The sequence below is a fragment of the Sulfurovum aggregans genome, from assembly GCF_055385215.1.
Genome location: NZ_AP042387.1, coordinates 1,665,722 through 1,781,064 on the forward strand (window position 1 = coordinate 1,665,722; position 115,343 = coordinate 1,781,064).

Sequence of the window (115,343 nt, forward strand, 5' to 3'; positions counted from 1 at the left end):
AAGTCGATTGTGATATGCTAGCTTTATTAAAAATAAATCAGGATTTTAAATGAATTATATGTTTCAGGCAGGTTTTTTAGGAACAAGAGCACCTTTTTTTATGGATTTTGTTACGCTTATCGTTGCAGTTTTGCCTTTGTTGGTCGGGATTGCGATTACCTTTGCCAAAAAGCAAAATTATACTCTGCATGCGTTTATGCAAACCTCGATCTTTATTGTTTCTGTAGTAGTGGTAGGATATTTTGAATATGGTGTACGTTTGGGAGGAGGATACGAAGCATTTGTACAAAATACACATGTTTCCCATTCTTATCTATTTATTGTACTGGTGGTGCATATCATCATCTCGGTACTTACGCTCGGTATATGGACAAGTACGCTGCTCCATGCAAGAAAAGATGCCAAAAGAGGAGGTATTTTGCCCGGTTCTCATGCAATATCACATAAAAAAGCAGGTTTACGTACTTTTACAGGTATTGTACTCACATCACTTACGGGAATATGGGTCTATCTGCTCCTCTTCGTGTTTTAAATGAAAAAGAAAAAAATTGCTATTTCTGCCTGTCTGTTGGGCGAAAAGTGTCGTTATGATGCGACAGACAATAAAAATGTGAAACTTTTAGCAAAGTTGGAAAATTGTGAGCTTGTCCCTTTCTGTCCAGAAGATCATGCCTTTGGTTCTCCCCGTCCTACGATGGATCTGATACAGACGGAAGAGGGACAAAAGGCTATCTCAAATGAAACAGGAGAGGATCTGTCTGAACCGATAAAACAATATGCTTCAGCATTTTTTGACAACCATACGGATATTGATCTGTTTATCGGCAAAGACAGAAGCCCAAGCTGTGGTGTCTGTTCAGCCAGACTTTATGATAAAAAGAAGAATCTTATCAATACCAAAGAAGCAGGGCTCATGGCAAAAGAGGCTGGAATACGGGGTATCAGATCTTTCGATGCAGAAGTATTTGTCTGTCCTGAAACAATGCTTTAAGACTGAAGAGAACTTCAGGGGAAGTTCAAAGTATTGTTTCTGATGTATTAAAATAAAAGGATAACAGTTTATGAAATTATTATTGATGGTATGTTTAAGTACACTTTTTCTGAGTGCAAATATACAGCAGGAAGATCTGACGAAACAAGCTATAGTCAAGATATATACAGTCTCCAAAGTACCGAACTATCAGGAACCGTGGAACAGTTCCATGCGCCGTTCTACAGGTTCGGGTGCCATTATAGAAGGGGATAGGATACTTACCAATGCACATGTAGTAGCCAACCATACTTTTATAGAAGTAGAACGCTACGGACAACGAAAACGCTATATTGCAAAAGTGATCTCTGTTTCCCATCAGGCGGATCTGGCCCTTCTAAAGGTGGAAGATAAGACATTCTTTTCAAATGTAAAGCCTTTGACTTTCGGTTCTCTTCCCAACATAGAGCAAAAGATCGTTGTTTACGGTTATCCGATGGGGGGGAGTACACTTTCTGCAACCATAGGTGTTGTCTCACGCATAGAACACCATCGTTATGCGCACAGTGGAGAAGCATTTTTAGCGATACAGGTCGATGCAGCAGTCAATCCCGGCAACAGTGGAGGGCCGGCACTTTCTGATGGCAAGATAGTAGGTGTAGTGATGCAGGTTATCCAAAAGTCCCAGAACATAGGATATCTGGTACCTGTTTCAATGGTGAGACATTTTCTGGAAGATATGAAAGATGGAAAATATGACGGGTTTGCCGATCTTGGGCTGACTACACAGAATATGGAAAATCCGACATTAAGACACTACTATCATCTTGATGAAAATACGACAGGAAAACTTGTAGACGATATTGTTTATAACTCTTCTCTAAAGGGGGTACTTCAAGAAGGAGATATCCTTATAGCTATAGATGGACATAAAATAGAAAATGACGGTACAGTGGCATTTAGAGACCATGAATATACAGATTTTAACTATTATATAGATAAACATCAGATGCATGAAAGTGTCAAACTGGATATTGTACGAAACAGAAAAAAGATGCAGGTAGATGCAAATTTAACGCATATGGCAGATGATGTATTATTGGTCAAAACAACACAGTATGACAGAATGCCGACCTATTTTATCGAGGGTGGATATGTATTTTCCCCATTGACCAGAAATCTACTTTTGTCAACCAATCGCAATAGACTGACTTTAAGTTATTTTGCATCACAATGGCCAACAGAAAAAAAGAAAGAGGTGGTTGTTCTGCTTAAAGTCCTGGCTTCAGATATGAGTAGAGGGAATAACAGTTTTGCCATGTGGCCTATAGAAAAGATCAACGGGGAGACTTTTGTTGATTTTCAAACTTTTTTTCAAAAAATACAAGATTTTCAGGGGCAATATATTGTTTTGGAAGATCAGGATGGTGTGAAAGTAGTGATCGATAAACAAGAAGCTCGGGAAAAACAGAGAGAAATTCTGAGAAAGTATAATATTGAGTTTGACAAATCGATCGATCTAAGAAAAAATCACGGATTCTGTCAGTGATCCCTTAGAGGTTCTAAATGAAAAAAAATAAGATCGAAAGAGTAAAAACGTCCTTTTCCCCTTATGATTTTCATAGTAAACTAAAGTTAATTGATTTTACAGATCTAGGTGAAGAGGAACGCTTTTATCTTCGAAACTACGGTATTTACAATATCAAACTTCAGCCTGAAAGATTTATGCTCCGTATCCGTATTGCAGGAGGGAGAATAGATACAGAAAAACTTCTCTTTATTGCAGAAATCACCCAAAAATATCATTTGGAACTGCTTCTTACCGCACGTGGCCAGATAGAGTTGCACGCATTGAATGCCAAAAATATTCTGGAAGTGTGGGAGCTTTTACTGGAAGAAGGTATCAGTACACTTCAGACACTGACAGATAATTTTCGTAATATCGTTACCGATCCCTATGATGGCAGGGATGAACACAGTCAAATAGAAGTATATCCGCTTATTGTCCGGATGCAGAATATTTTTCTGGGACAGAAAGAGTGGATGGGGATGCTCCCCAGAAAATTCAATACGGCAATCTGCGGTACCGGGTTGGGTCATGTACACTTTTTCGGAAATGATCTCTTCTTTGGTTTAGCCCGTAAAGAAGATGTATGGGGATTCAATCTCTATCTTGGAGGAAAGAATTCCGAAGTAGCAAAAGATGCAGATATCTTTGTAGCACCTGCTGAAGTACCGGCAATGTTTGAAGCAGTCGGAAGGGCATATATGAAATATGGGCTGAGGGGAAGCAGGTCGAAGACGCGGCTTTTTCATCTTCTAATAGAAATCGGTATGGATGCATTTGTGGGAAAAATAGCCGAATTTTATCCGAAAGAGATTGTAAAAAAGGGTGAGTTTCAGATAAGAAAAGCACCTTTTTCAGATTTTCAGGAACTTAAAAAGCAGATATTCGGTTACTGTTATCAAAGCCGCTTTGGTAAAATAGACGCTGCTTTACTGCTGAAAGTTGTCCACTACGCAAAGGAGCAGAACATTGAGATAAGAGTCGGAATCAACCAAAACCTCTATTTTTTGGGATTTAAGGAGAAGAATAACCCTTTCAAGTGTATCAAAGGTGCTTCACATATCACTGCATGTGCGGGAAGTCACTACTGTGCACTCTCTCTTTGGGATATCAAAGCAGAAACTGCATATCTGCCTTTAGAGAAGATCGAAGCACATCATATACAGGTGGGTTTCAGTGGTTGCCTGAAAGGCTGCGGCAGACATCATCATGTAGATATCGGCCTGGTGGGTCTTCGTACCAATCTTTTCGGAGAGACACAAAAAGCTGCCAGAGTTTTTCTGGGTGGGAAGTACAGTAAAGGTGAATGTGCCGCCAGACTCATCTTTCCTGCTGTACCGCTCGTGCATCTAAAAGGTTTGATCGAAGTGATCATAGAGGAGTTTGAAGTAAGTGGTGAAAGAGATTTCGAATATTTTAGCCAGAACTATTTAAATCCACTCAGCAGTGGTTTTGTGATGTTATGGTTTTTGTCAAAACTTTATCTAAAAGAGAAGATCACTCTTGAAGTATTGTCGGAGGAAGCGCTTTACCAAAAACTTTCACTGCTTCCGGATTTTTCTGCTTTTGAAGAAGATGAGAATTATCTAAAAAGTATTAACGTGATGAAACATGCACTGTGGGATGATAAGTAGATCATTCATACTTCTTGAACTGTTCCAGCCATTTCTTAAGGAAGAAGATAAGAAATTAAAATTAAATTTTACGTAAAGAAAAGTAAACACTCCGGCCTTTCGGCCATATGAGCGTTTTGAAGATTAGAAACGATAGCTCAGACCCACAGTAAGCATGTGAGCGTTGTATTCGATTTTTCCTGTATCAGGGTCATTATCTGGGTCCAACTGCCAAGTGTCATCTCCATAGTCACTATAGCGGTACTGGATGCGGGCATGGAGGTTATCATCGATCTTCTTTTCTACCCCTGCTCCAAGTGTCCAGCCTGTAAGGGTTGCATCATGGTCATCTGTGTAATCCCAACTAGTAAATCCATGTGACTCAACTCTTGCCCATGCGACACCTCCGGTGATGTAAGGCATATAATCCCCCATATCCTTTCCTGCTCTCAGCCTGAGTGAAGCATCCCAATCTTGTTCAACTTTTGCTCCCCATGACTCTCCATCTACACCGCTTGTAATGGTATCATCTGCTGATACATAGTTCCATTCTCCCTCTATACCGAGAATAATATCATTGTTGACCCGCCAGTTATAGCCGGCAAAGATACCGCCTGTGAATCCATCTACATTAAAGCCATTGAGAGAATATGCTTCGCTTCCATCTCTCCAATAAGAACTTACATCTGCATCTCCCCAGATATATCCGGCCTGTAGACCTACATAGGGTCCGGCCCATGCATCTGCCGCCGGAGCAATTACTACTTCAGCCACCGGCTCGGCTACTGGTTCTATATCCCCACCTGCCATTGCGAATGCACTCATTGCCAAAACCGCTGCTACTGAAAGACTAAACTTTTTCATAATTAACTCCTTTTTTACTGTTTAATTACAATATCCATAGTAACATATACAATCTAAATTATTTCTTTTACTATAATTTTTTTATAAAAAAATATTATAATATGCTTTTTCTGCATCAAAAAAGAAGTTAAATACAACATTTTTAAATTACTCTATTTGAGTCTGTGCGGTCAGTATTGGCTATTTGTTCCTTTTGACATCTTATTCATATTTTTTAAACTGTTCCAGCCATTCCTTGTCTTCCTCACTGAGCTTTCCTACTTTTTCAAGCAGTTTTTTCTTTGTAGAGAGGAGGTCATCTATTTCCAAGTATGCCAAAAGGGCAGGATTGATTGTCGGTTCTTCCCTGCCATAAGAGATAAGTTTTTCAATATCTGCAAGTAATTCTTCTTTTGAATGTTCATTTTCTTTATTCATTCTGTTATACTAGCGAAAAAGAAATAAAATCTTCGGAAGTTCCCGATTCCGAATTAAAAAGAAATAATAAAGGATACCCATGCTAGAAGTAGGAGCACAGGCACCGGATTTTTGTCTGCCAAACCAAGATGAAGAAGAGATCTGTCTTAGAGATATAAAAGGACGCTGGATAGTGCTTTATTTTTATCCAAAAGACAATACTCCGGGATGTACGACAGAGGCTTGTGATTTTACAGCAGCACTTCCAAATTTTGAAGATCTGAATGCTATTGTTTTGGGTGTCAGTCCGGACAGCCCTCAAAAACACAGAAATTTCATAGAGAAAAAAGATCTCAGGATCACACTGCTTGCAGATGAAGACAAATCACTGTGTAATGCTTTTGGTGTATGGCAGCTTAAGAAGTTCATGGGCAAAGAGTACATGGGAGTGGTCAGAAGTACTTTTATTATCGATCCGGATGGAAGAATAGCTGCTGTATGGAAAAAAGTGAGAGTAAAAGGTCATGTGGATGAGGTGAGATCTAAACTTGAAATGTTGCGAGGATAAATGAAATACAAATGCTCTTTAAAGATAGAGCATTGATTAATGATCTGAAATAAGAGTATAATTAAAAAAATAATATAAAAAGAGGGAGTAGGTATGGAATATCATAGTAGATTGTCTGACAGAAGAAGAGCTTCAGCAGTAAAACCGTTGATCTATCTGATGATAGAGGCCATTATACTGGGAATGATATGCTGGTTTGTCTCTTTTTCCAATATTCTGATCCTGACCATTCTGGTCTGCCTTGGAGCAATATACTTTTTTTTCATCTCTTCTTTGCCAAGATATAACAAAGTGAAGAAACGTCAAAAATATTTGAAGCATTAATACTTGATAATAGTCCACAATATACCCCCCTTCTCTTTCCTGTAAGAGGAAATCTTTTATCTGTTTTTAAACATCACTTCGATATAATCGCGTTCCTTATTTCTATTTGAAGTTTGGAAATACTCATGTAGTTATTCCTTGACTGGTTGCACATTGTGTGTTGATGACTACAGCGGATGATTCGAATGATTACCGATTCGACTCTTAAACCTAGTGATGAAGCATATGCTTTTAACTGAGCTTTTACCTAAGATACGACTAGTCGTATGAGCCTACTGCTGAAGTAGACTGAATAAAAAAGTTCTATTATGATTATATACCAAGGAGAAACTTATGGTAACAATGAAAGACTTACTCGAATGTGGTGTACACTTCGGACACCAGACAAGAAGATGGAATCCAAAAATGAAAAAATTCATTTTCGGTGCAAGAAAGAACATCTATATCATCGACCTTCAAAAAACACTTAGATACTTTAAATACACTTACAATGTAGTAAGAGATGCAGCAGCTGAAGGACAAACAGTACTGTTTGTAGGTACTAAAAAACAAGCCAGATCAGCAGTGAAAGAGCATGCAGAGAGATGTGGTATGCCTTACGTTGCTACAAGATGGTTAGGTGGTATGTTAACAAACTACCCGACAATGAAAAAATCTATTAGAAAACTTGAGATCATCGAGCAAATGGAAGAGAATGGGCAACTTGATCTTCTGACTAAAAAAGAAGCATTGATGCTTTTAAGAAAAAAAGAGAAATTGAGTTCATACCTTGAAGGTTTCAGACATATGAAAAAACTTCCGGATATGATGTTCGTTGTTGATGCTGTGAAAGAGCATATTGCAGTGAAAGAAGCAAGAAGACTTGGAATGAAAGTCGTTGCACCTCTTGATACAAACTGTGATCCGGATGTTATCGATTATCCGATCCCGGGAAATGATGATGCGATCCGTTCGATCAACCTTTTCTGTAAAGAGATGGCTGAAGCAATCATTGAAGGTAAAGCGGCATATGATGAAGCACAAGGGAAAGAGGGAGAAGAGGTTGTGACAAGCGAGGAAGTGGCAGCAGTTATGGCTGAAGCAGCAACTGAAGAAGAAGTAGCAGCACTTGCAGAGGAAAAAGCAGCTCCTGCTCCTAAAACTGAAGCTAAAAAAGGTGATGATCTTACTAAAATCGCAGGTGTTGGCAAAGTATACCAGGGAAAACTCAACGATGAAGGTTTCTATACTTATGCAGACGTAGCAAACATGACTGAAGCTCAAATTCAAGTGATGGAAGAGAAGTATAGTTTTAAAGGTGACTTTAAAGACGTTGTAGCATCTGCAAAAGAATTGGCGGAGGTGTAATCATGGCAAACTTTGGACCTAAAGACATTAAAAAACTCAGAGAGATGACTGATGCAGGAATGATGGACTGTAAAAAAGCACTTACTGCAGCTGATGGAGATATGGACAAAGCTGTTGAGTGGCTCAGAGACCAAGGTCTTGGAGCAGCTGCCAAAAAAGCCGGTAAAGTAGCAGCGGAAGGTGCTATCGCTGTTAAAGTTGAAGGTCATAAAGCAATGATCGTTGAGATCAATTCACAAACAGACTTCGTTGCACAGAATGACAAATTCAAAGCAGTGATGGATGAAGTTGTAAATCATGCATTTGATAATGAGCTGGCTGATGCAGAAGCAATTAACGCATCAGAGATCAATGGTCAATTATTTGCTGATTATCTCTCTTTGCAGATCGCTACTATCGGTGAGAACCTTGTAGTAAGAAGAGCAGCATTGATCGTAGGTGATGAAACAACAGCGGTAAACGGTTATGTTCACTCTAATGGTCAAAATGGTGTGATCATCGCTGCAAAATGTGATTCTGAAAAAACAGCTGAGGCAATGACACCTGTGCTCAGAGAAGTTGCAATGCATGCAGCAGCAATGGCACCGTCAACTCTTTCTTATAAAGATTTTGATCCTGCTTATGTAGCAGAAGAAACTAAAGGAAGAATCGTTGCTATTGAAAAAGAGAACGAAGAACTTAGCAGACTTGGCAAGACACTTAAAAATATTCCTCAGTACATCTCTATGAGCCAATTGACTGAAGAGGTTATGGCTGAAGCTGAAGCAGCACTCAAAGAAGAGCTTAAAGCTGAAGGTAAGCCAGAGCAGATCTGGGACAGAATTCTTCCTGGTAAGATTGCCAGATTTATTTCTGACAACACAACACTTGATCAAGAGCAGTGTCTTCTTGACCAAAAATTCGTAATGGATGACAGCAAAACAGTTGCTGAATATATCCAGGAGAAAGCTAAAGCAGCTGGTGGATCAGCTGAGATCATCACTTTTGTAAGACTCGAAGTGGGTGAAGGTATCGAAGTTGAAGAAGAAGACTTCGCTGCTGAAGTTGCCAAACAAATGGCATAAACAAGAAGCGTAAAGCAAACAACAACTGCTTGTTGTTTGTAGCTTTGAAACCTAAACAGCCGGAACAAAGTGAAGCTGTGTAGGAAGCTCCTTTGGGAGTTTTTTTGAATTAAAAATCTTTCTTCCCCTTCTCCCTATCTTTTTTTATGTTAAAATATGCAAAATATTTTAAAGGCTCTATATATGTCCCAACCCCTTTTGGTAGCTACAAATCTTTCTCATAGTTTTGATTATCCTCTTTTTACACATATAGATTTTAGTATAAACCCTACCCAGAGCGTAGCCATTGTAGGGCGAAGTGGATCCGGGAAATCAACACTTTTACATATATTTTCTACGTTTATGAAACCTAATGAGGGAGAAGTAACGCTTTTGGGACATGACCTTTATACATTGAGTGATGAGGAGATAGAATCACTTCGCCGTTATGATATAGGGATCATTTTTCAGTTCCATTATCTCTTTAAAGGGATGAGTGCTCTGGAGAACATCAGTGTAGCCACTATGCTTTCGGGTGAAGAGATAGACCATAGTATTCTGAAAAAACTGGAGATAGAACATTTGATGGATCATAAGACATCAGAACTGTCAGGAGGGGAGCAGCAAAGGGTTTCTATCGCCAGAGTGTTAAGTAAGAAACCCAGGATCATCTTTGCAGATGAGCCTACAGGAAATCTTGATAAAGAAACCGCTGAACTGGTGATGGATGTATTGCTGGACTATATCAGAGATAATGCTGCGGCATTAGTGCTTGTAACACATGATGAAAGTATGGCTATACGCTGTGATATGATCTATAAACTGGAAGACAAGAGATTAAAGGAAGAAGTATGAAGATAGATATTATGAATGTACTGTATACTACGTCTATGATCGTACTTGCTTTTGTTACAGCACTTGTTGTAACAAAAACCATCTCTAAATATATTGAAAAGAAGAAAGAATCACACAAAGATGATGAATAACAGTTTTTATGATACTCCCCAAATATATTCCATATAAACCTTTCAACCCCTACCACTAATCAAAATCCTAAAACTTCTTTTTTGTGACATGTTTTTGACACACTAGATAAGTATAATATAAACAAGTCTATTTACAAAAAGGGGAAGAGACATGTTAAGATCAATCATATTATCCGGTTTATTGTTGAGTGGTATCTATGCGGGAGCATTAGAAGAGGGGAATGCAAATGCAATATATAATCTTGGTGTTATGAATGCACAGGGTATTGGTGTTAAAAAAGATCTGAAAAAAGGATTGGATCTTTATACACAGGCTGCCAAAAAAGGAAATGCATATGCGAAATATTATTTGGCTATAATATATTATGATGGCAGAGGGATAAAAAAGACAGAAAAAAAGCAAAAAAATGGATGATGAAATGTGCAGGGAACGGTGATCCTGATGCAAAAAAATTCCTGGCACAAAATAAATTCTAAGGAGGAAAAAATGAGTGTACAGTGGTTTTTGGAATATGATAACGGAGAAAAATACGGTCCTGTCCCAACAGAAGAAGCCAGAGCGTATGTTGCAGAGAATATAGAAGGATATGCATGGAAAGAGGGTTTCAGTGCATGGAAACCTATGGCTGAAATTGCGGAATTGGCCGGGGAAACCACTCTGTTAAGTGCACCTATGGGACCACCGTCAAGAGTAGCATCGGGAAGAACCAATAAAGCCGATGAAATAGACTATACGATCTTTGGAGAAGATATCCAGTATGTGGAGATTGAACTCGATCCGGGTGAGAGTGCCATCTCTGAAGCAGGTGCCATGATGTATAAAAACAGTCATATTGTGATGGATACGGTCTTTGGTGACGGGTCGGGTTCCAAAGATGATTCAGGGGGTTTTTTTGACAAGTTGGTTGGTGCAGGGAAACGTCTGGTAACGGGAGAGAGCCTTTTTACTACAGTATTTACACATACGGGAAGCGGAAAAGCAACTGTTGCATTCGGTGCTCCATATCCGGGGCGTATTATTCCTGTTGATCTGGAAGAGATGGGGGGTAGGCTGATCTGCCAAAAAGACTGTTTTTTGTGTGCGGCAAAAGGCGTATCGATAGGAATTCATTTTCAAAAAAAGATCCTTACCGGGCTTTTTGGAGGTGAAGGTTTCATTATGCAAAAACTTGAGGGTGACGGTATGGCATTCATTCATGCAGGAGGGATGCTTAAAGAGATCGACCTGCAAGAGGGTGAGACACTACATTTGGATACAGGATGTCTGGTAGCCATGCAGCCTCAGGTACATTTTGACATAGAACAGGCAGGTGGTATCAAGACAGGGCTCTTTGGGGGAGAGGGATTCTTCTTTGCCAAGCTTAGAGGTCCGGGTAAGGTTTGGATACAGTCACTGCCATTCTCCAGGCTTGCAGGACGCATGCTTGCAGCTGCACCTCAGGGCGGGGGAAGAGATAAAGGTGAAGGCTCGGCACTTGGTATGCTGGGTGATCTTGCCATGGGTGACAGATTTAACTTTTAACTGGGAGAGAGAAGATGGATAAATTTACAGAGACCACCTATACAAGTTACGGGCAGAATATCGGAAACTCTTTTAAAGGGATTTTTTTCGGTTTTATTTTTATTATAGGAGCTATTGTCCTGTTGTGGTGGAATGAAGGACGCAGTGTCGAGCAGGCAACAGCACTTAAAGAGATGCAGGAGAATATTGTTACTCTTCCGGATACGAACTATAATGCACAGTATGATGGTAAAGCAGTACTGCTTCAGGGTTTGGTAAGACCTCTGCATCAAGTGGTCGACCCTGAATTTGGTGTGAAAACAGATGGTCTTGTACTGCGTAAAAGTGTGCAGATGTACCAGTGGAGAGAGAATACAGAGAGTAAAAGCCAGGATAAACTGGGTGGAGGAACAGAGACAGTCACAACTTATACCTATGTAAAAGAGTGGTCTTCATCCTATAATAATTCTTCTTCATTCAAACATCCTCAAGAGCATCAAAACCCAATGATGACACATAAGGGCGGTACTTACAGTACAGATGCACAGTTGGGTGATTTTCATCTGGATAAAAATATTGTCAGTTATATAGGAACATCTGTACCGTTCCACGGCTTGGTGGATATGCCATATTACATCGGTGATGCCAAAAACTATAAGACTTTTTTATACCTGGGAGTTAATCCGGATACACCGCAGATCGGAGATATTAAGATCACCTATAGTTATGCACCGGCAGGAGAATATACATTTGCAGCACAGCAATCCAATAGATCCTTAACACATTATACGACAGCCAACGGCAAAGATTTTCTCTTTGTAAGAAACGGCCGAGTATCTGCTCAGGCTATTTTTAAAGAGGAACTTGATGCCAATACGGCATTGACATGGATACTCAGAGTAGTTGGACTTTTGGTGATGTTCTTTGGATTTACAATGATCATGGGCCCACTGGCAGCTTTTGCCAAAGTCATACCGATGTTCGGTTCCCTTGTTGGAGGCGTGACAAGTATTGTAGCAGCGGTCTTTACTTTACTGCTAGGTTCAATCGTCATTGCTTTGGCATGGTTCAGTTCGCGTCCAATACTCTCTTTGGGGATCATTGGGATAGGGATCGCAATAGCTGTACTGCTTGCGAAGTTCGGTAAGAAAAAAGTTCCATCAACATCGTCACAGGCTGCAACAGCAACTGCTCCAACACCTCCAGCAAGGCCTGAGAGTACTCCTCCGCCACAAAGAGAAGATACGGTCACAGCTCCCGATAGAGAAGAGGGTAGTGCATCTTCAGAAACTGAAGAGGGTACACCGCCTTCAAGAAAAGCTGTTACACCTCCGCCCAGAGAGTCTTAAGGCGATAGAGTGAAATGTCTTAGCTCCTCTCATGGCATGCGGTGCAAAAGAGTATCGTTGCTCATTTTATGGTCGGGGCAACAGCAGCCATCGTCATGAACTTTCCGGAAATGAAAATGGGTGAAAAAAGCGGATGAGAAGTTCTATTTTTGATCGGAAATGCAGGAGGTAGTAGCTCAATGCTGTGAATAAAAATGCAGAAAGATTAATGGTGGCATTAAAGAAGTTTCCAAGTCCAAGGTCCCTCAGTGTGGCAAGAAAAAAAATAAACAAAAAACTGAAATGAAAACCATACAAGAGGATCTGACGGTGACCCATCTCTTTGTATGGAAAATATTGATACACCCAAACCTCTTGTAATTCTATTTTTTATTTTGCCTGGGTGATAAGTACACCCTCTAAAAGTTTGTCTATATCCCCGTCAAGTATGGCATCTACATTTGTAAAAGCCTGGTTGCTTCTGGTATCTTTGACCTGCTGGTAGGGCTGCATGACATAGGAGCGTATTTGGTGTCCCCAGCCGATGTCTGATTTCTCTACACCGTCTATCTCAGCCTGTTTCTTTGCCATTTCATATTCGTACAGACGTGATTTGAGCATTTTCATGGCAGCGGATTTGTTCTTATGCTGGCTTCGGTCATTCTGGCACTGTACTACTATGCCGGTAGGTTCATGGGTGATACGGATAGCGGATTCTGTTTTGTTGACGTGCTGACCTCCGGCACCGCTGGCACGGTAGGTATCGATACGGATATCCTTGTCTTCGATCTCAATATCAATATCATCATCAATCTCCGGAGAGACCATGACAGAAGTAAAGGAGGTGTGGCGTTTGGCATTGGAATCAAACGGACTGATACGTACAAGTCTGTGGATACCGTTCTCTACTTTAAGGTATCCATAGGCATTCTCACCTTTGATGATGAAGCTTACATCTTTGATCCCTGCCTCTTCTCCTGCCTGATAGTCAAGTACTTCGACTTTAAAGTCATGACGTTCAGCCCAGCGCAGATACATTCGGTAGAGCATACTTGCCCAGTCCTGGGACTCAGTACCTCCGGCACCCGGATGGATGGAAACAATGGCGTTGTTCCCGTCATGTTCTCCGCTGAGCATCATTTGTACTTCAAGAGCATTCGTACTTTCCTGAAGAGAATCCGCATCTTCGTACAGCATCTCCAACGTATCTTCATCTTTTTCAGCTTTAGCCATTTCAAAATATTCTATGGCATCATGTACAGCATCATTGGCACTGTTGTACGTCTCCAATATACGTTCTGTTTTTGTTTTTTCCTGGGATATCTTCCCTGCATTGGCCGCATCATTCCAAAAGTTGGGATCTTGCTGCATCTGTTCTATCTCTTTGAGTCTTTTTTCCAAAAGGTCAGGTTTGACAATATTGGTAATGTTTTCCATCTTGACAGAAAGAGATTTTAAAAGTTCACTGTATTCGTATGCATCCATTCTTTATTCACTACTTTTTTGGTATGATTTTACCAAAATATAGCGAAATATGAGGTTAGGGATGATAATAGCCAGAACAATAGATGAACTTCAGGAGGCAAAGAGAGAATGTAAAGGCAGCATAGGGTTTGTGCCGACCATGGGTGCCCTGCATCAAGGACATCTTTCTCTTATACAGCAAGCCAGAAAAGAAAATGAACATCTTATCGTCTCTATTTTTGTAAATCCTACACAGTTCCTGGAAGGTGAAGATCTGGATTCCTACCCACGTAAAGATGAAGCAGATACCAAGATATGCGAACTTGCAGGGGTAGATATTCTTTTCATGCCGAACATAGATGCTATGTATGAAGCGGATGAACTTTGTATCGGTGCCCCGGCAATTCGTGCTTACATTCTTGAGGGGGAAAAGCGTCCGGGCCATTTTGACGGTATGCTGCAAGTGGTGATGAAACTGCTTAACCTCAGTGGGGCGGACAATGCCTATTTCGGTAAAAAAGATGCCCAGCAGTTAGCCCTTGTTACCCAAATGGTCAGGAACTATTTTATGGATGTCAATATTATACCCTGTGAGATCGTACGTGATGAAAGAGGACTGGCTTTGAGTTCCCGTAATGTGTACATGCAGGGTGATGAAAAAGAGAGAGCTCTTTGTCTGTCACGTTCTTTGAAAAGAGCCACAAAGATGGTCATGGCAGGAGAATTGAACGTGGAAACCATCAAAAGAGAGATGTTCAATGTACTTAAAGATGCTGATGAGGTGGAGTATGTCGCCATTGTCGACAGAGCCTTTAATGCCTTGGAAGAAGTGGAGATAGGCAATACCATTATATTGGTAGCTGCATGGGTAGGAAAGCCCAGACTGATCGATAATATATGGATCTGATCTAAAACAGATCTTCAAAAAGTTCATGGGCCGATTTATCAATAACTGGTTTTGTCTGAGGCTTTGGTTTTGGTTCTGTTTTGATTTTTGGCTTCTTTTTAGTCTTTGGTTTTGTCTCCAGTTTAAAGAGCTCCTTGACTGACTTCTTTTCTTCAGGCTTTTTATTGACTTTTGTTTCTGTGATATCAGGTGGGGTAGGTACAGTTTGCTCTGTGACACTCTCTTCATTTCCATATAGAGGCTCTTCTTTTTGGGCTTCCAATACCTCTTTGGGATCGACTTTCAAATAGCCCTGTTCTACCAGGATCCTCACGATATTTTTAAAGGTAGGTACAGCCGATTGTGAAGCAAAGTATTTTTGATATCCTTTTGCACGGATAACAAGGACACCAATGGTATATTTATGACCCTCTTTATCGTTGGCAAAGCCGTAAAAGCTGCTATGGTATTCCCTGACATAACGACCATGTTTCGCAATGTGGGCAGTTCCGGTTTTCCCGCCTATCTCTAATCCCGGGTACCGGGCTTTTACCCCTGTCCCGCGTTTGACTACTTCCAAAAGGATATCGTGTATCTGCTCGGCAGCTTTTTTACCGACTGCATGCATATCTCCTCCTTTCGGTTCCAGTGTATAGTGGTTTCCTTTTGCATCCTGAAGGTAATCTACGATACGGGGGGTTACTGCTATACCGTTGTTGTTAAAAGCACTGTAGGCTTTAAAGAGCTGTGCAAAGGTGACAAGCATACCATATCCGTATGCACTGTTGGCTCTGTGCATATTGTGGTTAAGCAGGCGGAGAGGCTTGAGTTTGCCAGGCAGATCACGTGACAGGTCAAGGCCTGAAGGTCTTGCTATACCGAATTTGAGCAGTCCTTCCCTGAACTCCTTCCCGGTCAGTTCCCATGAGATCTGGGAGATCCCTACATTGGAGGAATGTACAATGATGTCTGTAGCAGTGAGTGAGTCAAACTTTTCATCATCTGTAATTGTTCTTCTTTTGCCTATTTTCATCCGTCCGTTATAGGTGTTGAATACAGTCATGGGCTGAACGACTTCATGATCCAATGCTATTGCCAAAGTGATAGGTTTAAGTACAGAGCCTGCTTCATAAGGGTATTCAGAGAATTTAGGGTTCAGTGCAGGGATGTCTTTTTGGGTAATGTGTGCAGGATCATAACGTTCTGAGCTTGCCAGGCTAAGCACTTTTCCTGTTTTGCTCTCCATCACACCTACGAGGATCTCATCGGCATCGATACGTCTTTTCATAGCATCAATCATCAGCTCTATCCTGCGTTGAAGGGCCAAGGGGATATTGAGATGCAGATCCATACCGTCCACACGCTGGATCTCTACACTGTTCTTGTCATGTATCACAGCACCTACAACATCTCTTTTCCCTTTGAAATAGCCATTTTTCTTTGAAGTAATATGTTTTTCATACTTTCGTTCAAGTCCTTTTTTTCCTTCAGGTCTAGTATATCGTCCATCGCTTTTCTTCCCCACATATCCGAGGACTGGACTCATGACATCACCTAGCGGAAAGCGTCTGGTTTCACCATTTTCAATAATGTCCAGTCCGTAAAGCACTTCAATACCGTTACGGTTTTTGATGGAACGGAAAACCCCCAGTTTTCTGAGTTTGTAGGCAAGAGATTTGAGCTGCATGGCATGTCTTGAAGTAATACGGTTTGAAAGAACAATATTACCTGTTATCTCTTTCCCTTTACGGTTCTTGAACCGTTTACGTATGTCTGTCTCAGGGATACCGCTGTAAATACTGAAAAGTCTAATAAAGACTTCTTTTTTTTCCGGTACGATACTTGCACCGCGTATGACTGCCTGATAGGTTTTTTGGGAGCTGCTGAGGGTATAGTTGTCTGCAGAGATGATAGACCCGCGGAAAGATCGGTCATGGATAATAGTGTTATGATTGGGGATACGCCGTTCTGAAATAATGGTTTTTAGAATAGAGGATAAAAAGATCCCCATAGCAACTGCTAAAAAGAGGAAAAGAGCTAAAATCTTATATTTTCTTTGGTGAATTGCTTTATTCTGTATTTTTTTATTCATATATCCCTCATCTAATGTAGAATTTTATCAAAGTTATCTGTTAAATCTGATAAAATACTAATTAATATTATTCAAAGAGAATACAAGATGATAGATAAACCCCTTTTAGCTGCAGTAATGATGCTTTTAACACTTTCACTGGTGATGAGTTATTCTCTCTCTGCCTATACAGTACTGCACTTTCATTATACGGGTTTTCATTTTTTTATTAGACAGAGCATGGCGGTTCTTATCGGTTTTGTTACAATGATCATCCTAAGTAAAATGGATCCGGACAGATGGTTCTCTCTGGTTGGATTACTGCTTTTTATTCTCTTTTTTATTCTTATGATCGCCATGCAGTTCCTTCCGTCTTCTCTGGTCAATGCAGTAGGTGGTGCAAAAAGGTGGATCCATCTGGGGCCTATGTCTATTGCTCCCGTAGAGTTTTTTAAAGTAGGATTCATATTCTTTTTAGCATGGAGTTTTTCCCGTAAACTTCTCAATAAAACCAAAATGGGGTTTATGGAAGAGATACGGGTCTTTTCTCCTTATCTTGCAGTATTCTTTTTAGCTGTTGTGATCATTGCTGTGTTTCAAAAAGATTTGGGGCAGGTGGTTGTTCTGGGATTGACCCTTTTGGTACTTTTTTTGTTTATCGGCAGCTCTATAAAATTTTTTATGACACTTATGTCAGGTGCTTTTATCGCTGTCGGGGGACTTATTTTCTTTGCTCCCCACCGTATGGCACGGATCAGGAGCTGGTGGGGAACTGTACAGGAGAGTATACTTTCTCTGCTTCCTTTTGAATCGGTACAGAATCTGCGTATAGAGGTGGGTAAAGAGCCTTATCAGATATCCAATTCACTCAATGCCATCCATAATGGCGGATTCCTGGGTCAGGGGCTGGGGAACGGACAGTTCAAACTCGGGTATCTTTCAGAGGTGCATACAGACTTTATCCTGGCAGGTATCACTGAAGAATTTGGATTCCTGGGGCTGTTCTTAGTGGTAGCAACAATGCTTTTTATTATCTTCCGGATTTTTAAGATCGCTTCCAAAGTGAAAGATCCTATGTATTATCTCTTTAGTATCGGTGTAGGACTGTTGATCGCTTTTTCTTTTATACTCAACTCTTACGGTATTTCCGGTATTACTCCTATTAAAGGGATCGCAGTACCGTTTTTAAGTTACGGAGGATCACATATTCTGGCTTCATGCATTGCTATAGGTATGGTATTGATGATCTCAAAAAAAGTACCGAGAGACAGTCAAGGGAGAATATTATGAGTATTGTTATGACAGGTGGGGGTACAGGTGGACACCTTGCCATTATTAAAGCGGTCAAAGAACATCTCAAAGATGACGAACTTATTTATATCGGTTCAACAAAAGGGCAGGATGAACAGTGGTTTGGCAAAGATGATGATTTTGCATATAAATATTTTTTTGAAACGCGTGGTGTAGTGAACCAGGGAATCTTGGGTAAGATCGGATCACTCTTTATGATGTTTAAAGCAACATTGCAGGCGATCAGACTTTTGAAAAAGCATCAGGCAAAAGTTGTCTTTTCTGTAGGAGGATTTTCTTCCGCAGCAACAGCATTTGCAGCAAAGATCCTACGTATCCCTTTGGTGATACATGAACAAAATGCAGCACTTGGTTCACTCAATAGACTATTGAAGCCTTATGCAACAGCATTCATCTCCTCTTATCTGGAAGAGAGTCCTGTTAAAGCTTATCCTATAAAACAGATCTTCTTTGAGAATGCACGCATTCGTCATGAAGTAAAAACTATTATTTTTCTCGGTGGTTCACAAGGAGCAAAAGCTATCAATACCCTGGCACTTGAAATGGCAGAGGAACTCCGGAAAAGAGACATCAGTATTATCCACCAGGCTGGGGAAAAGAATATAGCTGAAGTAGAGAAGGCTTATGCTGATCTGGGTATAAAAGCTGAAGTTTTCGGCTTTACCACAAAGTTGGCAGAGTATATGAAAGAAGCAGATATTGCTATAGCAAGGGCAGGAGCCTCAACCTTATGGGAACTTTCCGCCACTGCCCTTCCTGCCCTTTTCATTCCCTATCCTTATGCTGCAAGTGACCATCAGTATTACAATGCACAGTTCCTGGTAAACAAAGATCTTGGATGGCTAATGAGAGAAAAAGAGATAGATAAAGAAAAAGTATTAGCACTTCTTGAAGAAAACCTGGAAGAAAAGAGTAAAGGTTTGATAAAGATCGTGGAAAAAGAGGGGAGTGAAAAGATAGCAACACTTTTAAAAGAATTTCAAGATAAATAATAAAATTATTAAATATAATCAAACTTATAAGAAGAATTGATGAATAGGATAATTACGGGTTTATTGAGTTTGGGAGTGTTGACATTGAGCCTACAGGCGTATGAGCAGGCAGAGAGAGTACAGGATATGCAGACAATGGAAGCGTCTATGGCCCAGATACAGAAAGGGATACTCTATAACAATAAAAAAATGGTACTCCAGGGTGTTGAAAATCTGAAGCAGGCATCAAGTAAAGTAGAAGTAACTCCAAAAAACAGGCAAGAAACCCTGTTATGCATCTATAGAGGAACAATATAATATGTAAATAGTGATACATATATACCTTTTATCTCCCAATAACCACAATTTAGCTAAAATATCTCTCAATATAAAACAAGATCTTATTTATAGGATCGATATACAATTTTAGGGACATTTCATGGATATCAGACAATCCTTTTTAGACTATTTTCAAAGTAAAGGACATCAGCTTGTACCAAGTTCTCCGCTTGTACCGGATGATCCGACATTGATGTTTACCAACGCAGGGATGGTACAGTTTAAGAACATCTTTACAGGGGAAGCACCTATCCCAAATCCGCCAAGGGCTACTTCAAGCCAAACTTGCCTAAGAGCGGGTGGAAAACATAACGACCTTGATAATGTTGGTTACACAGCAAGACATCATACTCTTTTTGAAATGCTGGGGAACTTCTCTTTTGCTGATTACTTTAAAGAAGAGGCTATCGCCTATGCATGGGAGTTCATTACGGATGAGAAGTATTTGAACCTTCCTGTAGAAAAACTGTGGGTCACGGTACATGACAGTGATGATGAAGCATATGATATTTGGAAAAAATACGTTGCTGAAGATCGCATTATGCGTTTTGGAGACAAAGACAACTTCTGGCAAATGGGTGATACCGGTCCCTGTGGTCCCTGTTCCGAGATTTTCTATGATCAGGGTGAAGAGAATTTTAATGGTTCTGAAGATGTGATGGGTGGAGAGGGGGATCGCTTCCTTGAAATTTGGAATCTGGTTTTCATGCAGTATGAAAGAGATGAGAACGGTACACTGAACCCACTCCCTAAACCCAGCATTGATACCGGTATGGGACTGGAGCGTGTAGTTGCCATTAAAGAAGGTAAATTAAACAACTACCACTCTTCACTTTTTATGCCATTTTTAGAGAAGATAGGTGAACTTGTAGGTATGCCTTATAATTATGAAGCAGATAACAGTGCCAGTTACCGTGTTATTGCAGACCATTTACGTTCCTGTTCTTTTTTACTTGCCCAAGGTGTAAACTTTGATAAAGAGGGGCGCGGGTATGTACTTCGCCGTATCATGCGCCGTGCCATTCGTCACGGGTATCTGCTTGGACTGCGTGAACCGTTCATGTATAAACTTGTAGATACGCTGGTAGCACTTATGGGGAAACAGTATGACTATCTGAACAGCAAAGCAGAAGCGATCAAAACTTCTATGAAACTTGAAGAAGAGCGTTTCTTTGCTACCATTGAAGCAGGGATCAAGCTCTTTAATGAAGAGCTTAAAAATACTTCTGATGTGTTCAACGGTGAAGTAGCCTTTAAACTTTACGACACTTACGGCTTCCCGCTTGACCTCACTGAGGATATGCTTAGAGAAAAGAACATCAAGCTTGATATTGATGCATTCAATGCAAAAATGGAAGCCCAAAAAGCACAATCCAAAGCAAACTGGAAAGGTACAGGGGATGCTGCAACGACCGGTGATTTTAAAGCACTTAAAGAGATGTTCAGTGTGAATGAGTTCACAGGCTATGAAAGTACTGCAGCTCAAGCCAAAGTACTGGCACTGCTGGATGAGGATTTTAAACAAGTAGACAGTATTGACGGTAAAGGCTGGGTACTGTTGGATAAAACACCGTTCTATGCCGAGTCAGGCGGACAAGTGGGTGATCGTGGGACGATCAAGCTAGCAGGCAGCAGTGAGCAGGTAGCAGTGAAAGATACCAAGAAATTCCTAGATATGAATCTTTCTGAAGTGGAAGGGAAACTAAGCGTGGGTGATGAGGTAGAAGCAGTGGTGGATAACAGCCGTGTTGAGATAGAAAAACATCACTCTGCGACACACTTGCTCCATGCAGCACTCAGAGAGATTCTGGGGGATCATATCTCTCAGGCAGGTTCACTCAATGATGACAAAAGACTTCGTTTTGACTTCTCTCATCCTCAGGCAATGAGTAATGAAGAGCTTCAAAAAGTAGAGGATTGGGTCAATGACAAGATAAGTCGAGCGATACCAAGAGAGACGAAGCTTATGAGTATTGATGAGGCAAAAAACTCCGGTGCAATGGCACTCTTTGGTGAAAAATACGGTGATGAGGTAAGAGTGGTAAGTTTTGGTGATGCTTCAGTGGAACTTTGCGGGGGTACACACGTAAACAATGTCTCTCAAATAGGTCTTTTTATGATCACTAAAGAGAGTGGTGTGAGTGCAGGTGTCCGCCGTATTGAAGCGATCTGCGGCAGAGCAGCCGTAGAGAAGGTAAAAGCACTTAGAGATGAGATCACACAGATCAAAGAAGAAGTAAAGAATCAAAATCCGATAGCCGGTATCTCTAAACTCAAAGAGCAGATCAAAACACTTAAAAGTGAACTTCAAAGTGCACTTAGCAGTACAAAAAAAGAGTTGACTGCATTTGAGGTCAATGGTGTGACGGTCATCGTAGAAGAGGTAGAAGCCGGAGATATCAAAGAGCTTATCGATGAGGCGAAGAATAAGTATGAGAACATTGCCATTATGCTCTTCCAGAAAAAAGGTGACAAAGTCATGCTTGCTGCGGGTGCAAAAGGTACAGCTGTAAAAGCAGGTGACTGGATCAAATCTATCGCACCGATCGTCGGCGGCGGCGGTGGCGGTCGTCCTGACTTTGCACAGGCAGGCGGAAAAGATCCAAGTAAGATCACTACAGCGCTTGAAGAAGCAAAAACCTACCTTGCAGAGGTACTTGAAGGCGGGAACTAACGATGTATAGTCATACGATCATCTTTCTGCATGTACTCTCTGCTTTTGTATGGGTAGGCGGGATGATCGCCATTCGTGTGGCAGTTCATCCGGTACTGCAAAGCATAGAAGAGCCAAAGATCAAGTTAGGCAAGACTTTGGAGATCACGGGAAGACTTTTTCATCTGGTGATCCCTTTTATCGCAACCCTGTTGGCAACAGGGTTGCTGATGGCTATCGCCTCCAAAGGACATCAGGGTGCACTTAAATCACTTTTTCTCTCCAAAGAGATCATCTGGACGCTCATGACGCTTAATTTTATCTATATGTACCTGCAACGCAGAGCGGCATGGAGGCTTTTTGAAGCAGGCAGACTGCCTGAAGCTAAAGAGAAGGTAAAGCTCATTCCAAATGTGTTGCTGCCTGTTAATATCGGTTTGGGTCTGTTGGCACTCTATTTTGGTGTGAGTCTTAGAGGTTTATAGTGATCTGTTTATGTTCATCCTCTGAATCAAGAGCTTTACTTTTAAATAAGTTTGGAGTCGATTTTATTCAAAAGTCTCCTCAATACGATGAAGAACAGATCACAACAACGGTTGCCAAAAATTTTGTCTATACTGCAAGTAAAGGAAAGCTTGAAGCAGCCATTGCCGAATTTGGATTGGAAATACCGCTTCTTTGTGCCGATACGGTCATTGCTGCAGCAGATGGGACTATCTTACGTAAAGCTAAAAATATAGAAGATGCAAGACGCATTTTAAATATCCAAAGCGGTTCTACTATTTCCATCCTCTCTTCACTGCATTTCAGATCAAAAAAACTGCTTTTTACAGATATTTCAGCAACACATTATCATTTTGAAAAGTTCGAAGAAGATGATCTTGAAGCTTATCTGCAAAGTGGACTTTGGCAAGGTAAAGCCGGAGGTTGTATGGTCGAGGGGTTTTGTAAAAAGTATATCAAGTCTGTAGATGGGTATGAGAGTACGGCTATGGGATTGCAGGTTGAAGTACTTTTGCCATGGATAAGATAATCCGTAGGGGTGCCCCTTGTGGGTACTCTTGGAGATTTGAGATAAAGGGCAACCACAAGGGATTGCCCCTGCATAAGAAGGTAACCTATGTATGAAAATGAATTAAAAGCCCTGAAAAAAGCCGGACGCTTTAGAGAGCGTAAGCTTTTTGATGACAGATTGGATGATCTGGCATCCAATGATTATTTGGGATTGTCGCAGAATAAAAAGCAGTTCACCAAAGCAGTAAAGCTTGTAAAAGAGTATCAGACTTTAAGTTCTAAAGCCAGTATGCTGGTCAATGGTTATCATCCAATTCATCGTATCTTTGAAGTGACCATGGCAGAGCAGAACGGTTTTGAAGAGGGGTTGGTGGTAGGAAGCGGATTTCTTGCCAATATGTCACTCATAGAGGCACTGGTGCGAAAAGGTGATAGGTTATACATGGATGAGGAGTATCATGCTTCGGGTGTGATGGCAGCACAGCTTCTGGGTGACAGGGTCGTGACCTTCAAGCATAATGACGTAGCTGATCTAAAGCAGAAATTAGCCCAATATCCGGCAAAAAGACAGATCATTGCTGTAGAAGGTGTTTACTCCATGAGTGGTGATCTCTGCCCAAAAGAGATATTTGATCTGGCAGATGAAGCGGGTGCATTGCTCATTGTTGATGAAGCCCACAGTGCAGGTGTTTTAGGAAAAAAACTTTTGGGTATCTTTGAGTATTACGGTATTACTGTCAATGAACTACATATTAAAATGGGTACATTGGGTAAAGCCTATGGGTCATATGGTGCATATATTCTGGCTTCGTCTGAGATCATAAGTTTTTTAGTCAATAGAGCAAAACCTATTATCTACTCCACGGCACCTTCTGTTTTTGATACAGCATTGGCACTGGTAAATGTAAAGCATATTCGTAAAAATGCAAAAAAATACAGAAAAAAGATCCAGGAGAGGCAAACTGTTGTAAGAAAAATGATGGGTGTTCCTTGTCATAGTTTGATCCTGCCTATTGTTATGCCAAGTAATGAGTATGCTCTGTATATGCAAAAAGGATTGATGTCTCAAGGCTATTTGGTGGGAGCGATACGTCAACCAACCGTAAAAATACCTATACTCAGAGTGATACTCAGCCTGGGTGTATCTAGCAAAAAGCTTCAGCATGTATTAGCACTCATTAGTCATAACACGGTACAATAATAGAATTATTTTAAAATGAAAGGTCTATGTGTTTAATAGTCTAGTTAAAGGTTCCATTATCTTAGCGATGATCTTTGCTGTGGCACTTACTGCAGCATTTATCTATGCCTATGAAGAGATCTCTTTGGATGCTGACAAACTTATCAATTACAAGCCTGAAACCTCTTCTGTCATATTGGATAGAAATGGTGAAAAGCTTGCGTATGTTTTTAAAAAACAACATCGTCTTTATGCCCGTTATGATGAACTCCCGAGCTTCCTGGTTGAAGGACTTATCGCAATGGAAGATACAAAGTTCTTCGAACACAATGGTGTGAATCTCGATGCAATTTTAAGAGCTATAGTAAAAGATATTCAGGCAGGCAAGTTTGTAGAAGGGGGAAGTACTTTAACCCAGCAGCTTATCAAAAATAAAATTCTTTCCAATGAAAAGAAACTGGCACGTAAGATCAAAGAGGCCATACTGGCACTGAAGATAGAGCATGAATTAAGTAAAGAAGATATTATTGAACGCTATCTTAATGAGATCTCCTATGGAAATAATTATTTTGGGGTAAAGACAGCTGCCAATGGGTACTTTCATAAAGAGCTGAATGAGCTGACACTCAAAGAAGCAGCTATTTTAGTTGGTCTACCCAATGCTCCAAGTTATTATAATCCGCTTAAGCATTATAAACGTGCTTTGAACCGTGCCAATAATGTACTTTACCGTATGAAAAGTATAGGGTGGATCACTCAAGATGCTTATCTAAAAGCGGTGAAAGAGTCACCTAAAATCTACAAAACATCACTCACACAAAATGTTGCACCTTACATTGTGGATGAAGTATTGAGACGTTTTAAGGGAAAACTCGGGGATATACGTACAGGCGGGTATCAGATCTATACTACCATCGATATGAAACAGCAAGCCATTGCAAGAGAAGCGGTCTCTTTTGCCTATAAAAAAGCATTAAAAAAATATAAAGAAAAACCGGAAACTTCTACTCTCAATACAGCATTTGTGGCAGTAGAGAGCAAGACAGGTGATATCTTGGCAATGGTGGGTGGCGCAGATTATAAGAGGTCTGCATTCAATCGTGTGACACAGTCTGTACGACAGCCTGGTTCTGCATTTAAACCGTTCATCTATCAGACAGCATTGGATATGGGTTATAATCCTGCAAGTCCTTTGACCGATCTGGCAAGAACATTCCAGTATTACTATAAAGGCAAGCCGAAGATCTGGTCTCCTAAAAACTATGAAAGAGACTTCAAAGGATTTATCAGTCTGAGAGAAGCACTGGTCCATTCAAGAAATCTTGCGACTATTAATCTTGTAGCAGATATAGGGGTGAATACGATCCGTAAACGGTTGGCATTTCTGGATGTCCCCCACATCCCCAGAGATATGTCTATTGCTTTGGGTAATCTTGGGCTAAGTCCTCTTAAAATGGCACAGATCTTTTCAGTATTTGCCAATGGAGGACATATGATCGAGCCGAGACTGGTCAGCAAGATCATCTCCAAAGAGGGAGCTGTCCTGTATGAGACACGCCCTAAAGAGATAGCTGATTTTACAACGCCTGAACAGGCATACCTTATGACAGATATACTGAAAGATGTAGTGAAAAGAGGTACAGGCCGGAATGCACGTGTAAAAGGGTTGGAACTTGCAGGTAAAACAGGGACGACCAACAATGGTGTAGATGCATGGTTCTGTGGATATTCACCTACGGTAGAGGTTATCTCATGGTTCGGACGTGACAATAACAAACCCATAGGACGCAGAGGAGCAACAGGGGGTGCCCTGGCTGCACCGGCCTTTGCCTACTATTTTAAAAAACTGATCGAACTCTATCCCGACACCAAACGAACCTTTGATATACCTCAGGGTGTATTCAGAGGAGAGTATGAAGGGAAAAGTGAATTGTATACGGTGAATTCTCCGCTTCCATCCCATAAAAAACCTCAAAGTGAATATGAACGTATGTTTGATGAAAATAATGAGAGTATGGAAGATATCAGTCCGGAAGAAGATATGGGACTGGCAGAAACGATCAATATAGATGAAGATCCGGAGGAAGAGATACAGGAAGAGGATGATCCTCTGCATCCCAAAAGAAATGTACCTAAGACACCGGTTTCAGAGGACAGCGGAACACTGTTCTAATGGCACAAAAAGAAATCATATTCGTTGTGGATCCTATGTGCTCATGGTGTTGGGGATTTGCTCCTGTCATGGAGGAGTTACGTGCTGCACTGTCTGATAGTTATGGTCTTTCATTGGTGATGGGTGGATTGCGTACAAAAGGTGAAATGATCTGGGATAGATCATCCAAAGAGTATCTCAGAGGACATTGGGAAGAGGTGGAAAACAGAACAGGACAGACTTTCCGCTATAGTTTATTTGAAAAAGAAGAATTTGAGTATGATACCTATCCTGCCTGTAAAGCGGTTGTGACAGTACGTGAACTTTTTGGAATGCAAAGTGCATTTGATTATTTGCACAGGATACAGGAAGCATTTTATACGAGAGGTGAAGACGTTACAAATGTAGATGTTTTAATCACTGTATTAAAAGATAGAGGATCAGACAGCATATTGTTTAAAACATTTTTTGAAAGCGAGAGAGCTGAGCTTCTTATGCAACATGATTTTTCGAAAGCACGATTCATGGGAGCCAATGCATTTCCTTCAGTTGTCATTATAGATGAAGAGGGGCATATGGTATGCCAAAAAGGCTATAGAAGTCTACTTGAAATGAAAAAAAATATTAAAGGAATATGATGCATAGTTTTGCACCGGAGATTATACTGATTACTATATTGGGATTGGTTGTCTTTTCAGATGCTGTTGCCGATAAACTGAAAATTCCTTCAGTCTTTTTACTTCTTATAGGCTCATATACAGTCTACACATATGTACCGATAGCTGTGCCCATAGATTTAAAACACTATTTCGATACGATCATTCTGTTCTGTATTCCTCTTATTTTTATGGGTGATGCACTGCATTTGCATTTCTCTGATATCAAAAAGTATGGTTGGGATATCTTTTATTTGGCAGTTGTAGCAGTAACCCTTTCAGTATCTGTAGGGGCCAGCCTGTATTATTTCGGGGTATTTGAAGGGTTGACTTTAGGTGCCTATGTATCGCTCTTTGCGATAAATATGGCCACAGATGCTGTCAGTGTACAGTCAATACTATCCAGATTCAAGGGTATTTCTCACCATATCAAAGTACTTATAGAAGGTGAATCTTTAGGTAATGATGCTACGGCTGTTATTGCTTTTTTCTTCATAGGATTACCATGGATGATGAGCGGAGAGATAGATGCAGGCCATGCTGCCATGGACGCACTGCGTGTATTTATAGTGAGTTTGGGCATCGGTATTGCTATAGGCTTTTCTTTTTATATGCTGATGAAACTCTTTTCTGATAAAAGAGGTGAGTTCTTTGCTTTTATTGTAGAAGCCTATCTTGCATATGTGATTGCCGAAGAGATGCATGTGAGTGGGATCTTGACACTTATTACAGCGATTATTGCAACCAACGCCTGGATAGATATGGATATAAAAGCTATGGAAGATGCTGACGCGCATAAAAACAAAAATTTTATGCGTACATTGCGTTTAGGAAATATAGGTGCTACGACAAAAGAGAGACTGGAATATATCTATGAAATGGCCAAAGAGTTTGGATACATTGCAGCGGTCATGATATTTTTTGTATTGGCAGAGATGGTGCAGCCTCAGAAGCTTTGGGAGTATAAAACAGAGATACTGATTATGTTCGGTATTACGACACTTATAAGGGCTGTCTCTATGGCAAAATTTGCATTTATCGGTGATAAAGTGAGACACATCGTACCTGTAGGCGTAGAGGGTTGGTTTATATTGACCTTCTCAGGTATGAAAGGAGCACTTTCCATTATACTTGTACATATGATCCCGGACAGCTTCGAGTATAAAGAACTTTTTGAAGCGGTAACAGTAGGTGTAGTAGTACTTTCTATTTTTGTATATGGTACGGTATTGTGGATCTATTTCACATTTAAGTCTAAAATGGAAGCTTCGATATTTAAAGGGCACCTCTAAACATTAACGTAGAGAAAATAGCAAAATTTCCCTATGATGGATTTGATTTTATTCAATGCATTATTGAGTAAAATGAGAAATATAAATGAAGTAACTTTTTCCGGGATGTTCGGTAAAACTAAATTAACAATTGATTAGATGATGAAAGTGAGATAAGTATAAGAGTTTTCGGGCAGAAGCCCGAAAGGTTCTAGCAAGAATACGTAGCAATGTACTCAAATGCTGTTGGACGACCCTCTACTGGGTAAACATGTCTGTCAAACATATATTGAGAATATTCCATAACATAGTCAGAACTCATAATAGGAGCTAGGAAATCGTGATCTTTTTCAAGTCCTTCTAATGAATCTCTAAATGTACTTGGTAATTCAGGGATACCTCTTTCAGCAAGCTCTCTTCTTGAAATTTCAAAAAGATCTTCATTTACAGGACCGACCATTGGGTAACCGCCTTTTTTGATACCGTCAAGACCGGCCATCATTAATACTGAGAATGCAAGGTATGGACATGCAGTAGAGTCTGGGAATCTTGTCTCAATTCTAACAGCTTTTTCACCTGCACCATAAGGGATACGACAAGCAGCTGAACGGTTTTGGCTAGAGTAAGTAAGAATTCTTGGAGCTTCAAACCCTGGTAAAAGTCTTTTATAAGAGTTTGTACTTGGGTTTGTAAATGCTGCAACCGCTTCTTTGTGTGCAAAGATACCTGAAAGGTAGTCAAGTGCTGTTTTAGAAAGGTTTGCATATGCACCTTCTTCGTAGAACAGGTTAACACCGTCTTTCCAGAGTGACTGGTGTACATGCATACCGTTTCCGTTGTCATTATAAATAGGCTTAGGCATGAATGTTGCAGTTTTACCGTTAAGGTGCGCTACCATTTTTACAACATATTTGTATTTTTGAACATTATCTGCAGCAGTGATGATGTCAGAGAATACAATACCGATCTCATGCTGCCCTTGTGCCACTTCATGGTGACCAAGTACTACTTCAAGACCTACTTCTTCAAGAAGCATCATCATCTCAGCTCTAAGATCTACAGCAGAGTCAGTAGGCATTACTGGGAAGTAACCACCTTTGATTCTAGGTCGGTGACCCATGTTTCCATACTCACCGTAATCTTCAGAATCTGCCCAGTGACCTTCGTCTGTTTCTACTTTGAATGACTGGTGGTTGTCTTTGTCTACGATCTTTACATCATCAAAGACAAAGAATTCATTTTCAGGACCGAAGTATGCAGCATCTGCAATACCTGCTTCATCCAGTGCTTTGAGGGCTTTTTTAGCGATAGATCTTGGACATTTAGCATAAAGCTCATTTTTGTAAATGTCATATACATCACAGATCACACATACAGTGCTATCTGCGGTAAAAGGGTCCAAAAATGCAGACTCTACATCTGGCTTAAGAAGCATATCGGATTCATTGATCGGCTGCCAGTTTTCGATAGATGAACCATCAAATGGAAGACCAGCCTCAAGCATACCATCATCTACAGCGCTCGCTCTGTATGAAATATGATGCCATGCCCCTTTAATATCTGTAAATCTAAAGTCAATAAACTCAACTTCATTTTCTTCACAGTATTTATTAAATTCTGCTACATTGTTTACGAATTTACCCATGTTATAATTCTCCTAATTAAAATTTTATCCATAGATTATAACCATTATAAGATAAATATTTTCAGCATTCTTGCCTAAAAAGTAATCAATTCCTTATCTCTATCTTGAAAAGTAACAGCTTTAGTGTAACCTACCTCTTTTGCAAGGCTAATGACCTTTTCATATCCAAAGCCGATCTGATCTACTGCATGGGCATCTGAAGAGAAAGTAATAGGTATGTCAAGAGCATAGGCTTCCTGCAGTAACAGCTTGGAAGGATAGATCTCTGCTACAGGTTTGCGAAGACCTGCTGAGTTGAGTTCGAGCACCATGTTGGATTTTTTAATGGCTTGCAGTGCATCTTTTGCTAAAATACGTGTATCCTGTTTTGGCATGAATTTAAATACTTTGATAAGATCCAAATGTCCTGCTATGTCAAATTTCCCACTTTTTGCCATTGCTTCCGTGGCCTCAAAATAGGCTTTCCATATTTCATCGATATCTCTATTTTTATATCCACCGATGAATTCCGGATTGTCAAAGCTCCATTTGTCTATGAAGTGCACAGAACCTATAAGGTAGTCAACTTTTGCCTTTAAGATTCTTTCATCCATATGCCCGGGAAGATAGTCGACTTCATAGCCTAAAAGGATGCGGATATCATTTTTATAATGCTCTTTTGCTGTTAGGATATCATCCGTATAGGCTTGCATCTCTCCAAATGCTAAACGATATTCGGGGTCAAAATCCATAGGGGCATGTTCCGAAAAACCATAAATGTCTATGCCAAGGTTAATGGCTCTTTGGATGTATTCATCTACAGTACCTTCTGCATGGTTACAACGTGCGGTATGATTGTGTAAGTCTATTCTCATTTTATTATTCTTATTTGTTAATTTTTTATGTCTATTTTAACATAAAACCTGTTTTTTACTACTAATAGGGTAAAATAAGAGCAAAATTATAATGAGATTCGTCATCCTCGTACTTGATACGGGTGTCCAAAGCTGAAGTTACAGTTTGAAGTATGGATTCCCTGGTGCCCAAGGAAATGCTTTTGGGTGCAAGTCCGAGAATGATGCGAGATTGTATTCTAGGAAAAAGATGACAAATCAAAACAGAGTAGAACTTTTAGCACCTGCAGGAAATCTGGAGAAGATGAAGATCGCTCTAAATTATGGGGCAGATGCAGTTTATGGCGGAACAAGTACTTTTTCACTGCGTATCCGTTCCGGAAAAGAGTTCGATATGGACTCCTATGCCGAGGGGATCGAATATGCACATAAGCTAGGAAAAAAAGTTTACTCTACAGTAAATTCATTTCCATTTAATTCACAAATAAGACTGTATGAGAACCATATTGCCAAAATAGCGGAACTCAAACCGGATGCACTGATAGTCTCCAGCCCGGGAGTGGTGAAAATTGCGCATAAAATTGCACCGGATATTCCTATACACCTTTCTACCCAGGCTAACGTTATGAATGCGATGGATGCAGAGGTCTATTATGACCTGGGGGTAAAGCGTATTATCGTGGCACGCGAGATAAGTCTGAAGGATTGTGTAGCGATCAAAAGTCATCTGCCTGAGCTTGAGTTGGAAATATTTGTACATGGTTCCATGTGTTTTGCCTATTCAGGACGTTGTCTTATCTCAGCACTTCAAACAGGGCGTGTACCCAATCGCGGTTCATGTGCCAATGACTGCCGTTTCCCGTATGAGATCTATGCACACAATCCTGAGAGAGGTACGACTTTCAGACTGGAAGAAGAGAGTGAAGTCGGTACCTATATCATGAATGCCAAAGATATGAACATGGCTTCACATGTAGATGAGATCCTTCGTACAGGTGTCATAGACTCACTTAAAATCGAAGGACGTACAAAGTCACCGTATTATGCAGGGGTAGTGACAAAAGCGTATCGTCATGCCATAGATGACTACTATGCAGATGATTTTGATGAAAAACGTTACCAGCGTGAACTTGCAACTACGCAAAATCGTGGCTTCACCGATGCCTATCTGGTTTCAAGGCCTTTTGAAAAAAAGGATACTGAGGCACATGCATTTTCCATACAATATGGTACCCACCAGGTGGCAGGACTTGTAGGTGAAGATGGTAAAACATGGAAATGTAAAGACAAGACCTGTGTAGGTGATACTGTAGAGATAGTCCTTCCTGTAGGAGCAACTGTGGATCTTGTTGACAATGAAACAGGAAAAATAGATGAAGTGAACGGGCAATACTGGCTGACCTTTAAAAAGATAGTATCTACTACCGGTAAAGAGTTTGAGTGTATCCATAGCGGAGATCTGAATGATATCGTATTGCCGACAGTGTTACCGGGTTATACTATCTTACGACGCAAGATAGATGAAGCATTGGAGAAGAAAGGCCTGAAAGAGGATTCTACACCTATGAAGTTAGAACAAAATAAAATAACTTCTGAGCCAAAGGTGAAGCGTTAGCCAGAGCTTCTCTTTAAAGAGATAAAATTAATAAAAAGGAATAAACAGATGAAATTTGTATCAATCGTAATAGGAAGCAAGAGTGACTACAGTGTCATGAAAGAGTGTGCTGAGACCCTTAAAAAGTTTGGTGTACCTTATGAGCTTATTATCTCTTCTGCACATAGAAGCCCAGAGAGAACGAAGAACTATATGAAAGAAGCAGAAGCCAAAGGTGCACAAGTCTTCATTGCTGCAGCAGGTATGGCAGCACATTTGGCCGGGGCATTGGCAGCAAGTACGACAAAACCGGTCCTTGGTGTACCCATGGAAAGCGGGGCACTTAAAGGTGAAGATGCACTTTTGAGTACAGTGATGATGCCTGGCGGAATGCCTGTAGGTACGGTAGCCATCGGTAAAGCAGGTGCAGTGAATGCTGCATATTTGGCTATTCAGATCATGGCATTGGCTGATGATGAATTGAAAGTCAAACTTCAGGAAGACCGTATCAGCAAAGCCAAAAAAGTGGAATTAGACTCTTCTGAGATAGAAACAATTTTATAAAATTAGAAATTAGGGATTAGTTATGGAGCTCCAGTTAAAAAATATCGGGATGATAAAAGAGGCTAATGTAAAACTAGATGGTTTAACGGTTATTGCTGGGGAAAATAATACTGGGAAAAGTACAGTAGGTAAATTAATATTCTCTATTATTAAGGCAAGTAGTAGATATAAAGAAGATTTAGAGGAAAATAAAGAAGCAAAAATTTTTAAGCTTATCGAAAAAAATTATTTTCAATTAAGAAGAAAAGTTGATTTTTCTGAAAATTTAGAATTAAGAAAATTATTTTATCCTATAAAGTTTAAGAAAGATATTGAAGAAAATTCAGTTAAGGCAGTAGAGTCCAGACTAGAGATAATTAAATCTATGAAAGAAAAATCTTTATTTTCAGAAGATGAAACTCTTGATAAAAATAATGAGTATTTATCGGAGATTAAAAAAAATCTATTAGATTTAAAACGAATACTATTAACAGAAGATAATAAGCAAGAAGCACAAGAGAGAGCCTTTAAAAAAGTATTGATGTCAGAATTTAAAGGTAAGATATCAAATAAGGACAGCAAAATATCAGAAATCAAGGCAGTTGAAGGAGAAAATGAAATACTTGATATTCAACTGATAGATGATAAGCTTAAGCAGTTTGGTATTTTTGATGAGTTATATTTTTCTGATTCTACTTTTATTGAAAGTCCTGTTGTTTTACAAATGTCGGATGCTATCGATAATTCAAAAACTTATTTTGAAGAGATGGATAAAGAGGATAAGATTAATAGAATACAAAGACCAAATGTGCCTCTCCATGTTAAAGATTTAAATGATAAATTAAAGGTTTCATTTTATGAAGATGAATTTTTAGATATAGCAGATATCTTTACTGATATTGATGTAAAAGGCTTGTTTGATAAGTTGTCAGATATAGTTGGTGGGGGAATAAAATATCTTAAAAAAGAAAAAGATTTTGTATATATTACTAAAAATGGTCAAAGACATAGTAGTATTAATACAGCTACAGGTATTAAATCATTTGGAATAATACAAATGTTGATAAAAAGTGATTTGATAGATTCAAGATCATTAGTAATTCTAGATGAACCGGAAGTTCATTTGCATCCTAAGTGGCAAATAAAATATGCAGAACTTATTGTTGAGTTAGTTAAAAACAATATTACTGTTTTGGTAACTTCTCATAGCCCATATTTAATTGAAGCATTACAGAGATATTCTGAAATAGCAAAAATTAATTCAAATTTTTATTTAGCAGAAGATGAGAAGATAGATAAGATTGAAAATAATAATGCAGAAACACTTGCTAGAATTTTCAAAAAGCTCTCTGAACCATTTGAAGTATTTGAAGAGATGGATATGGAGAGACTGTTAAATGTCTGATATATATCGGTTTAAACGAAAGTTCGTTTCTTTTAATAGTACATTTAAAGAGACTAGTTTCGATAGTGAAAATAGTGTATATCTTTGCACGGATGAGAGTCAAGAGGTTATTGATTTTGATAAAATCATCGAAAAAAAGTACCCTGATTCCAATATCAGACCAAAATCATTTGATGCCCTTTATGTTGATGCAGAAAATATTTTTTGTATTGAATTTAAAAATCAAAAACCTAGTCAAATAAATAATGGAGATATCCAGGAAAAATTGGAAAAGGGAAAAGAACAATTAGATATATTTTTAGCAGAAGAAAATATTCAAAAAAATAATTATAATTTTATTTATTGTGTCATTTACAAAGACTGCATTGAACCAAGAGATAGATATAAATGTGGTATTGAGAAAGATAAAATTCTTTTTGAATTGGAAAAATATAAGGATAATGGTTTTATGAAAGATATATTTACTGCAAATGTGAAATTTTTCACAAGAGCATTTAAAACGAAAACAAAAAAGGAACTATCGTGTTAACATTTAGTGAACTACTACTAAAACTTCAACAATATTGGGCAGATCAGGGGTGCAATATCGTACAACCGTATGATATCCCATCCGGGGCAGGGACATTTCATCCTGCAACACTGCTTAGAAGTTTAGACTCTAAACCTTGGTCTGCTGCATATGTGGCACCGTCACGTCGTCCAACAGATGGACGTTATGGTGAGAACCCAAATAGACTTGGTGCGTATTATCAGTTTCAGGCACTGATCAAACCAAGCCCGGATAATATCCAGGAACTTTATTTGAAATCTCTGGAGTATCTGGGGCTGAATCTTCAGGAACATGATATCCGTTTTGTAGAAGATAACTGGGAGTCACCGACACTTGGTGCATGGGGGCTTGGCTGGGAAGTATGGCTTGACGGTATGGAAGTCACACAGTTCACCTACTTTCAACAGGTAGGTGGTATTGCCTGTGATCCTGTAGCAGTGGAGATCACCTATGGGACAGAGAGACTTGCGATGTATCTGCAGGGTGTTGAGTCGGTATTTGATATTGTCTGGAACAGAAACGGTGATGAAGTGACAACGTATGCAGACGTACACAAAGAGAGTGAGTATGAGTTTTCCAAGTATCATTTTGAAGTCGCAACAGTAGAGAAACTGTTTCAACACTTTGAAGATGCAAGTGCAGAGTGTAGACTCTGTTTGGAAAAAGGTTTACCTCTTCCGGCTTATGATCAGTGTATGTCGGCTTCACATGCCTTTAATATACTTGATGCGAGAAAAGCCATCTCTCAGGCGCAGAGACAGAACTATATTTTGAAAGTACGTGAACTCTCTATAGGCTGTGCGCAGTTGTATAAAGCTCAGGAAGAAGAGCGCAATAAAAGAGTAGCAGGCTAAAATAAGGGTAAGCATAGGGATTTACCTTTACATATGTAAAAAATGTAGGGTGTGCCCCTTGTGGGCACCCAAGATATGGGAAATAATAATGAAACTACAAGAAGTATATGATTTTTTAGATAAAGTAAGCCCATTTGAACTTCAGGAAAAATGGGATAATTCCGGGCTTATTGTAGGTGATATGCGTAGAGATGTTTCACAAATAGTAGTGGCATTAGATATAGATGAAGAGATGATAGAGAGTACAAAAGAAGAGACACTTTTTGTAGTACATCATCCTCTTATCTTTGGGAAGATGACACAGCTTGATTTTTCCAAATACCCTTCTAATTTACTTGAAAAAATGATATTAAAAAAGCAGTCACTCATTGCCCTGCATACCAACTTTGACCAAACTCATTTGAACAAATATGTATTTGAAAAAGTTTTGGGTTTCAAGTTGGAATCACAAAATGCCTTTGTGTGTACGACAAGAGGCAAGTGGCACTACAAAGAGCTTCTTGTGTTACTTAAAGAGAAATTAAATCTATCCACACTCAAAGTGGTGGGGAAGAAAGAGAATATCACTTCCATCGCACTTATTACAGGAGCAGGGGCTTCACTCATGGATGAGGTAGAGGCTGATTGTTTTTTAACGGGGGATATTAAGTACCACGATGCGATGAAAGCAATGAGTGAAGATTTGATGATGGTAGACATCGGACACTATGAAAGTGAGAAGTTTTTTGCCCAGGTTATTTTGGATGAGTTGAAAGTTTTACCTCTTTTGGCTATAATTTCAAATTCAAAAAACCCATTTCATATTGAAACTATAAAATAGGTTAAAAAAGTTCTGTAGAACTGCTACAGAAAACACCCTTAAACTCCAAAAGGACAGAGATTGAACAAACATTTAAATGAGCTGATAGAGCTTGCAAAGATTGATCAGGCGATCGATAGCTATAACCCACAATTGGAAGCTGCAGACAAAAAAGTAGCAAAAGTACAAAAAAAGATCGATGCAGCACAGGCAGAACTCGATGAACTTACTTCCTCTATCGCAGAAAATGAAGAGAAAGTAAAAAGTTTTGAAGAGCAATTGGTATTGCTTAATGAGCAACTTGCTTCAAATGCAAAAAAATCCAAAGATATTACAACAGAAAAAGAGATGAAAGCACTTTCTCTTGAAGAAGATATCGCTAAAGAGAAGATGACATTTGCAAATGAAGAGATAGAGAGACTTCAAGGTATTAATGAAACAAAAACAGCACTTCTGGATGAAGCGAATGAAAAAGTAAAAGCACTTACAGCTGATTTTGACAAGATCAATGAAGAAGTATCTGCCGAAAAAGCAGAAATAGAAAAAAGTAAGGGCGAACTCTTTATAGAGAGAGAAGAGCTTAGCCGGAACATTGAGCAAAAAATACTTTCATTTTATGAAAAGATCCGTACATGGGCAGGCAATACAGCAGTAGTTCCTGTAAAAAAACAGGCATGTTACGGATGTTATATGAAGCTTAACGACAAAACCTACTCAGAAGTGATCAAAGGGGATGAGATCGTAAATTGTCCTCACTGTGGTCGTATTCTTTACATCGAAAGTGTTACAGAAGAGGCGTAAACAATAGAACGTTCAGCGTTTAGCGTTTAGCGTTCAGAAGAGTGGGAGGAATTCTCACTTTATTTTGGAGGCAGTGTGAATCAGTTGTTTTTTTTCTTCTATGCATTAGCTTCCATTATTATCTACCTCGTGGCATCCCCTCTCTTGCTACTTTTTTCTTTTAAAACGAAATATAGAGATTCAATTCCTGCCAGGTTCTTTTTATGGAACAATAAGCCTTTAAGACCCAATGGTATTTGGTTTCACTCTTGCAGTTTTGGTGAGGCGAAAGCCATTAAGCCTTTGACCGACGCACTCCCCAAAGATGTTCTGCGTATGAGTACTACTACATATACGGGTTTTGAAGTGATCGGAAAATATACGAAGGAGAGTAGGTATCTTCCATTTGAGCCTTTGCTTTTTACCTGGATCAAGCCGCAAAAAGCATTGGTAGTGATGGAGGCGGAGTTCTGGTATCTTCTTTTTGCTTTGGCAAAAAAAAGAGGAGCAAAAACACTGCTCATTAATGCACGTATGAGTGACAGGTCTTTTCCAAAGTATAGAAAGATGCGGTGGCTTTACAGACATATTTTTAAACATATTGATGAAGTATATGCCCAAACATCCAAAGATAAAGAGCGTTTGGAATCTTTAGGGGCTACCAATGTTCTGGTGACAGGAAATATTAAACTCTCTTTACTCCCCGCTCCCTCAAGAGTATTGGAAAAACCGTCGGGATTGCTTGTATGTGCTGCAAGTACACATGAAGGTGAAGAAAGATTGATACTTGAAGCATTTGCTGATCTTAAGAGAGAAGAGCGTGATGCCAAACTTGTTTTGGCACCACGCCATCCGGAGCGTTTTAATAAAGTAGTTAAGATGGTTGAATCTTTTTCCAAAGAAGAGAAATTAGGCTGGTATCGATATTCTCAAAATGAGTGTATAGAGCATGATATCGTTGTTCTGGATACATTAGGAGAGCTGGTCAATGTGTATGCGGTCTCGGATATTGTGCTCCTCGGCGGAGCATTTGAGCCTATAGGCGGGCACAATGCAGCAGAAGCTGCACAGTTCGGATGTAAGATCATTTCAGGCAAATACTACTTTAATCAAAAGGATATTTTTGATGCCATAGAGGGGATTGCTGTAGTGGAAGCTTCGAATCTTTCAAGAAGATTGTCGCAGCACGGATTGTTGAAGGCTGCAAAAATTAAAAGTAAAAGTGATATCAGCCCTATTGTAAAGAGTTTAAAAAGTGTTTTATAATATAGCAAACGAAAAAGTAAGTCTGCGTATCAAAGCGCAGCCTGCGGCAAGCAAAAATGCATTTTGCGGTATCTATGATGAGGATGCTGTCAAGATACGTATCAAAGCACCGGCGGTAGAGGGTGCAGCAAATAAAGAGCTGGTGAAATTTCTTGCTAAAAGTTTTAAAGTCCCAAAAAGTGCTATACTTTTTAAAACAGGACAGAACAGCAAGATAAAGATAATAGAATTTCCGTTAACGGAAAAATTTAATGAATGGATAGAAGAACATGGCTACAGATAAAGCATATAAAGTCCTTGCACAGGCAAAAGATATTTCGAATAAAAAAGCAAAAGAACTCATAGACAGAGGGCTTGTGTATGTAGAAGATAAAAAAGTAAAGATCGCAAGAGCAGAGATACATACAGATACGGTTTTTCGTATAGAGTATCCTGATGATATAGAGATACTTTATCAGGATGAGAACATCATAGCTGTCAACAAACCGGCACAGGTAGACAGTTATGAGATACAGGATGCTATCGAGGGTGCAGAACTGCTGCACAGGCTTGACCGTGATACTTCGGGCGTACTGCTTTTAGGAAAGAATCGAGAGTTCATAGAACAGGCGATCAATGAGTTTAAAAACAGAAGAGTTGAGAAATATTATATCGCATGGGTAGAGGGTGTACTTTTTGAAGAGATAGAGATAGATGAGCCTATTTTTACAGTTAAAAAAGGCAAGGCATTTTCTATGATAGATCCCGTACGCGGCAAAAAAGCATATACCAAAGTCACACCGGAAGAGATACAGGGTAAAAAATCAAAGGTGAATATAGAGATCACTACAGGAAGGACGCATCAGATCCGTGTACACCTTGCAAGTATAGGACATCCTATTGTCGGTGATGAACAGTATGGAAGCCGTACCCAAGCCAAACGGGTATTGCTGCACTCTTCAAAGATGAAGCTGCTTGATTATGAATTTAATGCCAGAGAACCAAAAGAGATAGCGAGATATAAATAATGGTTTTAAGCCCAACTAGGGTAAAATCGCGTCAATATATAAAGAATTTAGAACGAATTGAAAGTTCTGTAATAGGGTAAGAAATGTTTGATACTTTAACCGACAGTTTTAAAAATGCCATAGGCAAGATCCGTTTTCATGATGATGACAAGGCACTTAAAAAAGCAACAACCGAACTTAAAAAATCTCTTCTCAAAGCAGATGTGCACCATAAGGTAGTCAAGGATCTCATTGCTACAGTTGAGACTGAGACAAAGAAAAATGGTGTAGGGAAGGATAATTTTTTAAAGGCACTGCAGAATAAACTTACAGATATTCTTACTATAGAAGGTGCACCAAAAGGATTCACCTTTGCATCAAAGCCTCCAACGGTTGTCTTGATGATAGGTTTACAAGGATCCGGTAAAACGACTACTACAGGAAAACTTGCCTATTTCCTTAAAGAACAAAAAAAGAAAAAAGTACTTGTTGTTGCAGCCGATCTACAGAGACTTGCAGCAGTAGAGCAACTCAGACAGATCACTGCCGGGATAGAAGTAGAGCTTGTTGCAGATGAAAATGCTACACCTGCAGAAATAGTGAAACAGGGACTGAAGAAAGCAGAAGATGAGCTGTATGATGTAGTTCTCATCGATACAGCCGGTCGTTTGGCTATTGATGATGAGCTGATGAATGAGCTTGCAGACGTTAAAAAAGTAGCCGATCCGGATGAACTTTTTTATGTAGCTGATGCAATGACGGGACAGGATGCAGTCAGAACAGCACAGACCTTTAAAGAAAAGATCGGTATCACTGGTGTCATCCTTACAAAATTTGATGGTGATTCCAAAGGAGGGGTTGCACTGGGACTTACGCAGCAGGTAGGTGTACCGCTTCGTTTCATCGGTGCAGGTGAAAAGATGCCTGATCTTGAACAGTTCATTTCAGACAGGATCGTAAGTCGTTTAATGGGTGCAGGAGATGTTGAGTCACTAGCTGAAAAAGCAGCTGCAGCCATAGACCCGAAAGAAGCAAAAAGAATGACCCAAAAGATCAAAAAAGGTCAGTTCAACTTTAATGATTTCCTCAACCAGATGGAACAGATGAAAAAACTGGGAAGTATGAAATCCATTATGGGAATGATCCCGGGTATGGGAAATATGGCAAAACAGATCGGTGACATGGATCTGGAAAATTCTGAAGAGATCAAAATAATCAAAGCCATGGTATCTTCGATGACGCCAAAAGAGAGAGAAAATCCGGATCTGCTTAACAATACGCGTAAAAGACGTTTGGCAGCAGGAGCCGGTCTTGAACAAATGCAGGTAAACCGTGTACTTAAACAGTTTAAGAATGCTGCCAAGATGGCTAAAAAGCTATCCGGTAAAGGCGGAATGAAACAGATGCAGGATATGATGAAGCAGATGCAGGGAGGCGGTGGCTTTCCTGGAATGACGCGTTAAAAACACAGAGATATAACAGCTGATATGCTCTGCTGTTGCAGGCAGAGCGCCTGTACTACTTTTGGTTTAATAAAATCTTTATAATCTTTATGGTAAAATCGCGTTCCAAATGGATTTATGAAGTTTTGATGAGTGTTTTAGTCATTAAAAAGCAGTTGTCAGGACTTGTTAGGAAAATGCAGAACTTTTCCTCGAGATATGCATACAAATAAATGAAAAAACAAAAGGACATAACATGACAATGATCAGAATGACAAGAATGGGTAGAAAGAAAAAACCATTTTACAGAATCGTAGTAACAGACAGCAGAAAAAGAAGAGACGGTGGTTGGATTGAAGCGATCGGTCACTATAACCCGGTAAGCGTGAACAAAGACCTTACTCTTGATGAAGAGAGATTGAACTACTGGTTAAGTGTTGGTGCACAAATGAGCCCGACAGTTAAAAGACTTGCTGGTAAAAAATAGTTTTAATGATCAGAGAATTCCTACTCTCATATACCAAACTCTTGGTAAACAATCCTGAAGATATCTCTGTGGAGATAGATGAGGTTGATGAGGGTTTCGATGAGATAACCATTTTTGCGAACAGTGAAGATATCGGTAAACTCATCGGTAAAGAAGGAAGGATGATTAACTCGATCAAAACAGTCATCTCCGGCTGTAAAGCTAAAGGCGGTAAGAACTACCGTGTCAATGTAAAAGCTGCAGTGTAAAATATCTTATGTCTCAAGAACAATTTTTTATCGCTCAGATCGGGCGTACTATTGGACTTTGGGGTGATCTCAAATTTCATCTTCATACAGATTTTCCGGAACAATTTAAAGTAGGAACTACGTTTAAAAGCAATCGTGGTGATCTTACCATTGCCGATATCAATTTTAAACGCGGGATTGTCCGCTTTAGAGGATATGAAAGTATTGACTCAGCGAAAAAACTTACAAATACCAAACTTTATGCCAGTGAAGAGCAGACCAAAGAGAATTGCGACTTGAATGAGGGTGAACATTTCTGGTTTGAAGTTATTGGCTGTGCAGTGAAACAGGATAATGAAGTATTGGGTATGATAGAAGATATCCAGCGTATGGCAGATACAGACTACCTCGCTATAAAGACAGATGATGCTTTGGTTGAAGCCGGATTGTCTAAAAACTTTTTACTTCCCTACATAGACCGTTATGTCATCAAGACAGATACAGAAGAAAAAATAGTTTATACTAAAGATGCCAAAGATATTTTAGAAGCGAGCTGATCGTTCTATTTTGAACTGAAAAAAGGTATATTCCTCACGCACTTTTTTTCTTAGTCTGTAAATTACTTTTTTCTGTATAAGAAATTTTTAAAATCTATAGACATTCTAAGACATTTTCCATAGACAATTTCCAATCTCAGAAAAAATACCAAAAAAACAGTATATACTATAGGACATAGAGGCATATGAGTCAGGAGTCAGGCTATTCTCAGCATAGGATTGCTAAAGTATTGGGAATATCACAGCCTGCGGTAAGTGGTGTGGTGAAGAGGAGCAGGAAATGAGTTATCATTATCACCCCTGTTTCTTGTGAGAACAACAGATTTTGTAACATCTGAATCTAGATAATAAAGAGGGAAAATGAAATTTTTTATGCGTTATGGTCCTATTATGCTATTTTTTATATATGGTTTTCTTCTTGAAGAGGATATATATAAACCCTCACGTGGAACAGGAAATGGTTTTGGTTTTATTATTGTAGGTATGTTATTATTATTTTTTAATTTTTACATGGAATATTTAGAGTTTAAAGATGATAAGCAAGATGTCAATATTAAAGAGACAAAAAAACCAATAGATTATTTTTGTGCTTTATTTGGTGTATTTGGATTAATATATTTTGGTTTATTTTTATTTGAATTTGTAACAAATTATTTTATATTTATAGGAATTGTCCCAAATCCCGAAATAGAAAAACAAAAGAATAAGTGAAGATGCCGTAAAATACGAAGAAAGCCAGAGAAAAAGCCCACTCAACGCTTTCACCCAATGGGTGAGCTTTTTCCAGGAGGATAAAAGTATGGCACAAAGTGTTTTAAATTTCACTGTAGAGAGCACCGAAGAGAGACTGACACCCAGAGCAGGAGAGGCAGTCTTTGGAGAGTTTTTAAAAGCAATCAAGCTTGATCGGTTATGCAACCGATATCTTCCTTTACCTAAAAGTAACCGAGGCTACGATCCTTATACCTTTATCCATTCACTTGTTCTAATGTTACACAGTGGAGGCAGATATCTGGAGGATATCCGCACCCTTCAGTCCGATCACGCACTCCAAGAACTACTTGGGATAAAGCATATTCCCACAGCAGACAGTATCGGCAAATGGCTCAAACGCTCCGGCAAAGTCAAGATGTCGGAGAAATAAAAGGGGACAGGCTACTTTTAATCCAAGATAAGCTATCATTGTATAGCCAAAAAAAGGATCACCATGCCACGTATGCCAAGAGGAGAGACAGTAGGAGGAATATACCATATTATCAATAGAGGGAATATGCGTATGCAGGTCTTTGATGATATGGAGGATTATGAGTATTTTTTAGAATTACTAGAAAAAGCAAGCAAAAGAGAAAATGTAGAGATACACGCCTATTGTCTCATGCCAAACCATTTTCATCTGCTTCTCATACCACAAGAACCCAATAGCTTGAGTAGACTCATGCAATGGGTGATGACATCCCATGTACGTTACTATCATAAAAAGAATAAAACTTCAGGACATATTTGGCAAGGAAGATACAAAAGCTTTATGGTAGAAAAAGAGAGTTATTACATCACACTCATACGATATATAGAAGCCAATGCAAAAAGAGCAAAACTCGTAAAAAAAGCTCAAGATTGGGATTATGGTTCATTAATGGAAAGAGAACATAAACATAGAACCTTACTCACTAAAACGTATATAGATTTAGATGAGGACTGGACAGCGTATGTCAATACGCCTATGAGAGAAGGAGAACTGCATACTATACGAAACTCCGTAAACAGACAAGCACCACTGGGAGAGGAAAAGTGGCAAGTAGAAGCTGCCACGAAATATGGTATGCTATCTACACTAAATCAGAGAGGACGACCTAGAAAAAATGTGTAAAAGTAGCCTCGTATCATACAAAACCACTCATTTAAAAGCCATTAGGATAAAATAAAAGTGAGAGTTCACGATAAGTTGGAATTAGCCGAGGCGATATTGTAAAAGGTATCAGCTTGTGGGACAGTTAAACAATCGAACCTAAGAAGCTTGAGTGGAAACAGGGTCACATAAAGTAGACCGAATTTGACGAGTCTAAGCAAGGTTCGATGATCAGGTCATACTTTTGTAGACCCTACCGAACTCTCCAAATAAAAGGAGGTTCCATGAATAATTATATCGGAATAGATATATCTAAAGCAAGTCTTCAAGTTTATATTCCTAAAAACAACCTAGATATAGAAGTAGAAAATACAAAAAAAGGTTTAAAGAAGCTAAGTTCAGAACTTAAAAAAGTTTATGGTAAGGTAGCCAGTGATGTGATTTGGATATATGAACCCACAGGTAGTTATTGGACATTAATAAAACAATATTGTCATGAAAATACTATCTCTTGTTTTATTGTAAAACCATCACAAAGTGCAGCCTTTGCAAAGACTATAAAAAATAGAAACAAAACAGATATTGTGGATGCTAGAATGCTTTATCGTATGTACACTATAGCCACAGATAATAATATTTGTATTCCCTCTTATGATAAAGCACAAGAACAGCTACAGAACCATATACGCTACTACAAATCTTTAGTACGAGAGCGTGTAGTAAAAACAAATCAATTAGAAGCTTCACTAGCTAGAGAAGATGAAGTATTTATTCTTCGTAAATTACGTGCTAAAATAAAAGCTTTAAAAAAAGAAGAAAAAGAGATAGTGGAGAAAATGCTTAAGCTCATAGCTCTCACACCAAAATATCAAAAACAGTTAGAGTCTATCACCTCATTTAAAGGTGTTGGTAGTTTATCTGGTATTGTATTGCTTGAATTTTTTATGCGTTACAAAGATGCCAATGCAAAAGAGATAACAGCATTAGCTGGTCTTGACCCTATAGAGGTAAGTTCTGGTAGCTCCATGCATAAAAAGTCACGCATATCAAAACAAGGTTCCAAACTTATACGCAATACACTTTTTATGGGAACAATAATTTCTATACAATACAACAAAGAAATGAGAACATTTTATGAGAGGTTAAAAGAGAGAGGAAAACATACTACATCTGCTCAAATAGCTGTGATGAGAAAAATAGTAATGATAACCTTTTCTTTATACAAAACGGGTGAACTTTACGATGAAGAACGTTCTGAAAAATGGAATACTGTGAAGATGGCTTCTTAGTTTAATTAAGTGATTTTAAAGGTGGAAACTGTCCCCTTTATTACCTTTCATTGTCAGTCCTTGATAGTATTTTATCAGACTGACACGAAATTTCTAACACTCCCAGAAAAATAATTTCTCATCTATGTTTTTTAACTAAAACACAAGAAGCTAAAAAAATAACAATAGCTAAAAAAATCAGAAGCACCTTTCTATTTTAGTTAAAGCTTCCAATGCCCCCATAGAAAGATTTACTGTACCGGCGAAGGCTTCACGAGGATTAATTCTAATAAGTTGGGTATTGAAGTCTATTGCTACTTTTTCCGATCTCATTCTTACAGTTGGAATTGCCATACCTGCACCCACTTCAATAACAACAAGTTTAGCTTTATTTTTTCTAAGTTCATTCAGCCATATTCTGAATCTTTTAGCTTGCTCATTGGTTCTTGCACTATTCCAATTGGTATCTCCAAACATCAGTATATTTGGTCTGGCTATATCTTTACAGTTTGGGCAATAAGGTAAAGGATCCTGTGCCTGAAAGCTGTTGTTAATAGCAATAGATACATTACTTGCATCCCATAATTTATTTTGGCAATTATTTATACATTGCAAATGGTGTATTGACCCATGGCACTCCATAATTTGATTTTCACGAAATCCTGCTTTTTGAAATTGTCCATCTACATTAGAAGTAAAAATAAAACTATGGTATTCTTTATTTTTTGAGAGATCCAAAAGTATTTTAAAACCATTATGAGGTACCGTATCACGATATAAATGCAATCTATGACCGTAAAATGCCCAAGCCAATTTTGGATCCTTTTTGAACCATTTTGGGTTTGCCATATCTTCAAAGTTCAATCCTAACTCTTTTGCTTTTGGATATTCATTCCAGAAACCTTTCGTTCCTCTGAAATCAGGCAGTCCACTATCTACACCCATTCCAGCACCAGCAGTAATTAACAGAGCATCTGCAGATCTAAGTATTTCACTCACTCGTAAAATGTTCTTTTCTATTTTAGGCACTACTTCTCCATATAAGGCTTAATAATATTAAATCAAATAAATCAATTATCCTACAATGAAATGTATATTTTTATTTTTATATTTATCTAATAAGATATTTTTTTCTATTAAATAGTTTCTAAACATATCACCTTCTCTTTGAGAACGAGTTTTACCACTTGAATCACATTGTCCCCCGCCAAATTGACTGCAAAAACGATACTGTTGATTGTTGATAATGTATTGAGTTTGCCAATACCTTTTATCGTGATCATCATGAATTATTTTTTCCGATAGTGCTATAAAAGGATAATTTGAATTTAAACCAAGTTTGTCTCGTGAGTACTGTCGGCTTTCTAAATTATTTAATTCACTAATATCATTTTCACACAATTTGATAATACTTGAAAGGTGTTCCTTAATAAACTCTCCAATTCTTATATCTATAACTGAGGAGTTAGTCATATCATTTTTATGTTCAAGAAATATATTTTCTATAAAAGCACTTACCGGCTCCCATAAAGTTATCATTTTATTATTCTCTTCAAAAATTTTTGCATGGTTGTGTTCTGATATTGTTTTCATACCATTATAATGACCTAAAAAAGTTTTTGGTTCGATCTTGCTATGCTTCACTAAATCATCCAATAAAACTTCTTCAGTATTGCCATTGGATATAGCCATATATGTATTTAATATTTGATAATTAAATTGATGTTTTTTTCGCAGCCATTTAGGTACTTTTCTTCGGACTTTTTCAATTTCATTTTTATACCTATTTTCGTTTGATTGGGCTTCTGCTTTTAGTTCAGATAGAACTATAATCATTTTCCAAAGTTCATCAGTATAATATTCATCATTATTTAAAATACTATATTTATGTAAATTTCTCAATGAGGAGAGCAACTCTTTAAAATTAGACATAAATCACCTTCTTACTTTTCAAAAGTTTAACATATTTTATTTAAAGTATTCTTATTATAATAATACTTATTCTTTTTTTAAAGAAGTATTAAGCTATTACTTTAATAAAACTCCGTAGAATGATAGAATAGTTATTATGAACTTTTCTAGTGTAGTAAGGAATAGATAGAATGTTAAATAATGATAATTTTTATGATTTAATAAAATGGGCAAACGATAATAACATATCTGAACAAACCATTCCAAGAAATATACAAAAACTTGAAAAATTAACAAGGCTGACCTTATCATTCTTAGATTTAAAATCAATTCCAGAAAGTATCTCTTGTCTTGCTAATTTAATATATCTTGATATATCCAACAATAAATTAACTTACCTTCCGAATAATATTGGTAAATTACAAAACTTACAAATTTTAAATGTTGCAAAAAATAACCTTTCTTCATTGCCAAGTAGTATTGCTAAACTAAGTAACTTAACAACTTTAAATATAGGACATAATAATTTTGTTTGTTTCCCCTGTAGTATTCAACAGCTAACAAATTTATCTGAACTTCGAATTAATAATAATCAAATCATGTGCTTGCCTGAAGGCTTTGATTCATTAAAGAAGCTATCTTTTTTTATATTTCATCCTAATAAATTTTCAAAATTGCCAGAGTCTATTAAAAACTTAGAAAGAGTCATGGAGCGATATCGGGAGTCTGAAGAATATTTTTGGAATGATACTTTAGAAGAAGATAGCAAAGAAGCATATCTCAAATATTTAAATTTATTTATAGAAGGAATACATGAAGATGAGGCAAAAGAAAGAATTACACAAATAGATAATAAAAAAAGCACTCTTCTCAATAAAAATTTCGAGATCGTTTAGAATTCCGTGTCAGTCCAAAATAGTAACATAAGTTACACCTCTAGATATTTATCTAATCTCCCTTCAAAGAAGATAGCCAGTTGAGAAATGGTCAGCGACCAATTCCAGACTGGCATAGTCCATTTTTTAGATGCATTCAATATACCCATATAGAGTAATTTCATTAGGCTGTTTTCATTAGGAAAAGCACCCTTGGTTTTGGTCAGTTTTCTAAACTGGCGATGTACTGATTCAATAATATTGGTCGTATAGATAATCTTTCTGATCTCTTTAGGATACTTGAAATAATAAGAGAGGTTCTCCCACTTATTTCGCCAGGACTGGATAACAATAGGATACATAGCACCCCATTTTTCCTCTAGTCTATCCAGGGCTTCTTCAGCTACTTCTTTTGAGATAGCTTTGTATACAAGCTTCAAATCTTTCATAAATTCTTTTTGGTTTTTTGAAGCAACATATTTTAGTGAGTTTCTTATCTGATGTACGATACACAGCTGTACTTCTGTTTGAGGGAAACCAGACAAACCATCCACTGATGCAATATGTCAAGTGCAATCCAAAAATGTACCAATGTGCATAGCAAATATGTACCACCCGGCAACTAAAAAAGTTGCACCTCTTTCTTAAAGAATTCCTGCCTTTCTTTTTTGTTTTAGACGGTAGCTTTCACCCTGAATATTGATAATATGCGAGTGGTGAATAAGCCTGTCAAGTATGGCAGCAGTTAATGCTTCATCGTCATTGAGTACCTCCTTCCATTTAGTAAACGCCAGATTGCTTGTGATGATGATCGGTCCTGTTTCGTATTTTTTATTTATCACCTGAAACAGCAGATTTGCCTGGGTTTCATTCAATTTGATATATCCAAACTCATCCAGGATTAAAAGACGGTTGATACCAATGATCCGTTTGAAATAATAATCAAGCTTGTTGGAGAGCTTGGCACTTTCAAGCTGTAAAAGAAGGTCTGCCACAGTCATAAAGCGTGTCTTGATTCTTTCTTGTGTGGCAAGATATCCCAAAGCAATAGCCAAATGGGTTTTACCTACGCCGCTTGGACCAAGAAGCAGAATATTCTCCGTACGCTCTACAAAAGTGAGCGTGGCAAGTTCATTTAACTGTGAGCGGTTAAGCGATGCTGTTTTATAATCAAACTGATCGAGTGTCTTTACAACGGGAAAGCCCGCTGTTTTTAATGTCATGACTTTACCCCTGAATGCCCTTTGTCTGGATTCACTTTGCAGAAGCATCAGAAGATACTCACTGAAAGAAGAAGATTCTTTTGCTGCCTGATTGGCAAGTGCCTGATAGTTTTCAAACATAGCCGGAAGTTTAAACTCTCTGCAGTAAGTTTCAATTTGTTCATGAAGCATAGCCAACACCTTCAAGCAGATCTTGCTCATAGTCACTCAATTTTGTGTAGTAGCTGATATCTATCTGTGGTATAACAGGAGTGTTGCTGGTCTCTTTGGGTTGCACTTTTGCACGTGAGGGAACATAGGGCTTTAGATAACGTTTCTCTTCTTCCAATCTGTGTGCTGGTTTTTCCCCGGTAGTTCCATGGATACGTTCGTTGGTACGTGCAATCCAACCAAAGATATGGCTGTTTAACAGTTCGGGAGTAATAGCAATACCACTGCCCCTCAGTGACGCTTTGAGTGGAATATAGAAGTTCTCCTTGATATAGCGGTTTAGTTTTTCAACCTTGCCTTTTGTCTGTGCCCTGTAAGGTTTACAAACCTTGGGTACAAACCAGCCTTTGGAGAAATCAAGAAATTCCTGATTGAACCCATGTTTGTCCTTGCCGTATTTATCTCTTTGTATGATCGCACTTTTAAGATTATCATAGAGAATAGTTTTTGGTGTTCCTCCAAAATAGGCAAACGCTCTTTCATGACACGCCTGCCATACTTCCTGTTTCATCGAATCGGTGAAATAGATAAAGGGTGCTCTGGAGTATCCCAATATCATCACAAAACCATAAATGGGATCTTTACCGCTTCGTATGACCGTCCAATCTACCTGTGCCTGAAATCCAGGATCTGTCAAGTGCAATCCAAAAATGTACCAATATGCATAGTAAATATGTACCACTTGGCAACCCCGAATTTAAATCCAAAGTGCAATTTTACTCGCTTGTATAATCAAAAATAATGGGGAAAACAACTTCCTATACGTTATAATATCGTATATGTATTCCCATCATCTTGATGGGGATGAGAACCCCTTATATTTTTATTTTGGTTAAGAGAACTTTACATTTAGAAGTAACATTGAATAATAGATAGATTAAAATTTAGAAAGGCTTAAAATGCGCTTTAGTTTCGTAACACTTTTTCCTGATCTTATTAAAGGATATTTCTCAGAAAGTATTCTGAAACGTGCGATTGAAGATAAAAAGATCTCTATTGATTTTTTTAATCCGCGTGATTTTACCACGGATAAACACAACCGAGTAGATGCACCGATGATAGGCGGCGGTGCAGGTATGCTTATGACTCCGCAGCCTCTTATGGATACCTTGACACATATAAGAGGATCTTCATCTAAAGCACATGTAATATTTCTCTCTCCTGTAGCTAAACCATTTACCCAAAATGATGCAAAACGTTTAGCTAAAAAAGAGCATATAGTGTTTGTCAGTGGACGGTATGAAGGTATAGATGAACGTGTGATAGAAGCTCAGGCAGATGAAATCTTTTCTATAGGAGATTTTATTTTGACAGGCGGAGAGTTGGCCAGTATGGTGGTATGTGATGCTATTGCCAGAAATGTCGATACAGTACTTGGGAACAGAGAGTCTCTGGAGATAGAGAGCTTTGAGTCCTCTCTTTTGGAAGCCCCTTCATTTACAAAACCGACAATTTACGAAAATAGTGAAGTTGTTTCAGAGTTCTTAAAGGGTAATCATAGTAAAATCACGGACTTAAAAAGAGGGTTGGCTTTGTGTAAGACAAAGTATTTCCGGCCAGACTTATACAAAAAAGGTATAACACATGAGAAATAAATACATTGAAAGCTTTGAAAAAGCACAATTAGAAAACAAAAGCGTTCCTGATTTCAGAGCAGGTGATACTTTAAGAGTAGCTGTTAGAATTAAAGAAGGCGAAAAAACAAGAGTTCAGAACTATGAAGGTCTTTGTATCGCTATCAGAGGTCAAGGTACAGGTAGAACATTCATGGTAAGAAAGATCGGTGCTAACAGTATCGGTGTTGAAAGAATCTTCCCACTTTACTCAGAAAGTATTGAAAGTATCGAAGTACTTAGAAGAGGTAGAATCAGAAGAGCTAAATTGTTCTATCTTAGAGAACTTAAAGGTAAAGCTGCAAGAATCAAAGAACTCAGAAGAAAGTAATCTTTCTTTCTGCTTCATTGCATCTTCACAGGAGTTGTTCAGTCACTTACTGAATGTAAGCTCCTTCTCAACAACCTACAAATCTACAATAAATGAAAAAGAAAGATTTAGTTTCTTTTATGTGTTTAATCTTTCACAACAGCAATCTAAAGCAAAATAATCTATTTTCTAAATGGAAAGTAATTTTTCTTGACAATTGATATGTTATGTGTCAAACTCTTAACTCTTAACTCTTAACTCTTAACTCTTAACTAGCTATAATATTCTTTCGAAATTATCAAGGATATTTTATCATGGTGCTCAAAATTAAAAACAGATTTATCTCGCTTTTACAGCTTATACTTGTGATCACCTACATCATCTTTGAAGAGCTGATTTGGGAAGGAATCGCAAAGCCTATTTATGAGGCAGTCCATGCGCTTAAGATCCTGCAAAAAATAGAAGAGAAGCTTCAAAAGGTGAATGCTTCGGTAATACTGGTCATTTTTGTATTTTTGCTTGGAATGGTCGAAACTTTGGGGATCTATGCAGGTATTCTTTTTGTAAGCGGTCATGTGCTGTTTGGTCTATTATTATATCTTGCAAAAATACCTATTGCAGCGTTTACGTTTTGGATTTTTAGAGTTACGGAAGATAAACTCATGCAGTTTAGATGGTTCAAATGGCTTTATGAATGGATAATGAGCGGGATAGACTGGTTAAAGTCACGTGAGATATATACTCAAACAATGGAACGTTTGTATGAAGTGAAAGCAGGTATCAGAAAAAGTATTAAATCTTTGAAAGTGAAATATTTTTCCAAAGAGAGTCCTTTTATTGAAAAGATAAAATATCTCTACAGAACCGTAAAAGCATCACTTCGTAAGTAGCAGATGATGAAAAACAGCAGATCATTCTGGTTTTGGGGTATTCCTTTAGGATTGATGGTTGTCTTGTCCGTGCTTTTCAGCATAGAGGAAAGTCGTACTTTTTTATTGGCTTTATTTCTTGGGGTGATCGTTCTCATTAAAAGAAATATTATCAGTGTACTGGCAACATTTTTTCTGATAAAAGGCAAGTTCATATTAAAACTTTTTTTAAAAAAGATATTTTTTCTTTCTGCTACGGGACTTGGAAAACGTTATATGATCGAACGTGTATTGACACATAATTTTAAAATCCATTTTTTTGATCATATTAACAATGATATCAAACGGCTGATACAACATGCGAAAAAGAATTTTTATAGTTTTCCTTTAGTGAAAAAAGTGATCACTATTTTTACTTTTCTAGGTTCTTTGGGCTTTGTAGGGAAATTTATGGGTGGTATGCTTGTGATGAAAGTATTCATTGCCAAAGTATGGAGCTTTTTACTTGCTGTTTTCTTAAAAGTAAGTACGGCGATCATCTATTTTTTTACAGATTATTTATGGGGAAGCTGGTTGGCACCGGTGATTGAAATAGTGATATTTTCCTGGTTGATCTCATGGATGGAGAAGATCCCTTTCCTAAAGAAAGGACTGCGTAGAGTATATGTATTTTTGCTGTTCATATTCGGATGGATGGAGTATTATATAGCAAAGATATTTCACATACCTCTCAAACGTATTCTAAGGTGGTCTGCAAAGAAAATACAGTCTGCTATTCATCGGTTTATAGGGTATGAACGGGTTTCACTTTTTAAACGTTTAAAAGAGGTGAGAACACTGAATCCAAATGCCCATATAAAACTTATTCAAAAAAGAAAAAAGAGAATCAAAAAGAAAAATTATCTCTCAGGAAGAGAGCAGCTGAAAGAGAAACGGATCAAGCAAAGAAAAGATACTCAGTAAGATCGGTTTTTCATTGCTTGATGCGCTTCTCTGTCAAGGGTTTTTGCCTTCATGTCTGCACGTTTGTCATGCAGTTTTTTTCCTTTGGCTATGGCTATACTTACCTTGGCATAATTGCGTTCATTAAAATAGATCATTAACGGTACGATAGTGAGCCCGTCTTTATGAACTTTCATATGAAGTTTTTCCAGTTCTTTTTTGTGTAAAAGCAGTTTTCTGGGTACACGTGTATCTGGGCTGAAATGTTTATGTGCAGTATCAAGATGTGCGATATGTGCATTCATAATATACAGTTCTTCCTGTATGAAACGACAGAATGCGTCTGAAAGGTTGGCACGTTTTGCCCGAAGTGCTTTCACTTCAGCACCGGTCAGTACGATGCCTGCTTCAAACTTTTCAAGTATTTCATAATCATGTCTGGCTTTTTTGTTCTGTGCAACTATAGTAATAGCCAAAATGTTCCTTCTCTCGTATTTTTGTAGAATTATATCATATAATCATCTATGGATAATATCAATTTTAATACCTTGGAAATAGTTTATCAGGATGAGTATCTGATAGCGGTCAATAAACCTTCCGGACTCTTGGTACACAAGTCTCCGATAGACAGACATGAGACAGAATTTGCCCTTCAGCTGCTTCGTGATCAGATAGGACAATATGTCTATCCTGTACATCGTTTGGATAAACCTACTTCCGGTGTACTGCTTTTTGCCCTTGGATCAGAGACGGCCCGGATAATGTCATTGCTTTTCCGCTCACATGAAGTGCAAAAGGAGTATATTGCAATAGTACGTGGGTATACGGAAAGAAAAGAGCTTATAGATCACCCTCTCAAACAGATGCTGGATACAAAAGAACAAAAGAAAAAAGGTATGATCAAAGAAGCACAGGAAGCACAAACCTATTATGAGCGTTTAGCTACGGTTGAGCTGCCATATGCAGTCAGCCGTTATCCCGTAGCACGCTATTCACTTGTAAAACTTTTTCCAAAATCAGGGAGAAAACATCAGCTTAGACGACATATGAAACATATCTTTCATCCTATTGTCGGAGATACAAAGCATGGCAGGGGAGAGCATAATATACTGTTTAGAGAAAAGTTTGATGTTCACCGTCTTTTGTTGCACTCGCATAGAGTCTCTTTTATTCATCCTGTTACAAAGAAAAGGGTGGTATTGGAAGCCCGGATAGACAGGAGTTTTTTGAAACTGTTTGAACATTTCGGATGGAAAGAAGTAGACTATTAGGTTATAATATTGCTGTAGCAGTCAAATATCCCAAAGGAAAAAATATATATGAGTGAAGAACACAGCAATAATCCTCTGCATGGAATAAACTTAAAACAGATCATGAATGAACTGGTTGAATATTATGGCTGGAGGGAGTTGGGACAGCGTATCAATATCCGATGTTTCAACTATGATCCTTCTATTGCTTCCTGCCTCAAGTTTCTGAGAAAGACACCGTGGGCAAGAAAAAAAGTTGAAGATCTGTATATTGACACAATGAAAAAGTAGAGTAGTGTCTAGAGACTTCTAATATTCTTTCAAGGCATGATTGATCTGGAAATAAGCCGTAAGGGGATCTGTTTCAAAATAGGGAATGTGATGTTTCTTTGCAAAATCTTTTGTCATCTTTTGTACTTTAAGAAGGTTGAAACGAGGTGCTTTCGGGAAAAGATGATGTTCGATCTGTGTGTTCAATCCACCATAGAACCAATGTATAAACGTACCGCCTGAAAGTGAACGGCTTGTTCTCATCTGCAGTTCCATCCATGAGAGTTCTCTCCCCTCTTCTTCATTGAATGTCTTACATCCCAAATGGTTTGTAATAAATCCGAAGGCTAACCACGGAGAGAGTACAAAGTTCAGGGTAAGTGCGACATACAGCGTGTTTAAAGCATCAATCTGATAGATAAGAGTTCCCCAGATCAATGGCCAATGAAGCAGCATAAGTGCAAACTCACCCCATAGCTTCCGTGTAATCACAAATTTATAGGATTGTGCAATGAATGCAGGGAACATAAAGAACATGGAACCCCAGAAAATAAGATATTTGTATTTTTTGATGAAGGGATTGTCTCCTCTATTGGGAGTAAAAGCTCCGTCAAGGGCACGTATGTCTTCATCTTTCTCTACAATATTACAATAGGTATGGTGATTGATATTGTGTTTATGGTCCCACCATGAAGAAGAATTGCTCAGAATAAGTGCGGAAAAAGGGTAGCTTAATTTTTTTGAGAGAGATTTGCTTTTAAAGTACTGCGTATGTAATATATCATGTGATACGAATACAGAACGTGTAAAAACAAGCGTCATAAAGAGTCCCAGGAGGACAGGGTTCCACAGAGGTGCTGTAGAGAGTGCAACTACCATGGAAACAATGATAGCAGTCATCTCAATACTGCCGCGTACGGGGACACGATCCAATAAACCTGCTTCACGTACATGAGTTTTCAGTTCATTAAAAATATCTGGATAGGGAGTAGTTACAGTGGACATGGAGCGAGGATACTTTTTTTATAATTTTATGGTGCGTATTATAACTTTTATAGATTAATGCAATGGTGAAACAAGGTTTTAGTCTTCCTTCACTCTAAAAAATGTACTTCCGCTTCCAGAAAAGAACCATCCCTCTTTGGCCATATGCTTTAACTCGGGATAAGCGATGAGTGCAGCAGCATAGAGATCATTCAGTATAACAGGATCTGCTATGGTTCCCAGCAGGGTCAGGGAGTCTACTTTTTCCCATTCTGTGAAAAGGCATGGTGTAATGTCATCGAGAAAATGTTCTTTGAATGTGCGATATACTACGGCAGTGTCACAGCCTATATTTGGAGTATAGAGTTCCAGTGCCAGGGGTTTTTCATCAAAAGGTTCAACGATCTCACCAAATCCGGATACGTTGGCTGAGGAGTAGTTGTAGATGAAGAAAGGCAGATCGGCACCTATAGTGCTTCCCAGTCGGGCCAATTCTTCAGTAGGGATGTCAAGGTTGCATACTTCATTGAGTAAACGAATAAAGGCTGCAGCATCTGAACTGCCTCCGCCCAAACCTGCCTGGCTCGGGATATGTTTGCTGATCACTACTTTATGTTTGGTAAAAAAGTCATGAAGAACAGAACTCTCTGTGTAGTCATTAAGTACTTTGAACGCTTTGTAAACAGTATTTGACTGCAGGGGTATATCATCACAGCCTTCTATGGTAAAATCGGTACATTTACACGGTGTAAAAGAGATAGTATCATAAAGGTCTTCCACCCTCATAAATCGGGAGAGCAGCGTATGATATCCATTTTGATGACCGGTAATCTTTAAAAAGATGTTGACTTTGGCATGGGCTTTGATACTGTACATTATATATCCTCAAATTTCGGTATTCTGTTGAATCTGTATTTTACTTCATTATCTACTATCTCGATAATAGAAAAAAAGTTTGAAGTCTCTATCAGATAGATACCATTTTCTTTGGTCTCAAAATAGTCAATGGTTAGCTTTTTCCCTAACTCCAGGTAATCCTCTTCACCTGTGTAAACATTGGAAGGAAGGGCCAAATGGGTAAAGGGATTTAGTGCTTTTTCATTATCATAGTAGAACTGTCCTTCATGGATGCGATGCAGACTGGAGAGGGTACCGTCTACTTCCAGCTTATCTGCTATCAATGCACCCAGACTTCTGATATAGGTTCCTTCACTCACTTTGGCTTCAAAATGGACAAAGGGATGGTTGTAGTTTAGAAGTTTTATGTCATAAATGGTGGAAGTGATGGTTCTTAGTTCCACCTCTTTTCCCTCACGTGCAAGTTCATAGGCTCGTTTACCGTTTATCTTCTTGGCACAAAACTTTGGTGGGTAGTAGGTGAGCTCTCCACGCAGTGAATTTAACACTTCTTTTATGTGACTTTCATCAAAAGTCCCAACCTCTTTTATGCTATCTACTTTCTCTATATCAAGACTGGGAGAGTTTGCTCCCAGCCATAGGGTAGCCTTGTAGCTTTTAGGTGTTTTGTTGAGATATTGAAAAAGTTTGGTGTATTGACCCGTAGCTACGATGAGGCAACCTGTAGCAAAAGGGTCCAGTGTCCCGGAAAAACCTACTTTTTTAGTATTGTATTTACGTTTGACATAGCCCATATAGCCATTTGAAGTACGGAAGATGGGTTTGTTTACGACGAAGAGACGGTTCAATTTTTATCCTGTGGGGTGCGTGGTGCCCAAAGGAAATGCCCTTGGGTACCAACGTACCTTTGATTTTATGTTAAATATTATATTTTGTTTGTATTTTTGGTGCGTTGGCAAACGCACCCTACGTTATATTGATTGCACAAAAGAGCTTAAGATCTCTTTCTTGTTCCCACCAAAATTAATGAGAAGTTTGTATTCTTTACCGGATTTATTGGCTGCCTGTACCCGTCCGATACCAAAGATCTTGTGTTTCACGAGATCACCTTTTTTAAAGGCTGAACTTTTGGTGATCTTTAAACTGGCATCCTGAATGAGACCTGCTTCACCCAGGAAACGGCTTTTATCTATCATTTTACGACGGCCTTTGTAGAAGCGGCTGTCAACATAACAGAGGGTAAGGTCTGACTTGGCTCTGGTAATAGCCACATAGCCTAAACGGCGTTCCTCTTCCATGTTGCATCCTTCTCCAAGCAACGGGAAGAATTCTTCCTCCAGACCGATCACAAAGAGGTGTTCGAATTCCAATCCTTTGGCAGCATGGATACTCATGATAGTAATAGCATCTTCCTCTATCTGGTCCTGGTCACTCTGGAGTGAAATGTCATTGAGGAACTCATCCAGTGTAAGATCGGGATTTTTGATGACAGCATCCCTGAAATAGCCGTAAAATTCATCAATATTCAAAATACGGTCAAAACCGTCAACCATACCTGCATAATGGTCTTTGAGTTTAATACGTTCCTCGAACAGTGAGATAAAGTTGCCAAGTGAACTCTGTACCTCTTCCTGTAATACTTTGATATCTTCAACAAGTTCGGTCAGAGCAGTAGATACTTTTTTGCTGACCACCACAGGAAGTTTTCCGCCTACACTCTGTTCTATGTAATCATAAAGTGAAAGTTGAGCATCAAAAGCAGCTTTTTGAAGCTTTTCTATGGATGCTTTGCCAATCCCGCGTTTTGGTTTGTTAATAATACGCAGAAGTGAAAAATCATCATGAGGATTGGAAAATACCCTGAAGTAGGAGATGATATCTTTGATCTCGGCACGTTCATAAAAACGCATACCGCCAATGAGTTTAAACCCCAGGCCTTCTTTGGTAAAACCTTCTTCAAGAGAACGTGAAAGTGCATTAATACGGTAAAGTACAGCAATTTCGTCCGGATCGACGCCCTGATCCAGAAGTTCATGTATCTGATGGGCAATGGCTTTGGCTTCCATTGATTCATCCAGAGAGTGAAGCAGTTTGACCTCTTCACCTTCACCTTTATGGGAAGTCAGTATTTTCCCCAGGCGAGTTGAATTATGTTCTATAAGGGTATTGGCTGCTTTTAAAATAGGGTCGGTAGAACGGTAGTTGATCTCCAGTTTGACGGTTTTCGTGTTTTTAAAGCGGTCTGCAAATTCCAGGATATTGCGAATATTCGCTCCCCTCCATCCGTAAATACTCTGGTCATCATCACCTACAACACAGAGATTTTCGTGTTCGCTGCAGAGATGCTCAAGAAGCCGGAACTGCAATTCATTGGTGTCCTGGTACTCATCGACCATGATATACTTATATCTGTTACTGGTCTCTTTTCTCAGTGCATCATTTTCATCAAGTATTTTATAGGTCAGCATAAGAAGATCATCAAAATCAACAAGATTGTTCTCTTCGATATTTGCCTGATAACGTGCATAGATCTCTGCTACTTTTTTGTAGTCAGGGAGCTCAGCTTTTTGAATGACCACTTCAGGTGTAAGCAGTGAATTCTTGTATTTTGAAATCTCACTGGCAATAAATGAGATGTTGAGGTCTATCTTTAATTCTTTGGCGATGGAACGTAAAAGGCGTTTTTTATCATCGCTGTCAATAATGACAAAGGTATTGCTTCGCCCCAGTTTCTCAATATGGAATTTTAAAAAAAGCAGGCCGAACTTGTGAAATGTACATAAAAGCGGGGGATAAGAGACTTTGGCAGGCATGAGTTTCAATGCACGTTCCCGCATCTCTGAAGCAGCTTTATTGGTAAAAGTAAGTGTTAACGTATTGGCAGGGTCTATGCCTACTTCACCTACCAGGTATGCCAGTCTTGCAGTAAGGGTTTTGGTCTTTCCGCTTCCTGCACCGGCAAGGATAAGCATTGCACCATCAATATGCTCAACTGCCTCACGTTGTGATGGATTAAGTCCATTTAATATATGTTCCATAAGTTTTTTACTCTCCTATATTGTATATATTATATCGTTAAAATTATTAAGGGTACCTCTTCAGCCAAATCCAGAAATAGAAAAATTTGATCCACTTCCCGATATACTATAAGTAAAATGAATTGTATGAAATTAATAAGGTTTCCTTATGAATAGTTAAGTATAATTTGATACAATAACAATAGTTAAATTTTTATATACAAAACAATAAGGAAACATAATGTTAAAAGATTTTGTAAAATTAGAAACTTTCTTAACGGTAGCAAGAGAAAGAAGTTTTTCTAAAGCGTCGGCGAAACTGGGTATTTCCCAACCTGCAGTGACACAGCAGATCAAATTTATTGAAAAGTATCTCGGTGTCAAAATCATTGAGCGTAAAAAGAATGGTATCAAACTTACTTTAGAAGGGGAAGAGCTTTACAAAATAGCGACCAGACTGGAAAAAGAGATCAATGCTTCAGAAAAAGATATACTGAAGATCATCAACAAAGAGATGACATTCAGACTGGGGGCATCATTCACGATAGGAACGTACGTCATACCGGGTGAGTGCCTTAATGCTATGAGTGAAGCGATCAATAATGATGTCAATTTAAGTATTGATGTGAGCGATAATATTATAGAGAAACTTAAAGACAGAAAACTGGATGTAGGTCTGATAGAATCACCGGTGATGGATAATGACCTGATCTACAGGGAGTGGCGGGAAGATGAACTTGTTCTTGTAAGTAATGTACCTATTCCTAAAATAGTTAAAACCGAAGAGTTATATGACTATCAATGGATATGCCGTGACGAGGGTTCCCATACAAGACGTGTTGTTTCTGAAGTATTTGAAGAACTCGGTGTATCATGTAAAAGCTTTAATGTTCTTTCTGAAGTAAGTAATACGACAGCGGTATTACAAACGATCAAAAGAAGTAAAAAAGATGAAGAGAAGCCTGTAGTCTCTATTATTTCCAAATATGCTATTGCAGATGAAGTCGCTGCAGGTGAACTTTTTGAAGCAAGACTCAGAGGATATACGATGACACGTAAGTTCTACATTGTGTATTCAAAAGAGAATAAGCACAATGCTTATGTAGACAATGTGGTAGACTATATCCTGGCAGGGCAATGTTAAGGAAAACTGCTATTTCTTTTTCTTGAGAAGCTTTTTGTTCTCAGGATTATTGAGCAAGGCTTCCATTGAGTTTTTTGAAGTTTTTTGTATGGTTTTCGGTATAACAGGATTGGCAAGATTGATCACAAGAGGATGGTCCCCTACAAAAATCTGTTTTATCGCAAGCAGTGGAACGGTTACCGTTGAACCGAAATTCTCACTTCCAAACCCCGCTTCAAAAGAGAAGTATCCCTCTTCAAGTTTTGCAGTTTCATAGGTGTATCCGCTTAAAATAAACAGTACAGTCTCATTAAAAGTCTCTTTTATGCTTGAAGGAAGTTCCGGGTTGAAGTTGACATATTTTATTTCACAGGCAAGTGCGAATTCCTGGTCTTTGCTGAACAGGTACCCAATCGTTTTTACGATATGCTCTTCTATCAGTGTTCTATATTCCGGTGTTTGAAAAAGGTTGACCGTCATTACTTCCCTTTTATAAATCTATTGTGAAATTATTTAGAATTTTAAATCCTATCATAGCATTCATTAAAGCCACGTGTGTATATTTGTCAAGATCCTCTTTTCTTATCTCTTTTTTATGTAGAAACCCTTCATCAAGTAACTTTTCCCTCATGCTTCCTTCAAGGAGAGGCCGAGCGGGTGTAACCCATTGTACACCGTTGTAAAAAGCAATGTTTGCGATGGTAGTATCGGTAAGATAACCCTCTTTTTCTATGATGATCTCATCCATACCTTTTTCTTTTTGAAGAAGAGTGTTCAGCTCCTTTCTATCTGCATATTTGTAATCATAGGTAATATCGGAAGCAATGATCTTTAATTGATGTATTTCTTTGGGTATATAGGGGATATATTCAACAGAGTGTATCTCTTTATCATATAGTATACGACAGCGATAGAGTCCCTTAGGGGGAGCTTTGATATAAGAAGCAAGATCGAGTATGTCTGTTGCCGCAAAAAGTGATTGCCTGCTTCTGTCACAGCGTGCCTGATGATAAGGGAGATTGAAAAACTCCCCGTCTTCTATTTTAATGGTCTCTAATAGAAGTGATGAACTGTCAGACAAGAGATAAACCTATGTATTAAAAAGTTCAGTAGAGAGATACCGTTCGGCGGTATCACAAAGAATAGTAACGATTGTTTTACCTTTGTTCTCAGGTCTCAGGGCAGCAAGATAGGCAGCATGAAGATTTGCTCCCGATGAGATACCTACAAGCAATCCTTCTTCTTTCGCCATTTTTCTTGCCATTGTAAAAGCATCACTATCGCTCACAGCAATCGTTTCATCATAGATAGAAGTATTGAGGATATCAGGAATAAATCCTGCACCTATTCCCTGTATTTTGTGCAGTCCTGCTGCATGTCCGCTCAGTACTGCTGAATTTGCCGGTTCTACAGCAATAGAAAGCAAGGAAGGAAGTTTCTCTTTAAGGGCTTCGGAAGTACCGGTAAGTGTTCCTCCTGTTCCTACTGCGGCAACAAAAATATCTATATTGTTATCCGTATCCTTAAGTATCTCAACCGCAGTGGTCTTTCTATGGATATCTGGGTTATCCTGGTTTTGGAACTGTTGCAGCACTATGGCGTTCTCAAGTTCCTGTACCAGTGTATTAGCCTTCTCTATGGCACCATTCATTCCTTTGGCTGCAGGGGTCAGTATTAGTTCTGCTCCGAGATAAGTCAGCAGTTTTTGTCTCTCTATACTCATTGAATCCGGCATAGTAAGGATAAGCTTAAGTCCTCTGGATGCACAGACCGCAGCAAGACCTATTCCTGTATTCCCGCTTGTAGGCTCAATAATAATACTGTTTTTATTGATTTTTCCTGCAAGCATTGCTTCATTGATCATATTAAATGCGATCCTGTCCTTGACCGAAGAAGTAGGGTTCATAAATTCACATTTACCCAGGATGGTCACACCCGTTTCATTTGAAAGTGAGTTTATTCTTACTAATGGGGTATTTCCTATCAGTGCTTCAATATTGTCAGCAATCATTCACTCTCCTTTATTTATTATTCCTTTTGGCTAAGGGGTTTGAACTCATAATTGTCATCATCATAATATTCTATTTCACCATTTTCCATATTATAATACCAAGCATGTAAAAAAAGTGTACCATCATCTACTCTTCTTTTGACCCCCGGATATGTAAGAAGATTATCAATTTGATATACAACAGAGATTTTTTCAGTATAACGTAACATTTTTTCTTCAGATTCATTTCTATAAGCAAGCATAGCCACTTTTTTAGCCTCTTGTCCCAGATCCAGCCATTTGATGGTGTGGATGTTCTCAGGTGTTTGTTCTATATCTTTATAAAGTGCTTCTATTGCTCCACAATGCGAATGTCCACAAACGATAATATCTGAAACTTCTAAAATACTTGCAGCATATTCAATAGCAGAGGCAGTTGCATGATAATCGGCATCCGGGTTATACGGTGCAACGAAATTTCCGATATTTCTTACAATAAAAAGATCACCGGGTTTACTCCCCGTGATCATAGCAGGCATTACACGTGAATCACTGCATCCGATGAAAAGTGCTTTAGGATTTTGTCCTTCTGAAACCAGTTTTTTAAAACGTTCTTTACTCTGATTGAATTTAACTTTTTGAAAGGCTTCATGTCCTTTCTCAAATTCATGAAGACGATTATCCATTTATGACATCCTTGATAGAATAGACCAGTTCTTCACCGGCATACATAGGTACAACTCCGTTATATTCAGAGGGAACCCTAAAACTTTTTTTCTCTAAAGTCACCTTTTTAGCGATAGGGGCCACCCCATAAATATGTTGTGCATTCCCGGAGATGAAAGCTTGAAGGTTTTCAAGGGGGGCATTGTTCTTCTCAAAGAGTTCTGTGAGTACCTGTAAAGCTATAGGTGCAGTGAAAACACCGGCAGCACAGCCGCATGCTTCTTTTGCATGTTTTGGATGAGGTGCAGAGTCTGAACCGAACATCACTTTCGGATGTGCTTCAAGTGCAACTTTCAGCAGAGCTTCTCTGTCTTCGGGACGCTTAGCGATAGGTTTGCAAAAAAGATGTGGCTGAAGCATACCGCCGGCAACATCATCAAGGGTGATAAGCAAATGATGTACGGTGATCGTTGCATAAAGGTTGTCAAATCTATCAAGGGCTGCCACACTCTCTTTTGTAGTGATATGTTCCATGATAATCTTGAGTTTAGGAAATGCCGTTGCAAGCTTCTCGTAAATGGAAACAAATTCTGCTTCTCTGTCCATCACAAAACCATTGGTTTCACCATGAACACAAAGGGGTATATCCAATTCAGCCATTGCTGAGAGTGCAGGACGTAACTCTTCAATATCAAAACCGCTTACGCCACCTTCAGAATTGGTTGTAATACCGGCAGGGTAAAGTTTGATCGCAGTGATCTCGTCACGTAGAGATTCCAGAAAAGCCTTGTCGTAGCTCGGCTTGAAAAAGAGGGTCATATACGGAGTGAATTTTTCATCTCCTATAGCATCCATGATACGCTGTTTGTAGGCGACAACTTCCCCTTTACTGCTTACAGGAGGTACAAGGTTTGGCATGACAACCGCTCCTGCAAAAGTATGGGCGCTTGCTTTTGCAATATTTTCCAGCATCTCTCCATCCCTAAGATGAAGGTGCATATCAAGTGGTGCATGGAGTGTAAGTTCCATCAAAATCCTTTACAATATAATATTGATTTTTATTTTTTGGTACGAGCCAATAGTTAATTTTCATTTTGCCATAAAATGCTTTATAGTTGAGTAAAGAGATAGATCTTTGCGGGATATAATGGATGACCGGGTAGTCTATCCCCCCGTCAAAAAGTTGATTACAGCGTAAAATGCGTAAAGAGCTGGCTATCAGTGCTTTATGAGGAGCATTGAATTCAAACTGCCATTTGGCGTATTCAGAACAGGTAGGGTAGTATCGGCAGTTTGCAGGGAGCATTTTGGAGATGTATTGGTATCCTTTGATGGGAGCTGTCCAGAATTTTCTTGTATCTATTTTTGTATCCTTGTTGTACCGTTCGTTATCACATAGGATTCCGACATATTTATCGCATGGTAGATCATAGTACCATACTTTTTACTATAGTATTGTAACAAAAGTTTTTGGAGTGTAGGTTCTGTAGAGGGGGTGAACCAGCCATTGTTGCTTAAAACTATCATGTTTTTCGGGTTTCCTTCATAGAGCCTTTCGCTTGTAGCTTCAAAGCAGATCGCATTTCGGTAACTTTTATCTCCAATTTTGTAATCCGTAACTTGTCTGCTTGCTTTATAGTCTACTGCTCCATCATAGAAAATTTCGTTGACCCAGTCACTTAAAAAATCCGGCAAAGGGTTACTTTCGCCAAAAGGGACAAGTATGACTTTGTTGGCTATGGTTATTTTATTTTTTGTAAAGATATAGGTTGAGTTTCTTGGTGTTGAACCATCCCAGTATAACCCACCTGTAACAATGGAGATGTGCTTGGCTTTTTCTTTTAAAAAGTTAACAAGTGTTTGAGAACGATTAATAAATACAGGAAAGACAGATTCCGGTAGGATAATGAGTTTTTTGTTCGTCTTTATAGCTTGATCTATGGTATGAAAAAGGGCTTTGAACTGTGCAGGGTGAAGTAACTCATTCCATTTGTCCCTGACAGGAGTATGTGTAGTGACGATCTGTATCGTATTGCTGCAGACCGATGGTATAGAAGGTAAAGGTTGATAGGCTGAAACTATCAATAGCAGGTAAAGATATTGTTTCTTCCAGATAGATAGACCGATAGCAGATAAAATGATGGCGAACTGCCATTTTTGAATACCCAGATAACTCTCTACGAACATCAGCTCCGGTTTCAGCCAGTCAAAACCAAAAGGATGAATGTAGCTTAGCGTGAAAAGTCCGAGAGCTTTTAGGATTAAAGTGAAGAGTGAAGAATGAAGAGTAAAGAGTGATTGTATGCGTTGCTGTGCAACGTTTTTTGTTTTAGGAGCAGGGACTTTAGTCCCGTTTGTAGGTCGGGTTGCCCTCATCCCGACAAGCTCTGCAATCCAAGCGATGATCCAAAACAGTATTCCATAGGTTAAAGCCACAAAGAAAACAACAAAAGGGATCGCCCATGGCATGTTGTAGTGTTTGAAACTCAGTCCTATCCACCAAAACCAGAATAATCCTATAAAAAAACCGGAAAAGAACCATACTTTTTTTTCTGTCTGAAGCAGGAGATATAATGCAGTTATACCCAGAACGGTATTGAACAGCGGATAAGAAAAGCCCCAGTGATTCAGGTAGATAAAGGCAGAACTCAAAAGTGCTATGAAAAAGCCTCTTGTTAGTACAAAGGTGCTAAAATGTTTACGAAAATTTAAAAATTTACTCAAAAGGATTCCTATGGGAGCAGAACAAGGCAGCGTGATTGGATCATTCCTACCACTTATTATCTTATTCGCGATTTTCTATTTCTTGATCATCAGACCACAGCAAAAACAACAAAAAGCACATAAAGCAATGCTTGAAAGCCTCGCAAAAGGTGACAAGATCATTACAACCGGTGGACTTATTGCCACGATCGTTAAACCTGAAGAAGAGTTTATCAAAATCAAACTAAATGATGACACAGTAGTAAAGCTGGATAGAGCATTTGTTGCAAAAAAGGTTGAATTGGGTAATGAAAACGCTTAATTTTAGAGTCATACTTTTTGCTTTTGCACTCATTTTCGGGATAGTGTTCTCCATCCCTTCTTTGACACAAAGTGAGAGTGGAAAAAAGATCACCCTGGGGCTTGACCTCCAGGGAGGATTGCATATGCTGCTCGGGATCAAAAGTGAGATAGCGATCGAGTCCCGTACAAAATCCATGGCTGCATCTGTAAAATACATTTTTGATGATGAAGAGATCATTTTTGATGATCTTCGTATAGTAGATGGCAAACAAATTACTTTCGAACTTCTTGACGCTGATGATGTCGCTAAAGCAAAAGAGTTGTTGAAAAAAGAGCTTGAAGGTACAGTGCTGAGTGAAAACGGACTGAAATTCTCACTTGAAATGACAGCTGACGAGATAGCAAGAACAAAGCAGAATGCCATTAAACAGGCAGTAGATACTATCCGTAACAGGCTTAATGAATTTGGGCTTGCCGAACCTACAGTAGCAAAACAGGGTGAGGACAAGATCCTTGTTGAGGTACCGGGTATTAAAACACAGGAAGATGAACAGCGTATCCGTGAACTTATTGCCCGTGCTGCACATTTGCAGCTGATGGCAGTTGATGAAGACAGAGCAGCCAGAGTAGCGACCATGAATGAAAATGAAGCAAAAAGTTATGGTGATGTGATTCTGCCTGATGTCAATACACCGGAGCGATATCTGCTTCGTCAGATCCCTGTACTCGACGGTTCCATGCTGACAGATGCCAAAGTAGGTTTTGATGAAAACAATCAGCCTGTCATCAACTTTACCCTGAACGGACAAGGAGCCAAAATATTTGGTGACTTCACTGCAAAAAGTGTAGGGAAACGTATGGCAGTCGTACTTGATAACAAGGTCTATTCCGCACCGAATATCCGTGAACGTATCGGTGGCGGGCGTGTACAGATATCCGGTAACTTTAAATTGGAAGAAGCACATGATCTTGCGATAGCCCTTCGTTCAGGAGCCCTGCTTGCTCCTGTATATGTGATGGAAAAACGTTCTGTTGGACCAAGTTTGGGTGCAGACAGTATTAAAGCAAGTTCAATGGCTCTTGCTCTTGGATTTGTTTTAGTAGTACTTTTTATGGTACTTTACTATGGTATGGCAGGTGTAGTTGCAAACGTTGCCCTTATCGGGAACCTCTTTTTGATTCTTGCTATTATGTCACTCTTTGGTGCAACACTGACACTTCCGGGTATGGCAGGTATTGTTCTTACTGTAGGTATGGCAGTGGATGCCAACGTGATCATCAATGAGCGTATCCGTGAGTTATTGCATGAGGGTAAATCGGTGGTCAAATCCATAGAAGATGGATACAGCAATGCCTTTACGGCTATTCTGGATGCGAATGTAACGACACTGATCGCTGCAGTAGTGCTTTATGCGTATGGTACAGGTGCCATTAAAGGATTTGCACTTACGATGAGTATCGGTATTCTGGCATCTATGCTTACTGCTATTGTGGGAACCCATGGTATCTACCAATGGATACTTCCAAAAATAGATAAGAAAAAACTGAATTTCTGGTTTGGAATTAAAGCAGAGGGGGCAAAATAGTGGAAGTCTTTAAATATAAAAAACCGCTTTCTCTGATGAGTAAAAGCAAGCGTTTTGGTCTAGTCTCTGTGGTATTATTGGTTCTCTCCTTGGGATTGATCCTTACAAAAGGGTTTAATTACGGTATAGACTTTGCCGGCGGTACATTGGTACAGGTAAAGTATGAGGGCAAGGCACCGATCGATAAAGTGAGAGAAGCCATTGGTAATGATAAAAACTACGAAGGTGCTACGGTTACCTATTTCGGAAGTGAAGATGAAGTGGTCATCCGTACCAAAATGAGTTCCAAATCTTTAGGTGAAGATATAGGTGATAAAATGCGTACACTGCTTCAAGACACCGGAAACTTCAAAGTAAGAAGAGTCGATATGGTAGGGGCCAAAGTAGGTTCGGAGCTTCGGGAAAAAGGGCTGATGTCGATGCTGCTTGCTATTATCGGTATCCTTATCTATGTTTCTTTTAGATTTGAATGGCGTTTTGCCATTGCCTCGGTGTTGGCTCTTGTACATGATGTTACCATAGCCATGGGGGCGGTGGTGCTTTTTGGGATCGAGGTGAATCTGGATACTCTGGCAGCACTTCTGACCATACTCGGGTACTCCCTGAACGATACTATTATCGTATTTGACCGTATCCGTGAAGGGATAAGGACCATTAAAGATCCTGATCTCGGTGCCATTATCGATGAATCGGTAACACGTACACTCTCACGTACAACGTTGACATCACTTACGACATTCTTTGTTGTATTGACACTCTTCCTGTTCGGGGGAGAGATTATAAGAGGGTTCAGTTTCACCCTTCTTGTAGGGGTCGTGGTAGGTACCTATTCATCTATTTTTGTAGCGTCTCCTATCTTGATGTGGCTTGGTTTCTCCGTTTCAGATTTCAGACTCAAAGAAGCAGAAAAAGTAAAGAGAGAGAAAGAAAAAGAGAAAATGCGTGCTATGTATGAGAATGGTACGCTATAATACAGTAAACTTTTAAGGAGCTACGATGCAATGGGGAAAAGTTTTTTATATATTTTTTACCTTAATGAGTCTCACGACATCAGCAGCATTTTTGTATGAGAATTCATTGGTAGCACTTTTTATTGCAGGAAGTGTGAATGTCGTTTCAACTATTTTGAAGATAGGGGTAAGGAACATATTGTCGGCAGAACTTCTGGCCGGTTCCCTGGTCGCCGATCTTCACCTTATACCTGCATTCTTTGCAATGAAATTTTATGATAATGATACTATGGCTGTAGGATTGGTTATCGGAGCAGTCGTTGCGAATCTTTATACGATCATTGTCTCTATGATAGAGAGTTCTAAAGAAAAAACAGATTTTTAAGTCTTGAACAGGTATATTACATGAAGTTCTTGAGGAGAAACATGTGATAAAAATACCTACACTTACAGGCGAAAACAGTGAAGAAAAACGTCAAGAGATAAAGACGTATTTTCAACGCTGTTATAAACGCTATGAATCACTTTTTGATATCGTAGCTGATGAAAAAGCCTACTTCCAAAAAGCAGATGAACTGCGTCATCCTATTATTTTTTATTACGGGCATACAGCCACTTTCTTTATAAACAAACTCAAGCTTGCCAAGATCATAGATGAACGTATAGATCCAAAACTGGAGTCTATTTTTGCTGTAGGCGTAGATGAGATGAGTTGGGATGATCTCAATGAAAAGCATTATGAGTGGCCAACACTTTCTCAAACACAAACATACCGTGATAAAGTCTATAAAGTCGTCTCTGGGCTTATCGATAGACTTCCTTTAGAGCTTCCTGTCACTGAGGACTCTCCATGGTGGGTGATCTTAATGGGAGTAGAGCATGAAAATATCCACCTTGAAACCTCTTCTGTTCTTATACGCCAATTGCCTTTTGAAACCATCAAAGAAGATCTGAACTGGAAAGAGTGTACAGAGTATGGCGAGGCACCCCAAAATGAACTTTTAGAAGTAAGTAACGGTACAGTGATACTGGGTAAGAACAGAGATGCAAAACTTTTTGGCTGGGACAATGAATATGGCAGCCATCAAGCACATATCCCTGCATTTAAGGCATCCAAGTACCTTACTTCAAATGCCCAATTCCTTGCTTTTGTAAAAGAGGGTGGGTATGAGAATGATACGTTTTGGTGCAGTGAGGGTAGAGCATGGAAAGCATTTACCAAAGCGAAACATCCTCTATTTTGGATAGAGAGTGAGGAGGGGTATAAACTTCGTACACTTACCAGAGAGATCGATCTGCCGCTAAACTGGCCTGTGGAAGTGAACTACCTGGAAGCAGAGGCCTTCTGTAAGTGGCTGAGCGGGAAAGAGGGTTTGACGCTTACTTTACCTACTGAAGAGGAATACATACGTTTACGTGATGAAACTAAAGTACCTTCCTACTTAGAGTGGAGAGGGAAAGGTAAAGCACCGGCCAATATAAACCTGGAGGGTTTTGCTTCATCTGTACCTGTAGACTGTTATGAGCATAATGGATTTTATGATGTCATAGGAAATGTATGGCAGTGGTCCCGTACACCTATCTACCCTTTTGAGGATTTTAAAGTACATCCTGTCTACGACGATTTTACCGTACCTACTTTTGATGGCAAACATAATCTCATCAATGGAGGTTCATGGATAAGTTGTGGAAATCTTGCAACACAAAAGAGCCGTTATGGGTTTAGGCGGCATTTTTATCAACATGTAGGCTTTCGATATGTAGAGAGTAACTATGAGGAAAAAGTGACTACCAACAGCTATACTACCGATAGTATTATCTCACAATATTGCCATTTCGGGTGGGGTGAAAATGCATTGGGAGTCGAGAATTACCCTGCGAAATGCACAAGCATCGCTTTGGAATATATGAAAGACAAACCGAAACGAAAAGCATTTGATATAGGCTGCGCCATAGGTCGAAGCTCTTTTGAACTTGCACGCGGGTTTGATGAAGTCATAGGGGTGGATTTCTCAGCAAGGTTCATTCAGGAAGCTCAGGCATTAAAAGAGAACAGCATACTTCGTTACGTGATGCCGACAGAGGGGGAACTGGAAAATTTTCATGAAGTGAATCTTACAGCATTTGATCTGGAAGAAGAACGTAAAAAAGTAGCATTCTGGCAGGCAGATGCCTGTAACCTCAAACCTGTTTTTAAAGATTTTGACCTTATCTTTGCAGGTAATCTTTTAGATAGACTTTATGACCCCAAGAAGTTTTTAGATTCACTTGCTTCACGGTTAAATGAAGGAGGACTGTTCATTATGACCTCCCCATATACCTGGCAAGAGGAGTCTACCCCTAAAGAGAAGTGGATAGGAGGGTATAAAAAAGATGGTGAGAATGTGAGTATACTGGAGGGATTAAAAGAGATTCTTGAACCTCAATTTGAACTCATAGATACACAAGACATACCTTTTGTTATACAGGAGACGGCAAGAAAACATCAACATACCATCGCAGAGATGACAGTATGGCAGAAGAGGTAGTATGTTTGAGGCTGTAGACAGACAGGGTACGTATTCTGTTAAATTTGATGAAGCCAAACAGAAGTTCGGTACCGATGATCTGCTTCCTCTTTGGGTCGCCGATATGGATCTGGCTTCACCTTTATGTGTGCAGAAGGCTCTAAAAGCAAGAGCGGTCCATCCTCTGTATGGTTATACTGTCTACCCGGAGAACTATTTCAGGTCTATCCAAAACTGGATACAAAAAAGATTTGACTGGGATGTAGAACGTGAGTGGATAGTCCCTGCATACGGTGTTGTACCCTCTATCAACTTTGCCATTAATGCCTATACGCAAGAGGGGGACGGTATTATCATCCAGAGTCCGCTTTACCCTCCCTTTGCCGCTTCCGTACATAGGCAGAAACGTACACTGCTTGATAATGTTCTGTGTTATGAAGAGGGTAAGTACAGTATGGATTTTGAAGATTTTGAAGCCAAAGCACGAATGGCAAAACTCTTTTTACTCTGTTCTCCACATAACCCTACAGGCCGGGTATGGGATAAAGAAGAGTTGGAAAGAGTGATCGATATCTGTGTGGAGCATGATGTGTTGATCGTTTCTGATGAAATTCATGCGGATATCGTTTATGAAAAAACACATCACAGTATAGGCTCTTTTGAAAAGATCGCCCAGAAATGCATCATCCTGAATGCACCTTCCAAAACCTTCAACATTGCAGGGCTCAACAGCTCTTATGCCATTATCCCGGATAGAAAACTGCGTAAAGCTTACATCCATGAGCAACGCAGATCCGGTATCACCAACGGCAATCCTTTCGGTATAGAAGCTTTAATGGCGGCATATGATGAGGGTGAGGCATGGCTTGAAGCATTGAAAGAGTATCTGTCTGCCAATATAGCATTTGTAAAAGCTTTTATGGAAAAGCATAAGATCCCTGTCAAGTGTATCACTACAGAAGCAACTTTTCTCATGTGGCTTGATTGTAAAGCATTAGGGCTGGAACACAAAGCATTAGTAGACTTTTTTGTGAATCAGGCAAAATTGGGATTGAATGACGGAGAGAGTTTTGGTGAAGCAGGCAGCGGGTTTATGCGTCTGAATGTAGGCACTTCAAAAGAAGTTTTGGAAGAAGTTATGGAAAGATTATTTCAGGCGTACAGGAAAATGATTTGAAACAGATTTTTATACTTTATCTTTTGATCAGCTGCTGGGCATATGCATTTCCTTCCGAAATAGAGAATATGATCCAAAAATCCAATATTCCCAAAAATGATATCAGTATCTATATTAAAGAGACAGGGGTCAATACCCGGGTATTGGCATCTCTCAATGCAAGTAAGACCCATACACCTGCCTCGGTCATAAAAGTACTGAGTACGTATGCATCTGTTTTAAAATTAGGATTTGACTATCGTTGGCCCACACAGTTCTATAGTACAGGTGCAGTGAAAAACGGTGTACTTTATGGTGATCTTCTGGTAAAAGGTTTTGGTGATCCCACACTCTCTTCAAAAGACCTGGATAACATAGTAGCCAATATCAAAGCCAAAGGTATTCGAAGAGTAACAGGTGATATTGTCATAGACAGAAGTTATTTTGCGGTAGGGACAAAAGACAATTCCGGATTTGACAAGTATACTTACAGTCCGTACAATGCTATGCCGGATGCTATGATGTTCAATGAACGTGTCAGTACCATTTATGTCATACCGAACAAAGATGAGGTAAGCAAGAAAGAGGTAGATGGAAGTTATATTGTCCGGAATCATCTACAACGTGTCAATAAGCCGTGTAGAGGGAGGTACTCCTGGCCGGCTGTGAAGATAGACAAGAGTAAAGCAATACCCGAAGTCCTGCTGAAAGGTAAAATTTCAAAGCGCTGTGGAAAAAGAAATATCTGTAAAGTGATCACCAAGCCTTACAAATCCTTTTATTATGCTTTAAAAGATGCATTGGAAAAAGCAGAGGTAAAGGTAGCCGGAACAATGCGTTTACGTAAAATTTCTGCAAATGCACGTATTTTGTTCATCCATTACTCTGAAAGTTTAGAGAAGATCATCTCCAAAACGGCTAAAAAATCAAACAATCTGTATGCGCGCCATCTGCTTCTCTATCTGGGTGCCAAAATGTATGGTGCACCTGCTACTGTAGCAAAAGGTAGAAAGGCAGTGGAGTATATTTTACGAAGCAAGGGTGCTTTATGTGCGGGTACAATGAAAATAGACAATGGCAGCGGACTTTCACGCAGTGCCAAGATCAATGCAAAGATCCTGGCAGCTCTGTATGATAATGCCTATAGATATTATGGACAGAGATGGATGAATACGCTTTCCATTGCAGGGGTGGATGGAACCATCAAAAAGCGTTTTAGAAGAACCGCCGTGAAAAATCGTGCCTGGATGAAAACAGGAACACTGAAAAGAGTCAAAAATATTGCCGGGTATGTGAAAAGCAGGTCAGGCAGACTCTATACGGTAGTGATATTGGTCAATACAAAAAAAGGAAATTGGAGGGCAGCAAAGCTCCAGGATGATATTATAAAATGGCTTGTAGAATATAGGGAGAAAAGAGCACAGCCTTCAATTGATACATTATGGTCTATGGAAACAAATGAACCTTCTGATTCTCAGGGGAAAACCTCCCCCTTGCAAAGATATTATGTACAGGTAGGTCTCTTCAACTCAATTCCAAATCAGAATTATCTGCTTAGACTTGAACATTTTGGACTGCCTTATAAGGTACGTCATTCTGACAAGTACCAAGTTCTTGTAGGGGCATACAAGGATGAACAGAGTGCCAGAACAGCATTGAAAAAAGTACGCAAACATATTAGCAGCGGTGCTTTTTTGATAAAGTTATAGTTTACTGCAACTACGCTATAATTCCTTAAAAATTTAGGGCAGCAATGAACTTTGAAACTTACCCCTTTGAGAAACTTAATCTCCTTCTTGAAAATGTAGTACCCAACAGTGCTTATACACCGCTCTCTTTGACCATCGGTGAGCCTCAGTTTGAAACACCGCAGTTTATTCTGGATGCTTTGAAGCAGAGTGCGTCTCTGCTTAATAAATATCCCAAAACGGCTGGAGAAGCTGAGCTTAGAGAGGGGATGCTTACCTATCTTGAAAACCGTTTTGCATTAAAACTTGACAATACCCAGATCATCCCTACTTTCGGAACAAGAGAAGTACTTTTTAACTTTCCTCAGTTCTTACTGCATGATGTTGAAAACCCGGTGATGGTTTTTCCCAACCCTTTTTATCAGATCTATGAGGGTGCAGCCAAAGCATGTAGGGCTGAGGTAATTTACCTTAATCTTAATGCTCAGAATCATTTTCAGCCTGTTGTGGATGAAGCAGCATTGGCAAAAGCTGATTTTGTTATACTCAATTCACCTAACAACCCGACCTCTTCCGTGATGGGATTGAATGATTTGAAAAAGTGGGTAGAGTTGGCACTGAAACATGACTTTGTACTGCTCAATGATGAGTGTTATGCTGACCTCTATTTGGATGAGCCGCTCCCTTCACTTTTGAATGCAAGTATAGAAGTGGGTAATGAGTGTTTTAAGAACGTACTTGTGATCAACTCTATCTCTAAACGCTCTTCCGCCCCTGGATTGCGAAGCGGATTTATTGCAGGTGATGCAGAGATACTGAAAAACTATATGGTTTACAGAACGTATGTAGGCTGTGCTTCACCGCTGCCTCTGCAACATGCGGCAGCAGCAGCATGGGCTGACCAGGAACATGTAGATGATTTTAGAGCAAAGTATCAAAAGAATTTTGAAGTTGCCAAAGAAGTTTTAGGCGTAGATACACCTGAAGCTACTTTTTACATATGGCTCAAAGTAGAAGATGAGATAGCCTTTACAACCAAACTCTACAAAGAGTATAACCTCAAAGTGATCCCCGGTTCATTTTTGGGTAGAGAGGGTGAAGGCAAAGGGTATGTAAGACTTGCACTTGTGTATGAAGCAGACAAAACAAGAGAAGCGTTAGAACGAATTAAATTAGCATTGGAGAATAGTTAAATGGATATGCCTGAGATTCACGTAGAAGAATTAAAAAAAGACCCGGAGTTTTTAGCGAATATAAAAAGACTCGAAGAAGAGTGTAAAGAAGAAGAGAGTATTGCAAAAGGGTATCAGCTTTTAGATGCACAATTGGTTATCGAAGCAGCTGAAGATGACATTAATGAAGTTTTTACATTTATTGTAAACACAGCTTTTGATAAACTTGCAGAGTATCTTTCAACACATAGATCATTTGATATGAATGACATTGAAGAGAGAGCGATAGCAAGAGCGATCTATGAACATGCCATTCAACGCTACAGTGAGAATGATAAAAAAGCTGCCAAAGAGATGTTCTTAGTGTTGTATCATACCATCGACCATGCAGAACTTAAAGATGCAATGATGATACATGCATGTGCAGTGATGGCAGGAAACAGCTTTGATGATTTTATTGAGAATATGGTCGATGTAAGCGGTATAGATGAACATGATCCACTGGCCTTTTTCATTCAGACATTCGTACAGCCAAATGATATTCTTTTAACCATGTTCGCCAAGTATGTACAACAGGGAAAAGAAGAGTTGAAAGTTTTGGAAGAGGATGGCAAAAAGGCTTAGCCTTTTTGAAGTGAAGAGTGAGGAGTGAAGAGTGAAGAGTGACTGTAAGCATTGCTTTGCAATGCATTTATCAATGAATGTGGGAGAAAAAAGATGAAAATACATTTTATAGGTATTGGAGGTATCGGGCTCTCAGCATTGGCAAAATTTCTTTATAATGACGGACATAAGATTTCCGGTTCAGATATCAAACAAACAGAAATTACCAATGACCTGGCAACGAACTTTGATGCGAAGATCACCATTCCTCATCATGAAGATGCAGTAGAAGGTGTAGACAGGGTCATCTACTCAGCAGCGGTACGCAAAAATAATCCTGAGTACCAAAAAGCACAGCAGCTTGGTATAGAACTACTTTCACGTAAAGAGTCTTTGAAGTTTATCCTGGGTGAAAAAGAGGTCTATGCCGTGGGTGGAGCACATGGAAAAAGTACCACTTCCGCGATGCTCGCTTCTATCGTTCCTGAGTCCAATGCACTTATCGGTGCTATAAGTAAAGCGTTTGGCTCAAACGTCCGTAACTATCCTAACAATAAAGTGGTTTTTGAAGCAGATGAGAGTGATGAGAGTTTTTTAAATTCAAATCCTTACCTGGCTATTGTTACCAATGTTGAACCGGAGCATATGGAGTATTATGAGTATGATGAAGAACGTTTTTACAATGCCTATAAAAACTTTTTATCACTGGCTAAAGTACGTGTTATCAATGCAGAAGATGAATTCCTCGCTTCACTGGAGATGGAAAGTATTAAGCTCTACCCTTCAAAAGATATCAAAAACATAGAGTTCGTTCTTGTGAATGGTGAGCCCCATACAAAGTTTGAACTTTTGGATTTGGGTACATTTGAAGTATTCGGTTTTGGAAATCATATCGCACTTGATGCTGCATTGGCCATTTTGGGTGCATTGGAGCTTGGTGAAGCGTTGGAAGATATCCGTACAAATCTGCTGAGCTACAGAGGCATCAAAAAACGTTTTGATATTGTACAAAACCGGGAAAACTGTGTAGTCATAGATGATTATGGGCATCACCCTACAGAGATCAAAGTAACGATGGAGTCACTTCAAACCTATAAATCTTTACGTGAGTTCACCAAATTGAATGTCATTTGGCAACCTCATAAATATTCACGAACGATGGATAACCTTCAGGCATTTGTAGAGTGTTTTGAAGGTCTGGATGAACTTGTTATCCTTCCTATCTGGTCAGTAGGGGAACTTGAAGTAGATATAGACCTCAAAGGGGCATTCAGCCGATATAAATTGCTTATGGCTGATGCTGTTACAAAAGAAGACGGTATTGTAAAGATCATTAGGGACGGAAGTGTCATCAGGGAATACAGTGATGGACTTGTCACAGCTTTCGGTGCCGGAGACATTACTTATCAGATACGTGGAGAGGCATAAGGGCACCTATTGTTAAAGGTACCCATCATTATATCCATCCATTTTCTTTTAAACTCTCATAAATTTTATGAGCTATTTGCTTATATCCTAAAGCATTGGGGTGTACCTGGTCACTTTTCAGTGCGGAATTTCCCAAGATCTCTGTCAGTACTCCGCTGACAAGAGGAATATCTTCTTCATTGGAGACTTCTTCATAAAGTTCAAGCGGTGAGAGTCCAAACAAGCTTATATTCGGTACTGAGACAAGTAATACATCTATGTTTTTTCCTTTTGCCATATCTATCATAGTCTTTAGATTGTTCTTTAGGCTTGACATAGATTTTTTTCTGAGAATATCGTTGCCTCCTAAACAGAGTATCATCAGTTTGATGGACTTGTCCTGTAAGAGTGTCGGTAAACGTTTGAGCCCTGCTTCAGATGTTTCTCCGTTTATACCGGCATTGATCACTTTATGTCCTGTGAGAGAGGAGAGTACAGAAGGGTAGCTCTCTATAGGATTCGCACCATAGCCATAAGTGAGACTGTCGCCAAAAGCCAAGATGGTATCTTTGGGTGAGAGGGTTATAATATTTGAACTTTTCTTGGGAAACGTAAGGAGTGCCAACGCAACAAATATTGCAACCATTATATATTTCATATGCTTCCTTATGTGAGAGTATTATAGTATAATTTCAACCCAAACAACAATTACAGGCAGAGGAAACTGATACGTGTCAGCACAACAAACAAATGAAAAATCTATCATCCAGAAATTAGATCTTGATGGATATATTCATCAGTTCAGACAATTTTTAGCCAGAGAAAAACCGGTAGCGATGATGGGAGATATCAACCAGCATTACCGTTACATACAGGCACTCTCCAAAGTGCAGTTCCCACTACCGAAATCTGTACCAAATCTTGATAGAACATTAAATCTTATCAAAAAGCAAGGTGTACTTTCTTTAGATGAGATCTATGCTTTTGTGACGATACTCTCCTACTTTAATACTTTAAAGGCAGTAGGGTTTGCAGAACCGCTTAGTTCCTGGATACAAAATATCGAGATCCCTGAAGATATTGTTGAAATCATAGGGTATTTTACCGAAGAAGGGGATATCAACCCTGAACGTGATCCTGAACTTTTTAAACTTGAACGTGCGATCAAACAAAATAAAATTGATATCAAAGAGACGCTTTATAAACTTACCCACTCTGCTAAACTAAGGGATTATCTGGTTGACACACAAGTACATTTTAATGGTGGTGAGGAGACGCTTCTTGTACGTGGCGGGTTCAATAATGTTATTAAAGCTACAGTAGCAGCACGAAGTCCCGGCGGTTTTTTCTATATCCTTCCTCAAAGTATTTCTCATATGAAAGAGAAAGAGTCTGCACTGCTCAGTAAGAAAGAAGAGTTGATCTACCGTTACTGTAAAGATATCTCAGCTGTATTTTTGAAGTGGGAGCGTTTTTTATCGTTCATTAACAAAGAGTATGACCGGTTTGACCACTACCAGGCAAGAGTGAGTTTTGCCAGAGCCAAAGAGTATGAGTTCATCCTGCCGAGCAGACAAAAACGTATTAAACTTCAAGACTTTGCACACCCGGCCATAGAGAACCCTGTTCCTGTTACCATGGACATGAATAAACAGATCATGCTTGTAACAGGAGTGAATGCGGGAGGTAAGACGATGCTGCTTAAGTCCATGCTCAGTGCCGTTTATATGAGCAAATATCTTTTGCCCTTTAAATGTGATGCTTCCAAAACAGAAGTAGGACATTATAAAAGTATTGAAGCAGTGATCGATGATCCGCAGTCAGTAAAAAATGATATCTCAACATTTGCAGGACGTATGCAGGAGTTTGCGAAACTGTTCAATAAAGAAGATGCCATAGTAGGTGTGGATGAGATAGAATTGGGAACCGACAGTGATGAAGCGGCAAGCCTTTTTCGTGTGATGCTGGATGAGCTCCGTAAAAAAGGGATTACTTTTATCGTGACAACACACCATAAACGATTGGCTTCACTTATGGCAAGTGATGATGAAGTAGAACTCATTGCTGCGCTCTATGATGAAGAGAGACGTGTTCCGACCTATACTTTTCTACAGGGGAGCATAGGGAAGAGTTATGCTTTTGAGACAGCACAGCGTTACGGAGTTCCTGTAGGTATTGTCAATAGGGCAAAAGAGGTATATGGTGAGGACAAAGAGAACCTCAATGAACTGATAGAACGTTCTACTTCACTTGAACGTGAGATGCGTATGAAAATAGCAGAAGTTGATAAAGAGTTAAAGGCAGTTCAAAAACAGAAACAGAAGCTTTTGGATGAAGAGATCAAGCTTCAGGAAAGCCACAGAAAAGCCATAGCAACCCTTGAGAACCGTTACAATGCAGCAACCAAAAAGGCAAGAGAAGCCTTAAAAGCAAAAGAATCAACAGAAGGAAGACGACTTCTCAATGTAGCACATCAACGCAAAGAGTTCAAACAAAAAGAGATAAAACTTTCAGAAGAGATACCGCTTAAAGAGGGAGATAAGGTAAAGTACCGTTCCCATAAAGGTGAGTTACTCTCTTTGCGCGGCAAGGATGCTACGATCATTGTTGACGGACTTAAGATGAGGGTACCTCTTTCTCAGCTTAAGAGAAGAGGTGATACACCTAAAGTGAAAGTTTCACAAAAACCGAAACAGGCAAAAGTACATGTGGAAAAGTCAGGGGCAAGGGTGTCTGTAAAACTTCTCGGCATGTATGCGGATGAAGCTATAGATACCGTAGATAAGTTTCTCTCGGATGCACTGGTCAATGGACTGAGTGAAGTACAGATCATACACGGGACAGGTGGAGGTATTTTATCAAAGCTGGTAACAGATTATCTCAAAAATCATCCTAAAATAGAGAAGTTTTACAGGATGCCGGGGAACTTAGGGATTACAGTTGTTGAACTATAACCCAAATCTTAACTCTACAAGGTATAATATATGTTAATTAATTTGAATGTAGGAGAATGCAGTGGATATTGCAGATGTGAAAAAAGAGTTAAGCAGTGATGAAAAAATACTTGAGAGTGCGTTTAAATTAGAGACACTCTATAAGAAGCATAAATTCAAGATCTGGGGTATTGCCGCGGCTATCTTTCTCTTCTTTGCAGGCAGAACGGCAATGGATGCTGTAAAACAAGCAAGGCTTGAGGCAGCAAACAGTGCTTTCCTGGTACTTCAGACCAAAGCTGATGATGCACAGGCACTTGCAACACTTAAAGAAAAAAATCCGGCACTTTTTGAACTTTTTTCTTATGCCCAGGCAGCTAAAAAGCAGGATGTAAAAGCATTAAGCAGTTTAGTGAACAGCAGTGATCCGGTAATCGCAGATGCCAGCAGGTATACCATGGCAACACTTGAAAAAAAACCTGTTGATTCCATATTGTATAAAGAGATGGCATTGCTTGAAGAAGCGTATCTTGCGATCAAAGCAGGTAATACAAAAAGTGCCAAAGCAAAACTGGAACTCATTAATGAACGTTCACCGCTTGCAATGGTGGCATCGCTTCTCAAGCACTCTACATTAAAGGTAAAATAATGAAACAGGGATTATTTTTTACATTGGCAATCACGGCACTGATCTTTTCCGGATGTAGTTCTAAACAATATTTTGAACCGGAACAAAGCTATTCTGCATCAAGAGCAGTATCTTCCTATGGTGGAACTATTGTTGATATCAGCAGGGACGGTGCTACTTTACAGAACGGACAGTATATAGGGAAACAGGGATTAAGCAAGATCAACCTTGGTGAAGGGTATAGATTTTTGAGTGAAAGCTCTGCTTATGTGCTGGCAGGTAATACAGAGGGGATATTGAAGATCATTGATAAAAGTACTGGAGAATCGGTACGTGCGGTATCTCTTCATGTACCTATCGTCTCTGCAACGATCCGGAACGGGATGATCGCCTATATCCTGAATAATAATGCTTTTGGTATCTATCAGATAAAAAATAATCTAAAAATACTTGAAGACCGTTCAGAAAGAACTTTTGCTATCGATACCAGAGCTGCAAGTCCGATATTTATCGATGATCTGGCAGTCATGCCGATGCTTGACGGAAAATTGATCATTTTGAACTCTGCAGATACAGAAAATGCAAAAGTGGTCTATATCAGCAGTGAAAAAGCTTTTAACAACGTTGTGTATCTGTCCCGTATGGACAATATCATGGTGGCAGCAACACCGAAAAGACTGATCACACTGGGCAGTGGCGGACAAAAAGAGTATCATGCGAATATCTCTGAAGTCACTACTTCGAATGGAAATATTTATCTCTTTACGAAAGAGGGGGAAGTGGTGAAACTTGATACAGCACTTCAGCCACTGGCAAAAAAGAAATTCAAATTTGCACACTTCTCTGCTGCCACAGCATTCGGTGGAAGAGTTTTTGCTTTAGATCAGCAAGGCTCGCTTATCGTACTCTCTGCAGACTTAAGTAAATATAAGATCTATGATCTTGGAACTGTAGATACTCCGGTATTTATTACAGGAACAAAACTGTATAAAGACGGGAAGATCATTGATCTCTCTACATTAGGTTATGAGTGATCTACTCATAGCTTTTGAAGAATATCTGAGTGTCACTAAGGCACTGGATATGCTTACGGTCTCTTCTTATATAAGTGATCTAAAACAGCTTGAAGAACTTACACAAAAAAAACTTACGAAACTGGAAACGGCAGACGTACTTAAGTTTTTAGCTACATTTGAAAATAAACGAACCCTCAACAGAAAACTCTCAGCTATCAATACCTTTTTCCACTTTTGTCATCTTCAAAACTTTAGCTATGAAAAAATAAAGATCCCTATGGCCAAAGTGCCTAAAAATCTTCCTAAATATCTAAATAATGATGAGATCCTGAAAGCCATAAATAACATTAACAGAAGTACGCTTATGGGTTTACGTGATTATGCCCTGATACTTTTTTTGTATGCCAGTGGGTGTCGTATCTCTGAAGCATTGAGTGTAGAGAGAGGTGATATAGTGGAGGGATGGCTAAAGATAAGGTTTGCCAAAGGTGAGAAAGAACGTATGGTTCCTTTGGCACCTGTAGCATTGGAAGCATTGGAAGCATACATGAAAGAACAGGATCTGCACAGCAGTTATCTGTGGCTCAATTACAGAGGTGAACCATTAAGCCGTATCTCTGCCTATAAGACAGTAAAAAAATATTTAGGTGTCTCACCCCATGTATTACGTCACTCTTTTGCTTCTTCTCTTATCATTGGTGGTGCAGATTTGCGTGTAGTACAGGATTTATTGGGACATAGTTCACTGGAGACCACACAGATCTATACGCATATACAAAAACAGAACCTGGCAGATACAATGCAGAGTTATCATCCGCTTAGCTGATTTAGGTATCATGTTATTATGAAAGAGATCGTAGAGCATTTACAAAAAAAGCATATTATATTCAAATCACTTAAAGAGGTAATGCCCAAAGAACTTGGTTCGCGTAAAAAGGTTGCACTCTATCTGGGTGTTGATCTGAAAGGCTATTATGCTTTGGTCATGCAAGTTGAAAAGAAGAGTAGAGTGCTTCGAAAAGAAGCAGGTAAACTTATGGAACTGCATGAAAAAGTAGAGAAGTATATTGACAGTAAGGTCACCAAAAAATATATTATCATCAAAGCACCACTCTGCTCTCATGCCAAAGCAATGTTGGAAGAGCATGGTTGGCGTGTTTTTAGTGATAGTGGAGAGTGAAAGTGATAGCAGGAAGAGAGAAATTATGGTTAGCAGATATTGGCAATACGCATATTCATATCTATAATGGTGAAAAAGTAGAACATCTTAAGTATGAGGATGCTATAGAAAAATACCATGATACATCACTTTGTTACATTTCGGTAAAACATCATCTTGAAGAGAAGATAGAAAAGATCAAGTCTTGGAAAAATATCTCTAAAGAGATAATCTTGGAGGGTGCTTATGAGACTATGGGTGTAGATAGAAAAGCACTGTGTCTAAGTCATAGAGATGGTCTCTTCGTAGATGCCGGATCGGCTATTACAGTAGATATTATGGAGGATGGAGTTTATAGAGGAGGATTCATCCTGCCCGGGTTGAAAGCTTATCTTGAGAGCTACAGATCCATCTCATCTGTTTTAGATATGGATTTAAATGATCAAATATCACTCAGCACACTTCCTACCACAACTAAAGATGGGATAAGCTATGGTATAATTGCGTCTATAAAAGCACTCATAGATAAACATAGTAATGGTAAAAAGCTCTACTTTACGGGTGGAGATGGTCAATTACTTGCTAATTTTTTTGATGATGCTATCTATAATGAAACATTGGTCTTTCACGGAATGCTTAGAGCATTAGAGACAAAGTAGTAAGGTTTTAAATGAAATTTGTTCAACAAGAAGTAGTATTGCAGAGCAATACATACCAACACTTATCACTCATCACTCATCACTCATCACTTTCACCTCAAGGAGATGAACTATGTTAACAGTAGCACTTCCAAAAGGAAGAATTGCAGAGCAGACTCTGGAAATATTTGCAGAGATCTTCGGTGGAGAATTCAAGTTTGAGGGGAGAGAACTCATTTTAGATATGGGTGAATTTCGTTTTTTAAATGTCCGTAACCAGGATGTCCCGACATATGTAGAACACGGTGCAGCCGATATCGGTGTAGTAGGTTTGGATGTGATCACTGAAAAAGAACTTGATATCATCCAACTTCTTGATATGCAGCTTGGTAAATGTAAAGTAGCCATTGGTATTAAAAATGAAGATGAACTCGACTGGTCACGCCCCAACATAAAAGTGGCAACCAAAATGGTGAATATCACTAAAAACTACTTTGCCAAAAAAGCTGTAGGGGTAGAGGTGGTAAAGCTTTATGGTTCCATAGAACTTGCACCTTTAGTAGGTCTTGCAGATGCTATTGTTGACATTGTAGAGACAGGTAGTACTATGAGAGAAAACGGACTGAAAGTAGCGGAAGATATCATGGACTCTTCTGCACATCTTATCTCCAATAAAAATAGTTTTTATGCGAAAAAAGAGGAAATTCTCTCTCTTTATGAAAAAATCAAAACAGTTGTTAACCACCCAACCAAGTAGGTATCTATACTTTTAAAAGAACGAGAGGAGGCAAGTTGTGAGTGAAAAAATATGTAGGACTAGCTGGCTAATTCAAAGATTTTTTTGCTTGCAGATTGTCTTCTCTCGTTCTTCCCAAAGGGTGCAGTGCTTTCGCCCATACTCTACGTTAGATTTTTTCGAATTCGCTCAGACGAGTCCTTCAAAACTCTGCCTTGATTATGAACGAAATCACAGCATCAAAAATATAGATACCTACTTGGTTGGGTGGTAAGCCGTGGCTAGGAACAGTTCTGATTCACTTGACCTCTACGCCAAAGTAGAGGACCTTCTTGGTGTAAAAGAGGCTGCCCCGAGACTCTATGCACACTATCTTCTTTTTTTGAATTCACTGGATTTTGATACATTTCTGGATGTAGGTTGCGGTTCAGGTGATTTCCTGCGTCAGATGCAAGGCGCATTAGGTATTGAAGAAGTTATGGGTATCGATCTGAGCCCTGCAATGGTATCCAAAACAGCCGAACAAGGCATTCCCTCACAGTGTATCAACCTATGTGATTTAAGCGGAAAATATGATGTGATAACAGCTGTGTTCGATATGTTGAATTATCTGGATAAAGAAGCCTTGAAACATTTTTTAATTTGTGTGAATGAACATCTTAACGAAGGCGGATATTTTTTATGTGATATCAACACTCTTTATGGTTTTGAAAATGTTGCTGTAGGTTCATATATCGTAGATGATGAAGAACGTTTTTTGACGGTTGACAGTGATTTTGAAGAGGGTAAGTATATTTCAGAATTCACACTGTTTGAAAAAGAGGGTAAATGTTTCAAAAAATCTCAAGAAACAATCAAACAGTATTATCATACAGTAAATGAGATAGTGAACTCAAGTGGTTTAGAATTTGTTATAAGTGATGAATTCAACCTCTATGAATTAGAAGAGGCTGATAAAGTATTCTTGGTATTAAAAAAAGATAATTAAATTTCTTATCTAGGGATATTTTTCATATGCCAATTGGGCTTTATTGTTTCAATATTCGTTTCATTTTCAATAATATTATTTATCAGTTGAATATCACTTTGTTTTGAAAGATTTTGAAAGATATAGTAATCTATAAATAGTTTTGTGTGAAACTTAAGTCCATATTTTGTTTTGAATTCATCTATATATTCCGGTGAAGGAGACTTAAACCTTATGATAATACCTTGTTTCGCATTTATCTGTTTTACAGAGTAGGGTGTAGTCTTTGTTTTGAATGAATCATCTTTAGGAATCAATATGGTTCTTATGATCCCTTTGTCAAGTGTAATGAACTTGATATAGTTCTTTTCATTCATTTGAATCTTGACATTCTGTGAATATGTTACACTACTGCTTCCCAACAAAGCAAGAAGTAGAAATCCAATCATGTTCTTTTGCATCTGATACTCCTTTTAATGTCCGTAGATTTTCAGTGTTATATCTTTGAGAGTGCCTTGGTCATCAGTCACTGTATCCGTGATATCAACAGTCCAGGTTCCGTTACTTGATTCTCCCATCATAGCAGGGGTACTGAGTCTGAATCCGCCATCCATCCAATTTCCGCTGACTTGGGATCCTTCAGTCATCAGTGTGGTTTTTGTCCCCTGTGGCGAAGTAAGCTCAATCCTGTAGTCGGAAGCATGAGTAGAGTTGTTGTCTATAGTTGCCTCCACCCACTCTATTGTGATGTTGTCGGGGAGATTGAGTGTGAAAGAGTGGGCCGTATTATTATCTGCAATCGGGGTATTAAATATTTTTGTAACAGTTGCAGTTCTTTCCTGAGGAAGATTGGTATAATCAGAAGTACATGCATCGATCATTCCTTTTGCATTGATCAGGCCGAAACCATAATCAATACTGTGCTTGAGACCTGCACCGTTTATAACCCATGTAGGATTGGTATGGTCTACCAGTTTGGTATGTTTTGCAATGAGATATTTGATATCTCTCCAGGTAAGGTTGGGGCAGGCTTCAAGAACAAGAGCAATGGATGCTGCTACGGTTGGAGATGCAGAACTTGTTCCGTTCATTGCATATGTATAGTTCCCGTTAGTATCGTCATCCCATGTGTTTTTTCCTGAACCTGAATTGCTTGCTGTTCCCATCACAGTTGTTGTTCCGATGGTAGGACTGTTATAAGCATAATCCCCGCTGTAGCCCGAGACTAAGATATTTGCACCTGGATTGGAGTAGCTTGCATGGGTATTGTCATGCTTGAGTGCAGCTACCGTAATCACAAAACGATTGCTGAGTGAATATTCCAGATTGGCATTACCATTCAGACCTCTGTTATTTCCTGCGGCAAAGACATAGATCCTTCCTTTTCCGTCTCTCAAAATACTTGTACCCTGTTGCATAATATCTTCATAAAAAGTACTGGAACTATAATAGGAGCCCCAGCTGTTGTTCGTAACGGCTATTTCGTTGGCACCGTCTCCTGTAAGCCAAACTTTTTCAAGTTCAGCCATTCCCTGTGTCTCCAGCCAGTTACTTCCTGCAATTCTGGCAAAAGGAACAATACCTCTGACGCCTTTTCCGTTAAATGCCCGGGCTGCCATGATACCAGCTACCATTGTACCGTGTTCATAAGATGTCATGTATGTATTTGGAGAAGGATCCCCCACATTTTCTCCATCATAGGAGCGTGTAAGATCCATATTCTGTATCAGATCTTCATGAGCTGCATCTACCCCTGTGTCAACCACCTGTATAATGAGAGGATCACCGTGTCTGTATCCCATATAGCTGTGATAAATATTTAAAAGATCAAGATCGTTACCTGCTATGGTTTCCACACCGCTGTCATTTACAATGGAACCTACACTGTGTATGTGCCACTGCATATCAAAAAATATATCTCCATATGTATCTTCTGTCTCAAGTCCATCCTCTATACCATTATTATTCCCATCATTGTCATTCGGGTTTGTTCCTATAGCTATTTCTATATCGTTTGGAATAGAGTCTCCATCACCGTCATTTGCATAAAGTTCAGTAAAATCGGTGACAGTCACGGTAATATCCTGTTGCATTTGATTACCGGAAGTATCTGTAGCGTTAACAGTAACTTCGTAATTATTGTCACTATTGTTGTCTTCAGGTGTTTCATAATCCGGAGCTGTTTTAAATGTTAAAAGACCTGAGACACTGTTAATGGAAAACTTATTACTGTCACTTCCCCCTGTAATACTGTATGAAACGGCAGAAGTATCATCCGCATGTACAGCTATTACATCGATCTGGTTTTCTTCTATTGAAACAGTACTGTTTGTGGTAAAGTTTGGAGGAGTGGTATCTGATGTCTGATTTCCACCTCCCCCACATCCTGAAAAAACAAACAGCACACCCAACAAAAAAGAAATGGGTTTGAAAAGATATATTTTCATATGTAAAAGCACTTAAATACCGGAAAGAAAGAACATTAATATATGTTCTTTTTCAAGATGAACCTGTGAAAGTCCATCTTTGAGTATCCTACGTATATTTAGCGGTCTATCCCCACTATATCTCCGCAGGTACTGTTTCCTACCATATCCTCTGCACAAGTATATGTTGTCTGGTTTCCGTCTACTGCAATAGTGGCAGAAGCAATATTGGTAGAAGTATTATAATCAAAAGTAACTACTGCACTTCCGTCTCCTGTAATATGTACTTCTCCCGCCTTTGGTATTGTTGTCAGCAGTTCAAATCCCGGAGCAGCAGTTTCTACGGCTTCTCCACAGGTATTTGAGACATTGGTATCAAGTACTATGGTCTGAACAGTTTCAACATCAACCTTCCCGCCTATGCATGAGGCACCGACAGTACCATTTATAGTGATATCCGCGGTGAACGGTTCCGTTCCAGTTGGCTGCATTGCCGGCCAGTACCAGGTAGATACATAGTTGTCAAAGAAAAGATAGCTGATCAAATCCCCATTCACTTCACTACCGCTGTAGCCATTGGCTGTAAATATTCTGCTTTGTTCTGTGGTTGTGGCATTAAGGTCAACACCTATGGCACTGTTGATCTGTTCATAGACTACAGTATCATTTTCATATCCTTTGAAAGATTGTTCCATATCTGCCGTATAGATCTTTTCTATGGTCTCGGGAGCAGGATCTGCACCCGGTGCATTGAATGTTCTTGTTTGCATCTTGACCATACCATCAGCATAGGCTTCTGAGATCTTGGTTCCCGTTGCATTGTCTTCAGTAATTAATGCAAGTGCTTCAGCTTCCCTTTCCTGAGAGTATGAATCTATGGTTGAATTATTTTCAAATATTGTACGATAGATACCGGTAAAGGTATATCGCATATCCGGCATGTCTACAGGTACCATATTGTTGATGAAAATACTGCTGGGTAGACCATCAATATATGGAGTATTCATTACACAATGGTTAAATGTATACGTTGCTGCATAATAATCAGTTACATCCGATGAAGTGGTCCATTCTACAGTATAGTTTCCGTCATATGTACATTGTACCGTATAATTATCTTCAGTACTTTCCAGTAGTTGAGTATCTATTCCTTTTTGAATAGATATGGATGGTAGTTGGCTCAGCATTGTTGCCGGTGTGCTGCTTGGCTCACCGACTATATCTTCCAATTCTGAATCTACGAACAATGCTCCCATGATCTCACTTGCTACTATAATACCGACACCCGCCTGTCCATCCTCCGATGATTGCATTTGGGCAGACTGTGTTACTTCTGCAGGTATAGTGTCATCCTGATCACTGCTGCTCTTGGATGTACAGCCTGTTATACTGCTTGCAATAAGCCCTGCCACTGTTATAATTGACAAAAATTCCTTTTTCATTGTTCCCTCCTCAGGTTTTAATGAAGACCTAAAATTAGGTACTTTCCCAATAATATAACTTTTTTACTTAATTGAATGTTAAAATAGAGCATAGGAGAATAGCGCATTTTTTATACATTAAATTGATGTTTAACAGTTTTTTAGAAGTTTGATTTTTATAGACAAAGTATAAGTAGAAACTGCAAAAGTTATCATTGCAGTTATTGTTTGCAAGACAGTTATCTGTTGTGATCTTATTACCATCAAAAGGATTTTAAGGTGATGAAAAATAGGGGGGAAAAAGGTAAAGATAATATAAAGAAAAAACGTACTTACCCGTGAAAACCGGGTAAGCAAAGAAAGATCTATTTGATCATTTCAAATGGAGATTCAACAACATTTTTTCTATCTACGATATAAGGAATAAGTGCTGTTTGTCTTGCTCTTTTGATCGCTACTGTTACAAGCTCCTGGTGTCTTTTACAGTTACCAGTCAATCTTCTTGGCATGATCTTGAATCTTTCGCTCAAACTGAATTTAAGTGAATTCAAATCTTTATAGTCGATAAAATCAACTTTCTGCTCACAATATTTACAAAATCTCTTTTTAAATTTTCTTCTTTCTGCCATGGTATGTTCTCCTAAAACGGTATTTCATCTTCGTTGATGTCAATTTCTGGGATGTTGGATGTCTGTGCTTGTTGTGGTGCAGCTTGCGGTGCCGGCTGAGAAGGTGCATTATAAGATGGTGTACTCTGAGAATATGTATCTCCGGCAGGTGCTGCATTGTAGCCACCTTGTGCATCATCTTTGCTACCCAGCATCTGCAGATTCTCTACAGTCACTGAGTGTTTGCTTCTTTTTGTTCCGTCCTGTGCTGTCCACTGGTCAAGCTTCAATCTTCCATCCACTAAAACTTTGCTACCTTTACGTAAATACTGATTTGCTATTTCAGCAGTTCTGCCAAAGAAGGTCAAGTCTATGAAAAGTACTTCTTCTTTTTGTTCACCGGTTGCAGATTTGAATTTACGTGAAGTGGCAATTGCCGTATTTCCTATGGCACTCCCCCCCTGCGTATATCTAACTTCTACATCTCTTGTCAGGTTTCCTGCTAAAATAATTTTATTGTACATAAGGTTGCTCCTGTAAGTCGCTTTTAATTACGCTTCTGCTGCTGCTTCTGCAGGTGTAGATTTTTTGTTCGCTGCTGCAACAAGCTTGTCAAATTGTGCGATCTCTTTGTTTTTACTGTATTTTACAGTTAAAAACTTAATGATCTCTTCATTGATCTTAAGGTTTCTTTCGATCTCTGCGATCGCTTCACCTTTTGTTTTATAGAAAAGTACAGTGTAGTATCCTCTGTCATTTTTCTCTACAGGATAAGCAAGTTTTCTCATACCCATATCATCAGTAGCAAGAAGTTCCGCTTCTACTTTTGTAAGAACGTCTTTTACTTTTGCAATTTGTGCTGCGATCTCTTCTTCTGTAAGTGTAGGTTTAACTACAAACAGTGTTTCATAACAATTCATATTGTTTCCTTTTGGTTTAATAGCCCATATAACGCAAGCGTTTTTATAGCACTTGTCCAAAAATGAGCAAGAATTTTGGAAGCGATATTTTACAGTTTTTTAGCTTTGGTTTTGTTGAGATTGTATATGCATACATGGTCAAACCTACAGATAACTTTGTATCTTTATCAGCATACTATACAGTAAAACCTCACGTTGTGTGGCAGGGGCCTGTTTCATTGCTATTTCACTCTCCAGGAGATGTTCGAATATTTTTAAAAGAGATGCTGATCTGATACGTAAAGCCAGCTGGGCTTTCTGGTCCTCTATCTGTTTGGGGAGTTTGTATCCAAGTATGGCTGCCGAGTCCACATGTCCGTTGAGTTTAATGTAGGCATGAAAAAGGAAGATCTGATTTACAAAATATTGTGTAGAACGCAGTAATGATGCTTCATCCTCTCCCAGGTCAAGCAGTTTGGTGATAGTAGCTGTGATGGGTTTTTTGTTAAAGAGATCGATAAGCAGTTGTTCTGTAGCAAGTGGTGCCGTAGAGTAGACCAGCCTGTCTATGTCTTTGCTTGTTACCTTTATGCCAAGTATAGCGAGTTTGTCCAGTTCATTGGAACACAGAGCAAGATTGTTGTTCAGCAGCAGCATAAGATGCTGAAGTGCATAATGGTCTATGTCGAGTTGTATTTTTTGTGCTTTTTGCTGCAATATGGTGATACCGTCACGAATATTGGGTTCAAAGAACCGTACCCATACACCACCTTTTTTCTCTGTAAAGGCAGACTGCATGCTTTTGGCATCTTTTGCTGTACCTGCATAAGCATAAAGGAAATAGTTGTCACTGTTTTTGTTGGCAAGTTCTACGAGGAGGTCCAGCTCTTTTTTGGGTATTTTTTTTTCATGTTTTACTACAACAAGATTTGTCCCGCCGAACAAAGAAGTCTGGGAAAGAAAATTCTTTGCCTGTTCAAAGTTCCATTCATCATGGTAGAGACTGAGCATACTCTCTTTTGCATCGAGTTTTTGGATATAGGTATCGATATAATAGTCGATGAGATAATGGTTTTCACCGTAGAAAAGTACGGCTTTCGGCAAAAATTGTTTAAGACGTTGATCGAATTCTCTTTGATACATACGGGTTACTTTTATTGAATTGGGCCATTATATCAAAAATATGTAAAAGAGAAAAAAGTCTTCTGGAGTTTATATAGGTTTTAAACCTGAAAATGGTTTGCTTTAAGATTGAAAACTGTTATAATAAATTTGCTAAATTATAAAAGAGGGGTTGAATATGTTTAAAAAAGAGAATTCGTTCACCGGTTATCTTGTTGCCGGTATGTTGCTGGGGATGTCAGGCAGCGTTCAGGCCGCCGGAACATTAGAGGATATGAAAGTCCTTCCTGTAGTGCTTCCAAAGGCTGTTACATCGGTAAAAACGTCCGGTATCTCTTCTGCAAAACCGTATGCAGAAGGGGAGGTTATTGTTGTGATGAAAGAAAATCTGTCTGTTTCTACAGTTTCATCTGTTTTATCACAAAATAAGATCAAAGTACTCAAAGAGTATAAAACTCTCTCTTCCAAAAGCAAGGGTTCCTACATGTTGGTGTCGGGAAGTACTTCCACAGAAGAGCTTGTTGCACAACTTAAAAAAGATCCGAATGTAAAGTCGGTTTCGCCAAACTACAGACGCACGATCAGTGTAAAACCAAGTGACCCTGGTGACCCTGGATTTGATTACTTATGGGGGCTGAACAATACCGGACAGAATGTGAACGGTATAAGCGGTACAGCCGATGCCGACATCGATGCCCCCGAAGCCTGGGATACAGCAACAGGCTCTTCGGATGTGGTTGTTGCGGTTTTCGATACGGGTGTGGATTATACCCATGAAGACCTTTCTGCCAATATGTGGGTCAATCCTGGTGAGATATCCGGGAATGGTATAGATGATGACAACAACGGGTATATCGATGATGTTTACGGATACGATTTTGCAGGATGGACTGATGGCAGCAATGACCCTGATCCTATGGATATCATGGGACATGGAACACATGTCTCCGGTACCATAGGAGCAGAAGGTAATAACGGTGTGGGTATCACAGGTGTGAACTGGAATGTAAAGATCATGGCACTTAAAGTATTTATGCCTAATCTGGGAGCCTATGACGATGATATTCTGGAAGCGATAGACTATGTGCTGACCATGAAAGATAATGGTGTCAATATTGTGGCGATCAATGCATCCTATGGCGGCAGCTGTGGCAGTGATTTTCAAAATGACCCTATGAACGATGCTATAAAAAGCCTGGGGGATGCAGGCATCGTCTTTGCGGCAGCTGCGGGGAATGAAGCGAATGACAATGATGCTAACCCAAGCTGTCCGGCTTCCTATGATGCAAGCAATATCATTGCTGTGGCGGCAACAGACCAGGATGATCAGCTGGCAGATTTTTCCAATTATGGTGCAACCAGTGTAGATATCGCAGCACCGGGTACCAATATTCTGAGTACACTTCCTTCCTTTGCCATGCCTGACAATACTATTTTTTCTGATGATGTTGAATCAGGGGAAGGGAACTGGACAGCATCAGGAAGCTGGGCTATTACCACAGAAGAGGCTTACAGTTCTTCGCAAGCCTGGTCAGACAGTCCGGATGTAGATTATGCAAATAATACAAATGCGTCTCTTACCTATAGTTCAGATATAGATCTCTCAGGATATACCGGTCAAAATATCGGGCTGGGAGCATGCCTGAAGTTCGATATAGAAGAAGGGTGGGATTATTTATATATAGAAGCATCTGATGACAGCGGTTCCAGCTGGACGACACTGGGGAGTATTACCGGTACACAGAGTGCATGGGGATGTGGCGGTGTTGTGATCCCTGATACTATGAAAACAGCGAATTTCAGAATGAGACTTCGTTTAGTGACAGATAGTTCTGTAGTTCGTGACGGTGTCTATGTTGATGATATCGCCATAGGTGCCATCAACCCTTCCAGCAGTTATGCCTACTGGTCAGGTACCTCCATGGCAACACCGCATGTTACCGGCAGTGTTGCACTGATGGCTGCAGTCTTCTCCGCTAAAACAGTTGCTGAACGTATTGACCGTATTCTGAACGGTGTGGATGTATTGGGTTCACTGAACGGAAAAGTAGTAACAGGAGGACGGCTCAATATCGCGAACTCCATTAATCTTCCAGGAAACCACTCTCCTGTAGCCCAAAATGATACGGCAACCACCGTAGAGGACAGCAGTGTGGATATTGCAGTGCTGGACAATGACAGCGATGCAGAGGGGGACACGTTAAGCATCAGTGCAGTGACTTCACCTGCAAACGGTACTGCGACCATCAACGGAACAGAGGTAACCTACATCCCTGACAGCAACTATAACGGTTCGGACAGCTTCAGCTATACTGTCAGTGACGGTAACGGTGGTACAGCCACTGCAACAGTGAGTGTAACTATAACGGCTGTTAATGATGCACCGGTAGCCCAAAATGATACGGCAACGGTAGTTATAAACGGCAGTGTGGATATATCAGTTTTAAGCAATGACAGTGATGTGGATGGAGATACGTTAATCATCAGTGCAATAACTTCGCCTGCAAACGGTACAGCAATCATCAACGCAACAGAGGTAACCTACACCCCTGACAGCAACTATACCGGTTCGGACAGCTTCAGCTATACTGTCAGTGATGGAAACGGCAGTACAGATACTGCAACAGTGAGTGTTACTGTAACAGAAGATGGAGGAAGCGGCGGCGGTGGAGGTTGTACCTATAATCCTCACAATAAAGGTTTCGATGCAATGATGTTGTTCATGATGATGATGTCACTCTTTTATCCGTTGAGACGTAAGTATCTCAAATAGACTTTATGCACAAAGAGAGTTCATCGTTACTTGTGCAATACGGAGCAGCACTTTTGGCTGCTCCCGTTTTCTGCCTGCTGTATGTTGGGATCTTTCAACAGAAAACAGAGGATCTTTATTGGCTTTTGAATGATGCCGAGTCATTTTTTTTTCTTATTCTTCTTTATCCGGTTGTTGAAGAGTTGACATTTCGTGGAGTGATTCAAGAGTATCTTGCCAAAAAAACAGAACAGTGGCGTTCTTTTTTAAGTCTATCTGTTGCCAACCTGCTGACTTCACTCCTCTTTGTTCTCATGCACTTTGTTCATCATGAGCCGATATGGGCGGTTCTGGTCTTTTTCCCTTCTCTTCTGTTTGGCTATTTTAAAGAGAAATTTGACAGGATAATTCCGAGTATCGTTTTGCATATGTTTTATAATCTCAGTTTTTTTTCATTTATAGGCAATTAGGCTATAATAGATAAAAAAGGAGAGTGTAGAATGAAGGGAATGAAATATATACTGATTCTGCCGTTTGTCAATATGGCGCTTGCAGGATGTAACAGCTCAATTCCTCTGCAGAATGATACAGCTCAAACTACAGTTCATCAAACAGAACAGTTGAATCAAAAGAGAATATCCGAAGCCATTGTAGTGTTCAGGAAAGGGGTGAGTATTCAGGAGGCACGGGAAGTGATAGCCTCTTACGGTATGCAGGTATTGAAAGTATATACAACTATTTCGGAAAGTACACAGAAACCTATGTTGCATATAGGTTCCTCCTTACCGATGGAGGAAATGATGCAACAACTTCGCAAAGACCCGTATATCACTTCGATCTCACCAAATTATAAAAGACATCTTTAGCTGTCGTAGTATCGGATATGTCCGAATAAGCATAAAAATCGAATTGACACGAAGCGTTATAGTTCTGTTATTTCTTTCTCAAGTTTATTGACCAACTCTGCCATAATGACAGCCTGGGGAATATTCACTTCCGTGATCATTACACGTACCTTGTCAAAGAGCATGATATTATCACCTTTAAGATAGACAGTGACCCCTTTGATATCTCCTAAAAGTACAGCTTTCGCACTTTCTCCTGCTTCGATGACTTCTGCTTCGAAGAAGAGACCTTTCTGTGTTTGGGCCCAGCGTGCAAATTTACGGTCTCTGAAATCCCATTCTGCTTTGGTCGATTCCCGTTCCAGTTCAGATACCCTTGCACAAAGCGGCTCTATGTTCCGTAAAAGGTAACCGGCTTCTTCTTCCTCTTCACGTAACTGTGTTTTGATCAGTCTGTGCAGTATGAGGTCTGAGTATCTACGTATAGGGGAGGTAAAATGACTGTAGTGGCTAAAGCCCAACCCAAAGTGGCCTACATTATGTGCAGAGTAAGAGGCTTGACGTAAAGCCTTGATGATCATGGCATCAACTTCACTCACTAAGCCCATTTTTTTAGCTTCTGCCTGAATAGCCCTAATGAGGCTCGGACTGTCTTCATACTCCTCGACATAAAGTCCTATGGCTGCCAACTCAGTAAGTAAAGCTTCTATCTTAGTGAGCTGTGGTGGCTCATGTATACGGAAAATACTGTCGCCTTCACCTGTAAAACGTTTAGCTGCTGCCTGGTTTGCCAAAAGCATACACTCTTCTATGAGTGAATGTGCCGGTGTTCCTGTTTCTATCTGTGTGCTTACAAGAAGGTGGTCAGCATCGATCGTGAGTTTGATCTCCTCACTCCTGAAATCAAAGCCGTGTCTGAGTCTTTCATGACGCAGTTTGACCGTCATTTTCTGCAGAGGAAGCAGCCAGGTCAGGATACGGGCTACGGTATCGTTGATACCCTCCGTACCCTGTTCAAGTATTTTGTCTATAGTTTCATAATTAAAACGGTGTTTAGAGTGGATGATCGCTTCAAAGAACTCCTCTTTGATCGGCTTGAGTGTTCCTTTATCCAGTTCTATCTTGGCTACAAATGCAAGTCTGTCTACTTTGGGTTTAAGTGAACAGATATTTTCACTCAGTTCACGTGGAAGCATAGGGAAAGATTTGTGCGGCAGGTAGGTGGTAAAGCCCCGTTTTTTTGCCTCTTTGTCAATAGGGGTAAAGAAGGGTACATAGTGACTTACATCAGCGATGGCAACATAAAGAGTATGTGCTTCCCTGTCAAAATAGATCGCATCGTCAAAATCTTTTGCTGTAATCGGGTCAATGGTACAGAAGTCCAGATGGGTCAGGTCTACACGGTATGGATGCTCCTCCTTGGTAACTTCCGACTCTATTTCCACTGCATCTTTGATACACTCCTGCGGAAATTCATCTTCTCGTTCATAAAGTGCAAGTGAGATCTTTTCATCCACTCGAGCATCCCCCAAATGACCTAAAACGGCTAAGACCTTGTTATCATCCACATCTACTTTTAAAACGGTACCTAACTTAAAAGCTTTTAAGTCCATCCCTTCCATGACAGCATAGGTCGGTTCTCCTGTGCGGATGTCAAGAATGAGGAAATTACCCTGTTCATCTCTATGTGTATAGGCTATGGTAAAGAGATGGGCTTTTTCAATAATGAGTTGTACTTTGCCGCTGGCACGCCCGCGTTTTGCAATGATCCTCTTGGCTACAACGACATCTCCGTGCTTGGCATCAGCAAGATGATCCGGTTCTAGAAGCAGATCTTTTTGCTCTTTAAACTCTGCTTCAACGTATCCTCTGCCGTCTTTTCCTATGTAGAGTCTACCGGCACGGTAGAGACTTTTCAGTTTCCACAGTCCATCTACTTCTTCCAGCGCACCCAGTTGTTGTAGTGCCTGAAAACTGTTCTGATCTTCAAGTTCGATATCTGAGAGGAGACATCCATTGGTAAGTTGTATGGCAAAAGGACTCATCGTTTGGAACCTTCAGTTCTGAAAGTGAAGAGTGAAGAGTGAAGAGTGAAGAGTGATAGTATGCGTTGCCTGGCAACGCTTTTGCTTTGTGCTATAGATTCCATAGAGAAGATTATATCATTTGAGTGCTTCGAGTCTCTCTATTCTCTGTTCGGTACTCGGGTGTGTACTGAAGAGTTGTTTGAGTGACATATCTTTTCCTGTAAAAGGGTTGATGATGAACATATGTGCTGTCTGTGGGTCTGCATCGTGCATGATGGTGCCTCTTGCATAGCTATCAAGTTTTTTAAGGGCAGATTGAAGCCACTCCGGATGTCCTGTCATACGTGCTGAACCTTCATCTGCCATGAATTCACGGTTTCTGCTTACAGTCATCTGTATGATACTTGCCACCAAAGGCATGATAAGCATCAGTGCTATCGTCACAATAGGATTTGGTCTGTCTCTGTCTCCTCCGCCAAAGAACATCCCAAATTGTGCAAGCATTGCAATCGCTCCGGCGATAGTAGCCGTGACAGTACCGATAAGCATATCATAATGTTTAATGTGGCTAAGTTCATGGGCGATAACGGCTTCTACCTCTTCTTTCTCCATGAGTTGAAGTAATCCCTCTGTAACTGCCACAGCAGCATGTTCATAGTTTCTTCCTGTAGCAAATGCATTGGGTTGTCCTTCCGGAATAATGTAGAGTGCGGGCATAGGCAAGCCTGCACGCTGAGTGAGCTTTTCTACGATCTCGTAAAGTCCTGTCGCATGGTTGCGGTCAACAGGTACAGCATGATAATGGTTTAAAACTTGCGTATCACTGTAATAATAGGCATAAAAATTCATCCCTGCAGCAGCGATAAAAGCAATGATCATCCCGGTTTGACCTGCTATCATTCCTCCAAACCATATGAAAAGTAAAGTAAGCCCTGTCATCAGGGCATAGGTTTTTAGTTGTTCCATTGTGGCTTTCCTTTTTTATTTTAATATACCATACTTACGCAAACAAAAGGTTAACAAAAGTCACTCAAGTTTTCTGACTAAAGTTATTTATAGGCTTCTGTAGTATAATGAAAAGATGAAAGCAATATTTTTTATATGGATCATTTTATGCAGTACATGGTTACATGCCGCATTTGATGCAACGGTCTCTAGGATAGATACTGATATCAAAACCCGTATGATCAAAGGAAACTCCTGGAGAAGAGGCTGTCCTGTACCTTTGGAAGACCTTCGTTATATCACGCTCACGCATTGGGATTTCAGAGGGGAGCAAAAGCAAGGCGAGATCATTGTCCATAAAGATGTTGCCAGTAATGTAGTAAGCATTTTCAGGGGACTCTATGGGATGAAATACCCCATTAGACAAATGAGACTGGTAAGCGACTTTGGTGGAAGTGACTGGCGATCTATAGAAGCCGACAACACTTCGGCATTTAACTGTCGTAAGGCAACAGGAAGCAAACGCTGGTCAAAACACTCCTATGGTAGAGCCATAGACATCAACCCCATAGAAAACCCCTATATTTCACGATCTGGGCGTATTTCACATCAAAAATCATTAAAATATAGAAAAAGAGTGCATAAAAAGTCTACCTATGCAGATAAGGCAGTTTTGTTAAAAGATGATAAAGCAACAAAGATCTTTAAAAAGTATGGCTGGAAGTGGGGTGGTGATTGGAGTGGGGTTAAGGATTACCAGCATTTTTATAAATGATTTAAACCCGGATTAAAATAAGGAACCTTGAATTCATTCGAGGCAAATATTAGATGATGCAAACAAGTTGCTGTGCGAAGAACTTCGCACTTCCGGAGACCTTGGAACCTCGAACTTGTTCGAGCTATAAAGCTTTATTCATAAATACTATAAACCCTTTTATTAATATCTTTTAAATTGGCTTTATAGGGATTGTTCAAAATATAGTTATAGACTGTCTTAAAATGTGCTTCATTTCGTATGGCTCTATCATAATAATCTTTTGCCCAAAACTGACTTTTCCTATCCATTGATTTATTTAACTCTATGGTACTTTTGGCTTTGAGGTATTTTATGATTTTAAGGAGAGGTTCGATTTGTTTAAGGAGTATATGAATATGATTTGGCATGATAGCAAAACAAATTATTTCATAATATACACGCTCTTTTTCTAGAAATACATTTTTACATATCTCTATTTTTTCATCAACTAAATATGCTCCATCGGTTGAACTATCAAGATACTCATCTATTAATAGCTGTTTTTGAGAATTATGAATATCTCTAGCATATATTTTTTGAAGATAGGGCGTAAGACTGTCTTGGGTGCGAAAGGTAATAAACTGATAGTATCCAATTAAATCTACATGGGGAAGCTTGTGTTTCATGTAAAAAGTATAGCATAGTTTTATCTTGAATCTGAAGAAGGACCCTTCGAACTCTTGGAACCTCGAATTCATTCAAGGCAAACATTGGATAATGCAAACAAGTTGCTGTGTGAAGAACTTCGCGCTTCCTGTGTATTTACTTCTTAAATACATTTCCCAACATACCTTTAATAGCCCCTTGCAGGTCTGCAGGGTAGATGACAAATTTGGAGTTCTCGCTTTTACTGATCTGTTCCAGAGAGGTGATATACCTGTCTCCCAGCAGGAACATAGCCGGCAGTTCTTTGTCCTGAATGTTGTCACTTATCAGACGGATCGCTTCTGCGGAGGCATCGGCAAGTGCAATTTGGGCCTGTGCTTCTCGTTTGGCAGCCTCCAGTTTCCCGTCGGCTTCCAAAATAGCGGCATTCTTGTTACCTTCCGCAGTGGTCTCTATGGCCCGTCTTTCTCTTTCTGCCGCAGCCTGTCTTTCCATGGATGCCTGCATGGAAGCACTCGGATTGATATCCTGTATCTCTACAGATTTGACCGTGACACCCCAGTCTGCCACATCATCCACGATCTGGTCTTTGAGTTTTGTTTTGATCTGTTCACGGTTTGAAAGTGCTTCATCCAGTGTCATCTCTCCCAGAATGGAACGTAATGTCGTCATGATGAGCTGCTGTATAGCCAGTTTGAAGTCTTCAACACCATACAGGGCATTTTCCGGTTTGGTGACGCGTACAAATGCTACGGCATTGGTAAGGATAACAGCATTGTCACGTGTAATGACCTCCTGCTGGGGGATATCCAAAATGATGTCTCTTGTAGTGATCTTCTGCCGTACAGCTTCTATGTAAGGGATGATGATATTCAGTCCGGGCCTGAGTGTACGGGAAAATTTCCCCAGTCTTTCAACAAGCCACTCTTCCCCCTGTGGTACAATATTGATCCCTTTGTATAGAGTAACGATAACAGCAATGACTAAAATGACCAGTATATATAATGCTTCCATGATTTTTTCCTCAATTTATTTTACAGGTTCAACTTCTATGAGTTGTCCGTTGATCTCTACTATCTTAACACGGGTTCCTTTGTCTATATCCACTTTTGATATGGCATGCCAGGAAGTATTGCCCAGTACAGGGGTGTCAAATGTGACTTTCCCTCGGCTGTGCGGCTGTATGTCCTCTTTCACCGTACCCAGAGTATCAAGTCTGTAATTTGACTGCCCGCTGTCGGTAATAGGTTTTTCCCTGAACCATTTGAACCATGCTGCTATAGAGAGTACGGAAAGGAGCATCCAGATAAAAAGTTCTGTTTTGAAAGAAGTTCCCATGAGGTTGTCTATGATCCCTACAAGAATAGCAGCAACACCAAGTCCCAACATGAAAAAAGTACCTGTGTTCATCTCCAGGATCAAAAGAATGATCCCTATGACGATCCAGTGCCACCATAAAACAGTCTCATTGAGAAATTCGATCATAGATACTCCTGTCTTTTGCTATTAAAATTAATTATAGCATAAAATAAACCGACAGTCTTAAAATAGGATAATAAGTTTATTTTAGGTATAATCGCGAAAATTTTACAATATCGAAGGATAATTATGTCTACATTAAATGTATATTATGACAAAGATTGTGATATCAATATCATCAAATCAAAAACAGTAGCAATGATCGGTTTCGGATCTCAAGGTCACGCACATGCAGAGAACCTCAGAGATTCCGGTGTAAACGTGGTCATCGGTCTTAGACCGGAAGGTTCATCTTGGAGTAAAGCAGTTGCTAAAAACTTTGAAGTACTTACAGTTGCTGAAGCTACTGCAAAAGCTGACGTAGTCATGATCCTTCTTCCTGATGAAGATCAGGCAAGAATCTATAAAGAAGAGATCGCTCCAAACCTGAAAGACGGTGCAACGATCGCATTTGGTCACGGATTCAACATCCACTACGGACGTATCCACCCGGCTGCAAATATCAACGTAACAATGATCGCTCCAAAAGCACCGGGACATACTGTACGTTCTGAGTTTGTAAGAGGCGGCGGTATTCCGGATCTTATTGCTATCGGTCAAGATCCAAGTGGTCAAACAAAAGAGTTGGCACTCTCTTATGCATCAGCTATCGGTGGTGGTAGGACTGCGATCATTGAAACAACGTTCAAAGATGAAACAGAGACTGACCTGTTCGGTGAGCAGGCAGTACTTTGTGGAGGCGCATCTTCACTTGTCCAGGCAGGTTTCGAAACATTGGTTGAAGCGGGTTATGCTCCGGAGCTTGCATACTTCGAGTGTCTTCATGAGCTTAAGCTTATTGTTGACCTTATGTTCGAAGGAGGGATCGCAGACATGAGATACTCTATCTCCAACACTGCTGAATATGGAGATTATGTTTCTGGACCAAGAGTCATCAACGATGAGTCTAAAGCGGCAATGAAACAGATCCTTAAAGAGATCCAAAACGGTCAATTTGCCAAAGACTTCATCCTTGAAGGTCAGGCAGGATACCCAAGAATGAATGCTGAGAGAGCAAATGCCAGAGCATCCAAGATCGAGCAGACAGGTGTGAAGCTCAGAGAGATGATGCCTTGGATCAGTGCGAACAAAATCGTTAACCAGGAAACTAACTAATCTTTTTAGTTGTTTCACTGCATCTTTGGAGGGTGTGTTCGGTCAGCTACTTATATGTAGCCCCCTCTCACAAACTTCCAAATCTACAGCAAACTAACTAAAAATGTTTAGTTAGTTAAGTTGTATCGATCCTCCTTTATCCCCCCCCCAAAAAAACTCATAAATCTAAGTATAACTAACTAAAATTCTTCATTTGGTCAAACAGTGGTCTTTCCTTCCATTTTACTGCTTGCAGCCTTTTTTATTTAAATCCAAAGCATACTCAACAAAAATTATTATTTTCATTCTTGGTATATAATTGAGTAAGATTGATTTTTTACTATAATTACAAAAATATAGTAATACTGTTAACTGATTAAAATACCAACTTTTATTGATTTATTTTTATACAAAATTGAATATCTTTTAGTTTCCTTATGATATCATTTAAAAAATATTAAGGCTGTTTATGACAATTTATCAGGTAGTTTTCTATAATCAGTTTGGGGATAGGGTAGCGGACTTTGGTTATTATGAAGATAAACTTGATGCAGAAAAGAGAGCTTTTGAAGTCAAGATAAAAACTTCTATCAAGAGCGGAAAAATTTGTATTGAAGATGTCTTTGTGCATGAGAGTTCACAAGAGATACATACAAACGGAGGGGAACAGCATAATAAAGAGAAAAAGTGTATATATTCATATGATCTGAAGTCCGATTCTTGAAAAGACAGACTACGCAATTACTTCACGAAGTGATTCTCTGCTATAATAATTAAAAACCAAGATTAGTGAATTCTATGGCAGTGAAACCAAAAAGAAATAGTGGAAGAAAAAAACCTTCAATAAAAAAAAGAACAGCAAAAAAATCCCAAAAAACATCTCAGTTCAAAAAAAATATCCTTATTGTTCTAAGTGTATTCATGATGATCTCATTGGTGGCATTCGGGTATTTTCTGGGGCAGAATGATACTGATGGACCCCGGCCAGCACAGATCGATAAAAGCAGACAAGCTTATACAACGAAACAACTTTTGAATGATCTGTCCCATCTGAAAACAAAAGAACCCAAAGAGAGAAACATTTTGGCTGCTGTGAAAGTGCTGAAAACAGAGAAAAGAGCTGCAGAAGAGCGTACCCTGCACAAAGAAAAAAGAAAAGTCGGTAAAACAGCAGAAGAAGCGATACAGAAAAAAGATATCGCTCTGGCATATCGCGGTAAAAAACCGAAACTGGTGATCATTATAGATGATATCCATACGGCAGCACAGCTTAGAGCTGTCAAAGCGTTAGGGATGAAAATAACCCCTTCTATTTTCCCTCCCTATGAACTGGCACCGGAAAGCAATCTGCTGACGAAGGATTTAAAGCATTATATGATCCATCTGCCTATGGAATCGGGGATCAGACAGTTCAATCGACAGTATAGAACACTTAAGATATCTTTTAGCCAGGAACAGATAAACGCGAGAGTAGGGGAGATCAGAAAGCTTTTCCCCTCTGCCAGATATATCAACAACCATACAGGCTCTGTATTTACGGCAGACTATAAATCAATGCATACGCTTTACAAAGCATTGCGAAAAAAAGGGTTTGTCTTTGTGGACAGCAGAACGACCGGTATGAGCAAAGTACGGAAGATAGCCCATGAATTCGGTGATGTCTATGTGGCAAGAGATATCTTTATAGACAATACACATACGATAGCCTACATACATAAACAACTGCGGCAAGCAGTAAAAACCGCTAAGAAAAAAGGTTATGCAGTTGCTATTGGACATCCTCATCCTGTGACAATGAAGGCATTGTCCAGTGCAAAAAGTATTTTTAAAGAGGTTGAACTTGTCTATATAGATGATATTTACAGAAAGGAACACAGATGAAAGGGATCATTATAGCCGTACTGACAGGGATACTCTTCTTCTGTATCTCTTTTTTGGGTTTTTCATTGCAGCATGCCTCACTTATCGGACTTGTTGCATTTCTGGTCACACTCTGGACCAATGAAGCTTTGCCCCTAGGTGTAGTTTCCCTCCTGCCCATCATTCTTTTTCCTGTTTTCGGGATACTTGATACTAATTCGGTTACAGCAAATTATTCCAAATCCATTATCTTTCTTTTTATCGGCGGATTCATGTTGGCTATTGCCATAGAGAAGACAGGACTGCATAAATATTTTTCAGCAAAACTGTTGAGCTTTTTCCCAAAGACCCCCAGGGGTATTATTTATGCACTGGCTATCACTTCCGCACTGCTCAGTTCGGTATTGTCCAACACGACGATCACACTGATGCTGATGCCTATTGCACTCTTTTTGAGTGAGAATAAAAAACTCAAAGTCCGTTTTTTGCTGGCAACTGCCTATGGTGCCAGTATCGGGGGTATCCTTACACCTATAGGTACACCGCCCAATCTTATTTTAATGGGTTTTCTGGAGGACCATCAGTTGCCGTTATTGGCATTTGGTGAATGGATGCTTATGATGCTGCCCGTAGCAGGATTCATGCTTTTACTTATGCCCTGGCTCTTGTCACTTGGTATGGGCGGGGAGAATGTAGAGGATGTAAGCCATACGGTCCAGGAGCTTACATTTACACAAAAAAGACTTTACAGTATCATTGTTGTGCTTGCTGTTGTACTTTTTGCCAACACTTTCTTAAAAGAGATTTTTGGTTTTTCACTGAATGAAAAACTGGTTCTCCTGGGGTTTGGTCTTTTGATGTTCTTCCCTAAAATAGGTTTTCTGGAATGGGAAGATACCCGAACGATGCCTTATGAAATCATCTTTCTTTTTGGTGCAGGGTTCAGTATTGCTGCAGCATTTTCCCAGACAGGTTTGGCCGCAGATATAGCAAGCAAATTAGAATTTATTTCAACATTGCCACTCTTCTGGATGTTTGCGGCAGTAGCCCTTTTTGTCACTTTTTCTACAGAAGTGACAAGCAATACGGCACTTACCTCTATAGCTATTCCCATCTTTTATGAGTTTGCACAAACCATGCCGGAGAATGAAGGTACGATACTCCTGATGGTTGCAACTGTCGCAGCATCTTATGCTTTCATGCTGCCTATTGCAACACCTCCGAATGCCATTATCATGAGTTCACGGGTCATTCGTATCAGAGAGATGGCAAATGTCGGATGGAAGTTGAATTTCATCGGTGTGACCGTACTTTCATTAGTGGCGTATTTTATGTGGAGCTGGATGATCTGACATAGATGCCCAAGGGTTGAAAATTATGACAATATGACATATTTTTACCTTCTTTTCACTGCCTTTGTTATAGTAATGAAAAAGGCAGCAGATGACGCAAATACTTACTACACATATTGATGTCCTGGAATCCATGAAAAAGTATCCTTCTGAACTTTTTTACAAGGGTGATCCGGCATTACTGGAACGTCCTAAAGTATCCATTGTAGGAACACGCAGGCCGTCGAACTATACAAAGCAGTTTACTTACAGTATTGCCAAAGCTTTGGCTAAAAGAGGAGTTTGTGTAGTCAGCGGTGCAGCCATGGGAGTGGATGCCACAGCACATTCCGGAGCAGGGGAGGAGAATACCATTGCCGTGGTCGCCAACGGTCTGGATATACGGTATCCCATGGTGAACAGGTCACTCATAGAAGGTATTGAAAAGAGAGGGCTGATACTGAGCCAGTTCAATGACGGATTCAGAACAACGGCATGGAGCTTTGTTGTACGCAATGAACTGGTAGTGGCACTGGGAGATATACTCATTGTAACAGAGGCGGACCTTGACAGCGGTTCCATGCGCTCGGTCGAGTATGCTTTAAAAATGGGTAAAGAGATATGGGTACTTCCCCAAAGACTTGATGAGAGTCTGGGGACCAACAGACTTCTGGTCGAGGGGAAAGCAAAAGCTATACAGGATGTGGAGATATTTGCTTCACGTTTCGGACAGGCGGTACAGAGTGATATTGTGAAAGATGAGTTCTTCTACTTTTGCCAGACTTCGCCTACATTTGATGATACCGTGAAAAAGTTTGGAGACAGGGTATATGAAGCAGAGCTTGAAGGAACGGTCACGATACACAATGGTATCGTGAGATTGCAATAGATTATTTTTTGGGGCTAAGCTGTTTGATCAGTTCTTCGAGTGACGGTTCAGAAAGCATACCTGCCTGCACAAATTGTACGGTACCTTTTGTATCCAATGCGACCATGAACGGGATACTCCCCCTCCACTCTGCTCTTTGGGCAATATAGCTTACAAAGTTCCCTGCTTTTTCATCCGCTACTACAATGTAGTTCATTCCTTTTTCTTTTGCGAATGCTTTAAGTGCATCATTGCTCAGGCCCTGCACTTCAACAGCCACAATAGCCAATTTGTCTTTATATTTTTTCTGAAGTTTGATTAGATGCGGAATGGATGCCAGACAGGGAGGACATCTGTGACCGAAAAATTCCAGAAAGACGATCTTGCCTTCCAACCCTTTAATGTCAAGTCCTTCTTCAGTTCCCGTGATCTGATGAGAAACTCCCTGAATATCCGTAATAGACAATTGAGGTTCTTGACTCTCTGTTACTGCCGCCTGGGTGTAGGAGAAGAGTGAAATAACAAGAAGTGTGAATGTAAGTATTCTTTTCATGAATAACCTTTTTATTTATTTATTATAATTATACACTATTGAAGATGTAAGAATCGTGTAATTGAATAGAAATTCGAGATCGTAAAAGGGTTTTTTCAAAAGAGCATCCGGAAAGTTTAAAAGGAGGAGGAAAATATTCTATAAAAGGAGACCTATATAAATTATTGGGGGATTTAATAGTATCCTTTGGATGCTCTTTATGGGAGAAGTATAATCTACCTAGGTTAACCGAATACTAATAAAGAAATGCAAGAGAAAGAGAATAAAGTTATTTCTAATATTTACAAGAGTAATATTGTCAAAAATAACAAAGGAAAAGAATGAATCCTGTAGAACAAGATATTATTTCAAGGAAAAATGAGATCATTGCTGAGATGAGAGCTGTTTTTAAAGCGAATATGAAGATCACGGACTGGGATGTACCTGAGGCAGATCATGAATTGGCAGGAAAAATAATTCTGGAAGTGATGCAAGAGGCACTCGATACACTCAAAAAAGAATTAAGTGAGGGTAAATTCAAAAATTATTAGAAGTATGGAGTGCTCATCTTTGTTGCAGTATTTGGATATTTTGTGTAACAGCAAGGACTTTCCTGATCTCATAAAAGGCACCCCTGCTGCATAAAGCAGAAATACCGGACCTGCAAAAATAAGAAGAGTCAGGTAGTATGGTTCCCTCTCCTGCGGTGATTCTTAAAGAAGCCCGAGTTCGGCAAGCAGCCCTTTGACCGTCGGTGAAAGTTCACTTAGTTTTTCTATAAAAGTACCCCATGCAAGGTCTTCTCTGTACCACTCTTCAATACGTTTCATAGAATCGCTTTTTTCTTCTTCTGTAAGCGCGTCGGACTTGTCAATATTCTCTTTGATTCTTTCTAAATGTTTTAAGTTGCTGCTGCTCATTTTGCTTTCCTTTTGTTTAATGGATACATTATAGAATGAAATGACTTTAAAACGTATTTAGATGCATTATTAAGCTTATACGACAGGAATGAGGTATTAAACATAAAGGGTTACTATATTATAATCAATATCTGATAGCAAGACTGTGAAAGAACCCATGGAAGTGGAGACTTTATCGAAGTGTCTACCTTTAGGTGCAGTTCCACCAAAAAGCTTTTTTAGGTAAAAAAGTTTGTATTTAATAGAAAATATTACTTTTTCTGTCAAAATAACTTAAAAATATGCAAATATTTGGGTGAGGATGAAGCCTTCACTTCCGAGATACCTAGTTCTTTTACAGTCTCAGTAAGAAGGGAAATGAATGTTAAAAAAAATAGTGATAAGTCTGTGTGTAAGTATGTTGCCATTGTTTCTGTCTGCTTCACAGAAACAGACACTTGAACAGCAGATAGGCCAAATGCTAATGGTCGGATTTCACGGTACATCTGCGCCAAAAGGCAGCCGTATCTGTAAAGATATCCAACAATATGATATTGGGTCTGTGATCCTGTTCGACTATAATCCTGTCGATAAAACGCAACCCAAGAATATTGTTGACAAAAAACAGCTTGCCAGGCTTACGAAAGAGCTGCAGGCCTGCAGCAAAGACGGTAAACTGCTGATTGCGGTAGACCAGGAAGGGGGCAGGGTACAAAGACTGAAAAGCAAATACGGTTTTTACGGCAAATTCCCTAAAGCTTCGGATGTCGCAAAAATGGATCAAAGCCAGATAAAAAAGATATATACCAAAATGAGCAAAGAGCTTAAAAGCGTAGGGATCAATTTTGATCTGGCACCGGTCGTTGATCTTGATATCAACTCTAAAAACCATGTCATCCACGGTCTCGGACGTTCTTTTGGGAAAGATCCCAAAGTGGTGGCAAAATACGCACGTACATTCATTGATGCAATGCACCGTTACGGTGTACTCACTTCCCTGAAGCATTTCCCCGGGCACGGTTCTTCTGTCGGAGATACGCATAAAGGTTTTGTGGATGTAACGCATCTTTGGAAAGAAGCGGAGCTGGAACCCTACAGGCTGTTAAAAGATAAAGCAGATACAGTAATGGTTGCCCATGTTTTCAATAAAAAATTAGATACAAAATACCCTGCAACACTTTCGAGAAAAACAGTCAATGATTTGTTGCGTAAAAAGCTTGGCTTTAAAGGGGTGGTCATTACAGACGATCTACAGATGGGTGCCATCAGTCAAAAATACGGGTTGAAAAATACATTGAAACTGGCCATCAATGCAGGGGATGACATTCTGCTTTTCGGAAATCAGCTTGATCCTGCAAAGGCTGTAAGTACGAAAAAACTGGTCAGTACGGTCGTTTCTTTGGTAAAAAGCGGTGAAGTAAAGCTTCAAACTATTCGCAATGCGAACAAACGCATCAAAAGGCTCAAATCAAAACTGTAGCGCTGTGAAGGCAGACTCGGGTTTAAGCAGCCAATTCACCGGCTATCATCTCAGCCTGTTTCAATACAGTCTCAGTAGCTAACTTCTGCATATCCGGCGGATACCCAAACTGTCGAAGTGTTCTTTTTACGATCACCTTAAGTTTAGCTCTCACACTCTCTTTGATCGTCCAGTCTATAGAGGCATTGGCTCTTACTCTCTCCGTCAGGACTACGGCAAGTTCACGTAATTTATCGTGTTCCATCACTTCTTTAGCACTGTCATTGTTGGCAATGGCAGAGTAAAAAGCATATTCAAAATCTGTAAGCCCCATCTCTTTAGGCTCTTCATCCATTTTATGGATCTCTTTGCTCAGACTGATAAGTTCTTCTATCACTTCAGCAGCGGTAATGATCTTGTTATGGTACTTTTTAATGGAGTTTTCCAGCATTTCCATAAGAGATTTACTCTGAACCAAATTCTTTTTAGATCTGGTTTTTATCTCATCATTCAGAAGTTTTTTAAGTACTTCCATAGCGATATTTTTATGCTTCATTCCCTGTACTTCAAGCAAGAACTCTTCTGAGAGTATGGAGATGTCAGGCTTTTTGATCCCGGAGGCATCGAAGATGTCTATGACTTGCTCTGTTACCAATGCTTTGTCTATGACTTGTCGGATGGTTGTCTCCATCTCTTCATCACTTCTTCCTGTGCCTGTACTGTCAAACTTAGCCAGTCTTGCTTTTACAGCTTGAAAGAAAGAGACTTCATCTTTGACATCCATCGCTTCTTCATGCGGTACCGCTATGGCAAAGGCTTGAGAAAGTGCAGTGACTTCATCAATGTATCTTTTCTTCCCATCTTCCAATCCCAATATATGTTCTTCTGCTTCAAGGATGAGTGAGAGCTTAGTCCTTGTATCTGCTTCAAAATACTCTTCATAAGCAAACCCATGATACATTTGAGAAACTACTTCAAGTTTTTCTAACATCAAAGCAACTGCTTGTTCTTGTGCCAAGGCAGGGTCACCTTTTCCTCCACTGTCACTATAGAATGACAAAGCCTTTTTTAAATCACTTGCAATCCCAAGATAATCAACAACCAATCCTCCGGGTTTATCTTTATACACCCTGTTGACTCTGGCTATGGCTTGCATCAGGTTATGCCCTTTCATAGGCTTGTCTATATAGAGGGTATGCATGGATGGTGCGTCAAACCCGGTCAGCCACATATCACGTACGATGACCAGTTTCAGTTCATCATTGACATCTTTCATTCTATTGGCAAGATCACGTCTCTGCTGTTTGGTTGTATGGTGTTTTGCTATCATCGGTCCGTCACTGGAGCTTGCCGTCATCACCACTTTTATTACACCTTTGCTCAAATCATCACTGTGCCATTCCGGTTTGAGTTTGATGATCTCCTCATAGAGACTTGCTGCAATTCTTCGACTCATTGCAACAATCATTCCTTTGCCTTCAAATACCTCTTGACGGCTCTCAAAATGCGTTACAATATCCTTTGCCACCTCTTTGACTCTATTTTTACTCCCTATGAGTGCTTCAAGCTGTGTCCACTTGGCTTTGGCTTTTTGGGTCTCGCTCAGGTCATCATTTTTGAGTTCGCTGTCCAGCTCTTTTACCAGCGCTTTGCCCTCATCACTCAGGGTTATTTTTGCCAGTCTGCTCTCATAATATATCTTCACCGTAGCCCCATCTTCCACCGCTTGTGAAATATCATAAATATCCACATAGTCACCAAACACAGCAGGGGTATTGACATCTGTACTCTCTATGGGTGTACCTGTAAATCCTAAGTAGGTTGCATTGGGCAGTGCATCTCTAAGATACTTGGCAAAACCATACACTATCTTTTTACCGACCACATTCCCTTCAGCATCTTTTTCATCGACTGTTTTAGGTTTAAATCCGTATTGTGTTCTGTGGGCTTCATCTGCTATGACGATGACATTTTTTCTCTTTGAGAGTACATCATAGACATTACCCTCTTCAGGTTGAAACTTTTGGATGGTCGCAAAAACCACCCCACCGGAAGCTACTTTAAGCAGGCTTTTCAGATGCTCTCTGTCTTCTGCCTGTACAGGCTCTTGTCTTAGCAGACTCTTTGAAGCAGCAAAGGTATCAAAGAGTTGGTCATCCAAATCGTTTCTATCTGTTATGACAAGAATAGTCGGGTTGTCCAGAGCAAGGACTATCTTACCGGTATAAAAGACCATAGAGAGTGATTTACCGCTTCCCTGGGTATGCCATACTACACCAGCCTTCCTGTCCCCCTTTGGTTGTTTCTCAACGCTTCTTAATCCATAAGCAACAGGATCTTCATTGACATGCTCAACATACCCGTCAAGTGCAGTAGCTCTCAGTGTAGAAGCTACTGCTTTATTGACGGCATAGTATTGATGGTACGCTGCCAATTTCTTTACCGTCTCTATAGTCGTGATGCCTGTTTTGCTATCTTCATGGGTACTTTTTTCATAGACAATGAAACTTCGTATGAGGTCTAAGAGTGTTACGGGGTTAAGCATACCATCGATAAGCGTCTCCATAGGAAGTGTGACTTTATTCTCACCCTCTTGTGAAGCTAAAGCATCACCTCCTTTTAGTATTTTCCAAGACATAAACCGTGTCAACCCTGCCGAGATCGTCCCGGCTTTGGCTTCCAGTCCATCAGAGATGACACAAAAGGCATTATAGGTAAACAATGAAGGTATCACACTCTTGTACGTCTGTATCTGTTTATATGCAGATCTGATCGTAGCATTTTCATCCACAGGGTTTTTCAGTTCTACGACAACCAGAGGTAAACCATTTATAAAAAGTATAAGGTCTGGTCGTTTGTTGATGCCGTTTTCAACCACAGTAAACTGGTTCATCACCATAAAGTCATTGGACATCACATCATCAAAGTCTATGAGTTTTACTCTTTCCCCTCTGGTCACACCATCCTGCTGTCTCTCTACGGTAATTCCCTCTGTAAGCATCTTATGGAATGCTTCATTGTCTACCAAAAGTTCTGTAGATTTCAGCCGCAACACCTGTTTCATTGCATCTTCTATGAGATCATACTCCAATGTAGGGTTAATGCTCACAAGTGATGATTGAAACTTCTCTTTTAAGATCACATCTTCAAAAGAGTCTCGCATAGGAGATTCACTATCAGGTGCAATGTCCGGAGCATAGATATATTCAAACCCCTGCTTTTCTAAAAGTTCTATGGCAAAGAGTTCTATTTCATTTTCAGTTATTTTATTTGACATTTGAAATACCTATTTTTTTAACACTCTGGGCACTTAAAATTTTCATTTGTCCAATAGCAATACTATTTAACTTTTGCACTCTTTGGGATTGAGAAAGCCCTTCATTTATAAAATGTGCATTAAGCGTTTCTAAGTTTGCCAAACAAACTAGCTGATTTACATCTGCATCATCTCTTATATTGCCTTTTTTAGTTTTATTAATCTCTCTCCACTCTTTAGCTGTCATTCCAAAAAGTGCCACATTTAAAATATCTGCTTCATTTGCATATAGAAAACTTATCTGTTTAGGTGATAGTTCTTTTGGAATTAGATTCTCTTTAATTGCATCTGTATGGATACGATAATTTATTTTAGTAAGGTTTCTTCTTATATCCCATCCTAACTGCTTTAATTCATCATCCTTTAATCTTTGAAACTCTTTGATAAGATAGAGTTTAAATTCAACAGACACCCAAGATGCAAACTCAAATGCTATATCTTTGTGTGCATAAGTTCCACCATATCTTCCAGATTTTGAAATAAGTCCTATGGCATTTGTGCTTTTTATCCACTTTGTAGGACTCATGGTAAAGCTGTTTAGTCCAGCTTCTTTTCTAAACCCGTCGAATTCGACGGGTTTAAAATCTGGATTGTTTAATTGTTCCCAAATACCTAAAAACTCTATAGTATTACGGTTACGAAGCCAATTTCGTATGATGTCATTAGCATCATTATTGTCTTTGTATTTAGCTATATCTGTTATAGATATATAATCATCCTCATTAAATTTTGATGTTGTGATTTCATTTTCTAGTACAGTTATTTTTGCCATTTTAAATGATCCTTTGAGCTTGTAAAAAATTTACTCGATTTTCTACTAAATGAATGACATCAAGGCTATAATAATTTATTTGTTTTGTAGAAAAATCAGAATTTTCGATTTTCTTCAAGCTCACATCTTTTTCTAATTCACCTTCTTTGTAAATATTTAAAATATGCTCATTTATGGTTGAACGGCTTTTTTGAAAAAGTTCTGCCATTTGCTCAATAGTAAGCCAAACTGTTTCTTCTTCAAGTCTTGTTTGGATCTTTGTCTGTCCATCTTCGGTTTGGTAGATTAGGATGTTTGAATTGGCTTTCATGGTGTCCCTTCCATTGTTTATTACTTTTTTATCCATAGACTAATCCTCCCTACAAATCTGTTTAGTCATCATTTCCTTCCATATCGAGGAGTAGTTTGTCAAAATCACTCATAAAAAGTCTGTCTTGAACGATGCGATACTTTTCAAACTCACTTACTGCATATGCATCGGCTATTTTTTTAGTGATCTTCCCCGCATCTGCTAAGATCTCTCTATCGTCAAACTCCAAAAATGCATCCAACCTCGTAGCCCAATCTTCCATAGTCATAGGTATATTTCGTTTCGCTCGACTCTCTGCCAACTCCAAAAAAGCATTGACGATACGCCCAAGAGAATCTAACTCATCTTCGCTAAGATAATTTTTAGCTATGGTTACATCCGTTTTGAGTATCTTGCCATCTGGTGCATTATCCCAAGAAGTCAAGCCCATTGTTTCCTTTTGAGCATCTGCTCGCCCATAAATAAGCTCTGCCGCTGTGTGCCCGTGTATAGCAAAATGAAGTTTGTTTTGTACCTTTGCAAAAAACTTTTTTGTTGTGGCATCATTTCTGTCATAATCCACACTCGTAGCATAAATATCTGTGATCTTCTGATAGAACATCCGCTCACTCAGCCGTATCTCCCGTATCTCTTCGAGAAGTTTGTCAAAGTAGTTCTTGCCTAAAAATGTACCATTTTCAAGTCGTTTTTTATCAAGGACAAACCCTTTTATAGCAAACTCTTTTAAAACTGCTGTTGTCCACTTTCTAAACTGTGTAGCTTTTTTGGAGTTTACTCTGTAGCCTACGGAGATGATGGCATCTAAGTTGTAGTATTTTGTTTTGTAGTTTTTGCCATCTTTTGCAGTATGTTCCAAAATGGAACTAACTGAACTCTCTTCTAACTCCTCGCTTTCAAATATATTTTTAAGATGTTTAGTAACTGCTGGTCTTTGCACATCAAAAAGCTGGGCAATCATATTTTGAGTCAGCCAAACCGACTCATCAAACACTTTTACCTCTATGCTGTCTTCGCCACTTTGTGAAGTAAAGATCAAAAATTCGGCTGTTGAGTTTCGGATTAGTTTATCCATGTATGTCCTTCAATGGAAAATCGGGAATCCCGATGCTCTTCAAG

The 115,343-nt window shown here is 39.3% G+C and carries 121 protein-coding genes and 2 pseudogenes (1 of these 123 cut by a window edge); 80 read left to right on the forward strand and 43 right to left on the reverse strand.

The features are described 5' to 3' along the window. The 5 genes from ACZ48W_RS08535 to ACZ48W_RS08555 form a co-directional block, all read left to right on the forward strand. Nucleotides 1-21, forward strand: partial view of an aldehyde dehydrogenase family protein gene (locus ACZ48W_RS08535; RefSeq protein WP_464827932.1) — the end only. Its footprint begins 1,419 nt before the window's first position; 21 of the gene's 1,440 nt are visible here — the last part of the coding sequence; its start codon lies off the left edge, out of view; it ends in the stop codon at nt 19-21. A gap of 28 nt (nt 22-49) precedes the next feature. After that, entirely contained in the window at nt 50-532 is a 483-nt protein-coding gene (locus tag ACZ48W_RS08540; RefSeq protein ID WP_464827933.1) for a DUF420 domain-containing protein, read from the forward strand. Then, nucleotides 533-991 (forward strand): 2-thiouracil desulfurase family protein, encoded by a 459-nt coding sequence (locus tag ACZ48W_RS08545; protein WP_464827934.1) that lies wholly within the window; start codon nt 533-535, stop codon nt 989-991. Between the two features lie 70 nt (nt 992-1,061). Continuing rightward, on the forward strand, nt 1,062-2,519 hold the full coding sequence (locus ACZ48W_RS08550; protein WP_464827935.1) for a S1C family serine protease: 1,458 nt from the start codon (nt 1,062-1,064) through the stop codon (nt 2,517-2,519). Nucleotides 2,520-2,536: 17 nt separating this feature from the next. Further along, entirely contained in the window at nt 2,537-4,171 is a 1,635-nt protein-coding gene (locus ACZ48W_RS08555; RefSeq protein WP_464827937.1) for a nitrite/sulfite reductase, read from the forward strand. Nucleotides 4,172-4,294: 123 nt separating this feature from the next. Here ACZ48W_RS08555 and ACZ48W_RS08560 read toward each other — a convergent pair whose 3' ends face one another. Then, a complete protein-coding gene (locus tag ACZ48W_RS08560) occupies nt 4,295-5,014 on the reverse strand; it encodes an outer membrane protein (RefSeq protein ID WP_464827938.1) in 720 nt (239 codons plus the stop codon). Between the two features lie 201 nt (nt 5,015-5,215). Beyond that, nucleotides 5,216-5,431: a hypothetical protein gene (locus ACZ48W_RS08565; protein ID WP_464827939.1), complete on the reverse strand. Its 216-nt coding sequence runs from the start codon at nt 5,429-5,431 to the stop codon at nt 5,216-5,218. A gap of 79 nt (nt 5,432-5,510) precedes the next feature. On the opposite strand from ACZ48W_RS08565, the gene bcp reads away from it, so the two are divergent. The 9 genes and pseudogenes from bcp to ACZ48W_RS08610 all read left to right on the forward strand — a co-directional run bounded on the left by bcp (nt 5,511) and on the right by ACZ48W_RS08610 (nt 12,528). Next, entirely contained in the window at nt 5,511-5,978 is a 468-nt protein-coding gene (gene bcp / locus ACZ48W_RS08570) for a thioredoxin-dependent thiol peroxidase (protein ID WP_464827941.1), read from the forward strand. A gap of 93 nt (nt 5,979-6,071) precedes the next feature. Then, the gene (locus tag ACZ48W_RS08575; RefSeq protein ID WP_464827943.1) at nt 6,072-6,302 is read left to right on the forward strand and encodes a hypothetical protein; all 231 of its coding nucleotides are present in this window, start codon (nt 6,072-6,074) and stop codon (nt 6,300-6,302) included. Nucleotides 6,303-6,635: 333 nt separating this feature from the next. Then, nucleotides 6,636-7,424: pseudogene (gene rpsB, locus ACZ48W_RS08580) on the forward strand (30S ribosomal protein S2); the annotation flags it as partial. 227 nt (nt 7,425-7,651) lie between these two features. Then, nucleotides 7,652-8,713: a translation elongation factor Ts gene (tsf, locus tag ACZ48W_RS08585; protein ID WP_464827945.1), complete on the forward strand. Its 1,062-nt coding sequence runs from the start codon at nt 7,652-7,654 to the stop codon at nt 8,711-8,713. Between the two features lie 183 nt (nt 8,714-8,896). Continuing rightward, nucleotides 8,897-9,547, forward strand: a complete 651-nt coding sequence (locus tag ACZ48W_RS08590; protein ID WP_464827946.1) for an ABC transporter ATP-binding protein — start codon at nt 8,897-8,899, stop codon at nt 9,545-9,547. Next, entirely contained in the window at nt 9,544-9,678 is a 135-nt protein-coding gene (locus ACZ48W_RS08595) for a hypothetical protein (protein WP_464827947.1), read from the forward strand. Before ACZ48W_RS08590 ends, ACZ48W_RS08595 begins: the two co-directional genes overlap by 4 nt. A 151-nt stretch (nt 9,679-9,829) precedes the next feature. Further along, nucleotides 9,830-10,093, forward strand: a complete 264-nt coding sequence (locus ACZ48W_RS08600) for a tetratricopeptide repeat protein (protein ID WP_464827948.1) — start codon at nt 9,830-9,832, stop codon at nt 10,091-10,093. Nucleotides 10,094-10,165: 72 nt separating this feature from the next. Then, nucleotides 10,166-11,200 (forward strand): AIM24 family protein, encoded by a 1,035-nt coding sequence (locus ACZ48W_RS08605; protein ID WP_464827949.1) that lies wholly within the window; start codon nt 10,166-10,168, stop codon nt 11,198-11,200. A gap of 14 nt (nt 11,201-11,214) precedes the next feature. Further along, a complete protein-coding gene (locus ACZ48W_RS08610) occupies nt 11,215-12,528 on the forward strand; it encodes a TMEM43 family protein (protein ID WP_464827950.1) in 1,314 nt (437 codons plus the stop codon). A gap of 93 nt (nt 12,529-12,621) precedes the next feature. Here the strand turns inward: ACZ48W_RS08610 and ACZ48W_RS08615 are convergent, their stop codons facing one another. Together ACZ48W_RS08615 and prfB are read right to left on the reverse strand one after the other, a co-directional pair. Next, complete coding sequence (locus ACZ48W_RS08615; RefSeq protein WP_464827951.1) at nt 12,622-12,873, reverse strand: hypothetical protein; 252 nt, start codon at nt 12,871-12,873, stop codon at nt 12,622-12,624. Between the two features lie 24 nt (nt 12,874-12,897). After that, entirely contained in the window at nt 12,898-13,992 is a 1,095-nt protein-coding gene (gene prfB / locus ACZ48W_RS08620) for a peptide chain release factor 2 (protein WP_464827952.1), read from the reverse strand. A 61-nt stretch (nt 13,993-14,053) separates the two neighbouring features. Between prfB and panC the strand changes: the two genes are divergently transcribed. Continuing rightward, nucleotides 14,054-14,878, forward strand: a complete 825-nt coding sequence (gene panC, locus ACZ48W_RS08625; protein ID WP_464827954.1) for a pantoate--beta-alanine ligase — start codon at nt 14,054-14,056, stop codon at nt 14,876-14,878. 1 nt (nt 14,879) lies between these two features. Here the strand turns inward: panC and ACZ48W_RS08630 are convergent, their stop codons facing one another. After that, nucleotides 14,880-16,949 (reverse strand): peptidoglycan D,D-transpeptidase FtsI family protein, encoded by a 2,070-nt coding sequence (locus ACZ48W_RS08630; RefSeq protein WP_464827956.1) that lies wholly within the window; start codon nt 16,947-16,949, stop codon nt 14,880-14,882. A gap of 87 nt (nt 16,950-17,036) precedes the next feature. On the opposite strand from ACZ48W_RS08630, the gene ACZ48W_RS08635 reads away from it, so the two are divergent. From ACZ48W_RS08635 to ACZ48W_RS08680, 10 genes are all read left to right on the forward strand, one after another. Further along, on the forward strand, nt 17,037-18,218 hold the full coding sequence (locus tag ACZ48W_RS08635) for an FtsW/RodA/SpoVE family cell cycle protein (RefSeq protein WP_464827957.1): 1,182 nt from the start codon (nt 17,037-17,039) through the stop codon (nt 18,216-18,218). Further along, the gene (gene murG / locus ACZ48W_RS08640; RefSeq protein WP_464827958.1) at nt 18,215-19,231 is read left to right on the forward strand and encodes an undecaprenyldiphospho-muramoylpentapeptide beta-N-acetylglucosaminyltransferase; all 1,017 of its coding nucleotides are present in this window, start codon (nt 18,215-18,217) and stop codon (nt 19,229-19,231) included. The genes ACZ48W_RS08635 and murG overlap by 4 nt, the downstream gene beginning before the upstream one ends. Nucleotides 19,232-19,270: 39 nt before the next feature. Then, nucleotides 19,271-19,528 carry a hypothetical protein gene (locus tag ACZ48W_RS08645; protein WP_464827959.1) on the forward strand — a complete coding sequence of 86 codons (258 nt, stop codon included), beginning with the start codon at nt 19,271-19,273 and terminating at the stop codon, nt 19,526-19,528. Between the two features lie 121 nt (nt 19,529-19,649). Beyond that, nucleotides 19,650-22,223 carry an alanine--tRNA ligase gene (gene alaS, locus ACZ48W_RS08650; RefSeq protein WP_464827961.1) on the forward strand — a complete coding sequence of 858 codons (2,574 nt, stop codon included), beginning with the start codon at nt 19,650-19,652 and terminating at the stop codon, nt 22,221-22,223. Nucleotides 22,224-22,225: 2 nt separating this feature from the next. Further along, on the forward strand, nt 22,226-22,687 hold the full coding sequence (locus ACZ48W_RS08655; RefSeq protein WP_464827962.1) for a hypothetical protein: 462 nt from the start codon (nt 22,226-22,228) through the stop codon (nt 22,685-22,687). Further along, nucleotides 22,687-23,235, forward strand: coding sequence for a septum formation inhibitor Maf (gene maf, locus ACZ48W_RS08660; RefSeq protein ID WP_464827964.1), 549 nt, complete (start codon nt 22,687-22,689; stop codon nt 23,233-23,235). Before ACZ48W_RS08655 ends, maf begins: the two co-directional genes overlap by 1 nt. Nucleotides 23,236-23,322: 87 nt before the next feature. Beyond that, entirely contained in the window at nt 23,323-24,417 is a 1,095-nt protein-coding gene (locus tag ACZ48W_RS08665) for an aminotransferase class I/II-fold pyridoxal phosphate-dependent enzyme (protein WP_464827965.1), read from the forward strand. Between the two features lie 28 nt (nt 24,418-24,445). Continuing rightward, nucleotides 24,446-26,569 (forward strand): transglycosylase domain-containing protein, encoded by a 2,124-nt coding sequence (locus ACZ48W_RS08670; RefSeq protein WP_464827967.1) that lies wholly within the window; start codon nt 24,446-24,448, stop codon nt 26,567-26,569. After that, nucleotides 26,569-27,186: a DsbA family protein gene (locus ACZ48W_RS08675; protein WP_464827969.1), complete on the forward strand. Its 618-nt coding sequence runs from the start codon at nt 26,569-26,571 to the stop codon at nt 27,184-27,186. The genes ACZ48W_RS08670 and ACZ48W_RS08675 overlap by 1 nt, the downstream gene beginning before the upstream one ends. Next, complete coding sequence (locus ACZ48W_RS08680) at nt 27,186-28,496, forward strand: cation:proton antiporter (RefSeq protein ID WP_464827970.1); 1,311 nt, start codon at nt 27,186-27,188, stop codon at nt 28,494-28,496. The genes ACZ48W_RS08675 and ACZ48W_RS08680 overlap by 1 nt, the downstream gene beginning before the upstream one ends. Nucleotides 28,497-28,686: 190 nt before the next feature. Here the strand turns inward: ACZ48W_RS08680 and glnA are convergent, their stop codons facing one another. Together glnA and ACZ48W_RS08690 are read right to left on the reverse strand one after the other, a co-directional pair. Continuing rightward, nucleotides 28,687-30,120, reverse strand: a complete 1,434-nt coding sequence (glnA, locus tag ACZ48W_RS08685) for a type I glutamate--ammonia ligase (protein ID WP_464827972.1) — start codon at nt 30,118-30,120, stop codon at nt 28,687-28,689. A gap of 74 nt (nt 30,121-30,194) precedes the next feature. Then, nucleotides 30,195-30,974, reverse strand: coding sequence for a histidinol-phosphatase (locus ACZ48W_RS08690; RefSeq protein WP_464827973.1), 780 nt, complete (start codon nt 30,972-30,974; stop codon nt 30,195-30,197). Nucleotides 30,975-31,203: 229 nt separating this feature from the next. Here ACZ48W_RS08690 and ACZ48W_RS08695 point away from each other — a divergent pair, with 229 nt between their 5' ends. The 18 genes from ACZ48W_RS08695 to ACZ48W_RS08780 all read left to right on the forward strand — a co-directional run bounded on the left by ACZ48W_RS08695 (nt 31,204) and on the right by ACZ48W_RS08780 (nt 45,578). Next, complete coding sequence (locus ACZ48W_RS08695) at nt 31,204-32,568, forward strand: peptidase U32 family protein (RefSeq protein ID WP_464827975.1); 1,365 nt, start codon at nt 31,204-31,206, stop codon at nt 32,566-32,568. Between the two features lie 48 nt (nt 32,569-32,616). Then, a complete protein-coding gene (gene purE, locus ACZ48W_RS08700; RefSeq protein ID WP_464827976.1) occupies nt 32,617-33,111 on the forward strand; it encodes a 5-(carboxyamino)imidazole ribonucleotide mutase in 495 nt (164 codons plus the stop codon). Between the two features lie 22 nt (nt 33,112-33,133). Beyond that, a complete protein-coding gene (locus tag ACZ48W_RS08705) occupies nt 33,134-34,495 on the forward strand; it encodes an AAA family ATPase (protein WP_464827978.1) in 1,362 nt (453 codons plus the stop codon). Then, nucleotides 34,488-35,024, forward strand: coding sequence for a hypothetical protein (locus ACZ48W_RS08710; protein ID WP_464827979.1), 537 nt, complete (start codon nt 34,488-34,490; stop codon nt 35,022-35,024). Before ACZ48W_RS08705 ends, ACZ48W_RS08710 begins: the two co-directional genes overlap by 8 nt. Further along, the gene (gene glyQ / locus ACZ48W_RS08715) at nt 35,018-35,899 is read left to right on the forward strand and encodes a glycine--tRNA ligase subunit alpha (RefSeq protein WP_464827981.1); all 882 of its coding nucleotides are present in this window, start codon (nt 35,018-35,020) and stop codon (nt 35,897-35,899) included. The genes ACZ48W_RS08710 and glyQ overlap by 7 nt, the downstream gene beginning before the upstream one ends. An 88-nt stretch (nt 35,900-35,987) precedes the next feature. Continuing rightward, nucleotides 35,988-36,719, forward strand: coding sequence for a Nif3-like dinuclear metal center hexameric protein (locus ACZ48W_RS08720; protein WP_464827983.1), 732 nt, complete (start codon nt 35,988-35,990; stop codon nt 36,717-36,719). A 60-nt stretch (nt 36,720-36,779) separates the two neighbouring features. After that, nucleotides 36,780-37,499 carry a zinc ribbon domain-containing protein gene (locus ACZ48W_RS08725; RefSeq protein WP_464827986.1) on the forward strand — a complete coding sequence of 240 codons (720 nt, stop codon included), beginning with the start codon at nt 36,780-36,782 and terminating at the stop codon, nt 37,497-37,499. A gap of 129 nt (nt 37,500-37,628) precedes the next feature. Next, complete coding sequence (gene waaA, locus ACZ48W_RS08730) at nt 37,629-38,744, forward strand: lipid IV(A) 3-deoxy-D-manno-octulosonic acid transferase (protein WP_464830484.1); 1,116 nt, start codon at nt 37,629-37,631, stop codon at nt 38,742-38,744. Beyond that, on the forward strand, nt 38,734-39,027 hold the full coding sequence (locus ACZ48W_RS08735) for a DUF167 domain-containing protein (RefSeq protein ID WP_464827987.1): 294 nt from the start codon (nt 38,734-38,736) through the stop codon (nt 39,025-39,027). Before waaA ends, ACZ48W_RS08735 begins: the two co-directional genes overlap by 11 nt. Further along, nucleotides 39,014-39,751 (forward strand): RluA family pseudouridine synthase, encoded by a 738-nt coding sequence (locus ACZ48W_RS08740; protein ID WP_464827989.1) that lies wholly within the window; start codon nt 39,014-39,016, stop codon nt 39,749-39,751. The genes ACZ48W_RS08735 and ACZ48W_RS08740 overlap by 14 nt, the downstream gene beginning before the upstream one ends. Nucleotides 39,752-39,834: 83 nt before the next feature. Further along, the gene (gene ffh, locus ACZ48W_RS08745; protein ID WP_464827991.1) at nt 39,835-41,193 is read left to right on the forward strand and encodes a signal recognition particle protein; all 1,359 of its coding nucleotides are present in this window, start codon (nt 39,835-39,837) and stop codon (nt 41,191-41,193) included. A 235-nt stretch (nt 41,194-41,428) separates the two neighbouring features. After that, a complete protein-coding gene (gene rpsP / locus ACZ48W_RS08750) occupies nt 41,429-41,659 on the forward strand; it encodes a 30S ribosomal protein S16 (protein ID WP_223892288.1) in 231 nt (76 codons plus the stop codon). Between the two features lie 5 nt (nt 41,660-41,664). Further along, complete coding sequence (locus ACZ48W_RS08755; protein WP_464827993.1) at nt 41,665-41,907, forward strand: KH domain-containing protein; 243 nt, start codon at nt 41,665-41,667, stop codon at nt 41,905-41,907. Nucleotides 41,908-41,915: 8 nt separating this feature from the next. Then, nucleotides 41,916-42,443, forward strand: a complete 528-nt coding sequence (rimM, locus tag ACZ48W_RS08760; RefSeq protein WP_464827994.1) for a ribosome maturation factor RimM — start codon at nt 41,916-41,918, stop codon at nt 42,441-42,443. Between the two features lie 360 nt (nt 42,444-42,803). After that, nucleotides 42,804-43,154: a hypothetical protein gene (locus ACZ48W_RS08765; RefSeq protein ID WP_464827996.1), complete on the forward strand. Its 351-nt coding sequence runs from the start codon at nt 42,804-42,806 to the stop codon at nt 43,152-43,154. A gap of 88 nt (nt 43,155-43,242) precedes the next feature. Continuing rightward, nucleotides 43,243-43,587, forward strand: coding sequence for a hypothetical protein (locus ACZ48W_RS08770; RefSeq protein ID WP_464827997.1), 345 nt, complete (start codon nt 43,243-43,245; stop codon nt 43,585-43,587). Between the two features lie 63 nt (nt 43,588-43,650). After that, a complete protein-coding gene (locus ACZ48W_RS08775; protein WP_464827744.1) occupies nt 43,651-44,310 on the forward strand; it encodes an REP-associated tyrosine transposase in 660 nt (219 codons plus the stop codon). A 263-nt stretch (nt 44,311-44,573) separates the two neighbouring features. Beyond that, nucleotides 44,574-45,578 carry an IS110 family RNA-guided transposase gene (locus tag ACZ48W_RS08780; RefSeq protein ID WP_464827745.1) on the forward strand — a complete coding sequence of 335 codons (1,005 nt, stop codon included), beginning with the start codon at nt 44,574-44,576 and terminating at the stop codon, nt 45,576-45,578. A gap of 177 nt (nt 45,579-45,755) precedes the next feature. Here the strand turns inward: ACZ48W_RS08780 and ACZ48W_RS08785 are convergent, their stop codons facing one another. Then, nucleotides 45,756-46,586, reverse strand: a complete 831-nt coding sequence (locus ACZ48W_RS08785; RefSeq protein WP_464827999.1) for an SIR2 family NAD-dependent protein deacylase — start codon at nt 46,584-46,586, stop codon at nt 45,756-45,758. Nucleotides 46,587-46,631: 45 nt separating this feature from the next. Further along, nucleotides 46,632-47,489, reverse strand: coding sequence for a hypothetical protein (locus ACZ48W_RS08790; protein WP_464828000.1), 858 nt, complete (start codon nt 47,487-47,489; stop codon nt 46,632-46,634). 170 nt (nt 47,490-47,659) lie between these two features. Between ACZ48W_RS08790 and ACZ48W_RS08795 the strand changes: the two genes are divergently transcribed. Further along, the gene (locus ACZ48W_RS08795; protein ID WP_464828002.1) at nt 47,660-48,364 is read left to right on the forward strand and encodes a leucine-rich repeat domain-containing protein; all 705 of its coding nucleotides are present in this window, start codon (nt 47,660-47,662) and stop codon (nt 48,362-48,364) included. 32 nt (nt 48,365-48,396) lie between these two features. Here the strand turns inward: ACZ48W_RS08795 and ACZ48W_RS08800 are convergent. From ACZ48W_RS08800 to istA, 3 genes and pseudogenes are all read right to left on the reverse strand, one after another. Next, nucleotides 48,397-48,906 (reverse strand): annotated as a pseudogene (locus ACZ48W_RS08800) (IS256 family transposase); the annotation flags it as partial. 81 nt (nt 48,907-48,987) lie between these two features. Continuing rightward, nucleotides 48,988-49,743 carry an IS21-like element helper ATPase IstB gene (gene istB, locus ACZ48W_RS08805; protein ID WP_464830485.1) on the reverse strand — a complete coding sequence of 252 codons (756 nt, stop codon included), beginning with the start codon at nt 49,741-49,743 and terminating at the stop codon, nt 48,988-48,990. After that, nucleotides 49,727-50,413 (reverse strand): IS21 family transposase, encoded by a 687-nt coding sequence (gene istA, locus ACZ48W_RS08810; RefSeq protein ID WP_464828003.1) that lies wholly within the window; start codon nt 50,411-50,413, stop codon nt 49,727-49,729. Before istA ends, istB begins: the two co-directional genes overlap by 17 nt. 262 nt (nt 50,414-50,675) lie before the next feature. Here istA and trmD point away from each other — a divergent pair, with 262 nt between their 5' ends. From trmD to ACZ48W_RS08830, 4 genes are all read left to right on the forward strand, one after another. After that, nucleotides 50,676-51,371, forward strand: coding sequence for a tRNA (guanosine(37)-N1)-methyltransferase TrmD (gene trmD / locus ACZ48W_RS08815; protein WP_464828005.1), 696 nt, complete (start codon nt 50,676-50,678; stop codon nt 51,369-51,371). Next, nucleotides 51,361-51,720: a 50S ribosomal protein L19 gene (gene rplS, locus ACZ48W_RS08820; RefSeq protein ID WP_464828007.1), complete on the forward strand. Its 360-nt coding sequence runs from the start codon at nt 51,361-51,363 to the stop codon at nt 51,718-51,720. Before trmD ends, rplS begins: the two co-directional genes overlap by 11 nt. A gap of 293 nt (nt 51,721-52,013) precedes the next feature. Then, on the forward strand, nt 52,014-52,589 hold the full coding sequence (locus tag ACZ48W_RS08825) for a hypothetical protein (RefSeq protein WP_464828008.1): 576 nt from the start codon (nt 52,014-52,016) through the stop codon (nt 52,587-52,589). 6 nt (nt 52,590-52,595) lie between these two features. Continuing rightward, nucleotides 52,596-53,531, forward strand: a complete 936-nt coding sequence (locus ACZ48W_RS08830) for a hypothetical protein (RefSeq protein ID WP_464828009.1) — start codon at nt 52,596-52,598, stop codon at nt 53,529-53,531. On the opposite strand, the gene smpB is transcribed toward ACZ48W_RS08830, so the two are convergent. Then, on the reverse strand, nt 53,525-53,986 hold the full coding sequence (smpB, locus tag ACZ48W_RS08835) for an SsrA-binding protein SmpB (protein WP_464828010.1): 462 nt from the start codon (nt 53,984-53,986) through the stop codon (nt 53,525-53,527). The genes ACZ48W_RS08830 and smpB overlap by 7 nt on opposite strands. A 48-nt stretch (nt 53,987-54,034) precedes the next feature. Here smpB and truC point away from each other — a divergent pair, with 48 nt between their 5' ends. Then, on the forward strand, nt 54,035-54,781 hold the full coding sequence (gene truC / locus ACZ48W_RS08840) for a tRNA pseudouridine(65) synthase TruC (RefSeq protein ID WP_464828012.1): 747 nt from the start codon (nt 54,035-54,037) through the stop codon (nt 54,779-54,781). Nucleotides 54,782-54,829: 48 nt separating this feature from the next. Then, the gene (locus ACZ48W_RS08845) at nt 54,830-55,051 is read left to right on the forward strand and encodes a VF530 family protein (protein ID WP_464828013.1); all 222 of its coding nucleotides are present in this window, start codon (nt 54,830-54,832) and stop codon (nt 55,049-55,051) included. 18 nt (nt 55,052-55,069) lie between these two features. On the opposite strand, the gene ACZ48W_RS08850 is transcribed toward ACZ48W_RS08845, so the two are convergent. From ACZ48W_RS08850 to ACZ48W_RS08865, 4 genes are all read right to left on the reverse strand, one after another. Continuing rightward, nucleotides 55,070-56,035, reverse strand: coding sequence for a fatty acid desaturase family protein (locus ACZ48W_RS08850; RefSeq protein WP_464828014.1), 966 nt, complete (start codon nt 56,033-56,035; stop codon nt 55,070-55,072). 78 nt (nt 56,036-56,113) lie between these two features. Further along, nucleotides 56,114-56,890, reverse strand: a complete 777-nt coding sequence (locus ACZ48W_RS08855; RefSeq protein WP_464828015.1) for a 4-(cytidine 5'-diphospho)-2-C-methyl-D-erythritol kinase — start codon at nt 56,888-56,890, stop codon at nt 56,114-56,116. Next, on the reverse strand, nt 56,890-57,720 hold the full coding sequence (gene truB, locus ACZ48W_RS08860; RefSeq protein ID WP_464828017.1) for a tRNA pseudouridine(55) synthase TruB: 831 nt from the start codon (nt 57,718-57,720) through the stop codon (nt 56,890-56,892). Before truB ends, ACZ48W_RS08855 begins: the two co-directional genes overlap by 1 nt. Nucleotides 57,721-57,843: 123 nt before the next feature. Then, nucleotides 57,844-59,910, reverse strand: a complete 2,067-nt coding sequence (locus ACZ48W_RS08865; RefSeq protein WP_464828019.1) for an ATP-dependent helicase — start codon at nt 59,908-59,910, stop codon at nt 57,844-57,846. 220 nt (nt 59,911-60,130) lie between these two features. Here ACZ48W_RS08865 and ACZ48W_RS08870 point away from each other — a divergent pair, with 220 nt between their 5' ends. Continuing rightward, complete coding sequence (locus ACZ48W_RS08870; protein WP_464828020.1) at nt 60,131-61,033, forward strand: LysR substrate-binding domain-containing protein; 903 nt, start codon at nt 60,131-60,133, stop codon at nt 61,031-61,033. Between the two features lie 9 nt (nt 61,034-61,042). Here ACZ48W_RS08870 and ACZ48W_RS08875 read toward each other — a convergent pair whose 3' ends face one another. Genes ACZ48W_RS08875 through ACZ48W_RS08905 form a run of 7 tightly spaced genes read right to left on the reverse strand, consistent with a single transcriptional unit; the run spans nt 61,043 to nt 66,392 of the window. After that, a complete protein-coding gene (locus tag ACZ48W_RS08875; RefSeq protein WP_464828022.1) occupies nt 61,043-61,492 on the reverse strand; it encodes a hypothetical protein in 450 nt (149 codons plus the stop codon). Between the two features lie 10 nt (nt 61,493-61,502). Continuing rightward, complete coding sequence (locus tag ACZ48W_RS08880; RefSeq protein WP_464828024.1) at nt 61,503-62,093, reverse strand: aminotransferase class IV family protein; 591 nt, start codon at nt 62,091-62,093, stop codon at nt 61,503-61,505. Between the two features lie 9 nt (nt 62,094-62,102). Further along, on the reverse strand, nt 62,103-63,023 hold the full coding sequence (gene cysK, locus ACZ48W_RS08885; RefSeq protein WP_464828026.1) for a cysteine synthase A: 921 nt from the start codon (nt 63,021-63,023) through the stop codon (nt 62,103-62,105). Nucleotides 63,024-63,040: 17 nt separating this feature from the next. Further along, on the reverse strand, nt 63,041-63,688 hold the full coding sequence (locus tag ACZ48W_RS08890; protein ID WP_464828027.1) for a carbonic anhydrase: 648 nt from the start codon (nt 63,686-63,688) through the stop codon (nt 63,041-63,043). Next, nucleotides 63,681-64,697, reverse strand: coding sequence for a dihydroorotase (pyrC, locus tag ACZ48W_RS08895; RefSeq protein WP_464828029.1), 1,017 nt, complete (start codon nt 64,695-64,697; stop codon nt 63,681-63,683). Before pyrC ends, ACZ48W_RS08890 begins: the two co-directional genes overlap by 8 nt. Further along, nucleotides 64,669-65,031 carry a membrane protein insertion efficiency factor YidD gene (gene yidD / locus ACZ48W_RS08900; protein ID WP_464830486.1) on the reverse strand — a complete coding sequence of 121 codons (363 nt, stop codon included), beginning with the start codon at nt 65,029-65,031 and terminating at the stop codon, nt 64,669-64,671. The genes pyrC and yidD overlap by 29 nt, the downstream gene beginning before the upstream one ends. Continuing rightward, complete coding sequence (locus tag ACZ48W_RS08905) at nt 65,028-66,392, reverse strand: apolipoprotein N-acyltransferase (RefSeq protein WP_464828030.1); 1,365 nt, start codon at nt 66,390-66,392, stop codon at nt 65,028-65,030. Before ACZ48W_RS08905 ends, yidD begins: the two co-directional genes overlap by 4 nt. Before the next feature lie 10 nt (nt 66,393-66,402). On the opposite strand from ACZ48W_RS08905, the gene yajC reads away from it, so the two are divergent. From yajC to murC, 10 genes are all read left to right on the forward strand, one after another. Then, nucleotides 66,403-66,693, forward strand: coding sequence for a preprotein translocase subunit YajC (yajC, locus tag ACZ48W_RS08910; RefSeq protein WP_464828031.1), 291 nt, complete (start codon nt 66,403-66,405; stop codon nt 66,691-66,693). Then, a complete protein-coding gene (gene secD / locus ACZ48W_RS08915) occupies nt 66,680-68,260 on the forward strand; it encodes a protein translocase subunit SecD (protein ID WP_464828032.1) in 1,581 nt (526 codons plus the stop codon). The genes yajC and secD overlap by 14 nt, the downstream gene beginning before the upstream one ends. Continuing rightward, nucleotides 68,260-69,231 carry a protein translocase subunit SecF gene (gene secF / locus ACZ48W_RS08920; RefSeq protein WP_464828033.1) on the forward strand — a complete coding sequence of 324 codons (972 nt, stop codon included), beginning with the start codon at nt 68,260-68,262 and terminating at the stop codon, nt 69,229-69,231. The genes secD and secF overlap by 1 nt, the downstream gene beginning before the upstream one ends. A gap of 25 nt (nt 69,232-69,256) precedes the next feature. After that, nucleotides 69,257-69,595: a DUF6394 family protein gene (locus ACZ48W_RS08925; protein WP_464828034.1), complete on the forward strand. Its 339-nt coding sequence runs from the start codon at nt 69,257-69,259 to the stop codon at nt 69,593-69,595. Between the two features lie 43 nt (nt 69,596-69,638). Continuing rightward, nucleotides 69,639-71,738: a 5-histidylcysteine sulfoxide synthase gene (ovoA, locus tag ACZ48W_RS08930; protein ID WP_464828035.1), complete on the forward strand. Its 2,100-nt coding sequence runs from the start codon at nt 69,639-69,641 to the stop codon at nt 71,736-71,738. A gap of 1 nt (nt 71,739) precedes the next feature. Continuing rightward, nucleotides 71,740-72,894: a MalY/PatB family protein gene (locus ACZ48W_RS08935; protein ID WP_464828036.1), complete on the forward strand. Its 1,155-nt coding sequence runs from the start codon at nt 71,740-71,742 to the stop codon at nt 72,892-72,894. Further along, a complete protein-coding gene (gene dacB / locus ACZ48W_RS08940) occupies nt 72,891-74,582 on the forward strand; it encodes a D-alanyl-D-alanine carboxypeptidase/D-alanyl-D-alanine endopeptidase (protein WP_464828037.1) in 1,692 nt (563 codons plus the stop codon). The genes ACZ48W_RS08935 and dacB overlap by 4 nt, the downstream gene beginning before the upstream one ends. A 44-nt stretch (nt 74,583-74,626) precedes the next feature. Next, the gene (locus tag ACZ48W_RS08945; RefSeq protein ID WP_464828038.1) at nt 74,627-75,754 is read left to right on the forward strand and encodes a succinyldiaminopimelate transaminase; all 1,128 of its coding nucleotides are present in this window, start codon (nt 74,627-74,629) and stop codon (nt 75,752-75,754) included. Continuing rightward, complete coding sequence (locus ACZ48W_RS08950) at nt 75,755-76,357, forward strand: hypothetical protein (RefSeq protein ID WP_464828039.1); 603 nt, start codon at nt 75,755-75,757, stop codon at nt 76,355-76,357. Nucleotides 76,358-76,450: 93 nt separating this feature from the next. Beyond that, a complete protein-coding gene (gene murC, locus ACZ48W_RS08955; protein ID WP_464828040.1) occupies nt 76,451-77,764 on the forward strand; it encodes a UDP-N-acetylmuramate--L-alanine ligase in 1,314 nt (437 codons plus the stop codon). A gap of 28 nt (nt 77,765-77,792) precedes the next feature. On the opposite strand, the gene ACZ48W_RS08960 is transcribed toward murC, so the two are convergent. Then, nucleotides 77,793-78,401 carry an arylesterase gene (locus ACZ48W_RS08960; protein WP_464828041.1) on the reverse strand — a complete coding sequence of 203 codons (609 nt, stop codon included), beginning with the start codon at nt 78,399-78,401 and terminating at the stop codon, nt 77,793-77,795. 73 nt (nt 78,402-78,474) lie between these two features. Between ACZ48W_RS08960 and ACZ48W_RS08965 the strand changes: the two genes are divergently transcribed. From ACZ48W_RS08965 to ACZ48W_RS09000, 8 genes are all read left to right on the forward strand, one after another. Beyond that, nucleotides 78,475-80,697: an endonuclease MutS2 gene (locus ACZ48W_RS08965; RefSeq protein WP_464828042.1), complete on the forward strand. Its 2,223-nt coding sequence runs from the start codon at nt 78,475-78,477 to the stop codon at nt 80,695-80,697. 61 nt (nt 80,698-80,758) lie between these two features. Beyond that, nucleotides 80,759-81,325, forward strand: a complete 567-nt coding sequence (locus ACZ48W_RS08970) for a hypothetical protein (RefSeq protein WP_464828043.1) — start codon at nt 80,759-80,761, stop codon at nt 81,323-81,325. Then, a complete protein-coding gene (locus ACZ48W_RS08975; RefSeq protein WP_464828044.1) occupies nt 81,325-82,338 on the forward strand; it encodes a hypothetical protein in 1,014 nt (337 codons plus the stop codon). The genes ACZ48W_RS08970 and ACZ48W_RS08975 overlap by 1 nt, the downstream gene beginning before the upstream one ends. Then, nucleotides 82,331-83,146 (forward strand): tyrosine-type recombinase/integrase, encoded by an 816-nt coding sequence (locus ACZ48W_RS08980; RefSeq protein ID WP_464828046.1) that lies wholly within the window; start codon nt 82,331-82,333, stop codon nt 83,144-83,146. The genes ACZ48W_RS08975 and ACZ48W_RS08980 overlap by 8 nt, the downstream gene beginning before the upstream one ends. A gap of 18 nt (nt 83,147-83,164) precedes the next feature. Then, a complete protein-coding gene (locus ACZ48W_RS08985) occupies nt 83,165-83,500 on the forward strand; it encodes a hypothetical protein (RefSeq protein ID WP_464828048.1) in 336 nt (111 codons plus the stop codon). Nucleotides 83,501-83,502: 2 nt separating this feature from the next. Then, nucleotides 83,503-84,138: a type III pantothenate kinase gene (locus ACZ48W_RS08990; protein WP_464828050.1), complete on the forward strand. Its 636-nt coding sequence runs from the start codon at nt 83,503-83,505 to the stop codon at nt 84,136-84,138. A 112-nt stretch (nt 84,139-84,250) separates the two neighbouring features. After that, a complete protein-coding gene (hisG, locus tag ACZ48W_RS08995) occupies nt 84,251-84,874 on the forward strand; it encodes an ATP phosphoribosyltransferase (protein WP_464828051.1) in 624 nt (207 codons plus the stop codon). 256 nt (nt 84,875-85,130) lie between these two features. Beyond that, on the forward strand, nt 85,131-85,841 hold the full coding sequence (locus ACZ48W_RS09000) for a class I SAM-dependent DNA methyltransferase (RefSeq protein ID WP_464828053.1): 711 nt from the start codon (nt 85,131-85,133) through the stop codon (nt 85,839-85,841). 5 nt (nt 85,842-85,846) lie between these two features. Here the strand turns inward: ACZ48W_RS09000 and ACZ48W_RS09005 are convergent, their stop codons facing one another. From ACZ48W_RS09005 to holA, 7 genes are all read right to left on the reverse strand, one after another. Beyond that, nucleotides 85,847-86,281 (reverse strand): hypothetical protein, encoded by a 435-nt coding sequence (locus tag ACZ48W_RS09005; RefSeq protein ID WP_464828055.1) that lies wholly within the window; start codon nt 86,279-86,281, stop codon nt 85,847-85,849. Between the two features lie 12 nt (nt 86,282-86,293). After that, nucleotides 86,294-88,267 (reverse strand): S8 family serine peptidase, encoded by a 1,974-nt coding sequence (locus ACZ48W_RS09010; protein ID WP_464828057.1) that lies wholly within the window; start codon nt 88,265-88,267, stop codon nt 86,294-86,296. 98 nt (nt 88,268-88,365) lie between these two features. Beyond that, nucleotides 88,366-89,688 carry a hypothetical protein gene (locus ACZ48W_RS09015; RefSeq protein ID WP_464828059.1) on the reverse strand — a complete coding sequence of 441 codons (1,323 nt, stop codon included), beginning with the start codon at nt 89,686-89,688 and terminating at the stop codon, nt 88,366-88,368. Nucleotides 89,689-90,032: 344 nt separating this feature from the next. Then, a complete protein-coding gene (rpsR, locus tag ACZ48W_RS09020; protein WP_464828060.1) occupies nt 90,033-90,296 on the reverse strand; it encodes a 30S ribosomal protein S18 in 264 nt (87 codons plus the stop codon). Between the two features lie 11 nt (nt 90,297-90,307). Beyond that, nucleotides 90,308-90,799, reverse strand: coding sequence for a single-stranded DNA-binding protein (gene ssb / locus ACZ48W_RS09025; protein ID WP_464828061.1), 492 nt, complete (start codon nt 90,797-90,799; stop codon nt 90,308-90,310). Nucleotides 90,800-90,826: 27 nt separating this feature from the next. Further along, nucleotides 90,827-91,195, reverse strand: coding sequence for a 30S ribosomal protein S6 (gene rpsF / locus ACZ48W_RS09030; protein WP_464828063.1), 369 nt, complete (start codon nt 91,193-91,195; stop codon nt 90,827-90,829). Nucleotides 91,196-91,339: 144 nt separating this feature from the next. Further along, entirely contained in the window at nt 91,340-92,317 is a 978-nt protein-coding gene (gene holA, locus ACZ48W_RS09035; RefSeq protein ID WP_464828064.1) for a DNA polymerase III subunit delta, read from the reverse strand. Nucleotides 92,318-92,474: 157 nt separating this feature from the next. Here holA and ACZ48W_RS09040 point away from each other — a divergent pair, with 157 nt between their 5' ends. From ACZ48W_RS09040 to ACZ48W_RS09050, 3 genes are read left to right on the forward strand one after another with little or no spacing between them, the layout of a single operon-like run. Continuing rightward, entirely contained in the window at nt 92,475-95,069 is a 2,595-nt protein-coding gene (locus tag ACZ48W_RS09040; RefSeq protein ID WP_464828065.1) for an Ig-like domain-containing protein, read from the forward strand. Nucleotides 95,070-95,074: 5 nt separating this feature from the next. Continuing rightward, entirely contained in the window at nt 95,075-95,518 is a 444-nt protein-coding gene (gene mrtJ, locus ACZ48W_RS09045) for a JDVT-CTERM system glutamic-type intramembrane protease MrtJ (protein WP_464828066.1), read from the forward strand. A 39-nt stretch (nt 95,519-95,557) separates the two neighbouring features. Further along, entirely contained in the window at nt 95,558-95,914 is a 357-nt protein-coding gene (locus tag ACZ48W_RS09050; RefSeq protein WP_464828068.1) for a hypothetical protein, read from the forward strand. A 56-nt stretch (nt 95,915-95,970) separates the two neighbouring features. Here the strand turns inward: ACZ48W_RS09050 and ACZ48W_RS09055 are convergent, their stop codons facing one another. Both ACZ48W_RS09055 and htpX read right to left on the reverse strand, forming a co-directional pair. Continuing rightward, the gene (locus ACZ48W_RS09055; RefSeq protein WP_464828069.1) at nt 95,971-97,938 is read right to left on the reverse strand and encodes an RNB domain-containing ribonuclease; all 1,968 of its coding nucleotides are present in this window, start codon (nt 97,936-97,938) and stop codon (nt 95,971-95,973) included. A 117-nt stretch (nt 97,939-98,055) separates the two neighbouring features. After that, on the reverse strand, nt 98,056-98,886 hold the full coding sequence (gene htpX / locus ACZ48W_RS09060; RefSeq protein ID WP_464828071.1) for a zinc metalloprotease HtpX: 831 nt from the start codon (nt 98,884-98,886) through the stop codon (nt 98,056-98,058). Between the two features lie 115 nt (nt 98,887-99,001). Here htpX and ACZ48W_RS09065 point away from each other — a divergent pair, with 115 nt between their 5' ends. Continuing rightward, complete coding sequence (locus ACZ48W_RS09065) at nt 99,002-99,640, forward strand: M15 family metallopeptidase (protein WP_464828073.1); 639 nt, start codon at nt 99,002-99,004, stop codon at nt 99,638-99,640. Nucleotides 99,641-99,774: 134 nt separating this feature from the next. On the opposite strand, the gene ACZ48W_RS09070 is transcribed toward ACZ48W_RS09065, so the two are convergent. The 3 genes from ACZ48W_RS09070 to ACZ48W_RS09080 form a co-directional block, all read right to left on the reverse strand. Beyond that, nucleotides 99,775-100,287 carry a transposase gene (locus ACZ48W_RS09070; RefSeq protein ID WP_464828075.1) on the reverse strand — a complete coding sequence of 171 codons (513 nt, stop codon included), beginning with the start codon at nt 100,285-100,287 and terminating at the stop codon, nt 99,775-99,777. A gap of 136 nt (nt 100,288-100,423) precedes the next feature. Next, nucleotides 100,424-101,281: an SPFH domain-containing protein gene (locus ACZ48W_RS09075; RefSeq protein WP_464828078.1), complete on the reverse strand. Its 858-nt coding sequence runs from the start codon at nt 101,279-101,281 to the stop codon at nt 100,424-100,426. Nucleotides 101,282-101,296: 15 nt separating this feature from the next. After that, nucleotides 101,297-101,752, reverse strand: a complete 456-nt coding sequence (locus ACZ48W_RS09080) for an NfeD family protein (protein ID WP_464828080.1) — start codon at nt 101,750-101,752, stop codon at nt 101,297-101,299. A 99-nt stretch (nt 101,753-101,851) separates the two neighbouring features. Here ACZ48W_RS09080 and ilvC point away from each other — a divergent pair, with 99 nt between their 5' ends. The 5 genes from ilvC to ACZ48W_RS09105 all read left to right on the forward strand — a co-directional run bounded on the left by ilvC (nt 101,852) and on the right by ACZ48W_RS09105 (nt 106,960). Beyond that, nucleotides 101,852-102,901 carry a ketol-acid reductoisomerase gene (gene ilvC, locus ACZ48W_RS09085; RefSeq protein ID WP_464830487.1) on the forward strand — a complete coding sequence of 350 codons (1,050 nt, stop codon included), beginning with the start codon at nt 101,852-101,854 and terminating at the stop codon, nt 102,899-102,901. A gap of 448 nt (nt 102,902-103,349) precedes the next feature. Further along, complete coding sequence (locus ACZ48W_RS09090) at nt 103,350-103,604, forward strand: hypothetical protein (protein WP_464828083.1); 255 nt, start codon at nt 103,350-103,352, stop codon at nt 103,602-103,604. A gap of 74 nt (nt 103,605-103,678) precedes the next feature. Next, nucleotides 103,679-104,761 carry a divergent polysaccharide deacetylase family protein gene (locus ACZ48W_RS09095; protein WP_464828085.1) on the forward strand — a complete coding sequence of 361 codons (1,083 nt, stop codon included), beginning with the start codon at nt 103,679-103,681 and terminating at the stop codon, nt 104,759-104,761. Beyond that, the gene (locus ACZ48W_RS09100) at nt 104,758-106,092 is read left to right on the forward strand and encodes an SLC13 family permease (protein WP_464828087.1); all 1,335 of its coding nucleotides are present in this window, start codon (nt 104,758-104,760) and stop codon (nt 106,090-106,092) included. Before ACZ48W_RS09095 ends, ACZ48W_RS09100 begins: the two co-directional genes overlap by 4 nt. A gap of 91 nt (nt 106,093-106,183) precedes the next feature. Next, nucleotides 106,184-106,960, forward strand: coding sequence for a DNA-processing protein DprA (locus ACZ48W_RS09105; protein WP_464828088.1), 777 nt, complete (start codon nt 106,184-106,186; stop codon nt 106,958-106,960). A gap of 1 nt (nt 106,961) precedes the next feature. Here the strand turns inward: ACZ48W_RS09105 and ACZ48W_RS09110 are convergent, their stop codons facing one another. Beyond that, nucleotides 106,962-107,492 carry a TlpA family protein disulfide reductase gene (locus tag ACZ48W_RS09110; RefSeq protein ID WP_464828090.1) on the reverse strand — a complete coding sequence of 177 codons (531 nt, stop codon included), beginning with the start codon at nt 107,490-107,492 and terminating at the stop codon, nt 106,962-106,964. A gap of 320 nt (nt 107,493-107,812) precedes the next feature. Between ACZ48W_RS09110 and ACZ48W_RS09115 the strand changes: the two genes are divergently transcribed. Next, nucleotides 107,813-108,022 carry a hypothetical protein gene (locus ACZ48W_RS09115; RefSeq protein ID WP_464828092.1) on the forward strand — a complete coding sequence of 70 codons (210 nt, stop codon included), beginning with the start codon at nt 107,813-107,815 and terminating at the stop codon, nt 108,020-108,022. A gap of 162 nt (nt 108,023-108,184) precedes the next feature. Here ACZ48W_RS09115 and ACZ48W_RS09120 read toward each other — a convergent pair whose 3' ends face one another. After that, nucleotides 108,185-108,391: a hypothetical protein gene (locus tag ACZ48W_RS09120; protein ID WP_464828093.1), complete on the reverse strand. Its 207-nt coding sequence runs from the start codon at nt 108,389-108,391 to the stop codon at nt 108,185-108,187. Between the two features lie 361 nt (nt 108,392-108,752). Between ACZ48W_RS09120 and ACZ48W_RS09125 the strand changes: the two genes are divergently transcribed. Then, nucleotides 108,753-109,850, forward strand: a complete 1,098-nt coding sequence (locus tag ACZ48W_RS09125) for a glycoside hydrolase family 3 protein (RefSeq protein ID WP_464828095.1) — start codon at nt 108,753-108,755, stop codon at nt 109,848-109,850. A gap of 22 nt (nt 109,851-109,872) precedes the next feature. Here ACZ48W_RS09125 and ACZ48W_RS09130 read toward each other — a convergent pair whose 3' ends face one another. Genes ACZ48W_RS09130 through rhuM form a run of 4 tightly spaced genes read right to left on the reverse strand, consistent with a single transcriptional unit; the run spans nt 109,873 to nt 115,299 of the window. Further along, nucleotides 109,873-113,106: a type I restriction endonuclease subunit R gene (locus ACZ48W_RS09130; protein ID WP_464828097.1), complete on the reverse strand. Its 3,234-nt coding sequence runs from the start codon at nt 113,104-113,106 to the stop codon at nt 109,873-109,875. Further along, nucleotides 113,096-113,917 (reverse strand): KilA-N domain-containing protein, encoded by an 822-nt coding sequence (locus tag ACZ48W_RS09135; protein WP_464828100.1) that lies wholly within the window; start codon nt 113,915-113,917, stop codon nt 113,096-113,098. The genes ACZ48W_RS09130 and ACZ48W_RS09135 overlap by 11 nt, the downstream gene beginning before the upstream one ends. 1 nt (nt 113,918) lies before the next feature. Then, nucleotides 113,919-114,263 carry a hypothetical protein gene (locus ACZ48W_RS09140; protein WP_464828102.1) on the reverse strand — a complete coding sequence of 115 codons (345 nt, stop codon included), beginning with the start codon at nt 114,261-114,263 and terminating at the stop codon, nt 113,919-113,921. 25 nt (nt 114,264-114,288) lie between these two features. Next, nucleotides 114,289-115,299, reverse strand: coding sequence for a RhuM family protein (gene rhuM, locus ACZ48W_RS09145; protein WP_464828104.1), 1,011 nt, complete (start codon nt 115,297-115,299; stop codon nt 114,289-114,291). Nucleotides 115,300-115,343: the final 44 nt, after the last annotated feature.

Excerpts from the sequence above, each read along its gene's own strand:
- ACZ48W_RS08565 (WP_464827939.1), bottom strand. The coding sequence starts at position 5,431 with ATGAATAAAGAAAATGAACATTCAAAAGAAGAATTACTTGCAGATATT.
- ACZ48W_RS09065 (WP_464828073.1), top strand. The coding sequence starts at position 99,002 with ATGAAAGCAATATTTTTTATATGGATCATTTTATGCAGTACATGGTTA.
- tsf (WP_464827945.1), top strand. The coding sequence starts at position 7,652 with ATGGCAAACTTTGGACCTAAAGACATTAAAAAACTCAGAGAGATGACT.
- ACZ48W_RS08790 (WP_464828000.1), bottom strand. The coding sequence starts at position 47,489 with ATGTCTAATTTTAAAGAGTTGCTCTCCTCATTGAGAAATTTACATAAA.
- ACZ48W_RS08605 (WP_464827949.1), top strand. The coding sequence starts at position 10,166 with ATGAGTGTACAGTGGTTTTTGGAATATGATAACGGAGAAAAATACGGT.
- ACZ48W_RS08795 (WP_464828002.1), top strand. The coding sequence starts at position 47,660 with ATGTTAAATAATGATAATTTTTATGATTTAATAAAATGGGCAAACGAT.
- rpsR (WP_464828060.1), bottom strand. The coding sequence starts at position 90,296 with ATGGCAGAAAGAAGAAAATTTAAAAAGAGATTTTGTAAATATTGTGAG.
- ACZ48W_RS08945 (WP_464828038.1), top strand. The coding sequence starts at position 74,627 with ATGAACTTTGAAACTTACCCCTTTGAGAAACTTAATCTCCTTCTTGAA.
- ACZ48W_RS09140 (WP_464828102.1), bottom strand. The coding sequence starts at position 114,263 with ATGGATAAAAAAGTAATAAACAATGGAAGGGACACCATGAAAGCCAAT.
- ACZ48W_RS08875 (WP_464828022.1), bottom strand. The coding sequence starts at position 61,492 with ATGACGGTCAACCTTTTTCAAACACCGGAATATAGAACACTGATAGAA.
- ACZ48W_RS08755 (WP_464827993.1), top strand. The coding sequence starts at position 41,665 with ATGATCAGAGAATTCCTACTCTCATATACCAAACTCTTGGTAAACAAT.
- ACZ48W_RS08855 (WP_464828015.1), bottom strand. The coding sequence starts at position 56,890 with ATGTACAGTATCAAAGCCCATGCCAAAGTCAACATCTTTTTAAAGATT.
- ACZ48W_RS08600 (WP_464827948.1), top strand. The coding sequence starts at position 9,830 with ATGTTAAGATCAATCATATTATCCGGTTTATTGTTGAGTGGTATCTAT.
- rimM (WP_464827994.1), top strand. The coding sequence starts at position 41,916 with ATGTCTCAAGAACAATTTTTTATCGCTCAGATCGGGCGTACTATTGGA.
- ACZ48W_RS08590 (WP_464827946.1), top strand. The coding sequence starts at position 8,897 with ATGTCCCAACCCCTTTTGGTAGCTACAAATCTTTCTCATAGTTTTGAT.
- ACZ48W_RS09010 (WP_464828057.1), bottom strand. The coding sequence starts at position 88,267 with ATGAAAATATATCTTTTCAAACCCATTTCTTTTTTGTTGGGTGTGCTG.
- truC (WP_464828012.1), top strand. The coding sequence starts at position 54,035 with ATGGATAATATCAATTTTAATACCTTGGAAATAGTTTATCAGGATGAG.
- ffh (WP_464827991.1), top strand. The coding sequence starts at position 39,835 with ATGTTTGATACTTTAACCGACAGTTTTAAAAATGCCATAGGCAAGATC.
- yajC (WP_464828031.1), top strand. The coding sequence starts at position 66,403 with ATGGGAGCAGAACAAGGCAGCGTGATTGGATCATTCCTACCACTTATT.
- ACZ48W_RS08645 (WP_464827959.1), top strand. The coding sequence starts at position 19,271 with ATGAATAGGATAATTACGGGTTTATTGAGTTTGGGAGTGTTGACATTG.
- murG (WP_464827958.1), top strand. The coding sequence starts at position 18,215 with ATGAGTATTGTTATGACAGGTGGGGGTACAGGTGGACACCTTGCCATT.
- ACZ48W_RS08960 (WP_464828041.1), bottom strand. The coding sequence starts at position 78,401 with ATGAAATATATAATGGTTGCAATATTTGTTGCGTTGGCACTCCTTACG.
- ACZ48W_RS09095 (WP_464828085.1), top strand. The coding sequence starts at position 103,679 with ATGGCAGTGAAACCAAAAAGAAATAGTGGAAGAAAAAAACCTTCAATA.
- ACZ48W_RS08935 (WP_464828036.1), top strand. The coding sequence starts at position 71,740 with ATGTTTGAGGCTGTAGACAGACAGGGTACGTATTCTGTTAAATTTGAT.
- rplS (WP_464828007.1), top strand. The coding sequence starts at position 51,361 with ATGAGAAATAAATACATTGAAAGCTTTGAAAAAGCACAATTAGAAAAC.
- ACZ48W_RS09055 (WP_464828069.1), bottom strand. The coding sequence starts at position 97,938 with ATGAGTCCTTTTGCCATACAACTTACCAATGGATGTCTCCTCTCAGAT.
- ACZ48W_RS08890 (WP_464828027.1), bottom strand. The coding sequence starts at position 63,688 with ATGGATAATCGTCTTCATGAATTTGAGAAAGGACATGAAGCCTTTCAA.
- ACZ48W_RS08655 (WP_464827962.1), top strand. The coding sequence starts at position 22,226 with ATGTATAGTCATACGATCATCTTTCTGCATGTACTCTCTGCTTTTGTA.
- ACZ48W_RS09120 (WP_464828093.1), bottom strand. The coding sequence starts at position 108,391 with ATGAGCAGCAGCAACTTAAAACATTTAGAAAGAATCAAAGAGAATATT.
- ACZ48W_RS08845 (WP_464828013.1), top strand. The coding sequence starts at position 54,830 with ATGAGTGAAGAACACAGCAATAATCCTCTGCATGGAATAAACTTAAAA.
- ACZ48W_RS08680 (WP_464827970.1), top strand. The coding sequence starts at position 27,186 with ATGCATAGTTTTGCACCGGAGATTATACTGATTACTATATTGGGATTG.
- ACZ48W_RS08595 (WP_464827947.1), top strand. The coding sequence starts at position 9,544 with ATGAAGATAGATATTATGAATGTACTGTATACTACGTCTATGATCGTA.
- ACZ48W_RS08980 (WP_464828046.1), top strand. The coding sequence starts at position 82,331 with ATGAGTGATCTACTCATAGCTTTTGAAGAATATCTGAGTGTCACTAAG.
- bcp (WP_464827941.1), top strand. The coding sequence starts at position 5,511 with ATGCTAGAAGTAGGAGCACAGGCACCGGATTTTTGTCTGCCAAACCAA.
- ACZ48W_RS09115 (WP_464828092.1), top strand. The coding sequence starts at position 107,813 with ATGAATCCTGTAGAACAAGATATTATTTCAAGGAAAAATGAGATCATT.
- ACZ48W_RS09075 (WP_464828078.1), bottom strand. The coding sequence starts at position 101,281 with ATGGAAGCATTATATATACTGGTCATTTTAGTCATTGCTGTTATCGTT.
- ACZ48W_RS08665 (WP_464827965.1), top strand. The coding sequence starts at position 23,323 with ATGTATGAAAATGAATTAAAAGCCCTGAAAAAAGCCGGACGCTTTAGA.
- ACZ48W_RS09110 (WP_464828090.1), bottom strand. The coding sequence starts at position 107,492 with ATGAAAAGAATACTTACATTCACACTTCTTGTTATTTCACTCTTCTCC.
- ACZ48W_RS09090 (WP_464828083.1), top strand. The coding sequence starts at position 103,350 with ATGACAATTTATCAGGTAGTTTTCTATAATCAGTTTGGGGATAGGGTA.
- cysK (WP_464828026.1), bottom strand. The coding sequence starts at position 63,023 with ATGATTGCTGACAATATTGAAGCACTGATAGGAAATACCCCATTAGTA.
- ACZ48W_RS08610 (WP_464827950.1), top strand. The coding sequence starts at position 11,215 with ATGGATAAATTTACAGAGACCACCTATACAAGTTACGGGCAGAATATC.
- ACZ48W_RS08545 (WP_464827934.1), top strand. The coding sequence starts at position 533 with ATGAAAAAGAAAAAAATTGCTATTTCTGCCTGTCTGTTGGGCGAAAAG.
- prfB (WP_464827952.1), bottom strand. The coding sequence starts at position 13,992 with ATGGATGCATACGAATACAGTGAACTTTTAAAATCTCTTTCTGTCAAG.
- murC (WP_464828040.1), top strand. The coding sequence starts at position 76,451 with ATGAAAATACATTTTATAGGTATTGGAGGTATCGGGCTCTCAGCATTG.
- mrtJ (WP_464828066.1), top strand. The coding sequence starts at position 95,075 with ATGCACAAAGAGAGTTCATCGTTACTTGTGCAATACGGAGCAGCACTT.
- ACZ48W_RS08975 (WP_464828044.1), top strand. The coding sequence starts at position 81,325 with ATGAAACAGGGATTATTTTTTACATTGGCAATCACGGCACTGATCTTT.
- ACZ48W_RS08705 (WP_464827978.1), top strand. The coding sequence starts at position 33,134 with ATGGAGCTCCAGTTAAAAAATATCGGGATGATAAAAGAGGCTAATGTA.
- ACZ48W_RS08770 (WP_464827997.1), top strand. The coding sequence starts at position 43,243 with ATGGCACAAAGTGTTTTAAATTTCACTGTAGAGAGCACCGAAGAGAGA.
- alaS (WP_464827961.1), top strand. The coding sequence starts at position 19,650 with ATGGATATCAGACAATCCTTTTTAGACTATTTTCAAAGTAAAGGACAT.
- htpX (WP_464828071.1), bottom strand. The coding sequence starts at position 98,886 with ATGGAACAACTAAAAACCTATGCCCTGATGACAGGGCTTACTTTACTT.
- glnA (WP_464827972.1), bottom strand. The coding sequence starts at position 30,120 with ATGGGTAAATTCGTAAACAATGTAGCAGAATTTAATAAATACTGTGAA.
- pyrC (WP_464828029.1), bottom strand. The coding sequence starts at position 64,697 with ATGGAACTTACACTCCATGCACCACTTGATATGCACCTTCATCTTAGG.
- rhuM (WP_464828104.1), bottom strand. The coding sequence starts at position 115,299 with ATGGATAAACTAATCCGAAACTCAACAGCCGAATTTTTGATCTTTACT.
- ACZ48W_RS08850 (WP_464828014.1), bottom strand. The coding sequence starts at position 56,035 with ATGTCCACTGTAACTACTCCCTATCCAGATATTTTTAATGAACTGAAA.
- ACZ48W_RS08675 (WP_464827969.1), top strand. The coding sequence starts at position 26,569 with ATGGCACAAAAAGAAATCATATTCGTTGTGGATCCTATGTGCTCATGG.
- ACZ48W_RS08780 (WP_464827745.1), top strand. The coding sequence starts at position 44,574 with ATGAATAATTATATCGGAATAGATATATCTAAAGCAAGTCTTCAAGTT.
- ACZ48W_RS08865 (WP_464828019.1), bottom strand. The coding sequence starts at position 59,910 with ATGGAACATATATTAAATGGACTTAATCCATCACAACGTGAGGCAGTT.
- ACZ48W_RS08720 (WP_464827983.1), top strand. The coding sequence starts at position 35,988 with ATGAAACTACAAGAAGTATATGATTTTTTAGATAAAGTAAGCCCATTT.
- ACZ48W_RS09040 (WP_464828065.1), top strand. The coding sequence starts at position 92,475 with ATGTTTAAAAAAGAGAATTCGTTCACCGGTTATCTTGTTGCCGGTATG.
- ACZ48W_RS08825 (WP_464828008.1), top strand. The coding sequence starts at position 52,014 with ATGGTGCTCAAAATTAAAAACAGATTTATCTCGCTTTTACAGCTTATA.
- purE (WP_464827976.1), top strand. The coding sequence starts at position 32,617 with ATGAAATTTGTATCAATCGTAATAGGAAGCAAGAGTGACTACAGTGTC.
- ACZ48W_RS08690 (WP_464827973.1), bottom strand. The coding sequence starts at position 30,974 with ATGAGAATAGACTTACACAATCATACCGCACGTTGTAACCATGCAGAA.
- ACZ48W_RS08575 (WP_464827943.1), top strand. The coding sequence starts at position 6,072 with ATGGAATATCATAGTAGATTGTCTGACAGAAGAAGAGCTTCAGCAGTA.
- ACZ48W_RS08550 (WP_464827935.1), top strand. The coding sequence starts at position 1,062 with ATGAAATTATTATTGATGGTATGTTTAAGTACACTTTTTCTGAGTGCA.
- ACZ48W_RS08740 (WP_464827989.1), top strand. The coding sequence starts at position 39,014 with ATGGCTACAGATAAAGCATATAAAGTCCTTGCACAGGCAAAAGATATT.
- ACZ48W_RS09015 (WP_464828059.1), bottom strand. The coding sequence starts at position 89,688 with ATGAAAAAGGAATTTTTGTCAATTATAACAGTGGCAGGGCTTATTGCA.
- ACZ48W_RS08775 (WP_464827744.1), top strand. The coding sequence starts at position 43,651 with ATGCCACGTATGCCAAGAGGAGAGACAGTAGGAGGAATATACCATATT.
- ACZ48W_RS08630 (WP_464827956.1), bottom strand. The coding sequence starts at position 16,949 with ATGAATAAAAAAATACAGAATAAAGCAATTCACCAAAGAAAATATAAG.
- holA (WP_464828064.1), bottom strand. The coding sequence starts at position 92,317 with ATGTATCAAAGAGAATTCGATCAACGTCTTAAACAATTTTTGCCGAAA.
- ACZ48W_RS09005 (WP_464828055.1), bottom strand. The coding sequence starts at position 86,281 with ATGCAAAAGAACATGATTGGATTTCTACTTCTTGCTTTGTTGGGAAGC.
- secD (WP_464828032.1), top strand. The coding sequence starts at position 66,680 with ATGAAAACGCTTAATTTTAGAGTCATACTTTTTGCTTTTGCACTCATT.
- ACZ48W_RS08925 (WP_464828034.1), top strand. The coding sequence starts at position 69,257 with ATGCAATGGGGAAAAGTTTTTTATATATTTTTTACCTTAATGAGTCTC.
- ACZ48W_RS09100 (WP_464828087.1), top strand. The coding sequence starts at position 104,758 with ATGAAAGGGATCATTATAGCCGTACTGACAGGGATACTCTTCTTCTGT.
- ACZ48W_RS09050 (WP_464828068.1), top strand. The coding sequence starts at position 95,558 with ATGAAATATATACTGATTCTGCCGTTTGTCAATATGGCGCTTGCAGGA.
- panC (WP_464827954.1), top strand. The coding sequence starts at position 14,054 with ATGATAATAGCCAGAACAATAGATGAACTTCAGGAGGCAAAGAGAGAA.
- ACZ48W_RS09080 (WP_464828080.1), bottom strand. The coding sequence starts at position 101,752 with ATGATCGAATTTCTCAATGAGACTGTTTTATGGTGGCACTGGATCGTC.
- trmD (WP_464828005.1), top strand. The coding sequence starts at position 50,676 with ATGCGCTTTAGTTTCGTAACACTTTTTCCTGATCTTATTAAAGGATAT.
- rpsP (WP_223892288.1), top strand. The coding sequence starts at position 41,429 with ATGACAATGATCAGAATGACAAGAATGGGTAGAAAGAAAAAACCATTT.
- ACZ48W_RS09070 (WP_464828075.1), bottom strand. The coding sequence starts at position 100,287 with ATGAAACACAAGCTTCCCCATGTAGATTTAATTGGATACTATCAGTTT.
- ACZ48W_RS08635 (WP_464827957.1), top strand. The coding sequence starts at position 17,037 with ATGATAGATAAACCCCTTTTAGCTGCAGTAATGATGCTTTTAACACTT.
- rpsF (WP_464828063.1), bottom strand. The coding sequence starts at position 91,195 with ATGAATTGTTATGAAACACTGTTTGTAGTTAAACCTACACTTACAGAA.
- ACZ48W_RS08950 (WP_464828039.1), top strand. The coding sequence starts at position 75,755 with ATGGATATGCCTGAGATTCACGTAGAAGAATTAAAAAAAGACCCGGAG.
- ACZ48W_RS08555 (WP_464827937.1), top strand. The coding sequence starts at position 2,537 with ATGAAAAAAAATAAGATCGAAAGAGTAAAAACGTCCTTTTCCCCTTAT.
- ACZ48W_RS08540 (WP_464827933.1), top strand. The coding sequence starts at position 50 with ATGAATTATATGTTTCAGGCAGGTTTTTTAGGAACAAGAGCACCTTTT.
- ACZ48W_RS08710 (WP_464827979.1), top strand. The coding sequence starts at position 34,488 with ATGTCTGATATATATCGGTTTAAACGAAAGTTCGTTTCTTTTAATAGT.
- ACZ48W_RS08765 (WP_464827996.1), top strand. The coding sequence starts at position 42,804 with ATGAAATTTTTTATGCGTTATGGTCCTATTATGCTATTTTTTATATAT.
- hisG (WP_464828051.1), top strand. The coding sequence starts at position 84,251 with ATGTTAACAGTAGCACTTCCAAAAGGAAGAATTGCAGAGCAGACTCTG.
- ACZ48W_RS08985 (WP_464828048.1), top strand. The coding sequence starts at position 83,165 with ATGAAAGAGATCGTAGAGCATTTACAAAAAAAGCATATTATATTCAAA.
- ACZ48W_RS09135 (WP_464828100.1), bottom strand. The coding sequence starts at position 113,917 with ATGGCAAAAATAACTGTACTAGAAAATGAAATCACAACATCAAAATTT.
- ACZ48W_RS08830 (WP_464828009.1), top strand. The coding sequence starts at position 52,596 with ATGAAAAACAGCAGATCATTCTGGTTTTGGGGTATTCCTTTAGGATTG.
- ACZ48W_RS08695 (WP_464827975.1), top strand. The coding sequence starts at position 31,204 with ATGACAAATCAAAACAGAGTAGAACTTTTAGCACCTGCAGGAAATCTG.
- ACZ48W_RS08560 (WP_464827938.1), bottom strand. The coding sequence starts at position 5,014 with ATGAAAAAGTTTAGTCTTTCAGTAGCAGCGGTTTTGGCAATGAGTGCA.
- ACZ48W_RS09125 (WP_464828095.1), top strand. The coding sequence starts at position 108,753 with ATGTTAAAAAAAATAGTGATAAGTCTGTGTGTAAGTATGTTGCCATTG.
- ACZ48W_RS08870 (WP_464828020.1), top strand. The coding sequence starts at position 60,131 with ATGTTAAAAGATTTTGTAAAATTAGAAACTTTCTTAACGGTAGCAAGA.
- ACZ48W_RS09130 (WP_464828097.1), bottom strand. The coding sequence starts at position 113,106 with ATGTCAAATAAAATAACTGAAAATGAAATAGAACTCTTTGCCATAGAA.
- ssb (WP_464828061.1), bottom strand. The coding sequence starts at position 90,799 with ATGTACAATAAAATTATTTTAGCAGGAAACCTGACAAGAGATGTAGAA.
- ACZ48W_RS09105 (WP_464828088.1), top strand. The coding sequence starts at position 106,184 with ATGACGCAAATACTTACTACACATATTGATGTCCTGGAATCCATGAAA.